The organism is Pseudomonas sp. NFPP28 (assembly GCF_900115535.1).
Classification (GTDB): Bacteria; Pseudomonadota; Gammaproteobacteria; order Pseudomonadales; family Pseudomonadaceae; genus Aquipseudomonas; species Aquipseudomonas extremorientalis.
The window spans coordinates 1-115,343 of the sequence record NZ_FOWT01000004.1; the positions used below are offsets into that span (position 1 = coordinate 1).

Genomic DNA, 115,343 nt, shown 5'->3' on the forward strand with positions numbered 1-115,343 from the left:
GTGGTGCTGCTGGCCGCCATGGTGGGCGCAGGCAAAGGCCTGGCCAAACTGACGGCGGTACCGGCCGAACCGGTGGTCGAGGGGTTGCAACCCGTTACCCTGCCCAATGGAAAAACCCGCTTGTGGAAAGCCGACCTGAAACCCTATGAAACGCCGGTCAAGCTGCCACCCGATGCCAGCCCCGATTCCCAGGGACGCTATGCGGTCAACGGCAAAACCTATATCCGCCAGGACGGTAAACACTACGAAATCAGCCAAGGTACAACACCTGGCGAATGGCGCCTCCAGCACCCCAGCGATCCCGATGCGTATCAGCCTCTGCTACGGCACAACGGGCAAGGGGCCTGGCGCCATACCCTGGAACGTCCACTGGCCTGGGACCGGCTGACCCTGCTGCGCCGGCTGGGCCACGCGACCGAGCAATACTCCGACGAGCAACTGTTGAAGATCGCCGAAGTCAGCGGCGTCAACGATAACACCCTGCGCAAGGCCCACCTGGACAACCAGCCGCCGCCGCCCGAGTTGACGGATGCCATGCGCCTGTTTGAAGCCGACAGGGGCGTCGAAGACGTGATCAGCCAAGTGCAGACCGGCACGGCAGTGGATGAACGTTATCTGTATATCCTGCCGCTGATCACTGAGTTGCCCCGCTGGCCGACGGGTCGTGTGCTGGAGGTTTTTGACGGTCAGGGTCTGACGGGAAAGTCCGTGCAGTACGGTGCCGAGCGCTTGTACACCGGTGTCCGTGCCAGGACGCCCATCCGCATGAGCCGCGCCGAGGTGCTGAGCAGCGAGTTGCCGGCACGTATCCTGGCGGCCCTGGACGAGGACGAGATCACCAGCCTGCTCGGCGGTGAGGCGGCACGGGTGCGGGAGGCCAGGCCGGTGGAGCTCAGAAAACAGATCGCCGACTTTGCGCAGACCCGTCGATCAGCGATTTTCGACAGTCTCTATGAAGGCCCCAAACCCGTTGACCTGCGCATCACGCAATTGCGAAAAGCCTGTCCGGGGTTGAGCAAGCCTGCAGCGCAAGACATTCTTGCCCACGCCAGTGCCGAAGCCCTCGAGCGCCTGGAGAGCACCGGCAAAGTGCCGCTGGCCTTGCTCGAAGAAGGCCGCTGGTATGCACGACAAGGGCGCCAGGCCCGCGCCTATGCCGGACTGTACACGGATCACATAGCGACCACCGACAGCAAGCGCCTGGCCCTGCACGCATTGCAGAAACTGACTGGCTGGTCGGACGCGGTGCGCCTGGAAATCCGCGATGAACACGTGGGTGGCCGACTGATCGACGCCATCGGCAACCAGGACGCGATGCAACGCAAATTCCTGGTCAAGAAAGGTCCGGTCTACCAGGCGTTCGACGAGCATGGCGAAGCCCTCAACAGCCTGCCCAGGTATGGCGACAACTTCTACGCGTCGGTGCTGCATGCCCTGCCCGACGAAGCGCGCCAGGCGTTGGGCGTTCCCCATGTGGGCCAGCAGGCCGAGTTGCAGCACAGCATCATTCGCAGTGCGGTCGAGCACAGCCACCTGGCACCACAGTGGCTGGGCCAGGCCCGTGGCGAGGCGACGCGGTTCAAGCCACCGGTACGTATTCGCGTCAATCAGGCCGGCTACTACGCCAGCGGTCGTGGTGCCGGCATGGACCCGTCCCTGGTGACGCGTGTGCAGGATCTGTACCCCGACTTGAGCGACGAGCAGGCCAACGGCTTTATCCTCCAGCAACGCCGCGCCGGGCAAACCGACGCACAGATCTACGGGCTGCTGCAGGCGCGTGGGCGTGAATGGGAAATCCTGGAGGCAACATTGGCGCAGTGGGTGGCAACGCCGCCGCCCACTTCACCGGAAGCCATGCTGCGCAGTACCACCGCCGAAAACCTCAGGACCAGTTGGCGAAGTGCGCCACTGGCCAATGACGTGCAGACAGCCGCGCGACTTGAACTCACCAGCGACGCCCCATTGCCGCCGTTGACGGCGGATTTTTCCCATGTGCGCGTGTTGGTCACCCACGGCCAACCGCTGGAGCAATTGCCTGGCTTGTTCCCCAGCGTGGAACGCCTGCATATCTTCGTCGCCGGCCCGCGGAGCATCAATCAACTCGAGACATTGACACACTGGTCAAGACTGACGAGGTTGCGGCTCTTTTCACCGCTCTCGGCCGAAAACACCAACACCCTGGGCGAGCTCAGCCAGTTGGAGGAGCTGAGCATTGCCAGCAACAGCGTGTTTCCCCGGCTGGATGTCAGCCGCCTGACGCGGCTACGCCAGTTGGAAATATCCGGCTTCCTGGTGACCGACTGGCCGATTGGCGTGCAGGACCTGCCCCAGCTTGAGCGCCTGAACCTGCGCGGCACGAGCATCGACAGTTTTCCGGCCGAACTGCTGGAAGGCCACGACCGCTTGCTGGCTGGCCTCTCGCTGAACTGGTCGGGACTGTCGCGCGACGGTTTCAGGGCGCTCTATACCCGGCTGAGCAACCGAGCGGATCACCTGATCGACCTTGAGGAAATGGTGCGCAGTTATTGTGTCGGAGAACTGACGCGCCTGACGGCACCGGCAGGGGACTCGCAGGTGTTGATCAACGGTTTTACCGAGCGCTGGGCAGGTCATCGCGCCCGATTCGAAGCAATTGAGGCGTTGAGCGAACAGTACAGTCAAATCGACCGCCGACTGAACGAGTGGTTGCGTTCTCCGCACGAGGTTGAACACGTGAACCAACGGCGGATGGACGGTTACCTGAGGGTGCAATGGAGTCGCGGGGTGCTCAACCTCTACGCGGCGGCTGACCCGCTGCGCGTGCGGCCGAACTCATTTCTGGAGGTAGACCTACGCGGTTTAAGACCCTCGAGCTTGCCCGATCTGCCGGCCAACAGCTTCCCCCAGACCACCGCTTTGCGCCTGATGAACCTGCGTGCACCCATGGAGCAGATCAGTCATTTCATACAGGCGTTCACTCAGGTACGCACTCTCGAACTGAATTATTGCGACCTGGCCGCCGCTCCCTCCGAGCTCCAGGACTTCCCCGCGCTGGAACACCTCTCGCTGCAAGGCAACCCCCTGACAAGGCTAGAAGTCGATCACTTGCCCCGGCTCCGCACCCTGAACCTGCGAGAAACGAACCTGCAGCAGGTGCCGACCGGTATCGAGGACTTGGCGCAACTGACCTCGCTGAACCTGCGCAACACCCGCATTACGGTGTTGCCAGAGGCTATCCTGGCCAGGGACGAGTTGCTGCTCAATACCAACGTGGCCGGAACACCGTTGAGTCAGGCCTCCGAACGCGCGCTGGCCACGGCCCGACAGCGGGTCGAAACCGCCCGGGGCCTGCCCGCCGGAGCCCTGGAACGTTTTGCCTATGAAGAACCGTCCGCCAACGTTTTCCCCGAGGCCGAAAGCGGCGGCTCATTGGCCCGCCACCTGCTCGACCTGCCCGCAGTCGGACCCGACCTGCCGCTGCCGCAACGCCTGCAGCGCTTGCAACCCGCGATGAACGAACAGGCATTGCAGCAATGGCTGGCACGCCTGCGCGCAGGCGGCGCCAGTGACGCGCACTTGCACGCTCTGATCGACGTTTGGAATGAGGCCCTGCACACCCTGACACGCCAGCTCAATGGCTGGCTGTACACGCGGGGCTCCCCTGCCAGCGACGGGACCTTGGCTAGCCGCCGCAACCAGGCCGCGCAACGTATCGTCACGTGCTGGCGCCAGGGCCTGGCGGCAGACGCGGCAGGCCAGACCCTGAGTTTCAACGGCTTGCAACTGGACAACCTGCCGACGGTAATGGCGGACTTTACCCATGTGCAACATTTGGACCTGAGCGGCCTCCTGTTCGCCCAACAAGGCTCCAACGGTTTCCTCGCAGGCTTTTCCAACCTGCGCACATTGCGCCTGACCGGCAATGAGTTGCAGGGCTTGCCCAGGGCACTCGCAGAAATGCCTGAGTTGCGGGAGTTGGATCTGTCATACAACCGAATCGACGATGAGTTGGCGGTCGACCTGGATGACTGGCCACATCTGCAACGGCTGGACTTGAGCGACAACCTGATGGAGTTTTTCAGTCTCGAGCCTGGCTCGCCCCTCGAGGTGTTGAACCTGAACGGTAACCGCCTCACGGATTGGCCGGCCGGTACATTGGAAGCCGGTAATCTGCGCGCACTCGACCTGAGTTCCAATGACATCCGTTCAATCCCGACCGAAGCACTGGATGGCAGCCACGACACCTTGATGCAGGGCACCGATATCTCAGACAACCCCCTGTCCCACGACAGCCTGACGGCGCTTATCGAGTATATGGACCGCACAGGGCACAACTCGGCGCTGGGCCTGTCACGGCGGGACATCCAGACAATGTTGGACGATGGGCTCCCGTCATCACCAGAGCCCGATGAAATCTTCCCTGAACAACCCGACGAAGAGCTCCCAGCGCAACCCGCCCTACCTGAACAACCGGTGCCCTGGATAGACGACCTGCCCCTTCCTGAACAAGGCAGGCTGCGGGAGATCTGGACACAACTACAGGCTGAACCGGATCACCAGGCGTTTTTTCACTTGCTCGAACGGTTGCAGGACACCACGGAATTCGGCGCGGCTCGCGCCGACCTGTCGCAGCGGGTGCGCAACGTGCTGGAAGCAGCCGCCGATAACACCGAACTGCGCCAGGCGTTGTTCGCCATGTCCCATACCCACGGCACCTGCGTCGATGGCCGCATCCTGACTTTCAGCGGGCTGGAAGTCAGGGTCTACGAGCACAACGCGTTGCTCAACGTCGATGCGGCGCGGCTGGATCTAAGAGGTGCAGCGCTGTTGAACCTGTCCCGGCAGTTGTTCCGGCTGGGCAGAGCCGAAGTCGAGGCCGACAGGGCGCTGGTTCGACACTCGGACGTGGCGGAAGTGCGCTTGTCGTACCGCATCGGCCTGGCCAGGGGGTGGCCGGACCAGTTGGAGCTGCCTGGGCAACCCCGCTACATGCGGTTCAGCCGGCCAATCACTGGCACTGAACTGGCCAACGCGCGCCACAATATTCTCGACGCGGAACGCAGTGAGGTGTTTTACGAGGACTTGATCAGCCGGGACTACTGGGTGGACTACCTCAAGCAGCGGTATGCCGATGAGTTCGCCACCCTCAAACGCAATGCCGACGCACGGCAGAACGCCCTGGAAGATGCACACGAAGACTTTGATGACGCCTACCTCGAGGCCTTGAACCGGCTGGAAATCGAGCAGGCCACCGAACGTAACCTCAAGCTGCTGGAGCTGTCACGCCGGGAGGTGGCCGAGCTGACGCCGCACGGCGGCGATCACCAGCAACCCGGCCCCTCACGGGGTGTGACGGGGCGCCGCCCGCAATAACGGCCGCCCTGGCGTTCAGCCCCTCAGAAGTGCTCGCGGGGGTTGAACGCCGCTTTTTGCGCCAGCTCCTGCCACAAGGCCTTGACCGCCTCATCGTCCGACTTGGGCATCACGGCCTTGAGCTGCACGAACAGGTAGCCACGTTGCCCGGCCTTGTTCAGCAGGCCGTGGCCCTTGGCACGCATGCGCTGGCCGTTCTGGCTGTTGGCGGGGACCTTGAGGTTGATCTTGCCGGTCAGCGTCGGCACCGCCACTTCCGTACCCAGCGCCAATTCCCACGGCGCCAGCGGCAGGTTGATGATCAGGTTTTCGCCATCCACTTCAAACCTGGGGTGTGGCGCGAACTTGATGATCAGGTACAGGTCGCCATTGGCCCCGCCGCCAATGCCCGGCGCGCCCTGGCCCTTGAGCCGGATGCGCTCGCCGTCGGTCACGCCGGCGGGAATCTTCACGTTCAGGCTCTTGGTGGTGTTGCTGACATGCCGGCCCGAGGCGTCGTACTGCGGCACCTGGAAGCTGATCTGCTTGGATTCGGTGGACAGCGTCTCCTCGAGGAACACCGACAGCTGCATCTCCACGTCCTGGCCTTTACGCCCGGCAGGACGGCGTTGGCCGCCACCAAAGGCGTCGCCACGGGAGCCGAAGATCGAGCTGAAGAAGTCCGAGAAATCCTCGCCGCCACCACCGCCGCGGCTCTGCCAACCCGGTGGTCCCTGGAACGGTTGGCCATGCTGGCCGTATTTGCGCAGCTCGTCGTATTCGGCGCGCTTGTCGGCACTCTTGAGCGCCTCATAGGCTTCGGACGCGTCCTTGAACTTGGCTTCGGCGTCTTTTTCCTTGCTCACGTCGGGGTGATATTTGCGTGCGAGCTTGCGATAGGCCGCCTTGATTTCCTTATCGTCGGCCGTCGGCTCTACGCCCAATATCTTGTAATAGTCTTTGAAATCCATCGGCGGTTCACCATCCTTAATCGAGATCGCACAGCCCGGGGCACAACGTGCGCTGCATTGCACTTGTTGAGTGATGTGGCCTGGGGATGCGTCAAAGTGTTATCGGCACTTGCCGTATGCAGCAGATGTGGGGGCGAATACCCAACTTTCAAGCACGATTTAGCGGATAGTCGGCCTACGCATCCGCCTTCGACTGGCATACACTGCGCGGCCGTTTTTCAACCGGAACCCGATAGACATGAAAAACCCATCCCCAGCCCGTGCCTGCGGCATCGACTTTGGCACGTCCAACTCCACCGTCGGCTGGATCCGCCCCGGCGAGGAGACGCTCATCGCGCTGGAGGACGACAAGATCACGTTGCCGTCGGTGGTGTTCTTCAACTTCGAGGAGCGCCGCCCGGTGTACGGTCGCCTGGCCCTGCACGAATACCTGGAAAACTACGAAGGCCGGCTGATGCGCTCGCTCAAGAGCCTGCTGGGTTCCAAGCTGATCAAGCACGATACCAGCGTGCTCGGCACCGCAATGCCGTTCACCGACCTGCTGGCGCTGTTTATCGGCCAACTCAAGAGCCGCGCCGAAGCCAACGCCGGGCGCGAGTTCGAAGAAGTGGTGCTGGGTCGCCCGGTGTTTTTCGTCGATGACGACCCGATGGCCGACCAGGAAGCCGAGAACACCCTGGTCGACGTGGCACGCAAGATCGGCTTCAAGGACATCTCGTTCCAGTACGAGCCGATTGCGGCGGCGTTTGACTACGAGTCCACCATCGAGAAAGAAGAATTGGTGCTGATCGTCGACATCGGCGGCGGTACGTCCGACTTCTCCCTGGTGCGCCTGTCGCCGGACCGTCGCCACAACGACAACCGCCAGAGCGACATCCTCGCCACCGGCGGCGTGCACATCGGCGGTACCGACTTCGACAAACAGCTCTCGCTGAACGGCATGATGCCGCTGTTCGGCTACGGCAGCCGCATGAAAAGCGGCGCCTACATGCCCACCAGCCACCACATGAACCTGGCCACCTGGCACACCATCAACTCGGTGTACTCGCAAAAATCCCAGCTGGCCCTGGGCAGCATGCGCTACGACATCGAAGACACCGGTGGCATCGACCGCCTGTTCAAGCTGATCGAACAGCGCGCCGGGCACTGGCTGGCCATGGAAGTGGAAGAAACCAAGATCCAGCTGACCCACGACGACAGCCGCCACGTGCTGCTGGACCGGGTTGAGCCAGGGTTGAGCGTGGAGCTGAGCCGGACGCTATTTGAATCGGCCATCGACGGTTTGCTGGAGCGCGTGCGCAACAGCGTCACGCAGTTGCTCAACGATGCGTCGGTGAGCGTGGCACAGGTGGACACGGTGTTCTTTACCGGCGGTTCCAGCGGCATTCCGGCACTGCGCCACAGCATTTCGGCGATGCTGCCGAATGCGCGGCATGTGGAAGGCAATATCTTCGGCAGTATTGGCAGCGGCTTGGCGATTGAGGCCAGCAAGCGCTACGGCAGCTGAGTTTTATCTGAAACGCTGCGTCGCGCCCATCGGGGGCAAGCCCCCCTCCCACCTTTGAATGTGTTCACAGATCAAAATGTGGGATGGGGCTTGCCCCCGATGGGCCAGACCGGCTAATACAAGGCCTAAACCATCCCACCGAGCTTCAGCTCACTCTTCAAATACGCGTAGTAAATCGGCCCTGCGACCACCCCCGGCAAGCCAAACGCGGCCTCAAACACCAGCATCGCCAACAGCAACTCCCACGACTTGGCACTGATCTGCCCGCCCACGATCCGCGCGTTGAGGAAGTACTCGACCTTGTGGATCACGATCAGGTAACCCAACGCCGCCACCGCCACCCAGATCGACAGCGACAGCGCGACGATGGTGATCAGGGTGTTGGACATCAGGTTGCCGATCACCGGCAGCAGGCCGAGCAGGAAGGTCAGCACGATCAGGGTCTTGGTCAGCGGTAGGTGGATGCCACACAGCGGCAGTACCACGGCGAGGAACACGGCGGTGAAGGCGGTGTTGAGCGCGGCGATCTTGATCTGGGCGAAGACAATGTTGCGAAACGCCTGGACCAGCAAGTGCAGGCGGTCGAACAGCGCAGCGGCCAGGGGTTTGCGTTTGGTCAGGTCGGGCACGCGCTGCAGGGCGATGATCGCGCCGAGCACCATGCCGATCAGCAAGGTGACGAACATGTGGGCGGCGTCTTTGCCCACCAGTTGCAGTTCGCTGAGGTGCTTGCTCAGCCAGTCACCGATGGCCACACGGAACTCGGCAGCGCTGGCGGGCAGGTAGGCGTCGAGGAACGGCGGCAACTGGCCGCGCGCGCGGTCGACCACACCCATGAATTTATCGAGGGACGCCCCGGGGTTTTCCGCTTCGTGGAGCAGGAAGCTGATGGCGCCGGCAAAGATCAGCGCCAGCACGCTGACGATCAGGGTGCCCAGCAACGCTACCGCCAGCCAGCGCGCACGCCGACCTTCGATCAGCCGTTGCAGTTGAGGGGTGAGCATGTTGACCAGTTCATAGACCAACAGGCCGGCCAGCAGGCTGGGCAGCAATTTGAGCGGCAGCACCAGCAGCAACCCGCCAAAAATGATGATGTAGCTGGCCAGCAATAGCACGTGACGCTGAGAAAACGTTGGCATACAGCCTCAAAACGAACGGCGTTAAAGGATGGGCAGTCTGCCAGCCTTGAGGGAATCAAGCGAGTGGGTCGATTATGAATGCGATCAAGTGTGGGAGCCGGGCTTGCCCGCGATGGCCTCGCCGCGGTGTAGCAGACAGAGCAAGGCGCCTGTATCGCGGGCAAGCCCGGCTCCCACCGTTGATCTGCGGCGTTCGCGAAAGAGCGATCAGCCTTTGAGACAGGTGCTCATAAAGGTTTTACGCGCATCGCCGGTCAGCGCCTTGGTTTTCGCCGACGCATTGCAATCCTTCATCTTCTGCTGCTGCGGTGTCAGGGTCTTGGCATCATTGGCCGCCGGAGCGGACAGGCAGGTCTTCATGAACGCCTTGCGCTCGTCGCCCTTGAGCGTCTTGGTGGTGGCTTCGGCGTTGCAGGTGGTCATTTTGTTTTGCTGGGCGGTGGCGGCAAAGCCTTGGGAACACAACAGCAAGCCCATCATCAACAGCGGAATACGCAGCATCTTCATGGAGTTTTCTCCCTGTTACCGCGCCGACGGGCACGGCCTACCGAGCAGTGTAGTCAAAGCCTGTTACATCTTCACCGACTACGAATATGGGCACGCCGGTACTGCTCGGGGGTACATCCCGCCTGGCGCTGGAACATGGCTATAAACGCCGAGGCGGTGCTGTAGCCCAGGTCAAACGCCACATGTTGCACGCTGCGCTCGCTGTCGAGGGCCTCGATGGCGGCCAGGTAACGCAGGCGCTGGCGCCATTCGCCGAAGCTCATGCCCAGCTCCCGTATGAACTGACGTGCCAGGGTGCGCTCGCTCACGTGCACCTGTTCGGCCCAGTGCGCCAGCGGCCGGTTGTCGCCGGGATCGGCCTGCATGCCTTCCAGTACGCCGAGCAGCCCTGGGTGACGGGCGTAGGGCAGGAAGCACTCGTGGATCGGCGCCTGCTTGAGTTGGTCCACCAGCACCTGGGCCAGGCGGACGTCGGACTCGGTCTGCGGCATGTTCACGTCGCGCTGGGCGAAGTCACTGAGAATGGCCTTGAGGATATCGCTGATGGCCAGGGTGCACGGCTGCCGGGGCAATTGCTCGCAGAGTTCCGGGGCCAGCCCCACCGAGTGGTAGACGATTGCCTCGGCGTTATAGGAACTGTGCTCGGTATGCGGCGGCACCCACACGGCGTACTGCGGCGGTGACATGAAGCGGCTGCCGGCCACTTCCATGCGCATCACGCCACTGGCGGAGTAATCCAGCGAACCCCAGAAATGCTGGTGCGGCGTGCACTCGGTGTCGGGGGCGAAATCCGAGTAGCGGAAATACACCGGGCTCGGCAGTTGGGGGAAATCCTGGAGGCGTACGTTGTGCTTAGCCATGTTGTCTGGATACAGCGGTGGGTTGTCTGGATCGCAGTATAGGCTTCGATCCGGACAATGGATAATCCTGCCTCATCTATACACCGGGCTCCTTTCGATGCAATACGCTTATCCCTTGCTGGCCATTTTTATCTGGGCCGGCAACACCGTCGTCAACAAACTGGCCGTGGGTTCGATCTTCCCGGCGGAGATTGGCTTCTATCGCTGGCTGCTGGCGGCACTGCTGTTTACGCCACTCATGCTCAAGCCGGTGATTGCCCACTGGGCGCAGATCCGCCCGAACCTGGGCAAAGTGTTCATCCTTGGTGTGCTGGGCATGGCGGTGTACCAGAGCCTGGCGTACTACGCCGCATCGCTCACCACGGCGACCAACATGGGCATCATCCTGTCCCTGATGCCGTTGATGGCGCTGGCGGCGGCGATCATCAGCCTCGGCCAACGCCTGACCTACGGTGCGCTGACCGGTGCGGTGCTGTCATTCGCCGGCGTGGTCGTGGTGGTGTCCGCCGGCAGCCTCGGCGCACTGCTGCAACATGGGGTCAACCTGGGTGACGGCATGATGCTGGTCGCCACCCTGGCCTATGCGGTCTACAGCACCCTGCTGAAAAAATGGCAACTGCGCCTGCCCCCGCTGGTGCTGCTGTATCTGCAGGTGCTGGTGGCGGTGGTGGTGCTGTTTCCGCTGTTCCTGTTCTCGGCCAAGGCCGGCCTGGGCTGGGCCAACATTCCGCTGGTGTTGTATGCATGCCTGTTGGCTTCGATGCTGGCACCGCTGGCGTGGATGCACTCGGTGAAGACCCTGGGCCCGAGCCGCACCACGTTGTTTTTCAACCTGCTGCCGTTGATCACCGCGCTGATCGCCGCCGTGGTGTTGAAAGAAGAACTGGCGCCGTACCACCTGGTGGGCGGCCTGCTGACCTTGGGCGGGGTGATCTTGTCGGAGCGCTGGACCACCCCAGTGCGTTAAACCCCGGCCGCCTTCAAGCGCCGGGCATGCTCGACAAACAGCCGGATCGGCTCCGCGCCCTTGCCCACCAGGCCCAGGGACTGGTTGACGATATCGAAGTGATCCAGTGCGTAGTCATCACCGATCACCAACCCCAGGTGTGAGCTATAGCGCCCGACCATGCCGTCGCACTGGCCCTTTTCCCGCACGAAGCTGCGGGCGAACAAACGGCAGCTGCGATTCGTGCCGTCAAACAGGTTGCGACCACGGTCGGTGATACCCGGCTGCAAGGTGCCGGACCACGAGTAATAGCGCACGCCGTTGACCTCTTCAGCACCCTGCCCGCCCCAGGTCCGCGGCAACCCCTGCGGGTATTGCTGGTTGAACAACGCCACGCCGGCACTGGTCAGGGAGTGATGGGACGCCTGCAGGTCCGCTTTGAAGCGTGGCCCGCGATAGCCGGTTTCCAGCACGCCCATCACCCAGGCGGCCAGGTGAAACAGCGCGCTCATGATTCGGCCCTTCACGCCGTCAGCGGGGTAATGCAGGTGGATATGGTCCGCCAGCTCCGAGCCATGATTGGGGCCTGCCACGGAGGTCACCGAGGCGACCCACTCAGGGCGCTTGGCCGCCGCATACCGCGCAGTGAGCGAGCCCTGGCTGTGGCCGATCAGGTTGACCTTGTCGGCACCGGTTTCGCGGCGAATGCGTTCGATCTGCAGCAACAGTTGCTCGCCACGCACCTCGCTGGAATCCAGCGGCGCCACCTGCACGGGAAACACCTGCGCCCCGCCCGCCCGCAATGCCGGGACGATGCCGTACCAGTACGGGAACCAGCCCAGGCGCACGAAACCGAGCATGCCGGGTACCAACACCAGGGGGTAACGCGTGGCCAACGACTGCGGCATGAACCGGGCATCCTCTCAATCCGATCCATCCAGCCTAGCCCAGCCTCAAGTCGGGCTTGTGACGTTGCCGGTAAATCCAATAAAACTTTTTGCTCCTCCCAGGACTCACAACTTGGAGCGATCACGCCGGCAGAGCGTGGCGCAAAACCGGATTAGCCCCAGGAGATAGAGATGACCGAAGCAAACTTGACTGACGTTGCGACCCTGCGCAGCCGCGCCCGCCAGAACGTCGAAAACGGTGCCGTGACCGAGGGCTATGACGCCGACCGCGAAGAAATCATCCGCCTGCTCAACGCGTCGCTGGCCACCGAGCTGGTTTGCGTGTTGCGCTACAAGCGTCATTACTTCATGGCCAGCGGCATCAAGGCCGCCGTCGCTGCACAAGAGTTCCTCGAACACGCCACCCAGGAAGCCGAACACGCCGACAAACTCGCCGAACGCATCGTGCAGTTGGGCGGCGAGCCGGAGTTCAACCCGGACCTGCTGTCGAAGAACTCCCATGCGCAATATGTAGCGGGCAATAACCTCAAGGAAATGGTCTACGAAGACCTGGTCGCCGAACGGATTGCCGTGGACAGCTACCGCGAAATCATCCAGTACATCGGTGATAAGGACCCAACCACCCGCCGCCTGTTCGAAGAGATCCTCGCGCAGGAAGAAGAGCATGCCGACGACATGGCGGATATTCTCGAAAGCCTGTAACCCAGCAGAACGCAATACCCATGTGGGAGGGGGCTTGCCCCCGATAGCGGTGGATCAGTCAATTGAGATATCGACTGATATGCCGCCATCGGGGGCAAGCCCCCTCCCACATTTGCAGTTAGCCTTTCACGGTTTTTGGCGCCTTGCCTTCTTTCATCTGTTGCAGCAGCGGCGCGCACTCGTTCGGTTCCCCGCCACTGGGGGCAACCAGCGCCAGCAACCCGGCAGCCGGTCCGGCGATGACCCCAAGCGCCACCATGCCTGCGCCACGCAGTGCCAACGGAATGGCCTTCACACCCGCATTCGGCTTGATGAACGGCCCGTTCACATACAGCGGTGAACGCAGGGAGAACAGGCGGAAGCCTTTCGATTCCGGCGTAATGGTGAGATCCAATTGCTCCGTGGCCATGTTCGCCGTGCCATCGATGTAGACGATAGCGTTCTCGGTATCGAACACGAACAGACGTGTGGTCGCCAGGCCGGTCTTGATGCCGAAGTCCGCCGCTGCGCAGTTGATCTTCACTTCTTTATCGCCGAACAGGCGGCCGACCACGTAGTTACCCACGTTGAGCCCGGCGATTTCCATCAGGCCACGGCTGATCGCGCCGTCGTTGATGAGCATCTTCAGGTCACCGTTGGAGGTGCCCAGCAGTGCCGCCACCGAGTTGCCGCGCCCGGAAATATCGGCATCGCCATTGAGTTCACCGAAGCTGGTCTTCATCGGTTCGAAGGTCGGGAACAGTTGTTTGAGCTTGAAGTTGCGCGCAGTGAGTTTGGCGCGGCCTTCCATCGGCGTGGTGCGGCCATTCAGGCGAATCTGCGCATCCAGCTTGCCGCCGGCCACGCCAAAACGCAGGGGTTCCAGGCTCAGTTCGCCGTCAGTGAGTACCAGGTGGGTATAGAGGTCGGTGAACGGCAGATCGGCACTGTGCACGATGCGCTTGCCGGTGAATTCCACATCGGCATCCATCACGCGCCAGCGCTCGGTGCGGAATTCTTCCACCGGCAACACTTTGGTCGCCGGTTGCTTGCTGTCGCCACCACGGGCTTTTTGCTTGGCGTTGGAGTCGGCGCCGATCAGGGGCGCGAGGTCGGTCATCAGCAGTTGGTTGGACACCAGCGTGCCACTGAGCTTGGGCCGTGGCTGGCTGGCGATGTAGGCGAGGCTGCCGTGGATGTCGCTGTTGCCGATCTTGCCGTTGAAGTTTTCATAGCTGAACGAGGCACCGGTGGGCTCGTGCAGCTTGGCGATCAGGTGGCCATCGGTGGAATAGGCCGGTGAATCCGGCAGGGTCACGCCGGTCAGCGGATACAGGTTGCCCAGGCTGGAACCGGCGAGTTTCAGGCGCAGGTCGAGGGCGCCCAGATTCAGTGGGTCGGTAAGGGTGCCGGCCAGTGCGATGCTGGTGTCGGCAATCTTGACCTGGGCTTGTAGCGGGAACGGCTTGGCCGCGTCCTGCAAGGCCAGCAGGCCGCCGATCTTGCCGCTGCCGTCGAGTTTCTGGCCGTGGTACTGGCCTTTGACCTTGAGGCCGAATGCATAGTCCTGAGGGGCCGAGCCTTTTTCCAGGGCTTTCTTGGCATCCGCGTCGCCGACGATTTCGCCGAATGGAATGGGTTTGCCCAACGGATCGATGATCACATCCAGTTGAGTCTTGAGGGTCTGGTCGTCAAGGGTCACGTGGCCTTTGTCGAAGCCGATGGCGCCGATATCCACCACCCAGTTGGAGGGCTCGGCGTTGGGGTCCTTGGGGTCGAACGTGAAGGTCCAGTTGGCGCGACCGTCGGCCAGGCGCTGCAATTGCGCGCTGGGCTCAGTGAGGTCGATGCGCGGGATCACTACACGCTGCACCAGCAACGCCAGGGGCGAAATGCGCAGTTCCACCTTCTTGAGGGTGACCATCTGCGGGTTTTTCGACCAGTCGGGGTTGCCCAGGGTCAGGTCTTCGGCAATCACATGGGGCCACGGCACCCAGGCGCGCCAGCCGCCTTCATCGGGTTCGCGCGCCCACACCACCGCCAGGTTGCCATTGATAGCAAACGGTCGATGCAATTCTTCGGAGACCTTGGCATTGAGGGGGGGCTTGATGCGGTTCCAATCAAAGAACACCAGGACCAATACCACTATGGCGATTAACAGAACGAAGCTGGCGCAGCTCCAAGCGGCGATTTTACGCGTGCGCGTCATTGCACAGGACTCCTGAATACGACTGGCCGGATGACAGCCTTTAAGGACAGCTTATAGGACTACGACTGGCAAACCGCAGCGGGGTTTAACCCAATCGCCGATTTGCCAGGAAAAAGCTCATTTCCTGACCGACTCGACAGATTCCACCTGCGCCACCGCACCATTGTTACCCATGCGCGTGTCGAAAATACCCACACCGGTGCAAAACCGCGTGCTTGAGAGGCCCGTCCTAGAGCCTCTGACCAGAACAATCAATTCTGTTGATTATTACCATTGTGTTTATGAACTTTTATATCGACTTATCGAGAGTAGCATTAGCCCTGTACCCACTTTATCGCCCTCCCAAGGAGCAACCCATCATGAAACGCCAAGTACTCGCTACCGTCCTGTTATCCATCCTGGCTTCCAGTGCCTTTGCCCTGCCAGCCGCCGAACAGGCCACCCCACAAGTCAAAGCCGACGCCGCTCATTTCAGCCAGACCGTCGCTCGCAGCGGTTCGCAAGAAGAAGAGAACCGTGACTACGCCAAAGGCGCCGTTGCTGAGAATGGCTCTGAACAAGCCAACAAACGCGCCTACACCGAAGGCCTGACCGAAAACGGTCGCAACCGCCTGGAACAGAAAGGTCTGGTTGAAGGTGGCGCCGATCGCCTGCTGGAACGCAATGCTGTTGCCGAAGGTGGCCGTGATCGCCTTGAACAGAAAGGCCTGGTTGAAGGTGGTGCTGAACAAGCCAATGAACGTGCCTACACCCAGGGTATTGCCGAAGGCGGTGCTGACCGTCTGCAAGAACTGCATCAAGCACAGAGCTAACCCCGTGGTGGCCGAAAAAAAAGCCCGATCTGTCGATCGGGCTTTTGCTTTCCTGTAGATCGCGTCACGCCCTTCCCCTGCCAAGTTCGACGCCAACAGAACTGTTTTGCTAGAGTGCGTCGCTGTACTTGCCGACAAAGCCCGCTCGCCAATGCTGCCCCGCGCCGAACAGAAGCAACAGACACGCCTCGCCCTGATGGACGCAGCCCGCCATCTGATGGAGTGTGGCCGTGGGTTTGGCAGCCTGAGCCTGCGCGAAGTGGCGAAGACGGCCGGCATCGTGCCCACCGGTTTCTACCGCCATTTTGCCGATATGGACCAGCTTGGGCTCGTCCTGGTCAGCGAAGTGGGCCAGACCTTCCGCGCCACGATCCGCCTGGTGCGCCACAACGAGTTCGTGATGGGCGGCATTATCGATGCCTCCGTGCGGATCTTCCTGGATGTGGTCTCGGCCAACCGTTCGCAATTCCTGTTCCTGGCCCGTGAACAATACGGTGGCTGCCTGGCGGTGCGTCAAGCGATCGGCGCCTTGCGCGAAGACATCACCCGCGACCTGGCAGCCGATCTGACGCTGATGCCCAAGCTGCAGCATCTGGATGCCGAAGGTTTGCACGTGATGGCCGACCTGATCGTTAAAAGTGTATTCGCTACGCTGCCCGATATCATCGACCCGCCGGCCCAGGCCCTGCCTGACCACCTCACGCCCCAGGCAAAAATCACCCAGCAATTGCGCTTTATCTTTATCGGTTTGAAACACTGGCAAGGCCTGGGCAGCACCGAGTAACGCCATCATCCCGCTGAGTGGAAGCGCTTGGCCGTGGTGTAGTTCCTGTTCCAGTAGTTGTTGCTCAACGAATCGATGCGGATGCTCTTGCCGGTACGCGGCGAATGAATAAATTTGCCCTCGCCGATGTAAAGGCCCACATGGCTGACCTGGCCGCGCCCGTTACCCTTGAAAAACACCGCATCGCCGGGCTTGAGCGCATTGCGCTTGATGGTCGGGGCCGTGGAGCGGTGCATCGCGACCGTCGTACGGGGTAGCTGGATATTGGCTTGGGTCTTGAACAGATAGACCAGGAAACTGCTGCAATCGAAGCCCTGGTCCGCCGAGGTGCCGCCCCATTTGTACGGCGTGCCCAGCAGTTCGTGGGCGCGGTCGATCACGTCATCGATGGATGCTTCTTTCAGTGAAGTGGAGAAAGAGGCATGAGGCTGCAGATTGGCGGAGGCCGAAGACAGGATGAAAGTCAGGCTGACTATAAACAGGTAACAAAGTGATTTGAACATGATGAACGTCGCAGTGGATTAAACACGGCGCACAGACTAAAGATCTCGCAGGTAACCTGATGAACGCCAATTCCTTTGACCCTGTAGGGAAAATCTGAAAACACCCATCGCAGTGCAACAGGCAACACTTCGCACCATTTTGGCGCAATCCAGCCGAGTCTTTTCGCCCTATTTAGTGGCGCCACCCACACACCTACAGGCATTTCCTACACCCCAGTGAGGTTGGCAAGCCCCTTGCTCTAACTGTTGCATCGCTCATAGCTGGAAGCTTCCTGATGCTGGTGATCCACCGCCGAATCGCCCCCCAAGCCCTCTGGGCCGCCGAGTTGCTGCTGAACTTCGAAGCTCGCAGCAAAAGCCGCCTGCGCTGTTTCAGTGCCGACGGTGAAGACGTAGGCCTTTTTCTGGAGCGCGGCCAGCCTCCGTTGCACGATGGCGAATTCCTGCAGGCTGAAGACGGACGCGTCGTACGTGTGCGCGCCCGGCCTGAACACCTCTTACACGTGACCTGCAGCAGTGCATTCGAACTGACCCGTGCGGCCTATCACCTGGGCAATCGCCACGTCGCGTTACAAGTAGGTGACGGCTGGTTGCGCCTGCTCGACGACTACGTGCTCAAGGCCATGCTCGAACAGTTGGGTGCGCAAACGCAAACCATCGAAGCGCCGTTTCAACCGGAGCATGGTGCCTATGGCGGCGGCCATCATCATTCGCGCCATGGCGATGAAGACTTCAATTACCCGCCCAAGCTGCATCAGTTCGGCGTGCGTCTATGAACCCAGCCTGGGCGCTGCTGCGTCTGGCCAGTCCGCAATTGCCGATTGGCGGATACAGCTATTCACAAGGCCTGGAAATGGCCGTCGAGAACGGTTGCGTCAACGATGCGGCCAGTGCGCGCCGCTGGATCAGCGACCAGTTGCTGCTCAATCTCGCGCGTTTCGAGGCGCCGTTGCTGCTCGCCCATTGCCAGGCCGCCCAGGCGGCGGATTGGTCGCGCCTGGCACAGTTGTGTGAGGAACACCGCGCCAGCCGTGAGACACGCGAGCTGTATCAGGAAAGCCGGCAGATGGGCTACTCCCTGCAACAACTGCTCAATGGCCTGCCCGAGTTGGACGACGCGGCCCGCACCTTTCTTCAACAGTGCACCGAACCTCACCTCGCCCTGGGCTGGGCCCTGGCTGCCCGCGCCTGGCACATCAGCCCCGCCGATGCCCTCGCCGCGTGGCTGTGGAGCTGGCTGGAAAACCAATTGGCGGTGCTGATGAAAACCCTGCCACTGGGCCAGCAAGCCGCCCAACGCCTGACCAGCGAACTGCTGCCGCTGTTGCAACAAGCCCAGCAGGACGCCAACCACATCGACCCTGATCATCTCGGCAGCGCCGCGTTTGGCCTGTCCCTGGCGTGCATGGCCCACGAGCGCCAATACAGCCGCCTGTTCCGTTCCTAGGAGACAACACACATGAACGCACAACCTCTACGCGTCGGCATCGGCGGCCCGGTGGGCTCCGGCAAGACCGCCCTGACCCTGGCCCTGTGCCTGGCGCTGCGCGATCGCTACAACCTGGCGGTGGTCACCAACGACATCTACACCCGCGAAGACGCCGACTTCCTGGTGCGCAACCAGGCCCTGGCGCCGGAACGCATCATCGGCGTGGAAACCGGCGGCTGCCCGCATACGGCGATCCGCGAAGACGCCTCGATCAACCTGGAGGCCGTGGACCAGCTCAATCGCCGCTTCCCCGGCCTGGACCTGATCCTGGTGGAATCCGGCGGCGACAACCTGTCGGCTACGTTCAGCCCGGAACTGTCGGACCTGACCATCTACGTGATCGACGTGTCCGCCGGCGACAAGCTGCCACGCAAGGGTGGGCCGGGCATCTGCAAGTCCGACCTGCTGGTGATCAACAAGATCGACCTGGCCCCGCTGGTCGGTGCCTCGCTGGAGCTGATGAACAGCGACACCACCCGCATGCGCAACGGTAAACCCTTTGTGTTCAGCAACCAGAAAACCGGCGTCGGCCTGGATGACATCGTCGCCTTCATCGAACGCCAAGGCCTGCTGACCGCCGCCTGATCAACCCATAAGGAACCTGTCCATGAACCTCAAGAAACTGCTGACCGCCGCCGCCCTGCTGCTGGCCCCTGCCCTGGCCTTCGCCCACCCGGGCCACGGCGACAACGGCCTGGTGGCCGGCATCAGCCATCCCCTGAGCGGAATCGATCACTTATTGGCCATGGTCGCCGTCGGCTTGTGGGCCGCCCAACAAAAAGGCGCCGCGCGCTGGGCACTGCCGTGCACTTTCGTGGGCACCATGCTGATTGGCGGCGTGCTGGGTTTTGAAGGCCTGGAGTTGCCGGCGCTGGAAAGCGGGATTGCCGCGTCGGTGCTGGCCCTGGGTCTGGCGGTCGCGCTGGCGGTGCGTCCGCCGCTGTTCGTGGCGGTCGGGGCGACAGCCTTGTTCGCGCTGTTCCATGGCGTGGCCCATGGCTTGGAGCTGCCGGACATGTCCAGCCCCTGGGCGTATGCGGCTGGTTTTGTCGGTGCAACGGCGGTGCTGCATGCTGCCGGTTACGCTGTGGTGCGCTTGCTGCCGGCTGCGGCGGCGCCGCTGGTACGGGTTGCCGGGGCGGCTTCGGCGGCGACCGGGGTCTGGTTGTTGGCAGGCTGATTTGCGGCGTATTTGACGGCCTCATCGGGGGTAAGCCCCCTCCCACCTTTGGGGAGGGGGCCTGCCCCGATAGCGCTAGACCAGACACCACGGAACCCAAGCCTGCTACCATGCGCGCCTACACCCCTGCCGTGACGACGCCAGCCAATGCCCAGCGCTTCCCAACCCTCCTTGAACACCGTACTCACGCACTTCCACAGCCTGATCGTGCCGCTCTGGCAAGGCCCGGGCTGGAATGCCGAACTGGCATTGCCGTATGAGGCACTGGACGCCGACCACCGGCCATTACCCCCGCAACGCTACCGCGCCATGGCCTGCGCCCGGCAGTTGTACCTGTTCGCCAGCCTGATCGGCGAGCCCGGCGCGGCCTTTGCCGAAGAACGTGCGGCGGCGTTGTTCCGCTCGCTGCAACGGCACTTCCACGACGCCGAACACGGCGGCTGGTTCTACAGCATCGACCCCGCCGGCCGACCGCTGGACAAGCGCAAAGACCTGTACACCCACGCCTTCATCATCTTCGCCTGCGCCCATTACTGGGCCAAGGTGCGCGAGCCGCTGGTGGAATCGGTGCTCAATGCCGCCCTGGCCGTGGTCGCCGAACGGTTTTCCACAGGCGACGGCCTGTACGAAGCGGTGCTGGAGCGCAATTGGGCGTCCCTCAAGTCCGGCCCCCTGCAAAACCCGCTGATGCACCTCGCCGAAGGCTTCCTCGCCACGCTGGCCGTGCGCGAAGATGCCATCACCCAAGACGCGCTGCTGGACCTGGCCAACGCCCTGCAGCAACGCTTCATCGACCGCCACCACGGCGTGATGATGGAAAAACCGCTGGGTGCTGTGGATAACTGGTTTGAGCCGGGGCACCAGTTCGAATGGTTTTTCTTGCTGGAGTCGTCTGAGTTACTGCGCGGTACGCCGTTGCACGCCTCCCTGACACGGGCGTTTGCCTACGCCGAAGAAAAGGGTGTGGATAACGCGAGCGGCGCCGTCAGCGGCATGTTGGCGTTGGATGGCACGGTGCGCGACGGCACCCAACGCATCTGGGCGCAGGCCGAGTACCTGCGGGCACTGACCTTGCGACCGGACAGCGAAGCGCGGTTGCAGCGCCAGTTGCTGGCGCTGCAACAACACTTCCTGCATGCAAAAGGCTGGCATGAATGCCTGGATGCCCAGGGCGCGGTGAGCCGACGGGATATGCCGTCGACCACGCCGTACCACCTGGCGACCTGTTACCAGGGCCTTATGCAATCCACTTGCGATCTCCGGTAAAGCTGATTGTCAGCCAGCGCGCCGCATCCGGCGTGCCAAGCCCTGTGGATATCTCTTCGCGCAGCTCATCCAGGGTCGCGACGTTATCCACCGGGTAATCCGCCGGCAACACCACATGAATCTCGATAAACCGTGCGCGCCCATGCTTTTGCACGTAGGACACGTAGTCATCGAAACCATGTTTGGCCCGGGCCGCGTCCATGACCTCGCGCACCTTGTCGTCCAGGTGGTCCGGCGCAATCCCCAGCACCTCGCGCAGAGCCGGGCGCAAAATCTTGAATGCCGGCGCCAGCATGCTCAGGGCCAGCAGGATCAGGATCAACGGGTCGACATACACCGCCCACTCGCCATAGCCCTGGGACTTGAGCAACAGGGCCGCCAGAAAGCTGATCAGCAGGCCCACCGAGAGCATCGCGTCCACCAGCCAACTGATGTTGTCGAACTGGATCAGCGATGATTTCAGCGTTCGATTGCGGTAGCGCACGTAGAAAAAATAGGCGAACTCGACGACGGTAAACACCGCCGCATAGATGATCACCAGCCCCAGCTCGATCTCACGCCCGCCATTGATAATGCCGAACACACCGTTGAGGAACGCGTAGATGGCGATCAGCAACAGGAAGCTGCCTTCGATCAGCAGCACCATGGGCTCCAGGTGCCAGTAGCCGAACTGGAAACGCTCGTTGCTTTTCTTGGCGATCAGCTTGGCCGTGATCAGCATCAACACCTTGATGGCGGTGGCGATCAGCGAGAAAAAGCCGTCGAACAGAATGGACTGGGCGCCGGATACCACACCCGTGACAATCCCGGCGATCGCTACGGCGAACATCAGGATGGTCGATTGTTTGAGCAGTGCCTGCTCACCTCGGTTACTCACATTTCCTCCCGTCAAAACCTTGAATCCGCAGAGTGCGGAGGGGTTTTCAGGAGGTGAGTGTACCTTATGGCCTGTTTTGGCCGATCTGACGCTATCGGGGGCAAGTCGAATCGTCGCACCGCCCCTCCCACCTTCGACCGCATTCACATGCTGAAACTCGGTCAAGTGTGGGAGGGGGCTTGCCCCCGATGGCAGCGACTCGTTTTTAAGCCTTACTTGGCCCCACGCTCAATCGCAAACCCCGCCCAGGTCTGGCTCACCGGCATCAGCTCCAGGCGGTTGATGTTCACATGCGCCGGTGTGTTCATCACCCAGAAAATCGTGTCAGCAATGTCCTGCGGCTGGATCGGCTCGGCGCCCGCGTAGGTCGCGTCATACCGCGCCTGGTCGCCGCCAAAGCGCACCAGCGAGAACTCGCTCTCACACAGGCCCGGCTCGATGTTGGTCACGCGCACGCCGGTACCTTGCAGGTCGCAACGCAGGTTCAGCGAGAACTGCTTCACGAACGCCTTGGAGCCGCCGTACACATGGCTGCCCGGGTACGGGTAGCTGCCGGCGATGGAGCCGAGGTTGATGATGCCCGCACCACGGCCATGGGCGATCAGGCGCGGCAGCAGCAGGCTGGTGGTGGTGAGCAGGCCCTTGATGTTGGTGTCGACCATGGTTTCCCAATCGTCGAGATTGCACTTGGGCGCAGGGTCGGTGCCCACGGCCAGGCCAGCGTTGTTGATCAGCCCGCGCAGCGTGGCAAACGACGGCGGCAGGTTGGCGATGGCGTCTTCCATGCCCTGGCGGTCACGCACGTCCACGACCAGGCCATGCACTTCGGTCTGCTTGGAAAGCTCTTCGACCAAAGCATTCAGGCGGTCGGCGCGACGGCCGGTGAGCACCAGTTTCCAGCCGGCTTCGGCAAAACGACGAGCACAGGCTTCGCCGAAACCTGAGGTTGCGCCAGTAATAAACAGCGTGTCGGACATGGTGTTCTCCTTGCGGGCATCGGGAAAAAAACAGCCAGCAGAATGCCCGTACGCCGCGATGGCGGCAACTACTGGGCACACAAGTTGACACATGCCTGATCACTTTTTAACCACTGAACGCAAAGCCTTACAGGCCGTGGCTTACAGCCATATGCGCGCAGGTTATCCACAACTGCGCCCACAGTCTTTGGGGGCAAGTGCAAAATGCCTCAGGCCTCTATACACAAGGGTTCCAGGCGGTTTTAGAAAGTTTTTTGCTTGACCTTGGCCGGTGCGTATGTAGGCTCTTTCACGAACGGCAAACCAGAACGATGGCTCCAGGCCAGTCATTCCGGCCTCTGCGGCGGTCTTTCCAGAGTTTAGTCACAGACTTATCCACAGGCCGCCAGGACATATTCCAGTCATATACCTGTGTCTTTAAACAGGTTGACAACGGGCTCGGGCGGTCCCCAAAAACCCGCTGATCAAAAAACAATCACCGCGCTACAGACCGCGTGTTTGTTGGCTTTCAGCCAGCTACTCCCACGTTACCCACAGCCGGTTCCACAGCGGATGGGGACAAGTCAAAACTGTGACAAAACAGGGATTTGCGGCGGCTATATGTCGCGCTTTGGAGGGGGGCTGGATTTGTTTTCCACAATTTGGTGGCAACCCTCTTCACACCACAAAAAAACATGTGGATCTGCTTAATGTGGGAGGGGGCTTGCCCCCGATGGCGGTATGTCAGTCGACAGATGTACTGCTGATCCACCGCTATCGGGGGCAAGCCCCCTCCCACAGGGGGACCGCGTCGTTATTTAGATCAATGACCGCCGAGGTAGGCGTTGCGCACTTCCTCGTTCACCAGCAATTCCTTGCCAGTGCCGGTCAGACGGATCTCGCCATTGACCATCACATACGCCCGGTCCGACAAGCGCAGTGCATGGTTGGCGTTCTGCTCCACCAGGAAGATGGTCATCCCGGTGGCCGCCAGCTCGCGCAGGGTCGAGAAGATCTGCTTCACCACGATCGGCGCCAGGCCCAGGCTCGGCTCGTCCAGCAGCAACAACTTCGGACGGCTCATCAGTGCCCGGGCAATGGCGAGCATCTGCTGCTCGCCACCGGACATGGTCATGGCACGCTGGGTACGCCGTTCCTTGAGCCGTGGGAACAGCTCGAACATGCGCTGCATGTCATCAAAGGCATACTTGTCGCCAATCGGGATGGTGCCCATCAGCAGGTTTTCCTCGACGGTCATGTCGGGGAACACCCGCCGCCCTTCCGGCGACTGCGCAATGCCGTTGGAGGCGATGTAGTGGGACGACTTGTGGGTAATGTCGACGCCGTTGTAGAGGATCTGTCCCGACTCGGCCCGTGGCTGGCCGAAGATCGACATCAGCAGCGTGGACTTGCCCGCGCCGTTGGAGCCGATCAGGCTGACGGTTTCGCCTTCGTTGATGTGCAGCGAGACTTTCTTCAGGGCCTGGATCGGGCCGTAATACACGTCCAGGTCCTTCATTTCGAGGATAGGTGCACTCATACCAGCTCCTCTTCGTCAGCGCCCAGGTAGGCGGCAATCACTTTCGGGTCGTTGCGGATCGCGTCCGGCCCGCCCTCGGCGATCACGTTGCCGTGGTCCAGCACCACGATGTGGTCGGAAATACTCATCACCATGCCCATGTCGTGTTCGATCAGCACCACCGTGAGGTCGTGTTCGTCGCGCAACAGGCGAATCATCGCGCTGAGGGCTTCGGTTTCCTGGGGGTTGAGGCCCGCAGCGGGTTCGTCCAGGCAGATGATCTGCGGCCGCGTGCACATGGCGCGGGCGATTTCCAGGCGGCGCTGCTGGCCGTAGGAGAGTTCACCGGCCAGGCGGTTGGCGCAGTCCACCAGGTCCACCACTTCCAGCCAGTAGAAGGCGTGGTCGAGGGCGTCGCTTTCAGCCTTGCGGTAGCCCTTGGTGTTGAGGATACCTGCCAGCATATTGCGGTTGACCCACATGTGCTGGGCCACCAGCAGGTTTTCCAGTACCGACATTTCCTTGAACAGGCGGATGTTCTGGAACGTCCGCGCCAGACCCGCACGGTTCACCAGATGCGTTCCGCCGAACATCTTGTAGTACAGGCGACTGAGGAAGCTTTTCGGTGACACGAAGTCGGTCGGCTGGAACCGTTCGCCGAGCAACTGGATCACATTGGTCTGCTTGCCACGTATGTTCAGTTCGATCTTGCCGCCGCTGGCCTTGTAGAAACCGGTGAGGCAGTTGAACACCGTGGTCTTGCCGGCGCCGTTGGGCCCGATCAGGGCGAAGATCGAATTGCGTTCGACCTTGAGGCTCACATCGCTCAAGGCCTTGATGCCACCGAAGTGCATCATTAAATGCTCCACGCAGAGCACGACTTCCTTGCTCATGGCGCTACCCCCTTGCGTGGTGTCACACCGGTACGGCTGATGCGGATCAGGCCTCGCGGTCGCCAGATCATCATCACCACCATCAACACGCCAAACAGCAGCACGCGGTATTCGGAGAAGCTGCGCAGCAACTCAGGTGCAACGGTCAATACAAAGGCCGCGATCACCACGCCCACCGTCGACCCCATGCCTCCCAACACCACGATGGCCAGGATCAGCGCCGACTCGAAGAAGGTGAACGACGACGGGTTGACGAAGCCTTGGTAGCTGGCAAAGAACACCCCGGCCAAACCGGCCGTCGATGCACCGATAGTGAACGCCGAGAGCTTGACCAGCACATGGTTCAGGCCCATGGAACGGCAGGCGATTTCATCTTCGCGCAGGGCTTCCCAGGCGCGGCCGACCGGCATGCGGGTCAGGCGGTGCTTGATGTACAGCACGGCCAGCACCACCAGGAACAGCACGATGTAGATGAACAGGAATTTGATGTTGGGGTTGTAGTCGATGCCGAAGAACTCATGGAAGGGAACCCCGCCATCCTTCGCGCGCTTGCCGAACTCGAGGCCGAGGAAGGTCGGCGACGGCACCGGCATGCCATTCGGGCCGCCGGTAAACGACAGCCAGTTATTGAGCACCAACCGGATGATTTCACCGAAGCCCAGGGTCACGATGGCCAAATAGTCACCGTGCATTCGCAACACCGGGAACCCGAGTATGCACCCCGCCAGCGCCGCGGCGATGGCCGCCAGTGGCAGCACGGTCCAGAAGCCCAGGCCGAGGTATTGATAACCCAATGCCAGGCCATAGGCGCCGATGGCGTAGAACGCCACGTAACCCAGGTCGAGCAGGCCGGCCAGGCCCACCACGATATTGAGGCCGAGGCCCAGCAACACGTAGATCAGCCCGAGGATCACCACGGTCAACAGGTACTTGTTGGCGAAGATCGGGAACACGATGGCGATCACGATCAGCGCCGGGATGATCCAGCGCAGCCGCGATTTGTAGTCCGGTGGCAGCACGTGCACCCCGGAACCACTGCTCTCGAAGCCCTGCAGGATCTTCAGGCCCTTGGGGGTTTGCAGGAACAGGCTCATGGCAAAGCGGCCGACCATCACGATGGCCACCAGCAGGCCCACGCGGGCCGGTTCCAGGTTGAAGCTGTAGCCGTCGAGTACCACGCCGACGATCGGACCGAACACGATCAGCGAAATCAGCCCGGCAAGGATCGTATCGACCACACTTTTCTTGATATCGATTGATTTGGCAGCAGACATGTTTACACCTTCGCCACGAGTGGGCGACCAAGCAGGCCCTGGGGACGGAAAATCAGAATCACCACCAGCAGGGAGAAACTGAACACGTCTTTGTAGTCAGAGTTGATCAACCCCGAGAACAGCGACTCGGAGATACCGAGGATGATCCCGCCCAGCATCGCCCCAGGCAGGGAGCCGATGCCGCCGAGTACCGCCGCGGTGAACGCCTTGATGCCGATGATGAAGCCGGCATAGAAGTCGAAGGTGCCGTAGTTGAGGGTGATGAGCACGCCGGCCAATGCCGCCATGGCGGCGCCGATGACGAACACGTAGGAGATCACCCGGTCGGTGTTGATGCCGAGGATCGACGCCATCTTGCGGTCTTGCTGGGTGGCGCGGCACATGCGGCCGAGCTTGGTGTACTTGATCACGTAGGTGAGCAACGCCATGCCGGCGAACGCCGCCACGAGGATGAAGACCTTGGTGTAGGTGAGCTGGACGAACCCTGTGCCGAAATCGACGCGCCAGGCGCCTGCCAGCAGGGTGGGAATGCCTTGTTGCTTGGCGCCCTGAGCGATCTGCGCATAGTTCTGCAGGATCAGGGAGATGCCGATGGCGCTGATCAGCGGTGCCAGTCGGGTGGAGTTGCGCAACGGTTTGTAGGCGACACGCTCGATGACCCAACCGTACACGCCAGTGACGACCACGGTGAAGATCAAGGTGCCGAGAATGAGCAGCGGGAAGGATTCGATGCCGAAGTAAGCCAGCAGTGCCAGACTGATCGCCGCGAGGTAAGCGGAAATCATATAAACCTCGCCGTGGGCGAAGTTGATCATGCCAATGATGCCATAGACCATTGTGTAGCCGATGGCGATCAGGCCATAGACCGACCCGAGGGTCAGGCCGTTGACCAGTTGCTGCAGGAAAATACCATCCATAACGCAATCTCACGCGGTGAGCACCTGCACACCGGGAGGTGCGCGGCGCTTCTGGAGGAAAAGACAGATATTGATAACAACACGATCTCCTGTGGGAGGGGGCAAGCCCGCTCCCACATTGGAGCTGTGGTGTTCTGGATTACTTCTGTTTTTCCAGCTGGTGGTATTTGCCGTCTTTATCCCACTGGTAAACCACGTAGTCGGAGATTTTCAGGTCGCCCTTGGAGTCCCAGGCTTTTTCGCCCATGACGGTTTTCACCGGGTGAGCCTTGAGCCACTTGGCGGCGTCTTCGCCCTTGTTGGACTTGGCGCCGTTGAAGCCGGCGGCCAGGGCCTGGACCGACGCGTAGGCGTACAGGGTGTAGCCTTCGGGCTCGGTGCCGTTTTTGCGGAACTCTTCCACTACGGCCTTGCTGTCCGGCAGCAGGCGCGGGTCGGCGCCGAAGGTCATGTACACGCCGTCGACATATTGCTTACCGCCCGCGGTAGCAACCAGTTCGTCGGTGACCACGCCGTCATCGGACATGAACTTCACGTCTTTCAGACCCGCTTCACGGATCTGGCGAACCAATGGGCCGGCTTCCGGGTGCAGGCCGCCGAAGTACACGACGTCGGCACCGGTGGAGCGGATCTTGGTGACCAGGGCGCTGAAGTCTTTCTCGCCACGGGTCAGGCCTTCTTCCAGCACCGGCTTGACGCCGCGCTTGGTCAACTGGGCAGCGGTGGCGTCGGCCAGGCCTTTGCCGTAGGTGTCCTTGTCGTTGATGACCGCGACCTTCTTGCCCTTGAGCACATCGACGATGTAGTCGCCGGCCACGATGCCTTGCTGGTCGTCACGCCCGCACATACGGAACATGGCGCCCAGGCCGCGTTCAGTCACCTGTGGGTTGGTGGAGCCAGGGGTGATTGCGATGATGCCCGCTTCGTCGTACACCTCGGACGCCGGGATGGTGTTGGAGGAACAGAAGTGGCCGACCACGCCGATCACCTTGTCCTGGTCCGCCAGGCGGTTGGCCACGGCCACGGCTTGCTTGGGTTCGCAAGCGTCGTCGCCAGCCACCAGCACGATTTTCTCGCCGTTGATGCCACCGGCCTTGTTGATCACATCGGCTGCCGCCTGGGCACCCTTCATGTACTGCTCACCAAAAGCCGCGTTGGCACCCGTCATCGGGCCCGCCACGCCAATCTTCACATCAGCTTGAACAAACGTAGAAACACCCAGCGCCGCTGCAACGGCGAGGGCCAGAAAACCTTTCTTGTAAAACGTCTGGGACATGAGTGGTGCTCCGATATTTTTGATTTTTGGCACGACAACTTGCGTTCAAACTTTTCACTGAAAGCCCAGAGCAAAGCGCGTGCCATTAGGTTTTTATTCTTCAAAAAGACACGGTGTCATTGTTATTGCAGGCGTTTCGGCTCCGTTCGCCAGGACGTGCAACCCTCTAGCGCCCAGAGGTGCAACCGATGGACCGAAAAAGTACAACCTCGACGGGTCGCACCTGCAACCAGAGCTATAAACGACAGTTCCTACAGCTGTAACAACCTGCGTAACGGAACTGCACATTTACAGTGCGTGATTGCTACGACTTGCACCAATACAGATTAGTAGCCTGCTAAGAAAATGCAGGCTTTTGAGCGGTATTTCGCTGATCAGATCACGATCCTGAGGCATTGGCCGGCGTGATACAGCGAAAATCCTGCTTCATACAGACAGCTACGCAGCCCTACCCCGGAAAGCGGTTGCATGGGCGCGAAGGGAATCGGTAAAGCCTGGGGATTCTGGTGACACAAGTAGTCGGCAAACGCCTTGCCGACCACGCTGCCAGTGGTCACGCCACGACCGTTATAGCCCGTTACTGCCACAAGGCCCGGAGCGGGCTCGAACAGGCGCATCAAATGGTCCGGGGTGAAGGCGATGCAGCCGGTCCAGGTGTACTCCCACTGCACCGATTTGAGGTACGGGAAGTAATGCTGCTGCACCCGATCAGCCCACGCCTTGAGGAACCAGGTAGGTTTCTGGTTGCCGTTGCCCAGGCTGCCGAGTAGCAAGCGACCGTCAGCGTCGCGGCGGATGCTGCTCAGCACCTGGCGCGTATCCCAGGAGCCTTGGCCGCCGGGCAAAATCTGTTGGGCGGCTTCGTCTGTCAGCGGGGCTGATGCGACCTGGTAGTAGTAACCGGGGAAAAAGTTGCGCCGCAGCTCGGTCCATTCGCCTTCTGTGTAGGCGTTGGAGGCGATGACCACCTGTGCAGCCTGCACTGAGCCCTGGGCGGTCTGCACCGACCAGTGCGCACCTTGGCGCTCAAGTTGAGTAACCGGTGAATGATCGAACAACTGCCCGCCCAGCCCGACGGCAGCATTGGCAAGGCCGCTGGTGTAAGCCATCGGGTTCAGGGTGCCGGCACGCCGGTCCAGCAAGGCGGCGGCAATCTTTTTGGTACCGGTAGCCTGCTCGCAGGCCTGGCCGGTGAGCAGTTCCACTGGTGCGCCACGACGCTTCCATTGTTCTTCACGACTGCGCAGGTCCGCCTCGCCACGGGCGTTGTGCGCCATGTGCAAGGTGCCTTCACGGCGCAATTGGCAATCGATGTTGTATTTGTCGATCAGGCTGAACACCAGCGAGGGTGCCGCGCCCAGCATGCGGTTGAGCTGGCTGCCCACCGCCTCGCCGAAACCGGCTTCGATCTCGTCCGGCGGGATCCACAACCCGGCGTTGACCAGCCCCACGTTGCGCCCCGAACCGCCATGGCCAGTGCGATGCGCCTCCAGCACGGCCACGCTTTTACCCTGTTCCAGCAAATGAATGGCCGCCGACAGACCGGTAATACCGGCGCCGATCACGCACACATCCACCTTGACCTCGCCGTTGAGCCCAGCGCGATCCGGCCGGCTGGGGGTGAGGTGTTCCCACAAACATGTTTCGCGTAATGGCATTGCCAGACTCCGTGATGAAACCTAACAAACAGCTCGGTCAATGTAGGAGTGGGCTTGCCCCCTCCCACATGTTGATCTCATTCCGGCCAGCAGGATCAGTCAAACGTGATGCCCTGTGCCAGCGGCAACTCCAGCGAGTAGTTCACGGTATTGGTCTGGCGACGCATGTACCCGCGCCACGCGTCCGACCCGGATTCGCGCCCGCCGCCGGTCTCTTTCTCGCCACCGAACGCGCCGCCGATTTCCGCGCCGCTCGGGCCGATGTTGACGTTGGCGATGCCGCAGTCGCTGCCCACCGCCGACATGAACTGCTCGGCTTCACGCACGTCAGTGGTGAAGATGCACGACGACAAGCCTTGTGGCACGGCGTTGTTCAGGCGCAGGGCCTCGGCGAAGTCGGTGTAGCCGACCACGTAGAGAATCGGCGCGAAGGTCTCGGTGCACACCACATCGCTTTGCTCGGGCATTTCCACAATCGCCGGTGACACGTAGTAGGCATTCGGGAACTTGTCTTCCAACTGGCGCTTGCCGCCAAACACCTTGCCGCCTTCGCTCAGGGCCTGCTCCAGCGCGTCCTGCATAGCGTCGAAGCCGTGCTTGTCGATCAGCGGGCCGATCAGGTTGCCTTCCAGCGGGTGGCCGATGCGCACCTTGGAATAAGCCGCCTTGAGGCGAGTGACGATTTCTTCCTTGACCGATTCATGGGCGATCAGGCGGCGCAGTGTGGTGCAACGCTGACCGGCGGTACCAACGGCGCTGAACAGGATGGCGCGCACGGCCATGTCCAGGTCGGCGCTCGGGCCGAGGATCATCGCGTTGTTGCCGCCAAGTTCCAGGATGCTGCGGGCGAAGCGTGCGGCAACCTTTGGTGCCACTTCGCGGCCCATGCGCGTGCTGCCGGTGGCGCTGATCAGGGCGACACGCGGGTCGTCCACCAGCGCGGCACCGGCGTCACGGCCACCGATGATTACTTGGCTCAGGTACTGCGGGGCACCATCGAATTTTTTCAGCACGCGCTCGAACAGTGCCTGGCAGGCCAGGGCGGTGAGCGGGGTCTTTTCCGAGGGTTTCCAGATCACCGCGTTGCCGCACACCAGCGCCAGGGCGGTGTTCCACGCCCACACCGCCACCGGGAAGTTGAAGGCACTGATCACGCCGACCACACCCAGCGGGTGCCAGGTTTCACGCATGTGGTGGCCCGGACGCTCGGAGGCGATGGTCAAGCCGTACAACTGGCGCGACAGGCCGACGGCGAAGTCGCAAATGTCGATCATTTCCTGCACTTCGCCCAGGCCTTCCTGGGTGATCTTGCCAGCTTCCCAGGACACCAGCTCGCCCAGGTCGGCCTTGTATTCGCGCAACACATCGCCAAATTGGCGCACCAGTTCGCCACGGCGCGGCGCCGGTACTTTGCGCCAGGCCTCGAATGCATGCTCGGCGCGACTGACCTGCTGCTCCACCTCGGCGGCGCCCTCCCAGTGCACACTGCCGATACGGCTGCCATCGATCGGCGAATGCACAGGTTGTTTACCCGACTGGTACAACGCCGGGTTTACCCCGAGACGATCAAGCAATGCGGCTACCATGGGTCACTCCTTAAATTTCAAACAGAAAATTCGCACCGTCACACACACGGCGATCCAGGCCTTATTTGTAGCTGGCCCAAGACTTGCCAACAAACGACGATTAGGCGAGATATCATTCCGTTTATTCATGCAAAGAATAAAAAGAGGCGTGCCGTGCTGAATAAAAGACATTTGCCCTCGATCACTGCCCTGCAGTGCTTCGAAGCCGCCACCCGCCACCTGAGCTTTACCCGCGCCGCCGAGGAGCTGAACCTCACCCAGAGCGCCGTGAGCAAACAGGTGGCGCAGTTGGAAGAACTGTTGCAACACCTGCTGTTTCGCCGGGTGCGCCGCCGTTTGCAGATGACTCCGGCAGGCGACCTGTACCTGGTGGAAGTGCGCAAGATCCTCACCCAGGTGGAGATGTCCACCCACTACCTGCGCTCCTACGGCGGCGAGACCGAAGTATTGCGCGTGTCCACGCCCTACACCTTCGGCGCGCGCTGGCTGGTGCCGCGCCTCAAGGGTTGGCGCCTGCGTCACCCGCAGATCCACCTGGACCTGTGCAACGAGCAGGAGCCGGACGAACTGCTGCAAGGCAAGGCCGACATGGCCTTCTACTTCGGCCAGGGCTCACGCCCCGGTACCGAGAGCCTGAAATTGTTCAGCGAAGAGCTGGTACCGGTGTGTGCGCCGGAAAGCCTGCCGGCGCAGCCTTTGAGCGACCCCACGCAACTGAGCGGCCTGGTCCTGCTGCAAAACGCCTCGCGGCCCCAGGGCTGGCATGACTGGTTCGCCAGCCAGGGTTACCAGACCGAACACAGCTACCATGGGCCGCGCTTTGACACCTTCTATATGTGCATCCGGGCGGCGCAGGTGGGCTGCGGCGTGGCCTTGCTGCCGCGCTTCCTGGTGGAAGAGGAACTGGCCGACGGCAAGCTGGTGATCCCCTGGCAGCATGCGATGCCGAGCCAGGACGCGTATTACCTGGCCTACCCGGAGCATTCAGCAGAGGTGCCCAAGGTGCGTGATTTTGTGAAGTGGATGATGGAGCAGGTCATTTAGTGCCTGGAATACCGCCATCGAGGGCAAGTCGAATCGTCGCGCCGCCCCTCCCACATCTGAAACGCATTCCAAGTGTGGGAGGGGGCTTGCCCCCGATGAGGCCAGTGGTCCCACTGAAAAAAACACTGGCAAAACCCCACAGGTCTATGCGCCACTAGCCCCCTTCCTTAATTGTGCGTAAAGGTCGGCGCCCATCGCCGTCCCGTCTGGAGATTCCCGTTATGAGCGAGAGTGTGTTTGCCGATCGCATCGTGCAGAACTTGCTCGACACCGACTTCTACAAGCTGACCATGATGCAGGCGGTGCTGCACAACTACCCCAACGTGGAAGTTGAATGGGAGTTCCGTTGCCGTAACAGCGAAGACCTGCGCCCGTACCTGGCCGAGATCCGCTACCAGATCGAACGTCTTGCCGAGCTGAGCCTGAGCCCCGACCAACTGGGTTTCCTGGAGCGCATCAGCTTCATGAAGCCGGATTTTTTGCGCTTTCTCGGGCTGTTCCGCTTCAACCTGCGCTACGTGCAGACCGGCATCGAGAACGGTGAGCTGTTCATCCGCCTGCGCGGGCCGTGGCTGCATGTGATTCTGTTTGAAGTGCCGATGCTGGCCATCGTCAGCGAAGTGCGTAACCGCTACCGCTACCAGACGGTGATCCTCGAACAGGCCCGCGAGCAGTTGTACCGCAAGTTCGACTGGCTGACCGCCAACGCCAGCAGCGACGAGCTGTCCGAGCTGCAAGTGGCCGACTTCGGCACGCGCCGGCGCTTCTCGTACCGTGTGCAGGAAGAAGTGGTCAGTGTGCTCAAGCATGACTTCCCCGGGCGCTTTGTCGGCACCAGCAACGTGCATCTGGCCCGCGAATTCGATATGAAGCCGCTGGGCACCATGGCCCACGAATGGATCATGGCCCACCAGCAACTCGGCCCACGCCTGATCGACAGCCAGATCGCCGCGCTGGACTGCTGGGTCCGCGAATACCGTGGCCTGCTGGGCATCGCCCTGACCGACTGCATCACCACCGACGCGTTCCTCGGCGACTTCGACTTGTACTTCGCCAAGCTGTTCGACGGCCTGCGCCACGACTCCGGCGACCCGGTGCAGTGGGCGGAAAAAGCCATCGCCCACTACCACAAGCTCGGCATCGAGCCGATGAGCAAGACCCTGGTGTTCTCCGACAGTCTGTCACTGCCCAAGGCCCTGGAAATATTCCGCGCACTGCGTGGTCGGATCAATGTGAGCTTTGGCATCGGCACCAACCTGACCTGCGACATCCCGGGTGTCGAGCCGATGAGCATCGTGCTTAAAATGACCGCCTGCAATGGCCAGCCCGTCGCGAAGATCTCCGATGAAGCGGGCAAGACCCACTGCACCGACCCGAATTTCGTCGCCTATTTGCGTCACGTTTTCAAAGTACCTGCCCTATCCAGCAAGGAGTGAATCATGCAAGCCGTACAGCGTGAGATTGCGCAGCAGCTCAAGGTCCAAGCGCCGTTCAACGACCAGGCCGCACTTGAAGCCGAGGTTGCCCGTCGCGTGGGGTTTATCCAGGATTGCCTGTGCAATGCCGGGCTCAAGGCGCTGGTGCTGGGCATCAGCGGTGGTGTCGACTCCCTGACCGCCGGCCTGTTGGCCCAACGCGCGGTGAAAGAGCTGCGTGAAAATACCGGTGATGAGGCCTACCGCTTTATCGCGGTGCGCCTGCCCTACGAAACCCAGTTCGATGAAATCGACGCCACGGCCTCGGTGGACTTTATCGAGCCTGACGAGCGCCACACTGTGAACATCGGCCCGGCGGTCAAAGCCCTGGCCAATGAAGTGGCGGCGTTCGAAGGCAAGGCGGCGGTGTCCCGCGATTTCGTGCTGGGCAACACCAAGGCGCGCATGCGCATGGTGGCGCAGTACACCATCGCGGGCGCGACCGGTGGCCTGGTGATCGGCACCGACCATGCGGCGGAAGCGGTGATGGGCTTTTTCACCAAGTTCGGTGATGGGGCCTGCGATTTGGCACCGCTGAGCGGGCTGGTGAAGAACCAGGTGCGTGCGATTGCGCGGTACTTCGGGGCGCCGGAGTCGTTGGTGGAAAAAGTACCGACTGCGGACCTGGAAGACCTGTCGCCGGGCAAGCCGGACGAAGCGTCACATGGCGTGACCTACGCGGAGATCGATGCTTTCCTGCACGGCGAGCCGGTGCGTGAGGAAGCGTTCAGGATTATCTGCGAGACGTATCGCAAGACCGAGCACAAGCGGGTCATGCCGTTTGCGCCGTGAGGTAGGACGCCATCGGGGGCAAGCCCCCTCCCACACTTTGATTTGTGAACACATCCAAATGTGGGAGGGGGCTGCCCCCGATGAACGATGATGCGGTGTTACTTGACGGTCACAGTGCCTTTCATCATCGAGATGTGGCCTGGGAACGAGCAGAAGAACGCGTAGTCAGTCCCGGCGGCCAGCTTCGACACATCGAAGGTCACCGAGTCTTTCTCGCCAGCACCGATGATCTTGGTGTGGGCGATGATGCGGTCATCACCTGGTTTCAGGTAGTCCTTGTCGATACCGGCGGCCATGCCGTCAGTGGCAACCGGCTGCATGTTGGCGGCGCTGGTCAGCACCCAGTTGTGGCCCATGACGTTTTTCGGCAGGTTACCCGAATGAGTCAGCTCGACGGTGAATGTCTTGCAGCTCTTGTCGATTTCGATGGCTTTGGTGTTGAAGGACATTTGGTCGGTGGAGTCGACAGTGACCTTGCACTCTGCAGCAAGCAACTGGCCACTTGCCAGAGTCAGCAGGGAAACAGCAACGAGTTTGGCAAACATGTGAATCTCCAAGGCAGGGTTTAAAAAACGCGTAATGCGACAAGGGTGCCTGAAGCAGGCAGAAATTCTTATGACCTGAATCAACAGATTGTATACAACTTCAGGCTATCAGACTTATCGACACAATCAACCAGCCAAAGTGCCGCACGCTGATTATGATCGGCCCATCACCCACTGGAGTCCGAGCCATGCACCTCAATCAACTGTTCAACGGCCTGCTGGCCGCCTACGCCTGCGGTAAGTGAAGGCCAAGCGCACCTTGAAGCTGCTACCATGTCGTCCCAAGGCAGCTGCGCGCCGCCACCCTCACCTTCGACCTTAGAGGATCGCCCATGGCCAAACCTAATTACTCCTTCGCCAAACGTCAGAGAGACTTGGCCAAGGAACAGAAGAAAGAGGAAAAACTGCAACGCAAGAAAGCCGCTGCAGACGAAGAAGCTGGCGCACTGAACCCGGACGCTGATGCTGAAGTAACGAGCGACGAGACCGAAACATCAAAAGATCCGGCTGAATAATTTCCTTTGTGCTGAGCCGGCTGCTCCGGCTCGGCACAATCAACCATCATTCCAGCGGCATCACCGTCACCCGCACCTCCGGGTCATGGCTCCCTCCCCCCAGAATCACCCCCCGCAACGGCGACACATCGGAAAAGTCCCGGCCCCAGGCCAGGGTGATGTGCTCCAGTGCCGGCTGCACATTGTTCGTCGGATCAAAGTCCACCCAGCCTGAAACCGGGCAATACACCGAGACCCACGCATGGGACGCATCGGCGCCGATCAGCCGTGGCTGGCCGGGCGGTGGCTGGGTGAGCAGATAGCCACTGATGTAACGCGCCGCCAGGCCTCGGGAGCGCAGGCAGGCGAGCATCAGGTGGGCGAAGTCCTGGCACACGCCGCGACGGCGCTCCAGCACTTCCACCAGCGGCGTGGCCACCTGGGTGGCTTCGGCATCGAAGGTGAATTCGCTGAAGATCTTCTCCATCAATGCCCGCACGCCCAGCAGCAACGGCTTGCCAGGCGGGAAACAGCTTTCGGAGAACTCGACGAAGGTTTTCTTCAAGTGCACGTAGGGCGATTCGAAACGATAGCGGCAGGCTTCGATCAGCTCGCCGGACATCGGCTGGCTGCTGTAGGTCAGGCGGTCGCGGGTCTGGTCCCAGGCCGGCGATTGCTGGAAATCCAGCACCGGCCGCGCCAGCACTTCCACGGTCAGCCCGGCATTCACCAGCAGTTCGTCATGGGGCCGCTCGAACGCCAGGCGGGTGATGGGGTTGCCGAACACGTCCAGCTCATCGCGGCGCGACGACGGCTGCGGGCTGATATCCAGTTGCTGCGAGCTGCAACGCTGCCAGGCACACGGCCGTGGCCACAGGTGCGCCAGCTGCTGGGCCAGCGACACCGGGCTGTCGTAGTGGTAATGGGTATCGTGGAAAATCTGGTAGCGCGCACTCATCACACCGACACCGTTTGCTGGCTGACATCATCCACATGGGCAAAATGGCGCAAGGCCAGGCGATCCGACACTTGCCCACTCTCATCGGCCACTGCTTGCAGCAGGTCGGCCAGGCCGTCCAGTGCGGCACGCACGCTGGACTCGCCGAACAATGGGTTCTCCAGGCAGCCCAGGTCGAAGCGCGCCAGGCGCTCCACCAACGGGCCGAGGCCGGTTTCACGCGGCACGCCAAAGTCGTCGTTGAGACGGCGCAGGGTGCGGCTCACCAGTTTGAGCTGGAACAGCACCGCATGGGGGTTCTGTTCATCCAGCAGCAACAGATCGAGCACCGGGATCAACTGCGGCACCGCCAGGTAGCGCGAGCGATAGGTGATGCTGCTGTTGCCCAACTCCAACAACCACTCCAAGCCAGCCTGGTCAAACACTGCCACACCGCGCAGGAATGCCGCCAGGCTGCTGCTCAGGAATTGCAGGCGCTCGATGCGCCGGCCCATCATCAAAAAGCGCCAGCCTTCGTCGCGGGTCATGTCGTCCAGGGCGAACCCGGACAGCGCCGCCAGGGACATCACCAGGCGGTTGAGAAAGTCCAGCAATTCGCCAAAATCCGGGGTCTCGCTTTCCAGCTCCAGGGCTTCGCGTTGCAGCTCCACCAGGGCCTGCCAGTTCTCCCGGGACAGCTTGCCGCGCACCTGGGACGCCGCCCATTGCAAGCGTTGCAGGTTGGCGCGCAGGCTCGATGGCCAGTCATCGCCCAAGAGTGCGGCCTGCAAGCGCTCCGGTAACTCGCCCTCTTCCGGCAACAGGCGCAGGTTTTCGCCCAGCTCGACGGCGGCCTGCAAGGCCAGTGGATCGTCGCCGTCCACATAACGTGCCAGCACGATGCGCAGCCAACGCGCACTGTCGTCACAGCGTTCGCAGTAACGGCCGAACCAGAACAGGTTTTCCACTACGCGGGACGGCAGATAAGGGTCGCGTCGTACCAGATCATGGGCGCCGATTGCGCGTTGTGCGCGCCAATGTTCACCACCGGATGCGCGTTCACCGAGCACCCAGGTGTCCTTGCTGGCGCCGCCGCGTTGCATCGACACCACTTCGGCATCGGCTTCAGCGGCGACCCGTGTCAGGCCGCCGGGCAACACGCGATAACCGTCATCGCTGGCCACGGCGTACACGCGCATGCCGATGGCGCGGTGTTGCAAATGATCATCCTCGGTGTGCCACACCGGCGCCTGGGACAGCTGCGCCAACTCCTGGGCGACGTACGCGTAGGGCCGCGCGCGCATGCGCTCGGCCAGGGCTTGGCGCTGTTCTTCATTCAGGTCACGGCCAAATACCGGGGTGAAACTCTGCGACGGAAACGCAGGCTTGATCAGCAGCTCCGGCAGTTTTTCCAGGGCCTCGGCCAGTACCGGCGCTTCACCGCACCACCAGGTGGCGATGGACGGCAGGATCAGTTCTTCGCCAAACAGGAATTCGTTGATTTTCGGCAGGAAACCCAGCAAACCGGGGGACTCCAGCACACCGCTGCCCAAGGCATTGGCCACCAGCACGTTGCCTTGGCGCACCGCATCAAGCAGGCCGGGTACCCCGAGGGCGGAGTCGGTGCGCAGTTCCAGCGGGTCGCAGAAGTCATCATCCAGGCGACGCATGATTGCGTGCACCCGGCGCAGGCCGCTGAGGGTTTTCAGGAACACCGTGCTGTCACGCACGGTGAGGTCGCCGCCTTCCACCAGCGGGTAGCCGAGCTGGCGGGCGAGGTAGAGGTGCTCGAAGTAGCTTTCGTTGAACCGGCCAGGGGTGAGCAGCACGATCAACGGCGGCTGGTCATCGCCGGGCGCCTGGCGGGCCAGGGTTTCCTGCAAGGTGCGGAAGAAACCGGTGAGGTGCTGCACCTGCAAGTCGCGGTAAAGATCCGGAAAGGCGCGGGACACGATAGTGCGGTTTTCCAATGCATAACCGGCGCCCGACGGCGCCTGGGTACGGTCGGCGGTGACCCACCAGCGGCCATCCGGCGTGCGCGCAAGGTCCACGGCGTACAGGTGCAAAAAGGCACCGTCCGGCGGTTGGATACCCTGGCACGGCCACAGGAAGTTGTTATGCCCGAACACCAGCTCGGCCGGCAGCAAGCCTTCCTTGATCAGGCGTTGCGGGCCATACAGGTCGGCAAGCACGGCATTGAGCAGGCGTGCACGCTGGGCGATACCGGCGCACAGGTGCTGCCATTCATCGGCGGCCAGCACATGGGGCAGCAGGTCCAATTCCCAGGGGCGGTCGGCGCCCTTGGGGTCGGCGTAGACATTGTAGGTCACGCCGTTTTCCTGGATCTGCCGGGTCAGCAGCGCCTGGCGCTGGGCCAATTGTGCAGGCGTGCTGCGTTGCAGGTGGTCGAGCAGGCGCTGCCAATGGGCACGCACTGCGCCACTGTCGTCCAGCAGTTCGTGATAAGTGCCCGCGGTCAGCGGGTAACGGTCGAGCAAGTCGGACATGGAACGCTCGGCAGGGACAAGGGGGCTCAGATTAACTCAAATTCACTGCAATCCACTGTGGGAGGGGGCTTGCCCTCTCCCACACTTAAACAGTGTTCAGTCATTTTTATTGGGGAAACGCCGCATATCCAGGGTCATCGGTAATTCATCGTTGATGGTTACCGTCGGTACGGGGAGCTTGCCGGGGCTATGCCCAAGCCGGAAAAACCGCGCCATCCGCCGGCTCTCCGCCTCATTGGCATTTACCGGCAAGCTGTCGTAATTGCGTCCACCCGGATGGGCGACGTGGTACTGGCAGCCGCCCAACGAGCGCTGCATCCAGGTATCCAGCAGATCGAACACCAAGGGCGCATGCACCGGGATGGTCGGTTGCAGGCAGTTGGCCGGTTGCCAGGCGCGATAACGCACGCCGGCGACAAACTCACCGACGCGCCCGGTGGCCTGCAGCGGCACCGGGATGCCGTTGCAGGTCAGCAGGTAGCGTTGCGGTGGCAGCCCGGTCAACTTGACTTGCAGGCGCTCCAGCGACGAATCCACATAGCGAACCGTACCGCCCACCGCGCCCTCCTCGCCCAGTACATGCCAGGGCTCCAGGGCCTGGCGCAGTTCCAGTTCGATACCGCTGACGGCGTAGTCGCCAACCTTGGGAAAACGGAACTCCAGGTGCGCGGCAAACCACTCGGCGCGCAGCGGGTAGCCGGCTGCGTTGAGCTCGACGATCACATCGGCAAAATCCTGCTCGATAAAGTGCGGCAACAGGAAGCGGTCGTGCAACTCGGTGCCCCAGCGCGCCAGCTTCGGCGGTGCATAGGGCTCGCGCCAGAAGCGCGCGACCAAGGCACGCAGCAGCAGTTGTTGGGTCAGGCTCATGCGTGCATGGGGCGGCATCTCGAATGCACGCAGTTCCAGCAGGCCCAGGCGGCCGGTAGCGCCATCCGGTGAGTAGAGTTTGTCGATGCAGAATTCGGCGCGGTGAGTGTTGCCGGTCACGTCGATCAGCAGGTTGCGCAGCAGGCGGTCGACCAGCCAGGGCGGGCATTCTTCGCCGGGAGCAGGCATTTGCGCGAAGGCGATTTCCAGCTCATACAGCGCATCGTTGCGCGCCTCGTCCACCCGAGGCGCCTGGGAGGTCGGGCCGATGAACAGGCCGGAAAACAGGTAGGACAACGAAGGATGGTTGTGCCAGTAGCTGATCAAGCTGCGCAGCAGATCGGGGCGACGCAGGAACGGCGAATCCTTGGGCGTGGCGCCACCGAGCACGAAATGGTTACCGCCACCGGTGCCGGTATGGCGCCCGTCGATCATGAATTTCTCGGTGGTCAGGCGGGTTTGCCGCGCCTCTTCGTAGAGGAACTCGGTGCGCTCCACCAACTCGTCCCAGGAGGCGGACGGCTGCACGTTGACCTCGATCACACCCGGGTCCGGCGTGACGCGAAAGTTGCTCAGGCGCGAATCGGCCGGTGGCTCGTAGCCTTCGAGCAAGACCGGGCAGTGCAGTTCTTCAGCGGTGGCTTCGATGGCCGCCACCAGTTCCAGATAGTCCTCGACGCGCTCCAGCGGCGGCATGAACAGATAGAGCCGCCCTTCCCGCGCTTCGGCGCACAGTGCGGTGCGGGTCAGCCAGTCGGCGGACTCGTCCACCTTGGGTACACGTTCATCACTCGGCGCAGGTTCGCCATGGCTTTGCAGTTGGGCGGTGGACGGCAGCTCGGGCTGATCCTGGTTAGGGTCCGTCGGGTGCACAAACGGATACTCCGCCGCCGTCACCCACGGCTGCGAAGCCAACGGCAGGCGATAGCCCAGGGGAGAATCTCCCGGCACCAAACGGCAGTGGTTATCGCGCAGGTACCAGCGACCACTCTGCCAACGATCATTGGCAGGCGTACGCGCCAGCGGCAGTACTTGCCCGATGATTTTATCCAGGCCCTGGGCGAACACCTTGCGCAGGCGTTCGCGCTCCAGTTCATCGCCCAGGCGCGGGTCCTGGGCGGTGACGTTCTGCGGCAGCGCGCCTTCGCGCCACAGGTAATAGAAATTGTCTTCGAAGGCCGGGAACACAAAGCGTGCCGGCAGCTTAAGGCGTTCGGCGACGCTGGCCAGGAAACGCCCGGCCATCACGCCGTCCGCACCGTAATCCTCTTGCTCATCGGCGATCAACGCGCTGTTGTGCCAGATCGGCACGCCGTCACGGCGCCAGTAGCAGTTGAGCGACCAGCGCGGCAGTTGCTCGCCGGGGTACCACTTGCCCTGGCCGAAGTGCACCAGCCCTTTGGGCGCGTAGTGCTTGCGCATGCGCTGGAACAGCTCGGCGGACAGGCGGCGTTTGTCCGGGCCGAGGGCGGCGGTGTTCCATTCGGCGCCGTCGGGATCGTCGATGGAGACAAAGGTCGGCTCGCCGCCCATGGTCAGGCGGACATCGTCCTTGAGCAGGTCGCCATCGATCTGCCGTCCCAGTGCCTGAATCGCCAGCCACTGTTCCTCGGTGTAGGGCTTGGTGACCCGTGGGGCCTCCCAAATCCTCTCTACAGACATTTCGTGGGTGAATTCACACTCGCAGGGTTCCACCAGCCCACTGATCGGCGCGGCAGATGAGGGATCGGGACTGCAGGCCAACGGGATATGCCCTTCACCGGCGAACAGCCCGGAGGTGGCATCCAGGCCGATCCAACCGGCGCCGGGCAAATACACTTCGCACCAGGCGTGCAGGTCGGTGAAGTCCACTTCGGTGCCGGACGGGCCGTCGAGGGCTTTGACGTCGGCGGTCAACTGGATCAGATAGCCAGACACAAACCGCGCCGCCAAGCCCAGGTTGCGCAGCAATTGCACCAGCAGCCAGGCCGAATCACGGCAGGAGCCGGAGGCGTTTTCCAGGGTGAATTCCGGCGTCTGCACGCCCGGTTCCATGCGGATCAGGTAGCCGATGTCGGCCGCCAGGCGCTGATTGAGGCCCACCAGGAAATCCACGGCCGGCAACGGCGTACGGTCGATGCCCGCAAGGTACGCGGCGAACTTCGGCGTCAGCGGCAGGGTTTCCAGGTACGGCGCCAGCTCGCGTTGTTCATCGGCGGCATAGCTAAAGGGGATTTTTTCGGCGTAGGGTTCAAGGAAAAAGTCGAACGGGTTGAACACCGCCATCTCGGCAACCAGGTCGACCTCGATGCGCAGCTCATCGGTCTTTTCCGGGAACACCAACCGCGCCAGGTAATTGCCCTGGGGGTCTTGCTGCCAATTGATAAAATGCTGCTCGGGCAGCACTTTCAGCGCGTAGGACAGAATCCGCGTGCGGCTATGGGCGGCCGGACGCAACCGTACAATCTGCGGGCCGAGTTCGACAGCACGGTCGTAGCGGTAATGCGTAACGTGGTGCAACGCGACATGAATCGACACGGCGGCCTCCTGCGAGCCAGGGCATGGACACAAAGCGCGCAAGACTTATGCCAGAGCGGCGGTCATTGCGCTTTATCGTGGGACCCAGTGCAGTACAGCACCAAAACGGCGCCAACGGCGATGCTCTGGTGCAAGTGACGCACATATTTGTGGCGCGGGTGTGAAGGTGGGTGGGGAATCTACCCAATCAGCCGGTTTTGCGCTTGGCGATCACGGCTTGGCGCAGGTGGCGTATTTCAAGCAGCTTCTGGCGCATCTCTCGTTGAACCTTGCTGTTAAGTGTCAATAATCCGAGCAATGGGAATAACAGCGCCAACCCATAAAGAATTTTGTGAGGCTGGAATTGAATCATCGGAACTACAAACAGCAGACAGGCGACGTAGATGCCGACCATCACCCACACCCAGGAGGGGCGGCCCCGCAAAATCATAAAGTTGCTATGGACCGTCAACAGAATGAGCAGCGCCCCGGCAGACATGATCTTGAGCCCCACTTGAGCAATGGGCGCATCACGAAAATAGGTGATGAACGCCAGCGCCACAGCCAACGCCAAAGAAAAACACGCAGCAAATACGCCGCCCATAAACGTCAGAAAATATTGCCTGAAAAAGTCGCGTAGCGTCATTAACTCGTTCATTCGTTTATTTCCTCGTACAACCCAATCGCGATGGTATTGACGTTTCCGGAGTACGCACTCCCGCCAAATCCTACGGTTGCGCCGAGGACGTCTTTGATCTGGGTCGTGGTGCTGTGCTTGAGCTGCGTAGGGGTGAAACGCTTGGTGAGTTCGCCCGACGCCTGCCGCAATTTGAGCATCTTGGCGGTCAAGCTGGGATGGTTGATGCTCAGCAGCTCTTTCGTCAGCTTGGCTCTTTCCTGGCGATTCAAACCGCGAAGCACATCACGCAGGCTCTTGCCCGTCGATGCTTTGGCAGCCCTGACCAGCTTGACCGTCGTCAGGGCCGAACCGCCTACGCCAGCCAGTGAAACGGCGTCCAGCACAACGGATGCATTCTGGTACCAGCCCTCACTGTCGAGCCAATCGTTTACCTCCGGTTTGGCGACCTCAAGCGCTGTTCGAGCAATGCCGTTAAAGCACTGAAGCGTACTCGCGCCGGCGGCCGCATACCCCACTACAACGATGACGGAACTGGCGCCAGCGCTGAAAGGCACCAGAATGGTTCCACTGGCGATCGCAGCCCAACTGATGACCGCCCCCAAGCAGGAGATTCCGGTATTCACGGCTTCGCCAATCAGTCGCGACTCTCGAGGATTGCTCACGACATGTTGAGCAAACTGTGTTGGCGCAATGTACTTCTGCGCTTCACGCAAAATGATGCGCTTGGGCTTGATGCTGCAGATGGGCTTGAATTCGCGCAGGGTAATGACGTTGAAGTCGGCGTCGATGTATACGACGCCTGCGCCAACGATACCTGGATCGGCGTCGATGGCCGCAAACAGGCGCGGAAGGTTGATCTGGCTTTCGATGCGCTGGCGCGCCATGAACTGAGAGCGGTTGGAGTCCATGCCGATGGAGGCCAGGGGGTTAGCCATAAGTGTTCTTCCTTGAGAATGATGGTGACCAGGCGGGCCCCATCGCGGGCAAGCCCACTCCCACATTTGGAATGCATTCTCCTGTGGGAGCCGGGCTTGCCCGCGATGGCTTTCTAATGGGCGCCACCTTAGCAAACAGGTTACCCAACAGCTAGAAAGCAAAACGCCAGCACGAGGCTGGCGTCTGGCATGTTCAGGCTGCGATCAACGCGGCACGACCGGCTTGCGCGCAGGCTTGCCGCCCTTGCCCTTGGCCGCATCGGCACGCTCCTTGGCGGCCTGCTTGTTGCGCGCCTGGGCCGCGGCCTTGGCTTGTTCACGCTTGTCCCATGGGTTGCTGCCGTCACTGCCGCGCGGCGGCAGGCCGGTGTGCTGGGTGAGGATCCTGGTGGTGGTTTCCTTGGCGACCTTGTGGCTGCCGGCCGGCGTCGAGTTCTTGCGACGGGCGCTCTGGTAGCTGTCGGTGCTCGGCTGGTGCAACGGGATCAGTTGGTCCTTGCCCGGCCCGATCAGGTCGGCGCGGCCCATGCGGGTCAGTGCCTCACGCAGCATCGGCCAGCCTTTCGGGTCGTGGTAGCGCAGGAACGCCTTGTGCAGGCGGCGCTGCTCTTCGCTCTTGACGATCGTTACCGCGTCGCTCTTGTAGGTGACCTTGCGCAGCGGGTTCTTGCCCGAGTGATACATGGCCGTGGCGGTGGCCATCGGCGACGGGTAGAACGCCTGTACCTGGTCGGCGCGGAAGCCGTTGCCCTTGAGCCACAGGGCCAGGTTCATCATGTCTTCATCGGTGGTACCCGGGTGGGCGGCGATGAAGTACGGAATCAGGTACTGCTCCTTGCCCGCTTCCTTGGTGTACTTCTCGAACATGCGCTTGAACTTGTCATAGCTGCCAATGCCCGGCTTCATCATCTGGTTGAGCGGACCTTCCTCGGTGTGTTCCGGGGCGATCTTGAGGTAGCCGCCGACGTGGTGGGTGACCAGCTCTTTCACGTATTCCGGCGACTCGACGGCCAGGTCGTAGCGCAGGCCGGAGGCGATCAGGATCTTCTTCACACCCGGCAACGCACGGGCGCTGCGGTACAGTTGGATCAACGACGAGTGGTCAGTGTTCAGGTTCGGGCAGATACCGGGGAACACGCACGACGGCTTGCGGCACGCGGATTCGATTTCCGGGCTCTTGCAGGCGATGCGGTACATGTTCGCGGTCGGACCGCCGAGGTCGGAGATCACGCCGGTAAAGCCGGGGACCTTGTCGCGGATCTCTTCGATCTCGCGAATGATCGACTCTTCGGAACGGTTCTGGATGATGCGGCCTTCGTGCTCGGTGATGGAGCAGAAAGTGCAGCCGCCGAAGCAGCCACGCATGATGTTCACCGAGAAGCGGATCATGTCGTAGGCCGGGATTTTTTCCTTGCCGTACGCGGGGTGCGGGACGCGGGCGTACGGCATGCCGAACACGTAGTCCATTTCTTCGGTGGTCATCGGAATGGGTGGCGGGTTGAACCACACGTCCACTTCGCCGTGCTTCTGCACCAGGGCGCGGGCGTTGCCTGGGTTGGTTTCCAGGTGCAGCACGCGGTTGGCGTGGGCGTAGAGCACCGCATCGCCACGGACTTTCTCCACCGATGGCAGGCGGATCACGGTCTTGTCGCGGGTCATCTTCGGGCTGGCCAGGATCTGCACGACCTTGGCTTCTTCCGGATCATCCTGCGGCCCTTTTTCCTGCTCGATGGCGCAGGCCTGGGTGTCCTGGGTGTTGACGTACGGGTTGATGATCTTGTCGATCTTGCCCGGACGGTCGATACGCGTGGAGTCCACTTCATACCAGCCGGCCGGCGTGTCGCGACGGATGAACGCGGTACCGCGCACATCGGTGATGTCTTCGATCTTGTGGCCCCACGACAGGCGCTGGGCGACTTCGACGATGGCGCGCTCGGCGTTGCCGTACAGCAGGATATCGGCGGTGGCGTCGATCAGGATCGAATTGCGCACCCGGTCCTGCCAGTAGTCGTAGTGGGCGATGCGACGCAGGGAGGCTTCGATGCCGCCGAGTACGATCGGCACGTTCTTGTAGGCTTCCTTGCACCGCTGGCTGTACACCAGGCTGGCGCGATCCGGGCGTTTGCCGGCCATGCCGCCTGGGGTGTAGGCGTCGTCGGAGCGGATTTTCTTGTCGGCGGTGTAGCGGTTGATCATGGAGTCCATGTTGCCGGCCGCGACGCCGAAGAACAGGTTCGGCTCGCCGAGCTTCATGAAGTCGTCTTTGGACTGCCAGTTCGGCTGGGCAATGATCCCGACGCGGAAGCCCTGGGACTCCAGCAGCCGGCCGATGATCGCCATGCCGAACGACGGATGGTCAACGTAGGCATCACCGGTGACGATGATGATGTCGCAGGAATCCCAGCCAAGCTGATCCATCTCCTCCCTGCTCATCGGCAGGAATGGCGCTGGACCGAAACATTCGGCCCAGTACTTGGGATAGTCAAATAACGGCTTGGCTGTTTGCATGACGGTGACCGGTGTTGAGATGGAAAATCGCGGGCGCGGAATATAGCACAAATTTTGACCAATTCCGACGGTAATGGTCGGCTTTTACCCTGGCATCACTTTTCCCCGGTACTCATAGCCGGATTTGCAGGGGGCAAGGGCCTAATCCGCTAGCCCCATCCCCGGAAACACCCTGGATAGGCTGTCAGGATTCAACTAGCCTTTTCATGGAAACCCAGATGAGCAGTAATCCCGCGCCTCCACTGGTAACACCCGACGCCCACGCCGCCTTCATCCAGACCCAACTCCCCACTTGGCTCACCGACTCCCCCGCAGACACCCGCGCAGCCCTGCGCGCCAACCTGCTCAAGAGCAATCAATCCAGGCACAAGATCCAAGAACTCCTCAGGCAACTGCAAAGCCCCGAGGCGTTCGCTTTTCCGCTGTTTGAGCAGGCGCTGCGCCGCGAATACCTGACGCTGCTGAATGCGAAGACTTCGGTCCTGGTGCGCGAATGGAAAAACCATCACCTGTTCGGGCTGCTACGCACCCACGCACGCACCACTGAACAATCCCTTTTGGAGGCGGCCCTGCAGAACTTCGAGGCTTCGGAAGCAGAGGACGGCGGCATGGAGACCGGGACCGAGCTTTTCAACATCACCCAGGACTCACGATTTCCTTCGTTGATTTCCGCGACGCTCTTCGCCGGTTTTTGCCGCAAACTGGACCTGGGCGGGCAATACCTCAAGCATATTCGCACGGTCATCAGCACCAATCTGTCGGTACGCCGGTTCTTTCGCGAGCACGAACAGCAGCGTTTCAACGTTGCCTTGCTCCTGGCCTACCTCAAGAAGAAGATGCCGAAAACCCTTTACGAAGAATTGGTCGAGCTCTCCGAGCGCGGACACCACGTGTCCTTCGACTGCTTTCACCTGACGCTTGGTGGAGTGGTGTTGCCTGACGTCCTGGTCATCGTTGACGTCCGGGCAGAAACCGGACCGCTTCTCTACACACCTGAAGACCCGATCGAGGCACTTCGCCAGCACCCCTCGATGGACGACCTGGAAACTCAACTCGTTAAACGCCTGATGCGACCGGACTACCTGGCCTTCTTCAAGCGGCTGGCCCCAGTGCATCAGCGAGAATCGCTGCTGCATGTAAAGCCCATGTGGATTGATTGGCTGCCCATCGGCTCACCCGGGAAAATCAAGCCAGCGCAGCTGGACAAACCGCTGACCCTGACCAAAATCACCGGCAATCTGTTCCACGCCATCATCCTGCGACGGTTTTCCCAGATAGAAAGCGACGCTTGCGAAGTCGCGGTCCCGACGGCACAGGTTGATGCCATCAGCCGACAAAAACGCCTGCAGTTCTATGCCGACCTGGGTAAATCCCTGCTGTTCTTTGCCGCATCCTTCGTGCCAATCGTCGGGGAGGTTCTGCTGGTCGTTACCGCCGCCCAATTGATCGGCACGGTCTATAACGGCTTTGCCGCCTGGAGCCGGGGCGATAGCCAACAGGCGCTCGACGACCTGCTGGACGTGGTGGATAACGTTGCCATGGCCGTAGCGACCGCCGGCGTGATCAAGGCAGGACGCTTTACGGCGGGCCTCGTGAAAGTTCAGGTACGCAATCAGGGCTGGCGCCTCTGGCACTCTGACTTGGAACCCTACCAACACCCCGCGACATTGCCTGAACACGTGGTTGCCGATAAACAAGGTATCTATCAATACCAACAGCAGTCGTATCTAAAACTGGATGATCACCCCCATGCCATTCAGCGCTCACCCGATGGCACACGATGGGAGTTGTCACACCCCAGCGATCCGCACGCTTATTCACCTCCCCTGTTGAACAACGAAGCCGGCGGCTGGCGCCATGTGCACGAAACGCCAGAGGATTGGGACACGCTCAAACTGATCAAGCGCCTGGGCCCAGATGCGGCCAACATAACCCAACCGTCCGTAGAGCCCATCCTGCTGATCAGCGGGCTGGACAGCACCACATTGCGCCAAGCCCATCAAGAGATGGTGCGCCCTGCGCCCTTGCTGTGCGATACGGTTACACACTTCAACCTGGACCAGGAAATCAATGATTTCAACCTGAGCCGTGCCGAGGGCACCTCCGTGACGGCTCACTCGCCGCTGATTCAAGCCCACCTGCTCACCTCGCTGCCCGAATGGCCCGCCACTTACGGGCTGAAGGTGGTCGACCAGCAGCAACAGACCGTGATGCAGTTCGGTCAGGGCAACGTCGAAATCAAGGTCAGCGAAGACCGTTTCAGAAAGGGCGAGTTATTGCATGCCATAGAGGCGCAAATGCCTCAGACCGCGTTCAATAATCTGCTGCCCTCCTCGCCTATCGACTACTTCAGTAAAACCGAAAACCTTGCCCTGAGATTGAGCAAGCAGGCCGCACAGAAAAAACAATGGCTGTTTTCTCAACTCAACGCGGCCAATGAAGCCGCGGTCACACCCACCGAAAAAAGTCTGCGCACACTGATGCCGCAACTGTCCAAACGACATCTTGAAGAGATAGAGCGCACACTCCCAGCAAGCAAACGCCAACGCTTGCAAGCGGGAGACAGCCTGGACCCCGTATCGCTCGAAGAAGCAGACCACTACACAAAGATGGCAAAGGTCGCCCAGCTGCAAGAGAGCATTTTCCTCAATACCTTGCGCAACCGGGAAAGCGTGCAATTGATGCTTTACACACTGGAGCAGATACCCGGTTGGCCTGGGTCGCGCCGGATTGATGTGTATGACGACAGTACCGAGGGGCCGCTTCTGGGGAGTATCGGTAACGCGGATGCCACTTCGAGCCATACGCTGATCCGCAAAGGCGAGCTATACGCGCTTCACGCCTCACCAGATACCCTCCCCCCCCCACTGACCGATCTGCCTCACGCAATCGAGCAAACACTTTCCCCCTTGGAGCACCGTGCACTGCTGCGCCAATCGGGTGCGGATTCGTTTGAGCAGGCCCTGCACAAATCCGGCAAGTCACTGATGGCCAGCAGCCTTCCGCGTCTGCGCGGCAAGCCCCTTACCCTCGAAACCCGGCCCTCGGCAGGGTTGCCACTTGACCCCTTGTTCGCCGAACCAACCCCTCCGGCCGGACTGACAAGGCTGGCTGACCAGACCTTTCAAGCGCCGCCACTGCCTGACGGAAGTTTTCGCTATTACGTCCAGGACGAGCAGAACTACTACCAGATCAAAAAAGACCCGCAGGGATGGCGACTGGTCGATGCGCGTAGCCGTTTCCGGGCCTATTCGCCCTATCTGCGCAAAAACGCCAACGGGGGTTGGGAAATCGACCCCGCCAAAGGTGGGTTGCCGGGCGGAGGGGGCTCGCCTGCGCCATCACTCGAAAGCGTCGACTCCATTGACGGGTATGGGTCGGCACACTCGTCCAATTCTTACGGATCAGCCGAGGAAGGCACTGTAGACGCACTCTACACTCCTCAGGAATTGGCCTACATGCGCACCGAGCGCAGCTACCAGCACAGCCAGAACTATCGGCGTATTTATGACCGCGCCAACTGTGGCCGCTACCCACTGCGCGATGAAAATGGTCAGCCCATGCGGATCCGACTCATGCAAGCCCAAGGGAAGTCGTTAACGTCCGGCACGGTATTCAGCAAAGACCAGCTGCTGCCCTACATCCGCTGGGAAGGTTATGAAAACGTCGCGCGCCTGTATGAAGACAAGCTTGAGGTTTTACCCTTCACCGCCGCTCATCAAAAATTCCCCCAGGAGGCCGCAATGATCGGCGAAGCCACGGTCATCACGCGGCGCCCGCTGAGCAAGGGCGAAGCGCTGGGCGTGTATGGAGGGGACATCCTGCCGTTTTTCGTGGCGAAGGCGCGCCGAGATCCTTATCTGATGGCCGTCAAGGATGTGAGGCCTGTGTCGCCCCACGCGCTCAACACTCAGCCGGTACTGTCCGGCGACAACGCGTTGTCGAGGATCAATACCATTTTTGAATATGAGGCCGATGTTCCGGTGCGACAGGCCGCCTCGGGCTACAACGTTGAGGCGGCAAAATTCAGGGTCCAGGCCCAGGTCGGCAACCGACAGGATCAAATGATACTCACCGGATTATTTGCCAGCGAATCTATTCCCGCCGGCACTGAGTTGCGCTGGAACTACCAATACGACGAAGCCACCATCCGTGCGCTGTTTGCCCGGCCGTAAGGCGCGTTATTCGTCGTCGTCGAAGTTATAACTGCCCGGCGCGAGGTTTTCGAAGCGTGTGTACTTGCCGATGAACGCCAGGCGGATAAACCCGATCGGGCCGTTCCGCTGCTTGCCGATGATGATCTCGGCAATGCCCTTGTGCTCGGTCTCGGGGTGGTACACCTCGTCGCGGTACACGAACATGATTACGTCGGCGTCCTGCTCGATCGCGCCGGATTCGCGCAAGTCGGAGTTCACCGGGCGCTTGTTGGGGCGTTGCTCCAGGGAACGGTTGAGCTGGGACAGCGCCACCACCGGGCAGTTGAATTCCTTGGCCAGGGCCTTGAGGGACCGGGAGATTTCGGAAATCTCGTTGGTCCGGCTGTCGCCGCTGGAACCGGGGATCTGCATCAACTGCAGGTAGTCGATCATGATCAGGGCGATATCGCCGTGCTCGCGCGCCAGGCGGCGGGTACGCGCACGCATTTCCGAGGGGCTGATACCGGCGGTGTCATCGATGAACAGCTTGCGGTCGTTAAGCAGGTTGACCGCCGAGGTCAGGCGCGGCCAATCGTCGTCTTCCAGTTGGCCGGAACGCACCTTGGTCTGGTCGATACGCCCGAGCGACGAGAGCATCCGCATGATCAGCGATTCGCCTGGCATCTCCAGGGAGTACACCAGCACGGTCTTGTCGCTGCGCAACACCGCGTTTTCCACCAGGTTCATCGCGAAGGTGGTCTTACCCATGGAAGGACGGCCGGCGACGATGATCAAGTCGGAGGGCTGCAGGCCGCTGGTTTTCTCGTCGAGGTCGGTGTAGCCGGTGGAAATACCAGTGATGGCGGCGTCGGTGTTGAACAGGGTGTCGATGCGGTCGATGGCCTTGGTCAACAGCTCGTTGACGCCCACCGGGCCGCCGGTTTTCGGGCGGGCCTCGGCGATCTGGAAGATCTGGCGCTCGGCTTCGTCGAGGATCTCTTCGGCGGTGCGCCCTTCGGGGTTGAAGGCGCTGTCGGCGATCTCGGTGCTGATGCCGATCAGTTGGCGCAACGTGGCGCGCTGGCGAACGATCTGGGCATAGGCCTTGATGTTGGCGACGGACGGCGTGTTTTTCGCCAGTTCGCCCAGGTAGCCCAGGCCGCCGACCTGGGAGGTCTGGCCTTCCTTGTCCAGTTGTTCGGCCAGGGTCACCACGTCGATCGGCGAGTTCTGGTCGGCCAGCTTGGCGATGGCGCGGAAGATCAGGCGGTGGTCATGGCGATAGAAATCACCGTCCGAGACTTGATCCAGCACGCGTTCCCAGGCGTTGTTGTCCAGCATCAGACCACCGAGCACAGCCTGTTCGGCCTCGATGGAATGCGGCGGCACCTTCAGGGCAGCGGTTTGCAGATCGTATTGCTCAGGAGCTGAAATATCGTTCATGGCCACTTGGAATTTGGGGTGTGTAGAAAAACAAAAGGCACGACCTGTAAACAGGATCGTGCCCGATGTTAACCGCCTGGCACGCGAGGTGCCAGCCAGTTAGGTGCGGCTTAAGCTGCTACCACGACAACGCGTACGGTGGCTTCAACTTCGGCGTGCAGGTGCACGGCTACGTCGAATTCGCCTACGTTGCGGATGGTGCCGTTCGGCAGACGAACTTCGCTCTTCTGCACTTCAACGCCGGAGGCGGTCAGTGCATCAGCGATGTCGTGGGTGCCGATCGAACCGAACAGCTTGCCTTCGTCACCGGCGGTGGCAGTGATAGTCACTTCCAGCTCAGCCAGTTGGGCAGCGCGAGTTTCGGCCGAAGCTTTTTTGTCTGCTGCGGCTTTTTCCAGCTCGGCACGACGCTCTTCAAACGCAGCCAGGTTGGCAGCGGTTGCAGCGGTGGCTTTGCCGTATGGCAGCAGGTAGTTACGACCGTAGCCGGCCTTAACGTTCACTTTGTCGCCCAGGTTGCCCAGGTTGGCGACTTTTTCCAGAAGGATCAGTTGCATGTGAAAATCCTCTAACTTTTAACCTTCACCGTTCGCGTTATCGGCGTCTTTCGGCGCCAGACGACCGCGAAAATCAATCAGGCCGTCGACAATGGCCAGAACCACGAGTAACGGATAGATCAGCTGCATGAACAGCACCATTGTTACGTACATCCCCACCAGCCAGAACTTGGCCAGGCGCTTCTGCGCGACCAGCCCGTGAATCAGGGCCAGTCCGGCGAACACCAGCGGTACGCTGCAAAACAGCACCAGCAAGGTGGCTTGTGAACCGAAGTACGGTCCGACCACCATGAGTGCCAGCAGCAACATCGCCGGGCCCACGGGGATTCTGATACTGCGAAATTCGCGACCAAAACCACCCGGGTTGTACAACAACGCCTGCCAATATCGCCCAAGCATCAGGCTCAGCACGCTGACAATCTGCATCATTACCGCCATCAGGCCGATCAGGGCCGGTGCAATCAGTGTCGCAAGACGCGCTCGCTCATCTACCGAAAGCTGCTGGTAGAGTTCCCCGAGGGCCATCGGCAGGACCTTGACGATCTCTTGCGACAGCACCTCGATCTGCGGGCGGAAAGCCGCGTCGATCAACACCGAAAACACCAACCCCACTGCCACGCTGACCAGCAGCGTGCGGGCCCAGGACTCACTTGCGCGCAAAACCAACGCAAGGCTCGACGATCCCAGCAGTACCAGAAGTACCTTGGGTTCGCCCAGTTGCAGCCACCAGATCAAGGCAGCCAGCACTCCCAGGGCCAGGACGCCAAGGGCATCCTGCAAACCGCGCCGCAGCAGCACAAGGCAACCTGCGGCAGCACCCAACCAATACAACAACGGCAATGCTGCACATCCAGCCACTACGAGAGTGGCCTGCACGCGACCGCGCATGATGAACTCAGCTAAGGCGCGCATGCATTCAATCCCTTACTACTTGTCGACTGCCCGGTCTCAGCGGCCGTGGCTGTCGGTGTAGGCCAGCAGGGCCAGGAAGCGGGCGCGCTTGATAGCGGTGGCCAGCTGACGCTGATAACGTGCTTTGGTACCGGTGATACGGCTTGGAACGATTTTGCCGGTCTCGGATACGTAGGCTTTCAGAGTGTTGAGATCTTTGTAATCGATCTCTTTCACGTCTTCAGCGGTGAAGCGGCAGAATTTACGACGACGGAAGAAACGTGCCATTTGATAGGCTCCTTAAAAGGTCCGTGGATTACTCGTCAGCGTTATCGCTGTTGTCGCTGTCATCACTATCAGCGCTATCAGCGCCTTCGTGCTCAGGACGGTCGCGACGCTCACGGCGCTCACTGCGGTTTTCTTCAGCCTTGAGCATCTCGGATTGGCCGGTAACGGCTTCTTCGCGACGGATGACCAGGTTACGGATCACAGCATCGTTGTAGCGGAAGTTGTCTTCCAGCTCGGCCAGGGCCTTGCCAGTGCACTCAACGTTCAGCATCACGTAGTGAGCCTTGTGAACATTGTTGATTGCGTAGGCCAGTTGACGACGGCCCCAATCTTCCAGACGGTGGATTTTGCCGCCGTCTTCTTCGATCAGCTTGGTGTAACGCTCAACCATGCCGCCGACTTGCTCGCTTTGATCCGGGTGGACCAAAAAGATGATTTCGTAATGACGCATGAATGCTCCTTACGGGTTGTAGCCTGCCGCTCAAAAACGGTCAGACAAGGAGTGAATGACACTTATGGATCTTGCCGCAGGGAGGCACCTCGGTGCCCGCCAGGAAGGCAAGGGGCGCAATTGTAGAGAAGGGGGAGGATGCGTGCAAGGTGATTGGTGATTATTTGAACAATCTTCCAGACACCCCAAAAACACTGTGGGAGGGGGCTTGCCCCCGATTACGAAGGATCAGCCACATCATCTGCAACTGACACACCACTATCGAGGGCAAGCCCCCTCCCACATTTTGATCACTTCTTCGTTTTGGCCTTGGCCTTTGCGCCACGCTGGCGCTGGGCTTCGAACAGGCAGACGCCGGTGGCGACCGACACGTTGAGGCTGCTGACACTACCGGCCATCGGCAGGTGCACCAGGTAATCACAATGCTCGCGGGTCAGGCGGCGCATACCTTTGCCTTCGGCGCCCATGATCAGGATGGTCGGGCCGGTGAGGTCCTGGTCATAAATGCTGACCTCGGCCTCTCCCGCCGTACCCACCACCCACAGGCCGCGCTGCTGGAGCTTCTCCAGGGTGCGCGCCAGGTTGGTCACGGCCACCAGCGGAATCACTTCGGCTGCGCCACACGCGACTTTACGCACCACCGGCGTCAGCGTCGCCGATTTGTCTTTAGGCACGATTACCGCCAGCGCACCGGCAGCGTCCGCCGAGCGCAGGCAGGCGCCGAGGTTGTGCGGGTCGGTCACGCCGTCCAGCACCAGCAGCAACGGTGCACCTTCGGTGCGGTCGAGCAGCTCGTCGAGCATCGCCTCGCCCCAGACCTGGCTCGGGCTGACATCCGCCACCACGCCCTGGTGAACACCCTCTACCCACACGTCCATTTCACGACGCTCGGCCTGGCCGATGGCAACCTTGTTTTGCGTGGCCAATTCAACCAGCGCTTGTACGCGCGGCTCGCTGCGCCCTTCCGCCAGCCAGACTTGCTTGACGCGCTTGGGATGGTGACGCAGCAGTGCTTCTACGGCGTGGACGCCGTAGATTTTTTCCAGACTCATGACTTGGCCTTAGGTTTGCGCGACCCGCCGCTCTTTGCGGGAGCCGAACCCGCTTTTGGCGGGCCTTTACGGTGTTTACTGGGCTTGCTCGACGGCTTTTCCGCCCCGTGGGACTTTCCCCCAGACGCCGCTTTACCACCGCTTTTGGCTTCATTGAGCAACTGCTGCTTCAACTCACGGCTCTTGCGCAGTTCGGCGTTTTTCGCCGCTGCATCGCTTGGGCGGTAGGCTTCGGGGGCCTTTTCCTTGGTCGACGAACGACGACCGGCCTTGGCTGGCGCAGGCTCGACGGTCGCTGCTTTGGCAGGCGCGGCCTTGCCTTTGCTGGTCGGTTCGCTACCACGCTTTTTACGGCTGCCCGGCGATTCGGCTGGTTTATCGGACATGCCGAAGTCGATCTTGCGCTCGTCGAGATCGACGCGCATGACCTGCACTTCAACGGTATCGCCAAGGCGGAAGCTGCGACCGGTGCGCTCGCCCGCCAGGCGGTGATGCACAGGGTCGAAGTGGTAGTAGTCGCCCGGCAAGGCGGTGACGTGCACCAGGCCTTCGACGTAGATATCGGTCAGTTCCACAAACAGACCGAAGCCGGTCACGGCGGTGATCACACCCGGGAACGATTCGCCTACGCGATCCTTCATGAACTCGCACTTGAGCCAGTTCACCACGTCGCGGGTGGCTTCGTCGGCGCGGCGTTCGCTCATGGAACACTGCTCGCCCAGCTGTTCCAGGGCCGCTTCGTCGTACGGATAGATCCGCGCCTTCGGAATGGTCATGGCACCGGCGCGCTTGACGTGCGGGGTGTTCATCTTGGAATGGATCACGCTGCGGATCGCACGGTGCGTGAGCAGGTCCGGGTAACGGCGGATCGGCGAAGTGAAGTGGGTGTACGCCTCGTAGTTCAGGCCGAAGTGGCCCTGGTTATCCGCGCTGTACACCGCCTGGCTCAGGGAGCGCAGCATGACGGTCTGGATCACGTGGTAATCCGGGCGGTCCTTGATGCTGGCCAGCAGAGCCTGGTAATCCTTCGGCGTCGGGCCGTCCTTGCCTTTGTGCAGGGACAGGCCGAGTTCGCCGAGGAACGCGCGCAGCTTTTCCAGACGCTCCGGCGGCGGGCCGTCGTGCACCCGGTACAACGCAGGGATCTCGTGCTTTTTCAGGAACTCAGCGGTGGCCACGTTGGCCGCCAGCATGCATTCCTCGATCAGCTTGTGCGCATCGTTACGGGTGGTCGGGGTGATCGCAGCGATCTTGCGCTCGGAACCGAAGACAATCCGGGTTTCCTGGGTTTCAAAATCGATCGCGCCTCGGGTGTGACGTGCGCCCAGCAACACCTTGTACAGCGCATAGAGCTGCTTGAGATGCGGCACGACATGGCCGTACTCACCGCGCAATGCTTTGGCTTCGCTGGTTTTCGGCTGTTCCAGGATGGTGCTGACCTTGTTGTAGGTCAGGCGCGCCTGGGAATGAATCACCGCTTCATAGAACTGGTAATCGGTCATTTCGCCGGTTTTCGAGATAGTCATCTCGCACACCATGGCCAAACGGTCGACTTTCGGGTTCAGCGAGCACAGCCCGTTGGACAACTCTTCCGGCAGCATCGGAATCACGCGCTCGGGGAAGTACACCGAGTTGCCACGCACCTGGGCTTCGTTGTCCAGGGCCGAACCGATCTTCACGTAGCTGGAGACGTCGGCAATCGCCACATACAACTTCCAGCCGCCGGAGAACAGACGCAGCTTGCCCGGCTTGGCTTCGCAGTAGACCGCATCGTCGAAGTCGCGGGCGTCTTCACCGTCGATGGTGACGAACGGCAGATGGCGCAGATCGATGCGCTTCTCTTTGTCCTTCTCTTCGACTTCCGGCTTGAGCTTGCGCGCCTCCTTCACGACGGCTTCAGGCCAGACGTGAGGAATATCGTAGGTACGCAGCGCGACATCGATTTCCATGCCCGGCGCCATGTAGTTGCCGACCACTTCAATCACATCACCCTGCGGCTGGAAGCGAGGGGTCGGCCAGTGGGTGATCTTCACCTCGACAAACTGACCAACCTTGGCATTCGCATTGCGGCCCGGGGTGATCAGCACTTCCTGCTGCACCTTGGGGTTATCGGGCACCACAAAACCAATGCCGCCTTCTTCGAAGTAGCGACCGACGATGGTCTCGTGACCACGGGACACCACTTCGACGATCACGCCTTCACGGCGACCGCGACGGTCCAGGCCGGAAACACGCGCCAGGGCACGGTCGCCATCGAACACCAGGCGCATTTGCGCCGGGCTCATGAACAGGTCATCGCTGCCGTCGTCCGGGATCAGGAAGCCGAAGCCGTCACGATGGCCGGCGATGCGGCCGAGGATCAGGTCGAGCTTGTCCACTGGCGCGTAAGTGCCACGGCGGGTGTAGATCAATTGTGCGTCGCGCTCCATGGCGCGCAGGCGGCGGCGCAGGGCTTCGAGCTGGTCTTCGGTGGTCAGACCGAATTCTTCAACCAACTGCTCGCGGCTAGCAGGCGAGCCCCGATCGGCGAGGTGCGCCAGGATCAGTTCGCGGCTAGGAATAGGGTTTTCATATTTTTCCGCTTCACGAGCGGCCTCGGGATCGAGGGACTGCCAATCGGCCATTAGAGAGTTTTCACCTTGTCTATATGCGGGTTAGTTTGGCATACGCGTATTGAAACGGGAAATTTCAGACGTCAACAAGCCTTTTAAAGCCCTTTGCAGCCCGCAACAGGCACCTTGCACGACCACTGGCGAAATTTTCCAGGCTTTTTTCGTGGCGGGGGTTTACAGCTTAAAATCCCCTCCGTATAGTGCGCGCCATCGACGACGGCAACGTTGTTTGATAATGCCCAGGTGGTGAAATTGGTAGACACGCCAGCTTCAGGTGCTGGTGACCTTACGGTCGTGGAAGTTCGAGTCTTCTCCTGGGCACCAAATTCAGATCAAACCCGCGAAAGCGGGTTTTTTCGTTTCAAGGCTCTGATTTTTAACGGAAAACTTGATTTATTTTTTTGAATCAGGGGTTTACAGATCAAAAAGCCCTCCGTATAGTTCGCTCCATCAACAGCGCAAGCGTTGTTGATAATGCCCAGGTGGTGAAATTGGTAGACACGCCAGCTTCAGGTGCTGGTGATCGCAAGGTCGTGGAAGTTCGAGTCTTCTCCTGGGCACCAAATTCAGATCAAACCCGCGAAAGCGGGTTTTTTCGTTTCCGGGGTTTGAAAACTTCCCAGCCGATTTCCGCCTGCGTCCGCACCTGAGAAACTTTATCGTTTATCCTTGCAATGATTTGTTGCACACAAGCGAGGAAAACTTCGGATGACCATCCGCGATACCCGTCTCAAGACATCCCTTCTGCGTGGCCTGACCCTCACCCTGCTCGGCCTGACCTTGCTCTCGCCCACCGCCTATTCCGCCGACAAGGTCTCCCTGACCCTGTACAACGGCCAGCACAAAGAAGTCGGCGATGAACTCGCCAAGGCCTTCGAAGCCAAGACCGGCATCCACGTCAACGTGCGCAAAGGAAGCAGCAACCAGTTGGCCAGCCAAGTCGTCGAAGAAGGCGACCGCTCGCCCGCCGATGTGATCTACACCGAAGAATCGCCTCCGCTGAACAAACTCGGCGAGCAAGGCCTGCTGGCCAGGATCGACGCCAGCACCCTCGACGTATTGCCCAAGGATTATGTTGGCGCCAATGGCGACTGGATGGGCGTGACCGCGCGCACCCGCGTTGTGGCTTTCAACCCGAAGCTGATTGCTGAAAAAGACCTTCCCGAATCGGTACTCGACTTTGCCGGCCCCGAGTGGCAAGGCAAAGTCGGCTTCGTGCCAACCAGCGGCGCGTTCCAGGAACAAGCCGTGGCGATCATCAAGCTGCACGGTCGCGAAGCGGCTGAAGAATGGCTGACCGGCCTGCGCGCCTTCGGCAAGGTGTACAGCAACAACATGGTTGCGCTGAAAGCCGTCGAAAACGGCGAAGTGGCCACTGTTCTGGTGAACAACTACTACTGGTTCGCCCTGAAGAAAGAAAAGACCAATCTGGATTCCCAACTGCACTACTTCACCAATGGCGACGCCGGCGGCTTGATCACCGTGTCTTCCGCCGCCGCGCTGAAATCCAGCAAGCACCCCAAGGAAGCCCAGCAACTGTTGGCGTTCATGGCCAGTGAAGAAGGCCAGCGCGTGATCACCAACACCTCGGCCGAATACCCGCTGCGCAAGGGTATGGAATCCAATCGCGGCCTCAAGCCTTTCAGCGAACTGCAACCGCCGAAAGTCACCCCGGCCGACCTGGGCAACGCCGAAGAAGCCCTGGACCTGGAACGTGACGTTGGCTTGAACTGATGAACCCGTCGCTACCCGCCCTGCGCACAGGGCTCAGCCCAAGGCGCAAACGTCCGTCGATCTGGCTGTTGCTGCCGGTGCTGTTTCTGGTTGGCTTGAGCCTGTTGCCGCTGGCGTACGTCGGCACCAAGGCCTGGCAAGCGGGCTGGGCGGAAGCGGTGCATCTGCTGTGGCGACCTTATGTGTTTGGGTTGCTGCGCAACACCCTGGCGCTGATGGTGGGCGTGACGGCGGGCTGCGCAGTGATCGGCCTGTCCCTCGCCTGGCTGCTGGAGCGCAGCAACCTGCCGGGGCGACGTATCTGGGGCGTGATCCTGTGCCTGCCGTTTGCGGTACCGGCGTTTGTCAGCAGCTTTACCTGGGTTTCGCTGAGCGCCAGTTTCGAAGGGCTCGGTGGCGCCATCCTGGTGATGAGCCTGTCCAAATATCCGCTGGTGTTCTTGCCGGTGGCGGCGACGCTGCGCAATCTTGATCCCGCACTGGAAGAGTCGGCCCGCACCCTGGGACTGAATCGCTGGAGCATCTTTTTTCGCGTCACCTTGCCGCTGCTGTGGCCCTCGCTGCTGGCGGGGGCATTGCTGATCGCGCTGCATATGCTGGTGGAGTTCGGTGCGCTGTCGATCATTGGGTTGCAGACCTTCACCACCGCGATCTACCAGCAGTTCGAGCTGGAATTCAGCAATGCGAATGCTGCGATGCTGTCCGCCGTGCTGCTGGTGATGTGCCTGACGCTGCTGTGGCTGGAGCTGCGCGTGCGTGGCAAGGGCCGGCACGTGCGCATTGGCCAGGGCGCAGCGCGACATGCGGAGCTGGTGCGATTGGGTAAGTGGGCGCCATTGGGCCAGGTGTATTGCCTGGCGTTGGCGATCATCGGTAGCGGCATTCCCCTGGGAATGCTCGGTTATTGGCTGGCGGTGGGTTCATCGGCTGCATTTCCGCTGGCCGAGATCAGTGAGGCGTTGCTGTCCTCCCTGGCGCTGTCTCTCGGCGGCGCCGCGCTTTGCCTGGTACTGGCGGTGCCGGTGGGACTTCTGGTAGTGCGCTACAAAGGTCAGCTGGCGATCTGGGCCGAGCGCCTGCCCTACCTGCTGCACGCCTTGCCCGGCCTGGTGATCGCACTGAGCCTGGTGTATTTCGCCCTGCATTACGTGCCGGCGCTGTACCAGACCTCGGCACTGTTGCTGATTGCCTATGCGCTACTGTTTCTGCCACTGGCCCAGGCACCGATTCGCACGGCACTGAACAAGGCGGCGCCACAGCTTGAAGAAGCTGCACGCACGCTGGGCGCTTCGTCGTTCAGTGCATTTTGTCGGGTGACGCTGCCGATTATCTTCCCGGCCCTTGGCGCAGCATTTGCGCTGGTGTTCCTGGATGCGATGAAGGAATTGACGGCGACGCTGCTGCTCAGCCCGACCGGCTTGAATACTTTGGCGACGGCGGTGTGGGCGCACACTTCGAATGTGGAATTTGCGGCGGCGGCGCCTTATGCGGCGTTGTTGATAGTGGTGTCGGGGTTGCCGGTTTATCTGCTCACGACGCGGATGTATCTGAGCCGTTGAGACCGCCATCGGGGGCAAGCCCCCTCTCACAGTTGACCGAGTTCCAGCTATGGAATGCTGACAAATGTGGGAGGGGGCTTGCCCCCGATGAGGCAGGTACAGGCAACACTACGCCCTGAACTGCCCCAGGCTCGCCTTCAACTGCGCCGCCAACCCATCCAGCACCTTGCCACTGGCGGTGGTCTCCACCACCGCCTGCGCGGCACGCTCGGCCTGGGCATGGATTACCTCCACCCGACCACGCACCGCATGGGCGCCCTGGGCCTGATGCTCGGCTGCACGTGTTGCCAAACCAATCGCGGCATGTACCTGCTCCACCGAGGCCTGCACCGCCTGCTGCAAACGCACGCTGTCACGCAGCACCAACAAGCCTTCGTTGGCCTGGCGCCCAGCCTTGCCGATGGTTTCCACCGCCTCCCGCGCGCCCTGCTGCAACGCCACGATATGCGCCTGGATATCGCCGGTGGAGCTTTGGGTCTTGCTCGCCAGTGCGCGCACCTCATCCGCCACCACCGCGAAGCCGCGCCCGGTTTCACCGGCACGTGCCGCCTCAATCGCCGCGTTGAGTGCCAGCAGGTTGGTTTGCTCGGCAATACCGTGAATCACGGTCAGCACCACCTCGATCTGCTCGCTTTGCTGGGCCAGGCGCTCGATAACCGTGGAACCTGCCTGCACCTGCCCCGCCAGTGCCTCGATCAAACTGCCGACTTCAGCCGAGGTGCGCGAGTTCTCGTCCGTGGCCTGACGAATATCCACCACCTGTTGCAACGCCGCCTGCATGGCGTGGCTTTCAGCCTGAGCTTCATCTGCCATCTGCGACAGCGCACGCAGACTTTCAGCCACTTCATCACGCTGCAAGCCCGCGGCCGCATCGGCACCGGCGTTGCGCAAGGTCATGGCGCCGATTTCCACACCCGTTCGCTGGGCTACATCCCCCGCCTCACGCACGATGGGCTGCAACTTATCCACAAAGCGATTGACCGCCGAGGCCATGTCGCCGATTTCGTCCTTGCTGCTGATTTGTACGCGCTTGGTGAGGTCGCCCTCGCCCGCCGCCAGATCATCCATGGCCGCGATCAACAGCTTCAAGCGGTTGACCACGCGACGACCCAGCACAACAGCGATCAACAGCAATACGCCAAGACCGACCAGCGCGAGCCCCATGCCAATGCGCCAGCGCAGGGTGCCGGCAGCGTCCTGGACGGCGCTGGTGGTGTTGGCCGTCATTTGGGTGGCTGTGGCTTGCGCAGATTGCAGACGGGCGCCCATGGCCGCAGCACTGTCGGCCGCTGCGCCCTTGAGGCTGTCGCCGACCAGTTGATCACCACTGGCGATCAGCGCCGCGAAACGCTTGTCGAGCGCTTGCAAGTCAGCTTCAACCGCAGCTGTCGAAACCCCCATGCGCACCTTGCCGATCTCTACACCATTCGGGCTGATGGACGCTTCCACGTAGAACACAGAAGGATCATCCTTGGCCGCATCCAGCACTTTATCCAGGGCACGATCACCCTTGCCCTTTTCCAACAACGCCTGGTTGATCGGGTTTTCACGGTTCAGGTAGCGAGTCAGGTGCTCACCTGCCGCGTCGTCATACACCACAAACAGCACGTTGGGATTGCGCTGGGCGCGTCGGGCGAACTCCGACAACGTCGGCACGTCACTGTCCCACATGGCGCGGGGCGCCACTGAGGCGAGCAGCTGTGCCATGTCATTGGCGGAGTCTTTCAGGTCTTTTTCCAGGGTTGCACGCAGTTGCTTCTGCTCTTCCTGCAGGCGAGCCGAGAGCCCAGCGGTCAGACGTTGGCGAGTGCTTGTCGACAAGCTATCGAGACTGGACGTGACTTCCTTGCCAGCCTGGGCCAATTCGCCGGACAGCTTCTGGCTGTCGACACCCAGGCGATTGCCCAGATCAGCCTCCAGTGCAGTGACCGTGCTTCGCGTCAGGGCGACCGCCACCAGTACTTGCACCAAAAGAGCGATACCTAGGGTAACGAACACCGGCCGCAACAGACGGCTTTGTAACAATGAGAGAACGGCAGACATCGGGAATCCCTCCATCACGGGTGCCATTAATTTGATAGCACCGCGAAAGAAAGAACCAAAGCAAGGGTCGTGCCGCTCGGGCGACAGAAACGACAAAGGGCTCCCGAAGGAACCCTTTGCTTTTTACATCAACAGCTTATTAAGCGAACGGATGACGCAGAACGATGGTTTCGTTGCGGTCCGGCCCCGTCGAAATAATGTCGATCGGCGCGCCAATCAGCGCTTCAACACGCTTGATGTACGCACGGGCATTCGCCGGCAGCTCTTCCAGGGTCTTGGCGCCCACGGTCGATTCGGTCCAGCCCGGCACTTCTTCGTACACAGGCTGCAGGCCTACGTAGCTGTCAGCGTCAGTCGGGGCGACATCTTTACCTTCCGCATCTTTATAACCAGTGCAGATATTGATGGTTTCCAGACCGTCGAGCACATCCAGCTTGGTCAGGCAGATGCCCGAAATGCTGTTCACGTCGATAGCGCGACGCAGGATAACGGCGTCAAACCAGCCGCAACGACGGGCACGGCCGGTGGTCGCACCAAACTCGTGACCTTGCTTGGCCAAGTGAGCGCCGACTTCGTCGAACAGCTCAGTCGGGAACGGACCCGAACCGACACGGGTGGTGTAGGCCTTGGTGATGCCCAGGATGTAGTCCAGGAACATCGGGCCCACGCCCGAACCGGTCGCCACGCCACCTGCGGTGGTATTGGAGCTGGTCACGTACGGGTAGGTGCCGTGGTCGATGTCCAGCAGGGAGCCTTGGGCGCCTTCGAACATGATGTCCTTGCCGGCGCGACGCAGGTCGTGCAGCTCGGCGGTCACGTCGAGCATCAGCGGCTTGAGCAGCTCAGCGTATTCCTTGCACTCGGCCAGGGTCTTTTCGAACTCGATGGCCGGCTCTTTGTAGTAACCGACCAGCATGAAGTTGTGGTAATCCACCAGTTCACGCAACTTGTCTTCGAAGCGTGGCATGTTGAGCAGGTCGCCCACACGCAGGCCACGACGTGCGACCTTGTCTTCGTAGGCCGGGCCGATGCCGCGACCGGTGGTGCCGATCTTCAGCTCGCCACGGGCTTTTTCACGGGCCTGGTCCAGCGCAACGTGGAAGGACAGGATCAGCGGGCAGGACGGGCTGATACGCAGGCGCTCGCGCACCGGTACGCCTTTTTCTTCCAGCTTGGTGATCTCACGCAGCAGGGCATCCGGTGCAACTACTACACCGTTGCCGATCAGGCACTGCACGCCTTCGCGCAATACGCCCGACGGGATCAGGTGCAAGACAGTTTTTTCGCCATCGATGACCAGGGTGTGGCCAGCGTTGTGCCCACCTTGGTAGCGCACTACGGCGGCAGCATGTTCGGTCAGCAGATCAACGATCTTGCCTTTGCCCTCATCACCCCATTGGGTGCCCAGGACTACGACATTCTTACCCATAACACTTGTCCTCATTCGCGCAAACTTGGTGCCGGCGATGGCCGGCAGGAAAACTCAAGAAGCCAGTGGCGATACTTGCCAAAGCCCGTTCTGCAGAATCAATTGCCGGTCGCAGTCCGCTTCACGGGCGGCGGCCAATGGCTGGCCAGGCAAGGCCTGGACAACACGCTGACCCTCACTGCGCAACTGGCAAACCTGCTGCCAGAGTGCTGCGTCCGTACTGTCGGGCATCCAGATGCCACCAGACGGCAGCTCGACCTCAGCACGCCCCAGGGTCACCAGGGTTTTCAAATCGGTGGAAAAACCAGTGGCCGGACGCGCACGACCGAAGTCAGCGCCGATATCGTCATAACGACCGCCTTGGGCGATGGCCTGGCCAACGCCCGGTACAAATACGGCGAACACCACACCGGTGTGGTAGTGGTAACCGCGCAACTCACCCAGATCAAAGTACAGCGGCAGCTCCGGGAAACGCGCCGACAACTGCTCGGCAATTGCCAGCACGTCATCCAGTGCCGCCAGTACCGGCGCCGGCGCATTGGCCAGGCGCTCACGGGCTGCCACCAGCACTTCACGGCCGCCGCACAGGTTCACCAGTGCGCGCAGCATGTCGGCCAGATCGGCAGGCACGCCAGCGGTCAAGGCGATGACTTCATCGATAGCCTTGCGTTGCAGGGCATCGAACAGCTGTTGTTCAACTTCACCAGACAAACCGGCCGCACGGGCCAGGCCACGGTAGATACCTACGTGACCCAGGTCCATGTGGACATCCGGTACGTCGGCCAATTGCAGCATGGCCAGCATCAAGCTGATTACTTCAACGTCGCTGCTTGGGCTGGCATCGCCGTACAACTCGGCGCCCAACTGGATCGGGCTGCGGGACGACGACAACGCACGTGGCTGAGCATGCAGCACGCTACCGGCGTAACACAGGCGGCTCGGGCCTTCTCGGCGCAGGGTGTGCGCATCGATGCGCGCCACTTGCGGCGTGATATCGGCACGGAAGCCCATCTGACGGCCCGACTGCGGGTCGATGACCTTGAAGGTGCGCAGATCCAGGTCCTGGCCCGCGCCGGTCAGCAGGGATTCCAGGTACTCGATATGGGGGGTCACGACAAACTCGTAACCCCAGCTCTGGAACAGATCCAACACCTGGCGGCGCGCTACTTCAATGCGCGCAGCTTCTGGTGGCAGTACTTCTTCGATGCCATCTGGCAGCAGCCAGCGGTCTACCGTTGCCATTACGCCATTCCCCTTTGATCCGGGCGGCCAGCCCTCGGCCGAGCCTTGAGTGAAGCAGAAAACACCCGCCCCCTGCATAAACCACGCGCAAGAGCGACGTGACGAACGGCCTGCAATCGGCCTCGTCGGGCACTTTCCTCGAAAAACCTGTCACGCCTGCCGAATCAAACATGCAGACGCAAAAAAGCCGGGAATTTCCCGGCTGCCGCATCATACACCCGTTTTCTGAAAGGATCACCCCGCCTGGCGTTTTAGCCGCCCGACGGAGTGCTTCCTACACAGTGACGAGCTGATTACTTGGCCTTTTCCAGGTAGCGGAAGAAATCGCTACTTGGGTCCAGCACCATGACGTCGGTTTTGTTCGCGAAGCTTTCACGGTAGGCACGCAGGCTACGGTAGAACGCGTAGAACTCCTGGTCCTGACCGTAGGCCTTGGCGTAGATCGCCGCGGCTTGAGCGTCGCCATCACCACGGGCCTCTTCAGACTCGCGATAGGCTTCAGCCAGCAGTACACGACGCTGACGGTCGGCATCCGCACGGATACCCTCGGCCAACTCGTTACCCTTGGCGCGGTGCTCACGGGCTTCACGTTCACGCTCGGTGCTCATGCGCTCGAACACGCTGCGGTTCACTTCCTTCGGCAGGTCGATAGCCTTGACCCGGACATCGACCACTTCGATGCCCAGCTCTTTTTCCGCCATGGTGTTCAGCGAACGGGTGATGTCAGCCATTAGCGCGTCACGCTCACCGGATACCACCTCGTGCAGGGTGCGCTTACCAAACTGGTCACGCAGGCCCGATTCCAGACGACGCGACAAGCGCTCGTCGGCAATCTGCTTGAGGCCGGAGGTCGCGGTGTAGAAGCGCTCGGCATCCTTGACGCGCCACTTGGCGTAGGCGTCAACCATCACGGCTTTCTTTTCCAGGGTCAGGAAGCGCTGTGTCGGTGCATCCAGGGTCATCAGGCGGGCGTCGAACTTGCGCACCTGGTTGACGTAGGGGACTTTCACATGCAGGCCCGGCTGGACATCCGCCTGGACCACGCGACCGAATTGCAGCAGCACCGCACGCTCGGTCTGAGCCACGATGTAGAAGCAGTTCCAGGCAGCGATGACCACGACGACACCCACAATCAGGGCGGTCAGCGATTTATTGCTCATCAACGACTCTCCCTGGTACGTGTTTGCTGTTGCAGCAAGTCGGCGGCCGCACGGGCGCTCGCTTCGTTGGCAGCGGCATTGGAACCGGTGGACGGTGCGCTGGTGCTGCTACGACCACCTTCGATCATCTTGTCCAGCGGCAGGTACAGCAGGTTGTTCTGCCCACCCTTGCTGCCGGTCACGAGAACCTTGCTGGTGTTGCTGAAGACTTCCTGCATGGTGTCCAGGTACAGACGCTCACGCGTGACTTCCGGCGCCTTGCGGTACTCGGCAACCAGCTTGGTAAAGCGATCCGCCTCACCCTTGGCACGGGAGACCACTTCGTCGCGGTAACCGTTGGCATCCTCGAGGATGCGCTGGGCCTGACCACGGGCTTCCGGCACGACGCCGTTGGCGTAGGTTTCAGCCTGGTTGCGCGAACGCTGCTCGTCTTCACGGGCGCGGATCACGTCGTCGAAGGCTTCCTGTACTTCACGCGGTGCGGCTGCGCTCTGTACGTTCACCTGGGTGACGGTGATACCGGTGCGGTAGGTGTCGAGGAACCGTTGCAGGCGCTCCTTGATCTCGCTGGCCATCAATTCACGCCCTTCGGTCAGCACCTGGTCCATCGCGGTCGAACCGACGACGTGGCGCAGGGCACTTTCGGTGGCGTGTTGCAGGCTGATTTCCGGCTGGTCAACGTTCAGCACGAAGTCCTGCAGGTTGCTGATCTTGTACTGCACGGTCAGCGGCACTTCGACGATGTTCTCGTCTTCGGTCAGCATCTGGCCCTGCTTGGTGTAGGCACGCTCACGCGTGACGTTCTCCATGTACTTCTTGTCGATCGGCGGGAAATAGATGTTCAGGCCCGGTCCGACGGTTTCGTAGTACTTGCCGAAGCGCAGCACCACGGCCTGCTCCTGCTCGTCCACCACGTAAACGGCGCTGTACAGCCAAACGGCCGCCAGCACGACAAGACCCAGGCCCAGCAGGCCATAGCCACCGCCCTTGCTTGTGCGACCGCCGTCGTCACCACCACGTTTTTTCCCACCACCGAACAACCCATTCAGGCTTTCCTGCAGCTTTCGGAAGGCCTCGTCGAGATCTGGTGGCCCCTTGCGGTCGCCATTATTGCGGCGTTTACCACCCCAGGGATCCTGATTATTCGAGTTGCCACCCGGCTCATTCCAAGCCATAGCGCTCTCCATCTGATAAAGCAAAGACGCACCCACGGCGCGCCGACCAATGCTACAGAATGCCTGCCACTGCGGCACAACCGCTTTAGGAGGCTTTTATTGCAAAGTGTGTTGTTCGATGAACTCTGTCGGTACCACGCCTTCACGGCTGACCAGCCGATTCAGCTCCGAGCGCGGCAATCGAACGGCCAGCAAGCTGACACCCTCTTCGTCGTGTTCTTCTTTCTGTACCGCGCCCAACTCGAAAAACTGTGCACGCAGTCGAGCAAAACGCTGGGGCAAGCGCAAGGTGCCAACGAACAAATCGCTGCCGAGCAACTCGGCAATGGCTTGTTCAAGCAACTCGAGACCGCTGCCATCACGCGCCGACAGCCAGACCCGCTGGGGCTTGCCGTTCTCATCGCGCTGGATTTGTGGCTCAACGCCCTCAAGCAAATCGAGTTTGTTATAGACCTCGAGGATCGGCAAGTCCTGGGCGCCAATCTCGCCCAGCACCAGCATCACCTGTTCAATCTGCAACATGCGATCCGGTTCCGCCGCATCGATCACGTGCAACAGTAAGTCGGAATTGCTCGACTCTTCGAGCGTAGACCGAAATGCCTCGACCAGCTTGTGCGGCAAGTGACGAATGAAACCCACGGTATCGGCCAGGACAATCGGCCCCAGGTCGTCAAGATCCAGACGGCGCAGGGTCGGGTCGAGGGTGGCGAACAGTTGGTCGGCCGCGTACACGTCCGACTTCGTCACGTTGTTGAACAGTGTGGATTTGCCGGCGTTGGTGTAACCCACCAGGGACACGGTCGGGATATCCGCACGGGAACGGCCACGCCGCGATTGCTCGCGCTGGCTGCGCACCTTCTCGAGGCGACCCTTGATCTGGCGCAGGCGAACCCGCAGCAGGCGTCGGTCGGTTTCGAGCTGGGTTTCACCCGGGCCGCGCATACCGATACCGCCACCCTGGCGCTCAAGGTGAGTCCAGCCGCGGACCAGCCGGGTGCTCATGTGGTCAAGCTGGGCCAGTTCGACCTGGAGCTTGCCTTCATGGGTACGGGCGCGCTGGGCGAAAATATCGAGAATCAGACCGGTACGGTCGATCACGCGACACTCGAAGACACGTTCGAGGTTACGTTCCTGACTGGGCGTGAGGATGTGGTTGAAGATCACCAGATCGGCTTCTTCGGCGTGGACCAGGTCGCGCAGTTCCTCGACCTTGCCGCTGCCAATCAGGAATTTGGCGGTTGGCCGATGACGCGGCACGTTAAAAAACGCAACGGTCTCGGCGCCGGCCGAATTTGCCAACTCCTGAAACTCCTGCGGATCTTCGCGCGCCTCAGGGTCCTGTCCATCCAAGTGAACGAGGATCACTCGCTCACCACCACCGTGGCGCTCAAAGAACAAAGGAGACTCCTATCAGGCGTTACCTGCCTCAACGTCACCCTGTTCATCACCCGCTGCGCTAGGCAGACGGATTGGACGAACTGGAACGACTGTCGAGATAGCGTGCTTGTAGACCATCTGGCTGACGGTGTTTTTCAGCAGGATCACGAACTGGTCGAACGACTCGATCGTACCTTGCAGCTTGATACCGTTGACCAGATAGATGGAAACCCCCACTTTCTCTTTACGTAAAGTATTCAAGTAAGGGTCTTGTAGCGAATGCCCTTTTGACATGTGCCGCACTCCTTTAAGGATCAATAATAAAAAATCGGAAAATAGATAGCTTATGGCCGTCACACCCCCAAGGATAGACGGCAATTGCAAGGACTCAGCTCAATATGGAGACCGTTCCCAAGTATTTCAAGGCGCGTGACAGATTGTCGCTGTCCAGGCTGTCCAGCCAGTGCAAATCGCTCCAGCTGCGCAACCAGGTGAACTGGCGTTTCGCCAATTGGCGCGTGGCAATGATGCCGCGTTCCTGCATTTCGGCTGACGTCAGCTTGCCATCCAGATGATCCCAGACTTGGCGGTAGCCTACGGCACGTATCGAAGGCAACCCTGGATGCAGGTCACCTCTGGAACGCAGAGCTACGACCTCGTCCACAAACCCCTGTTCCAACATAATTGTGAATCTTTGTGCAATTCGTTCATGCAGCACCTGGCGATTTGCCGGAGCGATGGCCAGATTCGCCACAGTATAGGGCAATTGTGACTGTCCCGAAGCGCCTGCGTCAGCACTTTGCGCACTTTGTTTGCGCCGGTGTTCAGTCATGGTCTGCCCGCTCACACGCCAGACTTCCAGGGCGCGGGTGAGGCGCTGGGGGTCATTGGGGTGAATGCGTGCGGCGGAGACCGGGTCGACTGCCGCCAACTGGTCGTGCAGGGCTTGCCAGCCAAGGCTTGCCGCTTCTTCTTCGAGCTCGGCGCGCACCTGGGCGTCGGCCGGGGGCATATCCGCCAGGCCTTCCTGCAAAGCCTTGTAGTAGAGCATCGTCCCCCCCACCAGCAGCGGGATATTGCCCCGTGCGGTGATGTCGGCCATGGCGGCGAGTGCATCGGTACGAAAATCTGCAGCCGAATAGCTCTCGGACGGGTCGATGATGTCGATCAACCGGTGCGGATACTGGGCCAGAAGCTCTTTCGAAGGCTTGGCGGTGCCGATGTCCATGTCCCGGTAAACCAGGGCAGAGTCGACACTGATCAGCTCGCACGGCAACACCTTGGTCAGCTCGATGGCCAGGTCGGTCTTGCCGGCGGCCGTGGGGCCCATCAGGAAGATCGCGGGGGGCAAGGCACTCATCAACGGCCGCGCAGGAATAGTTTGTCCAGATCGTCCAGGCCCATCTGGGTCCAGGTCGGTCGGCCATGGTTGCATTGCCCGCTGCGCTCGGTGTTTTCCATGTCGCGCAGCAAACCGTTCATTTCCGGCAGGGCCAGGCGGCGGTTGGCGCGGATGGCGCCGTGGCAGGCCATGGTGCCGAGCAGCTCGTTGATGTGCGCCTGGATGCGGTCACTGGTGCCGTACTCCATCAGGTCAGCCAGCACGTCAGCCACCAGCCGGTTAGCCTCGGCCTGCTTGAGCAGCGCGGGAATCTGGCGGATGGCCAGGGTTTCCGGGCCAAGGCGTTGCAATTCAAAGCCCAGTTTCTGGAACACGCTGTGGTGCTCTTCGGCGCAGTCGGCCTCACGCTGGCTGACTGCCAGGGATTCCGGCACCAGCAGCGGCTGCCCACTGAGGCCTTCGCTGGCCATGGCAATCTTGAGGCGTTCGTACATGATCCGCTCGTGGGCGGCGTGCATGTCCACCAGCACCAGGCCGTGGGCGTTCTCCGCCAGGATGTAGATGCCCTTGAGCTGCGCCAACGCGTAACCCAGCGGCGGAATATCACCACCGCCCTCCGGCAAGGCGACCGGCGCCCCCGGCTCAGCCCCCGGCAGCGGTGCAAAAAACTCGCGATACGCAGCCTGGGCTTCGGCCACCGGCACCGCCGATTGCGGGCGCGGGGTGTATTGGTACTGATAACCCGAGCCGGAGCCGGCATTCGGCGCGGTATACGAAGGTTGCTGCTGTGGCGATTGCAGCAGGTTTGCCGCCAGGCTCATTTCGCCTTGAGGGCCGAACTCACCAGCTTGCGGGCCACTCGGCCGGACCACTGCCGTCACAATCGGTGCGGACAACTGATCATCCGGACGCACATCCCCCAGGGTGCGGTGCAAGGTGCCATAGAGGAAGTCATGCACCATGCGTCCATCACGGAAGCGCACTTCGTGCTTGGTGGGGTGCACGTTGACGTCCACCACCGACGGGTCGACCTCAAAGAACAGCACAAACGTCGGGTGACGCCCGTTGAACAGCACGTCGCGATACGCCTGGCGCACCGCATGGGCCACCAGCTTGTCGCGCACCGCTCGGCCGTTCACGAAGAAATACTGCAAGTCCGCCTGGCTGCGGGAGAACGTCGGCAACCCGACCCAGCCCCACAACCGCAAGCCATTGCGCTCGATTTCAATCGGCAGCGCCTGCTCCAGGAAACCCGCGCCGCAAATCGCCGACACCCGGCGCGCACGCGCAGCGTCATCGTTGGCTTCATGCAGGCTGAGGATGGTCTTGCCGTTATGGCGCAGGTGGAAAGCCACGTCGAAGCGGGCCAGGGCCAAGCGCTTGATGACTTCCTGCAGGTGATCGAATTCGGTTTTCTCGGCCTTGAGGAATTTGCGTCGCGCCGGGGTGTTGAAGAACAGGTCGCGCACTTCCACCGAGGTGCCGACCGGATGCGCCGCCGGCTGCACCCGAGGTGCCATGTCGCGGCCTTCGGTTTCCACTTGCCAGGCTTGTTCGGCGCCGCGGGTGCGGGAGGTCAGGGTCAGGCGCGCCACGGAACTGATGGACGCCAGGGCCTCGCCGCGAAAGCCCAGGCTCATCACCCGCTCAAGGTCTTCCAGGTCGCGAATCTTGCTGGTGGCGTGACGCGCCAGAGCCAGCGGCAGGTCATCGGAGGAAATACCGCTGCCATCGTCGCGCACGCGCAACAGCTTGACGCCGCCCTGCTCCACATCGACGTCGATGCGCTTGGCGCCGGAGTCGATGCTGTTTTCCAGCAGCTCCTTGATCACCGATGCGGGGCGCTCGACCACCTCGCCTGCCGCAATCTGGTTGGCAAGGCGCGGGCTCAGCAGCTCAATGCGCGATCCGCTGTTCAGGAGTGATTCGCTCATTACTGTGCCGCCAATTCAGTGCCGGGGATAGTCAACACCTGGCCGACTTTCAATTCATCGGTTTTCAGGTTGTTGGCGCTGCGCAAGGTCGCGGCCGATACCTGGAAACGCACCGCCAGCATGGCCAGGGTGTCACCCGGCTGCACGCGATGGTCACGCGGGCCCTGGGCGATTTTCCCCGAGTCACGCAGCCAGGCGATGTAGGTGCCCGGCGGCGGGTTCTGCTGGAAGAACTGGCGGATACCGGCACTGATCGAACGCGCCAGCGCCTGCTGGTGACTGGCGCTTGCCAGCTTCGAGGCTTCGTTGGAGTTGGAGATAAACCCGGTTTCCACCAGGATCGAGGGGATATCCGGCGATTTCAGCACCATGAACCCGGCCTGTTCCACACGCTGCTTGTGCAGCGAAGTGACCCGGCCGATGTTGCTCAGGACCTTCTGGCCCACGTTCAAGCTGGACGTCAGCGAAGCGGTCATCGACAGGTCCAGCAGTACGCCGGCGAGCATTTTGTCTTTGTCATCGAGGGACACGTTACCGGCGCCGCCGATCAGGTCGGAACGGTTTTCACTGTCGGCCAGCCAACGGGCGGTCTCGGACGTAGCACCTCGATCCGACAGGGCAAACACCGAGGCGCCAAACGCGGCGGCCGAAGGCGCGGCGTCGGCGTGGATCGACACAAACAGGTCGGCGCCTTTCTTGCGGGCGATTTCGGTACGGCCGCGCAGCGGAATGAAGTAGTCGCCGGTACGCGTCAGCTCGGCGCGGTAGCCCTTCATGCCATTGACCTGGCGCTGCAGTTCGCGGGCGATGGCGAGTACCACGTCTTTCTCATGCTGGCCGCGTGAGCCGGAAGCACCCGGGTCTTCCCCCCCGTGACCGGCGTCAATCACCACGATAATGTCACGCTTGCCGGCCGGGGCCGGTGGCGGCGGTGGCAGCTTGACCTGCGGTTGCGACGGGTTCACCGGCACCGCCGGCACCGTTGCCACGCTCGGGGTCGGCGCAGGCGGCGGCGCGGCATCGGCGGCGTTGTCGAACAGATCGACCACCAGCCGGTTGCCGTACTGGGCGTTGGGCGCCAGAGAGAAGCTTTTGGGGGTCACGACCTTTTTCAGGTCGATGACCACGCGCAAATCGGTCGGCGTACGCTGGGCCGAACGCATGGCGGTAATCGGGGTGTTGGCGGTGGAGACTTTCAACGGCGCGGCCAGGGTCGCGCCGTTGATGTCGATCACCAGACGATCAGGCGCCGTCAGGGTAAAGACGCTGTGCTGGACCGGGCCAGACAGGTCGAACACCAGTCGCGTGTTATCCGGCGCTCGCCACAGGCGAACACTCTTCACCTGTGAAGCAGCCAGAGCATTGACAGTCATTGCCGCAAGCAACACCCCCACGACAGCAACCAACGCGCGAAAGCGCATACCTAACCCCACCAATTATTTGAATTCCAATGCCAAAGCCGCGCACCACGACTGGCCGCGCACGCTCTGGGGCAACAACTTCAACTGACGTCCATGCTCATGCGGCGTAATGGTAATGGTCAGGTCGGGCTTTGGCAAAAAGCCTGTGCCTTTATCTGGCCACTCGATCAGGCACAGCGCATCTTCGTCGAAGTAATCCCGGATACCCATGTATTCCAGTTCTTCGGGATCGACCAGGCGATAGAGGTCGAAATGGAACGCTCGCACGTCGCCGATTTCGTAGGGCTCTACCAGGGTGAACGTCGGGCTTTTTACCGCCCCCGTGTGGCCCAACCCGCGAATGATCCCCCGGGACAGCGTGGTCTTGCCCGCCCCCAGGTCGCCTTCCAGAAAGATCAGCCCCGCTCCCGCCGTGACCTGGGCGATGCGCTGGCCGAAGGCAACCATGGCCTCTTCATCGACCAGGAAAAGAATTACTTCAGACACGGTGACTGCTCCTCCAGCAATTGACGAATGGCAGGGATCAGGTCACTGGCGGCCAACCCGCGACCGAACGTGCCCTGGCGATCTCCCGCCGTTGCGTGCAACCACACGGCCAGGCAGCTTGCCTCATAGGCTGGCATGCCCTGGGCCAGCAGTGCACCCACCAGACCGGCCAACACGTCGCCCAGCCCTGCCGTGGCCATCGCCGGGTGGCCTTGGTCACAGCGTGAAACACGCCCGTCCGGGCTGGCAATCAAACTGCCTGCGCCCTTGAGAATAGCCACTGCGTTGAATTTCTGGCTCAACGCGCGCGCCACCTTAAGGCGATCGGCCTGAACCTCGGCTGTCGACAGACCCAACAACCGCGCCGCCTCCCCGGGATGCGGTGTGATCACGCAGTTGGCCGGCAAGCTGACGCTGCCGGTGGCGAGTTGATTCAAGGCGTCGGCGTCCCAAACCTGCGGCTGGCTGGCGTTGGCGGCGACCGAAAGCAGGCTTCTGCCCCAAGACGCGTCACCGAGCCCAGGCCCGATCACAATGACCGAGATCTTTTCCAGCAGGCCCATCAGTTGGTTGGCCGAGGCGACGCCGACGGTCATGACTTCCGGCAGTCGCGCCAGGGCCGCGGGCACATGCTCCAGGCGAGTAGCCAGGGACACCATGCCCGCGCCGCTGCGCAAGGCGCTTTCGGCACTCAGCAGCGCTGCGCCGCCAAAGCCGTGGTCACCACCGATGACCAGCAGGTGGCCGAACCGGCCTTTATGGGCGTCCGGGGAACGCGCAGCGAGTTGCGGCAAATGGCCGTGCAGCAGCGGTTGTACGTCGGTTATTGCGTGTTTTGTCTGCGGCATGCGTCTTCAAGCTCCGATGTCTGGCAGAATTATACCTATCTAACCTGCGGTTTCCCTTGTCTCATGCCTGCCATCACCACCGATCTGCCTGCCCTCGCCCAATCGATCAAAGACTGGGGCCGCGAGCTGGGCTTTCAGCAAGTCGGCATCAGCGGCCTGGACCTGGCCGAGCATGAACAGCACCTGCAACGCTGGCTCGACGCGGGTTACCACGGCGAGATGGACTACATGGGCGCCCATGGCAGCAAACGCTCCCATCCGGATGAGCTGGTGCCCGGCACCTTGCGCGTGGTGTCGCTGCGCATGGATTACCTGCCCGGCGACACACAGATGGCGCAACTGCTGGCCAAGCCGGAAAAAGCCTATATCTCGCGCTACGCCCTGGGCCGCGACTACCACAAGCTGATCCGCAAGCGCGTGCAGCAACTGGCCGACCGTATCCAGGCGCAAATCGGCCCCTTCGGCTTCCGTGCCTTCGTCGACAGCGCACCCGTGCTTGAGAAAGCCATCGCCGAAAAAGCCGGGCTGGGCTGGATCGGCAAGAACACCCTGGTGCTCAATCGCAAGGCCGGCAGCTACTTCTTCCTCAGCGAGCTGTTTGTCGACCTGCCACTGCCGATCGACGCACCTCATAGCACTGAACATTGCGGGCGCTGCACCGCCTGCCTGGACATCTGCCCCACCAATGCCTTTGTCGGCCCCTACGTGCTGGACGCCCGGCGCTGCATTTCCTACCTGACCATCGAGCTCAAGAACGCAATCCCCGAAGACCTGCGCCCGTTGATCGGCAACCGCGTGTTCGGTTGTGATGACTGTCAGATCGTTTGCCCGTGGAATCGTTTCGCCCGCGCCACGGCCGAAGGCGACTTCAAGCCACGCCACAACCTGGATAACGCCGAACTGGCCGAGTTGTTTATGTGGGATGAGGATAAATTCCTCAGCAGCACCGAAGGTTCACCCCTGCGCCGCGCCGGCTATGAGCGTTGGTTGCGCAACCTGGCGGTAGGCCTGGGCAACGCACCGTCGAGCATTCCGGTGCTGGAAGCCTTGAAGGCGCGGCGCGAATATCCCTCCGAACTGGTGCGCGAACATGTGGAATGGGCGCTGAACCAGCACGCCAACCGCTAGTGCACGTCGTCGTTGTAGACGAACTTGGGCATTTCCCAGTGGAAACGGATCGCCAGCAAGCGCAGTAGAAAGCCGCTGAACAGCGTCAGCAGGATCGATTGCTCACTGGGCAATTCCAGATACAGGCACAGCATGTAGAACCAGGCGGCCAGGAACGACACGCTGGCGTACAGCTCACGGCGGAAGATCAGCGGGATATCGTTGCAGAAGATATCCCGCAGGATGCCACCGAAAACCCCGGTGATCACGCCGCTGACCGAGGCCACCAGCATGCCATGGCCCATTTCCAGGGCGGTCATGCAACCGATCAGGGTGAAGGCCACCAGGCCCAGGGCGTCCAATGCCAGGAACAACGAACGCAGGCGGCGCATCAGCGGGGCGATAAAGATCGTCACCAGCGCGGCGACGGAGGTCAGCACCAGGTATTCCGGGTGCTTGACCCAAGTCAGCGGGTAATGCCCCAGCAACACATCGCGCACCGAACCACCACCCAGTGCCGTCACGCAGGCGATCAGTACGACGCCAAACCAGTCCATGCCCCGCCGCCCAGCCGACAGCGCACCGGTCATGGCTTCGGCAGTGATGGCGATGAGGTAGAGCATCAGCAGCATGAGGGCGATCCTTGCAAAACTGTGGCGAGCGGGCTAGCCCCGCGTTGGGCTGCGCAGCAGCCCCAAAGCCGGCAATGATATCTGTTTGGAGAGGTGTGTTGGCAGTATTAGGGCTGCTTCGCAGCCCAACGCGGGACAAGCCCGCTCGCCACAAAAAACCGGCTCACCCTTGAAGGAATTCAAGCCTTGATGAAATGCTTGCGGTAGTGCTGCAACTCGGCAATCGACTCGCGAATATCATCCAGCGCCAGGTGCGTGCTGCCTTTATGGAAGCTGTCCTTCACTTCCGGCGCCCAGCGCGCCGCCAGCTCTTTAAGCGTGGACACATCCAGGTTGCGGTAGTGGAAGTAGCTTTCCAGCGCTTTCATATGCGTATAAAGGAAGCGGCGATCCTGGCAGATGCTGTTGCCGCAGATCGGCGACTTGCCCTTGGGCACCCATTTTTCCAGGAAGGCGATGGTTTCGGCTTCGGCTTCGGCCATGCTGATGCGGCTGTCACGCACGCGCTGGGTCAGGCCGGAGTTACCGTGGGTGCGGGTGTTCCACTCGTCCATGGTGGCGAGTACGGCATCGCTGTGGTGGATGGCGATCACCGGACCTTCGGCCAAGGTGTTGAGGTTGCTGTCGGTGACAATGGTCGCCATCTCGATGATGACGTCGGTGTCGGGGTTCAGACCGGTCATTTCCAGATCGATCCAAATCAGGTTCTGTGGGTTTTGCATGGGTTGATTCTCTTGGCACCTTGGCGTAGCTGCGCAGTTTAGCAGGCGGGGCCGTGCTAGACTCGCGACCGTTTTACCCAACCTTTGCATTATCGACACGGAACACCAATGGCCAAACGCCAGCTCAACCGTCGCCAAAACTGGCGCATCGAAAAGATTCAGGGCGAACGCGCCGCGCGCGCCGCCAAACGTGAATCCTCCGCCGTGGAAGCGCTCGAGGGCGGCGACCTCGGCCCTGAACAAACAGGCCTGGTGATCGCGCACTTCGGCGTGCAGGTCGAAGTCGAGGCGCTCGAAGGCGAACTCGCCGGCCAGGTGTTCCGCTGCCACTTGCGCGCCAACCTGCCGGCGCTGGTCACTGGTGACCGGGTTGTGTGGCGTGCTGGCAACCAGGGTATCGGCGTAATCGTAGCCCAACTGCCGCGCACCACCGAACTGCGCCGCCCCGATAGCCGCGGCCAGCTCAAGCCGGTCGCGGCCAACGTCGACATGATCGTGATCGTGTTCGCGCCGCTGCCCGAGCCCCATGCCAACCTGATCGACCGCTACCTGGTGGCGGCCGAACACGCCGGCATCCGCCCGCTGTTGCTGCTGAACAAATTCGACCTGATCGACGAGCAGAATGCCCCGGCACTTAACGCCCTGCTGGCGGTCTATCGCACCCTGGGTTACCCGGTGCTGGAGGTTTCGGCGCATCACGGTAATGGCATGGAACAGCTGCAACAGCAGCTGGACGGGCGCATCAGCGTGTTTGTGGGTCAGTCCGGCGTGGGTAAGTCCTCGCTGGTCAACAGCCTGCTGCCGGAAGTCGACACCCGCGTAGGTCCGCTGTCGGAACTGTCCGGCCAGGGCACCCACACCACCACCACCGCGCGGTTATTCCACTTCCCCGGCGGTGGCGAACTGATCGACTCCCCCGGCATCCGCGAATTCGGCCTCGGCCACGTCAGCCGCAGTGATGTGGAAGCGGGCTTCATCGAGTTCAACGACCTGATCGGCACCTGCCGCTTCCGCGACTGCAAACACGACCGCGAACCGGGCTGTGCGTTGCTCAAGGCGCTGGAGGATGGGCGCGTGCAGCAGCAGCGGATGAACAGCTATCGGTCGATTATTGCGAGCTTGCCGGAGAGCAGTTACTAAAACCGCCCTGCCTTGATACACATAAAGCACGGCACAGCATGGCCTGGTCCATTGATTTAACGGGGTCTGGCATCAAGAATTCAGGACAACTGGGCGGCCCACCGACACGAGCCAGCCTGAATTCGGAATTCCTGATGCGCATAATTGCTCCGTCACCAGCGCAAGCTGGCAGGAGTCTGGATCCTCTTCGGGGCTGATCCAGCGGCGCAGAAGGGGCGAAGCAAGCTCCATAGAAAGACGCGAGCCACAGGGCGGGAGTACTTCGTACCGCGCCTGTGCACCGATGACATGCGAGGCGTGATCAAAGGCGTCAAAGCCTACCTCCCGCTATGACTGCAAAAGAAAACGCCCCGATCAGTATCGGGGCGTTTTCATGAGTGAAGCAGCTTCGGCAGCTTAAGAACCCGTCTTGGGCACCGTAGGATCCTTCACCCCACCGTCATCAAACAGGTTCAGCTTCTGGCGCAACTCATGCGCCGGCAACGGCTCCTGCCCTGGCGGAATGGCGTTCGGGTCGGCCGGTACTTCACCCGGTGCGCCGGCCCCCGGAGTAGGTTGCGGCGCTGGCGGCTGGTCACCTTCAATCGCACGCTGGGCCTTTTTGGTCAGCACCACGATGTCGATCCGGCGGTTGACCGGGTTGAACGGGTCTTGATGATCAAACAGCTGCGACGAAGCAAAACCCACCACCCGCGCCACCTGCGCATCCGGATAGCTGCCGGCCACCAGCGCACGGCGTGCGGCGTTGGCGCGGTTGGCCGAGAGTTCCCAGTTGCCGAAATCCCCCTGGCCCGCGTAAGGCTTGGCGTCGGTGTGGCCGCTGATGCTGATCTTGTTGGGTACCGCTTTGATGGTATCGGCCATGGCCAGCAGGATGTCTTCGAAGTACGGCTTCAAGCGTGCGCTGCCGGAGTCGAACATCGGCCGGTTGGCGGCGTCGGTGATCTGGATGCGCAGGCCTTCAGGCGTGATTTCGAAGGAGATCTGGTCCTTGAACTTCAGCAGTTGCGGGTTTTCCTCGACCTTGTTCTGCAGCTCCTGCAGCAACAGCTCAAGGCGCTCCTGCTCGACCTGTTCGGCCATCGACTCGACAGTATCGCGCTCGATCGGGATTTTTTCCTGAGGCGCTTCAGTCTTGACTTCGGGGTTGATGGTGCGCTCAGGCGCCAACTGCGGCGAACCGCCCAGGTCGATCACAAAGGGCGTGCCGCTTTCCGAAAAGCCAATCGGGTCCTTGAAGTAACCGGCAATGGCGATCTTCTGTTCAGGCGTGGCGGTGGACATCAGCCACAGCACCAGGAAGAACGCCATCATCGCCGTCGCAAAGTCGGCGAAGGCGATTTTCCAGGCGCCACCATGGTGCCCCGCAGCGAAGCGCTTGACGCGCTTGATGATTATCGGCTGGTTGTTTTCCATGGCTTAGCGACCGCGAACCGCTTGTTCCAGCTCGGCGAAGCTTGGGCGATGCTTGGGGTAAAGCACTTTGCGACCGAACTCCACCGCCAGCGACGGTGGCATGCCGGAAGCGGAAGCAACCAGGCTGGCCTTGATCGATTCGTACAGGTTCACTTCTTCCTTGGCGTCATGGGCCAGGGAAGTCGCCAGCGGGCCGAAGAAACCATAGGCCGCCAGAATACCGAAGAAGGTACCGACCAGCGCTGCACCCACGTGCATGCCAATAGCGGCCTGGTCGCCCTCACCCAGGGACGCCATGGTCACCACGATACCGAGTACCGCCGCGACGATACCGAAACCCGGCATACCATCGGCGATGCCGGTCACAGCGTGGGAGGGGTGCTCCAGCTCTTCTTTAAGGCTGAACAACTCCATGTCGAACAGGCCTTCCAGCTCATGGGGGGCCATGTTGCCGGAGGACATGATGCGCAGGTAGTCACAGATGTAGGCGGTCATGCGCTCGTCCTTGAGCACGGCCGGGTACTTGGCGAAAATCGGGCTGGCGGCAGCGTCTTCGATATCGGCCTCGATGGCCATCATGCCTTCGCGACGGCTCTTGTTGAGGATCTCGTAGACCAGGCCCAACACCTCCAGGTAGAAGGTATGGGTAAAGCGTGAACCGAACATGCCCAGCGACTTCTTGATCACGTGCATGGTCATGTAGCCGGGGTTGGCCTGCAGGAATGCACCCAGCGCCGCACCGCCGATGATCATCACCTCGAAAGGCTGGATCAGCGCAGCGATTTTACCGTGGGACAGGACGTACCCGCCGAGCACGCTTGCGAAGACGACGATGATGCCGATAATTTTAGCCATAGGAGATGAGTACTTGCGCCGTCGGGTTCATGGACATATTGGGTGTAGCAGAAAACTCTTGTTCTACTTATCGGCAAAACTGCGCCAGACTATAGCCCGTTAAGGCGAAAAGCCAGTTCGGCCCGCTCCGGGCGTGTAGACCGCAAGTGATGATCGCGCCCCAATCATGGCTAATGAAACGACAGTCCCAACTGCAAAACCCAACTCTCTCGCCGCTTGGATCAAGCGCCTGGACGAAGTGCTGCTGCCCGTTCCCCAGGCCAGTCACGACCGTGTGTGCAAAGGCATCCGCGATAACCGCAGTTCATTGCGGGATATTGCCGAACTGATGCAAAGCAGCCCGGCCCTGGTGCTCAGCGTGATGCGCGAGGCCAACAGCCACACCCATGGCAGCCTGGCGGAACCGGCGGAAAACCTGGAAGTGGCGCTCAACCGCCTGGGCCTCAAGCGCGCCGAAGAACTGCTGGCACGCCTGCCCTCGGTGCCGGCCAACGAGATCCCCGTGGCGTTGCGCCAACTGTTGCTGGTCAGCCAGCACGCGTCGCAGCAGGCCAACGGTTTGTTCGGCAGTCGCCTGGCGCGGCTGTGGCAAGACATCCACTGGGGCAGCCTGTTGTTCCTGTCGCCACTGTGGCCGATGGCGGTGGCCTACCCCAAGCTTCTGGAGGAGTGGGAGCTGCGGGTTATCCACAAGGGCCAATCAGCCCGCACGGTCGAGCAGGAATTGTTCGGCGTACGCCTGCTGGACCTTTGCGTCGGCATGACCGAAGCCTGGCACCTGCCGATCTGGGTGTCCCAGGGCTATAAGTTGCTGATGAGCGAGCAGCGCCTGCTGGTCAAGGCCCTGCATATCGCTCGTGAAGACGACCCGCTGCGCCACCAGCAATTGCTCGACGCTGAACCCAATCTGCGGCGCTGGCTGAACCAGCCGGCCAATACCGTGTTGCTGGCCAACGGCCTGGCGATGTCGGCCCAGGAATCCTGGACCTGCCCGCACACCGAACGCTGGCAGTTGCTCACAGCGCTGTACCTGCAACAACCGTTGGGTGAGGTGCAGCAACTGGTCCACCAACAAGCCGTCACCAGTGCCCGTACCACCCTGATGCCCGACCTCTGGCACCCGGCGCTATCGCTGATCTGGCCGTGGCACGTGGCGAAGATCCATCGCGGCCTGCTGCCGGCGCCGCCGCCCACCGCCGAGGCCCTGGCCGTGTGGCGCAAGCGCTGCACTGAACTCTTGGTGGAACCGAGCCCCTTTGCCAACGCGATGCACCTGACCACCTGCGCCAAGGAGGCCTTGGTCGCCAGCGGCATGCAACGGGTCATGCTGTTGATGGCCGATCGCGCCATGAGCACCTTGCGCGTGCACCAGGTCGATGGCCTGCCCAAGGACGCCGCCAACCTGAGCCTGGACGTGGTCAACAGCACCTTGCTGCAACGCCTGCTGGAAAAGTCCGCCCAGGTGCGCCTCAACCCCGAAAACCATGCCCAGTTCTCAGCCTTGCTGCCGCCGATCCTGCGCCGTCTGTTCACCGGCGAACACCTGCTGCTGCGCTCCCTGAGCTGCAATGGCAAGGTGGTGATGCTGATGGTGGCCGACCAGGGTGGGGGGCCGTTCTCGGAAACCACCGTGCAGGCCTTCGGCAAAACCGCCCAATGCATCGAAAAAGCCCTGCACTGCTTTACCAACCGCAGCGCCTGATGCTTGCGCTACAATCGCCCTCTTTTATCGCCAACATTTGTGCCCAGGAGACCTCACATGCCTGACTTCTCTGGCTTGCCGCTGGTGATCGAATCCAGCGACCTGATTGGTCGCCTCGGTGCCGAACACCTGATTCTGGTGGACCTCACCAGCGCTGCCCGCTACGCCGAAGGGCATATCCCCGGCGCGCATTTCGTTGACCCCAAGCGCACCCAACTGGGCCAGCCGCCGGCGCCCGGCCTGCTGCCCAGCAAGGCGGACCTGGAAAAACTGTTCGGCGAACTGGGCCACACCCCGGATGCAACCTACGTGGTCTATGACGACGAAGGCGGCGGCTGGGCCGGGCGCTTTATCTGGATGCTCGACGTGATCGGCCACCAGAAATACCACTACCTGGATGGCGGCCTGCTGGCCTGGCTGGAAGAACACCACCCGGTCTCCACCGACGTGCCCGCGCCTGTCGGTGGCCCGGTCAGCCTCACGCTGCACGAAGGCCCCACCGCCACGCGTGAATACCTGCAAAGCCGCCTGGGTGCTGCCGACCTGGGCATCTGGGATGCTCGCGGGCCGCTGGAATACTCCGGCGAGAAGGTCCTCGCTGCCAAAGGCGGGCATATCCCCGGCGCGGTCAACTTCGAATGGACCGCGGGCATGGACAAGGCACGCAACCTGCGTATCCGTCGTGACATGCCGCAGATTCTCGAAGACCTCGGATTGACCAAAGATAAAGAAATCATCACTCACTGCCAGACTCACCACCGCTCTGGCTTCACCTATCTGGTGGCCAAGGCGCTCGGTTATCCGCGAGTCAAAGGTTATGCCGGTTCCTGGGGCGAATGGGGCAACCACCCCGACACCCCCGTCGAGATTTAAGGTTTAAGGACAGTTATGAAAAAGCAGTTGTTTATCCTCAGCCAGTACTTGCTGCCGCACCACTTGCTGTCGCGCCTGGCAGGTTGTATCGCCGAGTGCCGCGTGCGCTGGTTCAAGAATGCCTTCACCGCCTGGTTTGCCAAGCGCTATCAAGTGGACATGTCCCAGGCCCTGGTTGAAGACCTGAGCGCCTACGAGCACTTCAACGCCTTCTTCACCCGCGCCCTGAAAGACGGCGCCCGCCCGCTGGATCAAACCCCAGGCGCGGTGCTGAGCCCTGCCGATGGCGCGGTCAGCCAACTGGGCTCGATCGAACATGGCCGCGTATTCCAGGCCAAGGGCCACAGCTTCAGCGTGCTGGAACTGCTGGGTGGCGATGCGGCCGTAGCTGCACCGTTCATGGGCGGCGACTTCGCTACCATCTACCTCTCGCCGAAGGACTACCACCGCGTGCACATGCCGTTGGCCGGCACGCTGCGCGAGATGGTCTACATTCCTGGACGCATCTTTTCGGTCAACCAGACCACCGCTGAAAACGTACCCGAGTTGTTCGCACGTAACGAGCGCGTTGCCTGCATCTTCGACACCGAACGCGGCCCGATGGCCGTGGTATTGGTGGGCGCGATGATTGTGGCGTCGATTGAAACCGTATGGGCCGGCTTGGTGACACCGCCAAAGCGCGAGCTGAAAACCTTCCGCTACGACGAAGCTGCACGTGCGCCGATCCACCTGGAAAAAGGTGCCGAGCTGGGGCGCTTCAAGCTGGGATCGACGGCGATTGTGCTGTTCGGGCCGGATCAGGTGAAGTGGGCTGAAGAATTGGCGGCGGGTACGCCAGTGCAGATGGGCCAGGGTATTGCACTGCCAAAAGCCTGATTTGAATTCAGTACAGAGCAAATGTGGGAGGGGGCTTGCCCCCTCCCACATTTGCTCTGTATTCCTACTGTGAGATCGAGTTACAGCTGACCGTCGCGATCGCGAAAGCCCAGCAGGTACAACACACCGTCCAGCCCCAGCGTCGAAATCGCCTGCTTGGCCGATTGCTTTACCAACGGCTTGGCCCGGAACGCCACACCCAACCCGGCAATCGCCAGCATCGGCAAGTCATTCGCCCCGTCGCCGACTGCAATGGTCTGCTCCAGACGCAACCCTTCCTTGTGAGCCAATTCCTTGAGCAGATCCGCTTTGCGCTGTGCGTCGACAATCGGCTCCACCGCCACGCCGGTCACCTTGCCATCCACCACTTCCAGCTCGTTGGCGAACACATAGTCGATACCCAGCCTGGCCTGCAATTGCTTGGCGAAGTAGGTGAAGCCGCCGGACAGAATGGCGGTCTTGTAGCCCAGGCGCTTGAGTTCGGCGAACAGGGTTTCGGCGCCCTCGGTCAGGCGCAGGGAAGCGCCGATGGAGTCCAGCACGCTCACGTCCAGGCCCTTGAGCAGCGCCAGGCGCTCCTTGAAGCTGGCGCGGAAGTCGAGTTCACCGGCCATGGCGCGCTCGGTGATTTGCGACACCTGCTCGCCAACACCCGCGGCCTTGGCCAGCTCGTCGATGACCTCAGCCTCTATCAGCGTCGAGTCCATGTCGAACACTGCCAAGCGGCGGTTGCGGCGGAACAGCGAGTCTTCCTGGAAGGCGATATCGACGTTCAGCTCCTGGGCCACGCTGAGGAACTCGGCACGCAGGGCCTGCGGGTCGGCCGGTTCACCGCGCACGGAGAACTCGATGCAGCCCTTGCCCTTGTCGGCCGGCGTGTCCAATGGCATACGACCCGACAAACGGTCGATATGGTCGATATTCAGGCCATATTGCGCGGTGATGGAGCTGACGCGCTGTAGTTGCTCGGCGGTGACCTTGCGGGTCAGCAGCGTCACGATGTGGCGTTTCTTGCCCTGGCCGGCAACCCATTGCCGGTAATCCTCTTCGGACACCGGGGTGAAACGCACCTGTTGGTCCAGCTTGTAGGCCGTAAACAGGATGTCCTTGAGCACCGAAGACGCCTGCTCGGTGCTCGGAATCTCGACCAGGATGCCGAACGACAGGGTGTCGTGGATCACCGCCTGGCCGATGTCGAGAATGTTCACACCACCCTGGGCCAGAACGCCGGTAATGGCTGCGGTCAGACCCGGGCGGTCTTCCCCAGTGATGTTAATCAGGACAATTTCGCGCAAGGCGCACCCCCAGGCTGGAAAAAAACCGCATTCTACCCACTTTCAGTGACCATCGGGCACAGCCAGCGCTTTGCCGGTCATGGGGCTGTCGCTATACTGCGCGTCAACTTCACGGACCAAGAGCCGAGCGCAAGTGAACCGGCCCACGCCAGTAAAAACCGATAACTTCTTCCTGCTGATCTTCCGGGCACTGCGCCACCGCCGTGTACCGATCGCATTACGCATCGCCAGCCATAACGTGATCCTGGTCGCCCTGGCCCTGGTGATCTACGCCTGCGTGATGGGATTGCAGTTCAAGCAGGCCATGCACGAACAAGCCGACGCCCTGGGCGAGAGCCTGACTACCCAGACCGCCACCTCGGCGACTGAGTTGCTGGTGTCCAACGACATCCTCAGCCTCAACGTACTGCTCAACAACCTGACCAAGAACCCGCTGGTGGCCCACGCCGCCATCTACAGCGTGGACAACCGGATCATGGCCGAAGCCGGGCAACGCCCGAAAAACGGCCTGCTGGGTGAAGCCGAAGGCCTGTATTCGAGCAATATTACGTTTCAGGATGTGAAGGCCGGCCAACTGCGCATCAGCCTCGACATGCAGCAATTCCAGCAGCCGATGACCATCAGCCTGCAAAGCATGGGCATTCTCAGCGCGATCCTGCTGGCCCTGGCCCTGGCCCTGAGCCTGCGCCTGGGACGGCATATCTCTACGCCCTTGATGCAACTGCGCATCTGGCTGCGGGACATCGACGAACATACTCCGGCCACTGATCGCCAGGACGAAATAGGCGACCTCGCTCGCCAGCTGCACGCCAGTTTCGCCCCGGAACCGGTGGTGCGCGAGATTGAGCCCGAGCCTGAGTTCGACGATGAGCCTGAGTTTGAAGTGGAAGACGCCCCGGTCGCAGGCCTCAAACCTGCCACTCGCCAGGCGTTCAAAGCCGAAGAGGACGAGCTGGACGACGAAGACCCGTTCGCCGATCTGCGCGACACCTCAGCCAGCGCCCCGGCCGTCGCCGCCAAACCGGCTCCGGTAAAGAGTGCGGAACCCCAGTACAGCGCCGTTCTGGCGGTGCAACTGGGAGCACAGGATCAACTCCGTCGCCTGCCACGCGCACGCCTGACCGAGTTGCTGGAACGCTACCGTGACTGCCTCGACCAGGCCGCTTCGCTGTACCAGAGCGAATTGCACACCTTGAACGATGGCAGCACGCTGATGCTGTTCCACAGTGAAGACAGCGGTGAAGACTACCTGACCAACGCCATCTGCTGCGGCGAGTTGCTGCGTGCCCTGGGTCATGAATTGCAGATCGAAGTGGCGGACAGCGGCATTACCCTGCAACTGCAGCTTGGCCTGACAGTGGGCGACGATCTGTTCGGCATAAGCCAGATCGACCTGCTGCTCACCGAAATCGCCCAGGACGCCCTGGCCCTGTCCCAACACAGCCGCAACCTGCTGCTGGTGGAGCGCAAGATCAGTGAAGACACGCTGATCCGCCAACGCGCGCGTATCCGCCCGATTGCCAGCCCCGAGGGGGCCAGTTGTGTGGAGCGATTGATGGAGCCGTATCCGTCGATGCTGGAGCGGCAGTTGGCGCGGATGCATGAGACCCGCGCCAAATAAAACGGTAGGACTCATGTGGGAGGGGGCTTGCCCCCGATAGCCGAGTATCAGTTAACACATCATTAACTGAACTACCGCTATCGGGGGCAAGCCCCCTCCCACATTGGGTCCGCAGCCTGGCTCAAATTGCGCACAAACAAAAAGGCCCGCTTAATCAGCGGGCCTTTTGTTTGTGCGCGATTCAGGTCAGAACCTGAACACTTCCATATCCGTACGGATCGGCGTAGCCATCGGCATCTTCGGCTTTTGCGGCTCTGCCGGCCTGGCCTGCGCCGGCGCGCTTTGCTTGCGCGGCGCTTCGGCAATCGGCGGTTGGTTGGCCAATGGCTTGAGCGCCACCGACAACTGCTGCGCCAAATGCTGCAACAACACGCCCTGGGCCTGGACCTGGGACGCAGTGGAACCGGTGTGCTGTTCCTGCAAGTGCACAATACGGTTATCACGCACCTGCCCACGACGGTCGATCAAGCGCCATTGCGCATCGAGGATGGCCGGTTGCGACGTGCCGGAGTCAAGCCGGGTAATTGTCAGCAACACCTGTACATCAGGCGTGAACCCGGAGGGCCCTGGTGCCAGGACCACCCGCTGGCTGTCCAACTGACCCGCCACCTGGCGCAACATCAACTGATTGATATCAGAGGACAAACTCCCCGCCCAACGGCCATCGGTGGAACCTTGCAGGCTTCCATCGTTCTGACGTTGCAGGAGGGTTTCGCGTTGCAGGTAGTCGGCTACGACCACCGGGCCGAGCAGGACGGCCATGCCGGCGGACTGTGCAGGTTGAGCCGGACTTCCGCTGTCCAGCTGGTACAGCGACACCGGTTGGTGTGTGCTGCAACCCGCCAGCCCCAAAAGGCCAGCGAGCATGAAAATAAAAGGAAGGCGTGGAGCAGTCATCATCCCATCCAGGTGGCTGCCACAAGGCGAACCACAATGTAATACTAAAAATAACCTAAATACGCTCGGCCACGCCGGCGCTGGAAAGGCCATATCATCCGTGAATATGCGCCATGACTCCAGCGCCAAAGCATCGATCTACGCGTTAAATCGTAGATCGAGAGCTCTAAAACGCGTTAAACCGGCGCTTCTACCAGCAAGGCATCCACTCGCTGGAAGCCTCGAGGCAGTTTGTTACCACGCCGACCACGTTCGCCCTTGTAATGTTCAAGGTCGTCAGGGCGTAGCGACAGCGTACGCTTGCCGGCCTGGAGCACCAGGGTCGCGCCTTCCGGGATCACCGCGATGTCGGTCACGTACTCTTCGCGACTGGCCACCCGCTCGCCGGGAATACCGATGATCTTGTTGCCTTTACCTTTGCCCAACTGCGGCAGGTCGCTGATCTTGAACACCAGCAAACGCCCTTCGGTGGTCACCGACGCCAGCCAGTTGCTCTCACGATCATCCACCGGCCGCGGCAGGATCACCTTGGCGTTGTTCGGCAAGCTCAGCAACGCCTTGCCCGCCTTGTTCTTGGCCTGCAGGTCTTCACCCTTGACCACGAAACCGTAACCCGCGTCGGACGCGATCACATACAGCGCATCGTCGTCCGGCAGCAGCACACATTCGAAATTCGCCCCTGGCGGCGGCGTCAGACGCCCGGTCAACGGCTCGCCCTGTCCCCGTGCGGATGGCAAGGTGTGGGCCGGTACCGAATAACTGCGCCCGGTGGAATCGATAAACACCGCAAACTGGTTGGAACGCCCGGCCGCAGCGGTCTTGAACCCGTCACCGGCCTTGTACGACAGACCAGTGGCGTCAATATCATGCCCCTTGGCGGATCGAACCCAACCCTTTTCCGACAGAACGACAGTAATTTTCTCGTTTGGCAGCAGCTCGGTTTCTGTCAGGGCTTTCGCCTCGGCACGCTGCACAATTGGCGAACGACGCTCGTCACCGTAGGTTTCGGCGTCTTTGATCAGCTCGCTGCGCACCAGTTTCTTCAGCTTGGCCTCACTGCCCAGCAGGGCTTGCAGCTTGGCTTGCTCCTTGAGCAGCGCGTCCTGTTCGTCGCGCAGCTTCATCTCTTCCAGTCGCGCCAATTGACGCAAGCGGGTATCGAGGATGTAGTCAGCCTGGATCTCGCTCAGCTCAAACCGCGCGATCAGCTCGGCTTTCGGGTGCTCGGCGGTACGGATGATATGGATCACTTCATCCAGGTTGAGGTAGGCAATCAGCAAGCCGTCCAACAGGTGCAGGCGGCGCTCGACCTTGTCGAGGCGGAATTGCAGGCGGCGACGCACGGTCTGCACCCGGAACTCCAGCCACTCCACCAGCAGGTTGCGCAGGTTCTTCAACTGCGGCTTGCCGTCCAGGCCGATGATGTTGACGTTGACCCGGTAGCTGGACTCCAGGTCCGTGCTGGCAAACAGATGCTGCATCAACACTTCGTGGTCGACCCGGCTGTTGGTCGGGATGATCACGATGCGGCATGGGTTCTCGTGGTCGGACTCGTCACGCAGGTCGGCCACCTGCGGCAGTTTCGACGGTTTGGCCTGCATCAGCGCGGCGATCTGCTCCAGCACCTTGGCGCCCGACACCTGGTGCGGCAGTGCGGTGACGATAATGTCGCCATCCTCGATGTGGTACACGGCGCGCATGCGCACCGAGCCCTTGCCGGTTTCGTACATTTTCAGCAGGTCGGCGCGCGGTGTGATGATTTCCGCTTCGGTCGGATAGTCCGGGCCCTGGATGTGCTCGCAGAGCTGTTCAACCGTGGCTTTGGGCTCATCCAGCAAACGCACGCAGGCCGTGGCGACCTCACGCAGGTTGTGCGGCGGTACGTCAGTGGCCATACCCACCGCAATACCGGTGGTGCCATTGAGCAGGATATTCGGCAAACGTGCCGGTAACACCAGTGGCTCGTCGAGCGTGCCGTCGAAGTTGGGCCCCCAGTCGGCGGTGCCCTGCCCCAGTTCGCTCAGCAAGACTTCCGAGTAACGCGACAGGCGCGCTTCGGTGTATCGCATGGCAGCGAAGGACTTGGGATCATCCGGCGCACCCCAGTTACCCTGGCCGTCCACCAGCGTGTAGCGATAGCTGAACGGTTGGGCCATCAGCACCATGGCTTCGTAGCACGCCGAGTCGCCGTGGGGATGGAACTTACCGAGTACGTCACCGACGGTACGTGCCGATTTCTTGTGCTTGGAATCAGCGTCCAGGCCCAACTCACTCATGGCGTAGATGATGCGCCGTTGTACGGGCTTCAGGCCGTCGCCGATATGCGGCAAGGCACGGTCCATGATCACGTACATGGAGTAGTTGAGGTAGGCATTTTCGGTGAAGTCAGCCAGCGACCGGCGTTCTACGCCGTCTAAGCTGTCTGCGAGGATGTCACTCATGCGGGCCTCATCATGCTTGGGTATGGCGCAGCGGAAATGCCACGGCACCGGGTCAATTCAAAAAAGTGTTGGCTCATGGCTTGGCGCTCCAGCCACCGACAGGGGCGGCAAAACGATAGACCATGGGGCGTTTTTCACCATCGGCACGTGGGCCGAAATTGTTGTCCAGACCGATCCAGGCGCCATCGGCGTCCACCACCAACGCTTCGGCCAGGCCGTAGGGCTGATCGTATCGGCGTTGCGGCGTAAGCATCTCGGAAGCAAATGACCAGCATTGCTCGACAGCCCCTGTGACGGCATCGCGGCGGCACAGCTGGTATTGGCTGCTTTCGAGCGTGAACAATTTGCCCTGAAACAGCGCCACATCCGAAAAATTCCTGGCGACCGCCTTGGCCTTGGGCACCTGGGCAGGCTGCATCTCGGTGCCCGCCTCACTCAATAACACGCACGGGCCATCGCAGTCCCACAGGCTTTGCGGACGCTTGATGGAAATCAGGCCACGCCGTTCACGCTCAGCCGCCAGCCAGATCTGATTGCCTTCAGGGTTGATCGCCAAGCCTTCAAACAATGCATTGAAGTGCAGCAACAGGCCGCTGGCCCGGGCCTCACGCACCATGCCCGGCGCGATCCTCAACCAGTCCGGCGCCCCCGTAACCGGCACTTGCAGCACCGCCGCATGGGCTTCGCTGACAATGTAGCGGTTACCGGCGGCATCGCAGGTGATACCTTCAAAATCCAGGTCGCCACCGCGAATGAGCGAGGCTGCCTTGGTGCGCGAACGCAACCCCCAGGGCAAGCCGGACTCGGGCACCGGCGGCACGTCGATCTTCACGGTTTCGGCCTTCCAAGTCGTCTCGCTTGTATCCAGGCGGTAGATCTGGTCGTCGTCACGATCGGAAACCGTCCACAACTCGTTACCGCACAACGCCAGGCCCGACAGGTTGCCGCCGCGCATGCCGTCCACCGGGTGTTCGGACACCAACTTGAGCTCGGCCGCAGGCGCGGCAGCCACCTGGGCGGCCGCCAAACTGCTCAACATCAGGATCGCCAGGGCGAAACCTGTGCGCATCAGCCCAGAACCTCGGCCAGGTTGCCTTTGGATTCCAGCCAGGACTTGCGGTCCGGCGCGCGTTTCTTCGCCAGCAGCATGTCCATCATTTCCGAGGTGGCGGCGAAGTCGTCGCCCAGCGTCAACTGCACCAGGCGCCGGGTGTTCGGGTCCATGGTGGTTTCGCGCAGTTGCGGCGGGTTCATTTCACCCAGGCCTTTGAATCGCGTGACCTGTGGCTTGCCGCGCTTCTTCTCGGCCACCAGGCGGTCGAGGATGCCATCGCGCTCGGCTTCATCCAGGGCGTAGTAAATCTCTTTGCCCAGGTCGATCCGGTACAGCGGCGGCATGGCGACGTAGACGTGGCCGGCATCCACCAGCGGGCGGAAATGCTGGACGAACAGCGCGCACAACAGCGTGGCGATGTGCAGGCCGTCGGAGTCGGCGTCGGCGAGGATGCAGATCTTGCCGTAGCGCAACTGGCTCATGTCCGCCGCGCCCGGGTCTACCCCAATGGCCACGGCGATGTTGTGCACTTCCTGGCTGGCCAGGACTTCGCTGCCATCGACTTCCCAGGTGTTGAGGATCTTGCCGCGCAACGGCAGGATCGCCTGGAACTCCTTGTCCCGCGCTTGCTTGGCGGAACCGCCGGCGGAGTCACCTTCCACCAGGAACAGCTCGGAGCGCATCGGGTCCTGCCCGGCGCAATCGGCCAGTTTGCCGGGCAATGCCGGGCCCTGGGTGATGCGTTTGCGCTCGACCTTCTTGCTGGCCTTCAAGCGACGGCCGGCGTTGTTGATTGCCAGCTCAGCCAGGGCCAGGCCCAGTTCAGGGTGCTCATTGAGCCACAGGCTGAACGCATCCTTGACCACCCCAGAGACAAACGCCGCCGCTTCACGGGACGACAGGCGCTCTTTGGTCTGGCCGGAGAATTGCGGCTCCTGCATCTTCATCGACAGCACGAACGCAATGCGCTCCCACACGTCTTCCGGCGCCAGCTTCACCCCGCGTGGCAGCAGGCTGCGGTATTCGCAGAATTCGCGCATGGCATCGAGCAGGCCCTGGCGTAAGCCGTTGACGTGGGTGCCGCCCTGGGCCGTAGGGATCAGGTTGACGTAGCTTTCCTGCACGCTATCGCCGCCCTCGGGCAACCACAGCAGCGCCCAGTCCACGGCCTCTTTATTACCGGCCAGGCTGCCGCAGAACGGCTCGTTGGGCAGGCGCTCGAAGTCGCTGACGGAGTCTTCCAGGTACGAACGCAGGCCGTCTTCGTAATGCCACTCGACCTTCTCGCCGGTGCCTTTGTCTTCAAAGGTCACCAGCAGGCCCGGGCATAGCACGGCCTTGGCCTTGAGCACATGCTTGAGGCGGCTGATGGAGAATTTCGGCGAATCGAAGTATTTCGGGTCCGGCGCGAAGTACACGCTGGTGCCGGTGTTGCGCTTGCCAACGGTGCCGATCACTTCCAGGTCGGTGGCTTTGTAGCCATCGGCAAAGGTCATCTGGTACTCGTTGCCGTCGCGCTTGACCTTGACCCGCACCAGCGTGGACAGGGCGTTGACCACGGAAATACCCACACCGTGCAGGCCACCGGAAAACTGGTAGTTCTTGTTGGAGAACTTGCCACCCGCGTGGAGCTTGGTGAGGATCAGCTCGACGCCCGGCACCCCCTCTTCCGGGTGGATGTCCACCGGCATGCCGCGACCATCGTCGGACACTTCCAGGGAGTGGTCAGCGTGGAGAATGACATGCACCGACTTGGCGTGCCCGGCCAAGGCTTCGTCGACGCTGTTGTCGATGACTTCCTGGGCAAGGTGGTTCGGCCGACTGGTGTCGGTGTACATGCCGGGGCGTTTGCGCACCGGGTCGAGGCCCGAGAGGACTTCGATGGCGTCGGCGTTATAAGAGCTAGCGCTGGGAGTGGCCATGGGGTCTCGTCGTGAGTCGTTCGATTAAAAAATGACCTGCGACTTTACAGTGCAGCAAAGTCGAAGGATTGATACTGATCTGCGCCAATACCGGCAAAGCTCAAGATCGCCGGTAATTGCCGGGCGAAACCCTGGTAACCATGGTCGCCGCCGGCCTGGATGCGCAAGGCACAGGCCCGGTAATACTGCTGGGCGAGGCGATAATCCAGGGTTTCATCCCCGGTCTGCAACCACACCTGATACCGCGCGGCGTCCTGGGGCGCCGGGACTTCCAGTTCGGCCAGGGCCGTCACGTGGTCGTGGGTCAGCTCCCAGGTTTCATCGGTGTAGAGGTTCTTCTGGGTGCCCAGGTAACCGTCGAACATCCGATGGGGGCTGACCGCCGGGTTCACCAGCAATGCCTTGAGGCCATGGCGTTCGGCAAGATGGGTTGCATAGTAGCCGCCGAGTGAGCTGCCGACCAGCAGTGGCCGACCCAGTTCGGCAATCGCGGCTTCCAGTTGAGGAATCGCCTGACGGGGATGGTGATGCAGGGCCGGTACACGCAGTTGCCCGGCCAGGCCAAGGTTGTCCATCACGGTGATCAGCTGGCTGGCCTTGTTGGACGCCGGCGCGCTGTTAAAACCGTGGATATACAGGATCGAAGCGGACATGCCGGGCTCTCCATGACTCAGCCAAAGAGGCGCAGTTTACAGGGATCGAAGCCGTGTGTGATGACCTCAGCCCTCAATACACCGAAGATCCAATGTGGGAGTGGGCTTGCCCCCGATAGCGGAGTGTCAGGCACTGTTAGATGTGACTGATCCACCGCCATCGGGGGCAAGCCCCATCCCACAGTCAATAGCCGTTGCTGCCGTAGTCCACGGTAAATTCGAAGCCCTGGACACGCTCCACCCCGGTCTCCAACCGTCCGTCGGCGTGCAGGCGCAGCCAGCGGTAGCCCGGTGCCTGTTCACTGACCTTGAAATCCTCGCTGCCCGGCGCGAACTGGATGCAGGTGGACGGCGACGCCAGCAGGCGCACGCCGTTGCGCTCGTGGTCGATTTCCTGGTGCACATGCCCCCACAGTACCGCCCTCACCTGCGGGAAACGGTCGAGCACCGCAAACAGGGCCTCCGGGTTACGCAGGCCAATGGGTTCCATCCAGGCGCAACCGATGGACACCGGATGATGGTGGAAGCACACCAGATGGTGACGGTTCGGCGCTTCGCTCAGGGCCTGGGCGAGCAGTTGCAATTGGCTGTCCTGCAAGTAACCGGGCACAGAGCCGGGTACAGCGGAGTCCAGCAGGGTGACACGCCAATGGCCGATATCGACCACCGGTTCCAGCAAGTCGCTGTGCACGGCGGCGTGGGCCATGATCTGCGGCTCGTCGTGATTGCCAGGAATCCAGCGCGTCGGGGCGCCAATGGGCGCAGTCATATCGCGAAACTGCTGATACGACTCCAATGTGCCGTCCTGGGAAATATCCCCCGTAGCCAATAGCAGGTCGATCCGGGGCTGCTGCGCACGCACCAGCTCGATCACCCTTTGCAGGCTGTCACGGGTGTTCATGCCCAACAGCGTGCCATCGGCCTCGGCAAACAGGTGGCTGTCGGACAGTTGCACCAGCAAGGCCGGTGCATCGGGGCTCACGGTGGATACGCTCGGCAAGGCGCTCTCCCAAGGCAATCGCAGGAATGGACGTTTGGCGTGATTATGCTGGGGCAGGACACAAAGAGGAAACCCAGGAAGCGGACGCAGTTCACATCTACCGCACGGCTTCGAACTCATGGCCCAGGGCCAGGCAGTGGCTCAACCATTCACCGAGGAACACATTCAGTTGTGCTTTCTCGTCGGGCTGGTGCATGAACACGTTGGGGTAAGGATAGATGCTGCGAAAGCGCCGCGCATGTTCGGCGCTGATCACTTCGGCCATGCGTGCGTCGTGGTACACCTGCACTTCCAACTGCGGCACCGGCAGCCAAGGCAGGCTGTGCTCCTGGCGCACGCGCAGGGTGGTGGTGTACGGGCAGTTGACGATCACTTCCAAGGCCAGCACGCCGAGCATCTGGTCGCCATGGGTCACGCCGATACGCCGCGCCTCGGGGGCGTGACGCATGTCGGGGAGCAGGCGCATCAGCCGCGCATAGTTGGCCTCGCAGGCGGCTTGCAGCCCGATCAGGTCGACTCGATAACGTTCCCGTGCCTTTACTGCCATAACCCCCTCACTTCCGCGCGATTAAGCGCAAGCCACTGCAGGGCGATAATGCTGGCTGCGTTGGAAATTTTGCCGTCGCGCACCGCTTGCAGGGCATCTTCGAAGGCCCACACGGTGACGCGGATATCTTCAGCTTCTTCTTCCAATCCATGGACGCCCCCCGCACCCGAGCTGTCGCAACGGCCCAGGTACAAGTGGACAAATTCGGTACTGCCACCGGGCGACGGGAAATATTTGGTGATCGGCCACAGCGCGGAGAATGTCAGCCCAGCTTCCTCCTCGGCTTCGCGGTGTGCAACCTCCTCCGGCTCTTCATCCTTGTCGATCAGGCCGGCGACCATCTCTACCAGCCACGGGTTGTCGGTACGCCCCATGGCGCCGACGCGGAACTGCTCGATCAGCACCACTTCATCACGCTGCGGGTCGTAGGGCAGCACGCACACGGCATCATGACGAACAAAGACTTCGCGGTTGATCACCCGGCTCATGCCGCCATCGAACTTCTCGTGGCGCAGTTGCACGCGATCAAGCTTGTAGAAGCCCTGGTAGGCATTGTCGCGCTGAACAATCTCGATTGTGCTCGGCGTCGATTTTGCAAAATCCGTCATATCCCTTCCTCGTTGAGCCTGCGCAATTGGCGCCATCCTAACGCGCTCATGCCTCTGGATGCAGCCCCTTTCCAGTTGCCGGGATAGACGGCGGGCGTCAAACACACTCTAATCAGCTTAGTGGCGAACTGACTGCCGTGCTGGCAGTCGAAGCTCCACAAATTTCGCTCTTATCGATAGACGAAGGACTTACATGTCGCTTTTAAAAATCGCCTCCGTGGCCTGCATCGCATTGACCCTCGGCGCGTGCCAGAGCCTGTTCCAGCCGAGTTACAAAACCCCGGTGGAAGCCACCCGCGACGCCACCGAGCAAAGCAAGCCGGGCTGCGCCAGCGCCGATTGCCCGCTGGTGAATATCGACACCGTGCACTTTGCCAAGGAACCCAAGCTGGACGCATTGATTGAACAGCGCCTGCTGGAAATGACCCAAAGCGATCCCCTGCCGACGAGCCTGGAGACCTATCGCGAGCAATTCCTGAAAACCGCCGCTCCACGCAACAGCATGTACTTGCAGGCCAAGGTACGTGAACAGCATGACGGCTTGGTGATCATCGAATTGTCCAGCTACCTGGACCAGGGCGCCACCCACGGCGAGCCCGGCCGTGCGTTCATCAACTATTCGCGCCAGCGGCAAAAGGCCCTGACCCTGACCGACATGCTGCTGCCCGGCAAGGAAGATGCGTTCTGGAAAGCCGCCCAGGTGGCCCACAACAGCTGGCTGATCAGCACCCGCCTGAGCCTGGAGCCGGAGTATGTGAAGACCTACCCCTTCCAGAAAACCCCGAACGTGGCGCTGACCTATGGGGGCGTGATCCTCAAGTACCCTACCAACACCATCGCGCCGTACGCCCTGGGCCACGTCGAATTGCAGATACCCTATTCACGCCTGGACGGCATCATCCAGCCTGAGCTGGTGCCTGCACGCCGCTGAAGGCTTTAGCCAGAATTAACTGCAACAGCCCTGCCAGCACCAGCGCCGGCAGGGTCGCGCCGATGTCCGGATACAGATTGGCCAACAGGTGATACGTCGCGACGCCGCCCAGCCAAGCCAGCAGCGCCGGCCAACGCAGGTTGGCGACAGCACCCTGGCCACGACGACGCAGGATAAAGTGATCCACCAGCACCACGCCGAACAGCGGCGCGAACACCGAGCCGATCAGCAACAGGAAGTTCTGGTATTGGGCCAGTGGTGCAAAGCAGGCGATGAGCGTGCAGATCACGCCGATGGCCAACGCCAGGTGCTCCACCTTCAAGCGCAACAGCACGCCGCTGGAAACCGCCGCCGAGTGAATATCGGCAAAGGCATTTTCCGACTCATCCAGCAGGATCAGCAGCAGCGGAATCCCCAGGCCAGCCCCGGCCAGCGCCAGCAACAGCGCATTCACCTCACCGCTCGGCGCAAACGCCAGGGTGTAGGCCACGCCCAGGCTCATCAGCCAGAAATTACCGATAAAGAAACCCAGCGCCGTGCCGCCGAACACGTTTTTGGCGCGCTTGCCGAAGCGTGAGTAATCGGCAATCAGCGGCAGCCATGACAGCGGCATGGCAATCGCGATATCAACGCCCACCGCGAACGGCATCGAACTGTCACCGGCGTTGGCCCAGAGTGCGGCGAGGTCGGCTTTGGCGAACAGGTTCCAGGTCAGCCACAGGCAGGCGGCGAGCAGCAGCCAGATACCCCATTTGCGCAGGACCTGACGCACAAACGTCAGTGGACCGCTGACCGCCAGCAAGGTCGCCAGACCGCCGAAGAACAGGGTCCACAGCAATGGGCTGGCCAACAGGCTGCCGTCGCTGAATGCTCGCGCGCCCAACAGGCTCGCGGCGTCACGCATCACGATGATTTCGAACGAGCCCCAGCCGATCAGTTGCAGCAGGTTGAGCAACGCCGGCAGGCTGGCGCCCTTGGCACCCAGGCTGAGCTTGAGCGCGGCCATGGCGGACAGGCCGGTATCGCTGCCGATGACGCCGACGGCGGCCAGCAGCAGGACGCCGACCAGGGTGCCGAGGAAAATCGCCAGCAACGAACCGGACAAGCCCAGGCCCGGCGCCAGCAAGGCGCCGGTCTGCAGGACCATCAGGCCGATGCCGAGGGAGAACCACAGGGAGAACAGGTCGCGGGCGCCGAAGACTCTTTTGTCGCTCGGCACTGCGATATCGGGGGAGTAAGTACTCGGTTGAATGCTCAAGGGGGTTATCTCTGAGGAACATTTGTTGTTTGTCGGATCGCTATCGGGGGCAAGCCCCCTCCCACAATTTGTGTAATGTGGGAGGGGGGCTTGCCCCCGATAAGGCCGGTACAGGCGCCTACGATCTCGAATCAGACCTTTTTGTAGAGCTGACTGCCTTCCTGCTTGAACCGCTCCGCCTGCTCGGCCAGGCCCTTGGCCACATCCACGTCCACCGCTTCAATGCGCTGGTTGGCCGCGTACTCACGCACTTCCTGGGTGATCTTCATCGAGCAGAACTTCGGCCCGCACATCGAGCAGAAGTGCGCGACCTTGGCCGAGTCCTTCGGCAGGGTTTCGTCGTGATAGGAACGCGCGGTGTCGGGGTCAAGGCCAAGGTTGAACTGGTCTTCCCAGCGGAACTCGAAACGCGCCTTGCTCAAGGCGTTATCGCGGATCTGCGCGCCCGGATGACCTTTGGCGAGGTCCGCCGCGTGGGCGGCGATCTTGTAGGTGATGATCCCGGTCTTCACGTCATCCTTGTTCGGCAGGCCCAGGTGTTCCTTGGGCGTGACGTAGCAGAGCATGGCGCAACCGAACCAGCCGATCATCGCCGCGCCGATGCCGGAGGTGATGTGATCGTAGCCTGGCGCGATGTCGGTGGTCAGCGGGCCGAGGGTGTAGAACGGCGCTTCGTCGCAGCACTCGAGCTGCTTGTCCATGTTCTCCTTGATCAGCTGCATCGGTACGTGGCCAGGGCCTTCGATCATGGTTTGCACGTCGTGCTTCCAGGCGGTCTTGGTCAGTTCGCCCAAGGTTTCCAGCTCACCGAATTGCGCGGCGTCGTTGGCGTCGGCAATCGAACCCGGGCGCAGGCCATCGCCGAGGGAGAAGCTGACGTCGTAGGCCTTCATGATTTCGCAGATTTCGTCGAAGTGCGTGTAGGTGAAGTTCTCTTTGTGGTGCGCCAGGCACCACTTGGCCATGATCGAGCCGCCACGAGACACGATGCCGGTGACGCGCTTGGCGGTCAGCGGCACGTAGCGCAGCAACACGCCGGCGTGGATGGTGAAGTAGTCGACGCCCTGCTCGGCCTGTTCGATCAGGGTGTCGCGGAACAGCTCCCAGGTCAGGTCCTCGGCGGCGCCGCCGACTTTTTCCAGGGCCTGGTAGATCGGCACGGTGCCGATCGGCACCGGCGAATTGCGGATGATCCATTCGCGGGTTTCATGAATATGTTTGCCGGTGGACAGGTCCATCACCGTGTCCGAGCCCCAGCGAATGCCCCACGTCAGTTTGGCCACTTCTTCTTCGATGGACGAACCCAGGGCGCTGTTGCCGATGTTGCCGTTGATCTTCACCAGGAAGTTACGGCCGATGATCATCGGTTCCAGTTCGGTGTGGTTGATGTTGGCCGGGATGATCGCGCGGCCGCGGGCGATTTCTTCGCGCACGAATTCGGGGGTGATGATCTTCGGCACGCTGGCGCCAAAGCTGTGGCCGGCGTGCTGCTGGTCGAGCAGGCCACTGGCGCGGGCTTCTTCGAGCTTCATGTTTTCGCGGATGGCGACGTATTCCATCTCGGCGGTGATGATGCCTTTGCGCGCGTAGTGCATCTGGGTGACATTGGCGCCGGCCTTGGCACGACGCGGGTTCTTCACATGGGCGAAGCGCAACGCGGTCAACTCGGCGTCGCTGAGGCGCTGTTGGCCGAAGTGCGAGCTGAGGCCCGGCAGGCGCTCGGTGTCGCCACGCGCTTCGATCCACGGCGAGCGCACATCGCCCAGGCCTTTGCGCACATCGATGATCACGTTGGGGTCGGTGTAGGGGCCGGAGGTGTCATACACGGTAACCGGCGCGTTGATCTCACCGCCGAAATCGGTGGGGGTGACGTCCAGGCTGATTTGTCGCATCGGTACACGGATGTCCGGGCGAGTGCCTTCTACGTAGATCTTCTGCGAGCGGGTAAAGGGCTGCACGGAGCCGGAGTCGACTTTGGCCGACTCACTCAAATGCACGGTATTTTTTAATTTTGTAGTCATCACGGGCTCCAATATCCAGGCGGTGGATTATTGTCGGAGCGAACCTGTGACGGACGGACGCACTGGAACCAGTGCTGTGCTTGGCGCACGAGGCTGTTCGATTGTCGAACAACATCCCGGACGAAGCACAAGAGGACTCGCCGGGTGACGAGAAATCTTGTTCCCTACGCAGGCGCTAACCTGATCAGGTTCAACGGGATCCGGTATTTACCGATCTCAGCCTTCCAACAAGGCACCCCGACAAGAACGCGGCCAGTCTAGACCATGCCGTGGGCAAATTGCCAATGGCGGTGCATTCAGCGTGATGAATGGCGTGATTGCGGGATTGTTGCGCCGAGTCAGCACCACTACACTCGGTTGCCGCCACAATGCTTGACGCCAGGAATGGCCGGCCTTAGCCTTGGGCGCTAAATTATCATCGTAATATTCAAACTAGGGATCGCCTCATGCTGCGCAAACTTTCACTGGCTTTTGCCGTGTCTTGTGCGACCAACGGAATGGTCTGGGCAGCTGAAGCGCCCTTGTCCGCCAAAACCGACCTGGTCAGCGTCTACCAGGAAGCGGTGGACAACAACGCCGACCTGGCCGCCGCCCGTGCCCAGTACGGCGCGCAAAAGGAAGTGGTGCCCCAGGCCCGCGCCGGCCTGCTGCCGAACCTGACCGGCGGTGCCGATATCAACAACGTGCGCACCCAGATCGACACCCCGGCCGCCACCGCCAACCGCGATGCGCACTCCTGGCGCGCCACCCTGAGCCAGCCGCTGTTCCGTGCCGACCGCTGGTTCCAGCTGCAAGCCGCCGAGGCCACCAATGAGCAGGCGGCATTGCAACTGTCGGCCACCGAACAGAACCTGATCCTGCAAAGCGCCGAAAGCTATTTTGCCGTGCTGCGCGCCCAGGACAACCTGGCCTCGACCAAGGCCGAAGAAAACGCGTTCAAACGCCAGCTGGACCAGTCCAACGAGCGCTTTGACGTGGGCCTGTCGGACAAGACCGACGTGCTGCAATCCCAGGCCAGCTACGACACCGCCCGCGCCAACCGCATCCTGGCCCAGCGCCAGGTCGAGGATGCGTTCGAAGCGCTGATCACCCTGACCAACCGCCAGTACAACTCGATCCAGGGCATCGTCCACACGCTGCCGGTGCTGCCGCCGCTGCCGAACGACGCCAAGGCCTGGGTCGAAACCGCCGGCCGCCAGAACCTGAACCTGCTGGCCAGCAACTACGCGGTCACTGCCGCCGAAGAAACCCTCAAGCAGCGCAAGGCCGGTCACGCGCCAACCCTGGACGCCGTGGCGCAATATGAGAAAGGCGACAATGACGCCCTCGGTTTCAGCAACCCGAACGCCTTCGGCACCCCGTACCGGGGTGATGTGGAACAGCGCACCATTGGCCTGCGCCTGAGCATCCCGATCTACAGCGGCGGGCTGACCAGCTCGCAGGTGCGTGAGTCCTACTCGCGCCTGGGCCAGACCGAGCAGCAGCGCGAAGGCCTGCGCCGCCAGGTGGTGGAAAACACCCGCAACCTGCACCGCGCGGTGAACACCGACGTGGAGCAGGTACAGGCGCGCCGCCAGTCGATCATCTCCAACCAGAGCGCGGTGGAAGCCACGGAAATCGGCTATCAGGTGGGGACGCGCAATATCGTCGACGTGCTCGACTCACAGCGCCAGCTCTACGCGTCGGTGCGCAACTACAACAACAGCCGCTACGACTACATCCTCGACAACCTGCGCCTGAAGCAGGCGGCCGGCACCTTGAACCCGGGAGACCTGCAGGACCTGGCGCGCTACCTCAAGGCTGACTACAACCCGGACCGCGACTTCCTGCCGCCGGACCTGGCCAAGGCTGCCGCCGAGCAGCTCAAGGCCCGCCCCGGCAACTGAATCCACTGCCCCCCTCCCACATTGAGTCAGGTGCTGATTCAGTCAGCCAGCAGTCGACCCAGGCCATCCAGCAACCGCTTCAACGCGCCCTGGTTGGCCTGCATCACCTTGAGCCCCGCCTGCGCCATCTTGCGCGCATCCTGCGGCAGTTCGAACAACTGGCGCACGGCTTCGGCCAACCCTTCTGCGTCGTCCACCGCGCGCAACGCCCCGGCTTCACGCATCATCGCGGTGATTTCGAGGAAGTTGAACACATGTGGCCCCATGATCACCGGCAAGGCCAGCGCCGCCGGTTCCAGTGGGTTGTGCCCACCGGTCGCCACCAGGCTGCCGCCTACGAACGCGCTATCGGCCAAGGCGTAGAGAAACAGCAACTCGCCCATGGTGTCGCCGAGCAGTACCGACGTGTTCGCGGTGACGGGTTCGCCACTGGAGCGACGCACCGTGGCAAAACCCTGCTGCTCGCACAATGCGAACATCGGGCCGAAGCGCTCCTGATGGCGCGGCACCAGAATCAGCAGAGCGTTGGGGTAGCTGTCGAGCAGTCGGCGATGGGCGGCCAGCACCACCTCATCTTCACCTTCATGGGTACTCGCTGCGATCCACACCGGACGCTCGCTGGCACCCCATTGCGCGCGCAACGCGGCGGCGCGCACCGGCAACTGGGGGTCGATGGTCAGGTCGAACTTGATCGAGCCGGTGACTTCGACGGTTTCCGGCCGAGCCCCCAAATCCAGGAAGCGCTGCGCTTCGGCTTGCGTCTGCACAGCGAACAGGCTCATTTCGGCCAACATCGGCGCCGTCAGCCTGGCAAAGCGCCCATAGCCCTTGGCCGAACGCGCCGACAACCGCGCATTGGCCAATGCCACCGGAATCCCGCGCCGGACGCAGGCGTGGATATGATTGGGCCACAGCTCGGTTTCCATGATCACCGCGAGCTTGGGCTGTACACGATCAAGAAAACGCTTGGCCGCGCACGGCAAGTCATACGGCAAGTAGCAGTGCTGGATTCGCGGTTCATTGGCGAACAACGCCTGGATACGCTCGGAACCGGTCGGCGTCATGCAGGTGACGGTGATCGGCAGCGTCGGATAACGCTCCAGCAACCCGCGCACCATAGGCGCAGCGGCAATGCTTTCGCCCACCGACACGGCGTGCACCCAGATCCCACCCGGCCGCATCACCGGCAAGCCATAGGAGAAGCGCTCGCCGACGCGCTTGGCATAGGCCGGCGCCTTGCGCGCGCGCAGCCACAGACGTAAAGCCACCAAGGGCAGCGCCAGGTAAAACAGACAGCTGTAGAGAGTTCTATTCATGGCGGCGGAGTTTATCGGCTTTTTCAGTCGATCGCCTGCAAGCACTCGGCAAATCGTTTGGCCAGGAAGCGCGCTGCCGGCCCCAGATGTTCGTCGCGCCGCCAGACCAGCTCGACCACCAGGGCCGGCGGCGTCCATTCGCTGTCCAGTTCGACCATCTGTTGCTGGTAGGTCGGGTATTGCACGATATGCCGCGGCAACCAGGCCCAGCCCAGGCCACTCATCAGCCATTCGGCCAGCACGTAGAAACTGTCGGCGCGCCACACCAGCGGGCTGGCGGCTTCGCTGCCGGGGTAGACACTGGTCTGGGTCGACATCAGCAACTGGCGGAACTGCGCCAGGTGCTGGCACGTTACATAGGTTTCCTTGGCCAGCGGGTGATTCACACCGCACACCGTGACCATCTCCACGCTGCCGACCACGCGCCGCTCCAGGGCTTCTGGGATCTGGTCGTGATAGAACAGCAGGCCCAGGTCAGCCTTGCGCTCCACCAGCTTGCGCGCCACATCACCCTGGGCCGCGCTGGACAACTGTACCTCCAACAACGGGTACTGCCCGGCCAGTGCCTCAAGACTATCGAGCACTGGCTGGAACAGCATGGCTTCATCCTGGGCCAGGCGCAGGCAGGCCTCTTCACCACGGGTCAATGACAGTGCCCGGCCATTGAGTCGCTCGCACTGGCGCAGCACTTCGCGCGCTTCTTCCAGCAACACACTGCCGGCTTCGGTCAGCCGGGGCTGGCGGCCGCTGCTACGCTCGAACAGGCTGACGCCCAGGTCCGCCTCCAGCATGGCAATCCCATTGCTGACCGCCGATTGAGCCTTGCGCTGCTGGCGCGCCACCGCCGAAAACGAACGCTGCTCGGCGACGCTGACAAACAAACGCATCCGTTCCAGATCCCACTGTACGCTCATGGCTCAACCCATCTTTGATTCGGATAGGTAATGACTTTACCCCATCTGACATAACTCTAAAATGCCAGCCTTAACTGACCGCTTTATCCGAGGACTGCCCCATGAACGCCGCCTACTGCTATCTGGCTATCGCCATCTGCTCGGAAGTGATCGCCACCGTTTCCATGAAAGCCATCAAGGGCTGGAGCACGCCTATCCCACTGCTGCTGGTGATCGTCGGCTACGGCGTGGCGTTCTGGATGCTGACGCTGGTGGTGCGCACCGTGCCGGTGGGCGTGGCCTACGCGGTGTGGGCTGGAATGGGCATTGTGATGGTCAGCATCGCGGCGTTGTTCATCTACGGGCAGAAGCTGGATATCCCGGCGATGCTGGGGATGGGCCTGATTGTGCTGGGCGTGGTGGTGATCCAGCTGTTCTCGAAAACCGCCGGGCACTGACCACTCCTCAACAGCCTGTATACTGCACCTCTTGTCTTGAACACTGAGGTCGCCCATGCCATCCGTTATTTCCACCGACGTTCTGATTGTCGGCGCCGGGGTTGCCGGCCTCTGGCTGAATGCGCGCCTGCGCCGCCAGGGGTTTTCCACGGTGGTGGTGGAAAACGCCACCTTGGGTGGCGGGCAGAGCGTGAAGTCCCAGGGGATCATTCACGGTGGTGCTAAGTACGCCCTGCACGGCGCGATCACCGGCGCGTCCGAAGCCATTGCCGACATGCCGCGTCGCTGGCGCGAAGCACTGGCGGGTAGCGGTGAGCTGGACCTGCGCGGCGTACGCTTGTTGTCCGAGGCGCATTACCTGTGGTCCCCCGGCACGCTCGCCGGCAACCTCACCAGTTTTTTCGCCAGCAAGGCCGTGCGTGGCCGTGTTGATCAGGTCAAGGGCGACGATTTACCCGCAGCGCTGCAAGACCGCCGCTTCAAGGGCAAGGTCTACCGCCTTGCCGAGTTGGTCATCGATGTACCGAGCCTGATCGAACGCCTGGCCCAACTGGCCGGCGATGGTTTGCTCGCCGGCCAGCACATCGAACCGTTGTTGGAAGGCGACACGTTGGTGGGCTTGAAGGTGGACAGTCGCGAGATCCGCGCCCAGCGCATCGTGTTGAGTGCCGGCGCAGGTACGGCGGATCTGCTGACCGCGCTGGGCATCAGCCAGCCGGCCATGCAAAAACGCCCATTGCATATGATCATCGCCAAAGGGCCCGGCCTGAAGCCACTGTATGCCCACTGCCTGGGCGGCGGCACCAAACCGCGCATTACCGTTACCACTCACCCGGCGGCCGATGGCAACTGGGTGTGGTACATGGGCGGCGATATTGCCGAAGCCGATGGTGTGGCGCGCACCCCGCAGGAACAGATTGCTATGGCGCAAAAAGAGCTGGCGCAGTTGCTGCCCTGGATCGACATGAGCCAGACCCAATGGGCGACCCTGCGCGTCGACCGCGCGGAGCCCCTGCAATCGGGCCTGACCCGGCCCGACAACGCCTTCATCGCCGAGCAAGGCCGTCTGCTGGTGGGCTGGCCGACCAAATTGGCCCTGGCACCAGACTTCGCCGATCGGGTGATCAACAGCCTGGAGCGTGACGGCATCCGCCCAAGTGTCGGCGAGCCGCTGCCCGACCTGCCAAGACCCGCCATCGGCGTGCCTGCCTGGGAGCAACTGTTGCCATGAGCCTGCCCACCCTGCACGACCTGCACCGCCCCCTGGGCAGCACTGGCCTGCTGGTATCACCCCTGGGCCTGGGCACCGTCAAGCTGGGCCGCGACCAAGGGGTGAAATACCCCAGCGGCTTCCAGATCCCCGGCGACGACGAGGCCCGCATGCTGTTGCGCCAGGCCCGTGAACTGGGCATCAACCTGATCGACACCGCGCCGGCCTATGGCATGAGCGAAGAACGTCTGGGGCCGCTGCTGCGGGGCCAGCGCAAAGACTGGGTGATCGTCAGCAAAGTCGGCGAAGAATTCGAGAATGGCGCGTCCAGCCACGACTTCAGCGCGGCCCACACCCGGATGTCGATCGAGCGCAGCTTGAAACGACTTGAAACCGATTTTATCGACCTGGTGCTGGTGCACTCCGACGGTAACGACCTGCATATCCTCAATGACTGCGAGGTCTACCAGACCCTGTCGGCGCTGAAACAGGAAGGCAAGATCCGTGGTTTCGGCTTTTCCGGCAAGACCGTCGAGGGCGGCGTAAAGGCTCTGGAACAGGGCGATTGCGCGATGGTCACCTACAATCTGAACGAACAAGCCGAGAAAGCCGTCATTGAATATGCGGCGGCCCATGGCAAGGGCATCCTGGTGAAAAAGGCCTTGGCCAGCGGCCACGTGTGCCTGGAGCCGGGAATGGATCCAATTCGCGCCAGTTTCATGTTGTTGTTTGCGCAAACAGGCGTTGCCAGTGCTATTGTCGGGACCATTAATCCGCTGCACCTGGCCCATAACGTGGCGACCGCTGCCCAGGTCATTCGTCAACTCTGATGCCGCCGACGCGGCCGACCCCGTCGCAAGAAGGAGCCGACATGCCGCGAACGCTCATAAGAAAAAACCCCAGCAACTTCAAGACACTGCCGCTGCACGTCGAAGCCACCCCCGAAGGCCTGAGCTACCAGAGCGTCGGCATGCCGCTCAACTTTGCCCAGACCCTGCAACGGCGCAAGCCGGTGGAGGTGGCAGACCCCGAGCGTTTCGCCCTGGAACTGGCCAACCTCGGCGTGTCGGTGCGCCTGACCCTGCATTGGCAAAACAAGGATTACTGGGTGCTGGTGCGCCAGCGCCGCCAGGACCGTGGCGACGTGGTACTCAAGCTGATCTCAGGCTACGTGCCCGCCCATGAGCTGAACCTGCCGCTGCACACCGCCATCCAGGAAATTGCCGAAGAATGCCTGCTGGAGACGCCGGAAGGCTGGCTCGGCGGGCGCTTCAACGACACCTGGCTGCCGGCCCCCTACTCCGCCGCCCTGCATTACCGCGAAGCCCTGCCCTTTCGCCTCAGCCCGCTGTCCGGCGCGGCTCGCCCGGTGCGCTGCGCCACCACCCAGTTGATCGAACGCCCGCGCGCCTATGTGCACCTGCCCACGGCATCGCTGCAATTGATCTACGACCTGCGCCTGGAAGTGCCCAAGGAAGCCAAATCCCTGAGCCTGTTCCATGTGGACGAACGCCTCGAAGGCGACCAACTGGTCGCCCGCCTCGACCGTCAACGCCCGGACCTGTACCTGATGCCATTGAAAGACGGCCAGCCCCAGGCTGAGTTGTACACCGTCAAGAAAGACCAGTTGTACCCGGCGAGCACGCGAGGCTTGTACCTGGCGGAGAGCTTCGCCCAGCAGGAAGGCTGGCTGGTTCGTGAGGAGCGGATTCGCTGGAAGGATTGGCTGCGCCAGCAAGGTCTGGCAGAGCCTGAGAAAGAGTCGAAATTGAAACGCCTGGCCCAGCGGGTGCTGCGCAAGATCGTGCCGAAGAAAAAAACCAAGGCCTGACGCAAGCCAGCTCCCACAGCGATGGCGTTCAGCCTTTGAGCAAGCGCTCCAGGCCCACCTTCAACGGCGTGGGCTCCGGCAGTGTGAAGCTCGCCAGCAACCGCTGGTTGTTCGCCCGCGAATGCCGGATATCGCCGGAGCGTGCCGGCCCGTAAGTCACCGCCGGCAGCTTGCCGACGATGTCTTCCAAGGCCCGCAGCACATCCTTGAGCGTGGTGGTGCGGTTCCAGCCGACATTGATTGCGCCCAGCGGAGCTTCAGGCGCTTCAATAGCCTGCACCAGCAAATCCACTAGGTCCCCCACGTACATGAAGTCGCGGGTTTGCTCGCCATCGCCAAACACGGCAATCGGCACGCCCTGTTGCACGCGCTCGCTGAAGATACTGATCACGCCGGAATACGGCGATGACGGGTCCTGCCGTGGCCCGAAGATATTGAAGAAACGGAAGATCACCGGCTCCAGGCCATGCTGGCGACGGTAGAAATCGAAGTAGTGCTCGCCGGCCAACTTGTCGGACGCATAGGGCGTGAGCGGCGCCTTGGTGGTCTCTTCGTCGATCGAAGCCCCTTCGCCATTGTTGCCATATACCGCAGCGCTGGAGGCATACACCACACGCTTGACGCCGGCCTTGCGCATGGCTTCGCACACATTCAGGGTGCCGACGAAATTGCTCTGGTGCGTGCTGACCGGGTCATCCACCGAGGCCTGCACCGAGGCCACCGCTGCCAGATGCACCACCGCCGCTGCGCCGACAGCGGCACGGGCGACCCACTCGGCATCGGCCACATCACCTTCCAGCAGTTCGACGCGCGAATTGTCCAACGGCAAGTTACTGCGCTTGCCGGTGGAGAGGTTATCCAGTACCCGCACGCCGTAGCCTTTGGCGAGCAGCGCATCGACCAGGTGCGAGCCGATAAACCCCGCGCCGCCGGTGACAAGAACCTGCTTACTCATTGTTGCGGATCTTCTCGACAATGGCGGTGGTCGAGCTGTTCTCGACCAGGCCCAGCACCTTGACCTTGCCACCGTAGGCGCTGACGATGTCCGCCCCCACGACCTGGTCGACAGAGTAGTCGCCGCCCTTGACCAGCACGTCCGGCTTGACCTGGGCCAGCAGGTTTTCCGGGGTCGCTTCAGGGAAGCTGATCACCCAGTCCACCGCGCCCAGCCCCGCCAGCACCGCCATGCGCCGGTCGACACTGTTGATCGGACGGCCAGGGCCTTTCAGGCGGCTGACCGACGCATCGTCATTGACCGCGACAATCAGTCGATCCCCCTGGGCACGCGCCTGTTCCAGGTAGGTCACATGGCCGGCGTGCAGGATGTCGAAACAACCGTTGGTGAACACAATGCTTTCGTTGTGGGCGCGGGCATCGTCAATCGCCAGCAGCAATTGTTCGATAGTCAGCACGCCCCGCTCCGAGCCTTCGGAGCGCTGGATCGCACGGCGCAATTCAGGTGCGCTGATGGCAGCAGTACCCAACTTGCCCACCACGATGCCCGCCGCCAGGTTGGCCAGGGCCACGGCGTGGGGCAGTTCTTCACCGGCGGCAATCGAGGCCGCCAGGGTAGAAATCACGGTGTCGCCGGCGCCGGTGACGTCGAATACTTCACGGGCACGTGCCGGCAAGTGCATTGCCGGGTGGCCGGGGCGCAACAGGGTCATGCCGTGCTCGCCGCGGGTCACCAGCAAGGCGCCGAGGTCGAGGTCGGCCATCAGCGTCGCGCCCTTGGTCACCAGATCGTGCTCATCGGCGCAACCGCCGACGATGGCTTCGAATTCGCTGAGATTCGGCGTAATCAGGCTGGCTCCGCGATAAATCGAAAAGTCCTTGCCCTTGGGATCGGCCAATACCGGAATGCCCCGGGCCTTGGCGGCCTGGATCAGTTCCTGGTGGTTTTTCAAGGCGCCTTTACCGTAGTCGGACAACACCAGCACCTTGATGCCTTCCAGCAACTGATCGACCTGACCACTCAAGGCCAGGGCGTCGGTGGCGAAGGGTTCTTCAAAATCGATACGCAGCAATTGCTGGTGACGGCTCATCACCCGCAGCTTGACGATGGTCGGCTGATGGGCAATGCGCTGGAACTGCGCACGCACGCCAGCACCGCGCAGGCTGTTGGCCAGGCTGTCGGCGGCTTCGTCGTCGCCGGTCACGCCGACCAGCGAGGCCGGGGCGCCGAGCGCGGCAATATTGAGGGCAACGTTGGCAGCGCCACCTGGACGGTCTTCGATTTGCTCGACCTTGACGACCGGCACCGGCGCCTCAGGGGAAATCCGTGAGGTACCACCATGCCAGTAACGGTCGAGCATGACATCGCCGACCACCAAGACAGGGGCTTGATCGAATCGCGGCATGGACAACTTCATGGAGCAACCCACATACAAAATGAACAGGGGCGCGATATTAGCACAGGGTTGTGGGAGGTTTGCGGGAGGGTTTTGCAAGGAGCCGGCTTGCCGGCTCCTACAGGGAGGTTCAGGTGATGTCGGCGGAAATCGGCGCATCCAGGCCCATGGCATGCAGGCGGGCGTAATAGCCGTTCTGTGCCAGCAGCTCACTGTGCGTGCCACGCTCGACAATTCGACCGTCGTCCATCACCAGGATCAGGTCGGCCTTCTCGATGGTGGACAAACGGTGAGCAATCACCAAGGTGGTGCGACCTTGCATGACCTTGTCCAGCGCTGCCTGTATGTGGCGCTCGGACTCGGTGTCGAGGGCCGAGGTGGCCTCGTCGAGAATCAGCAGCGGTGCATTCTTCAGGAGGGCGCGGGCAATCGCCAGGCGCTGGCGCTGGCCGCCGGACAGCAACACACCGTTTTCGCCAACCTGGGTGTCGAAGCCCTTGGGCAACTGGTCGATGAAGTCCTTGGCATTGGCGTCCGCCGCGGCCGCTTCAACGTCCGCCCGAGGCGCACCCGCCAGGTCGCCGTAGGCGATGTTGTTGGTAACCGTGTCGCTGAACAAGGTCACATGCTGGGTCACCTGGGCAATGTGTTTGCGCAGGTTGAGCAGCTTGTAGTCTTCGATCTCGACACCATCCAGCAGGATTTCGCCACTTGCGTGGTGGTAGAAGCGCGGGATCAGGCTGGCCAGGGTCGACTTCCCGCTGCCCGAGCGCCCAACCAGGGCGATCATCTGCCCAGGCTCGGCGGTGAAGCTGATGTCCTTGAGCACATGGCGCTCGGTGCCCGGGTAGGTAAAGTTCAGGTTGCGTACGTCGAGACGACCGCTGACCTTGTCGCGCTCGATGGTGCCGTTGTCGACTTCGACCTCTTCGTCCAACTGTTCAAAAATGCTTTCGGCACCCGCCACGCCCTTCTGGATCGTGGAGCTGACTTCCGAGAGCTGGCGAATCGGCTTGGGCAGCAGGCCGGCCAGGGTGATGTAGGCCACCATGTCACCGGCCGATGCGTCACCGCGAAGATAAAGGACCAGGAACATCAGCACCGCCATCGCGGTGTAGATCACCAGTTGCAGTGCCGGTGTGTAGATCGCCCCGGTGCGGGTCATGCGCAGTTGCTTGTTGGTGTTGCTCTGGCTGGCCTTGAGGAAGCGTTTTTCTTCGTAGACCTCCCCCCCGAAGCTGCGCACCACGCGGTAGCCCTGGATGGTTTCGGAGGCCACGTGGGTCACGTCGCCCATCGCCACCTGGATCTTCTTGCTCTGCTTGCGGAATTTCTTGCTGGCCGTGCTCACCATCACGGCGATCAACGGCAGGATGGCAATCATCACCAGCGTCAGGCGCCAGTTCATGTACAGCAGCGAGGCGAACAGAAAGATCACTGTCATGCCTTCACGAATCACCACTTTGATCGCATCGGTCGCCGCCCCCGTGACCATGGTCACGTTGAAGGTGATGCGAGAAATCAGGTGCCCGGAGTTGTGGTTGTCGAAGTAGCGATTGGGCAGCGTCAGCAAGTTGTTGAACAACTGCACGCGCAGGTCATGGACCAGGCCCAGGGACACCTTGGCCAGCAGGTAGTTGCCCAGGAACGAACCCAGGCCCTGCCAGGCGGCGATCAGGATGATCAGCAGCGGCACGGCTTGCAGCAGTTGCAGGTCCCGAAGGTACGGCACGGTAGGGAATAGCACGGCTTCAGGGTTGGAAAGGCCGTCGACGAAGTACTTGAGGATGTACCCCAGCATGGGCTGGGTCGACGCGAAAATCAGAAATCCGACGATACTCAGCGCGAACAAGCCGGCGTAAGGCTTAACGTAACTGAGCAGGCGGAAGTATATTTTCAAGCTCGAAGGGCTTGCGCTCGGACTGGAGTCGGTCATATCACGCGGCGTTTTGAAAAAGGAGGCTGACTTTAGCACAGCTTCTCTGTTGTACTTGCACCCTGCATGACCCTCAAACCGGTTGGCTCCAACCGGCGACATTATATAGCCACTACTTTATGATGGTCGGCTTTCTCAAATGGAATGGCTTTACTGTATGCACTCCAAGCGCCTGATCTATGGCTCAAATCGCGTTTTTGACTTCCTGGTCCTGTGGATCTTGCCCATTGGCTTGTTGCTGTTGCTGAGTTCGCTGTTCTTCGTATCCAACCGCAACGTGTTGCATCGAATCGTCTACATCCTGTTCAGCGTACCGACGCTCTTCATGTTGTGCATGCGCCCCCGGGAGCTGAAAGAGTTACTGCGCGAGCCCCTGGCGCTCGCCTTTCTGGTCTTCTCCGCATGGGCCTTGACCAGCCTGCTGTGGAGCCCGGAGCCCACCACCGACACCGACCTGTTCAAGCGCCCGCTCAATACCTTCATGTTGTTTGGTGGCTGCGGGCTGTTGCTGCATTACCGCAACGAACTGTTCAAGCCGATCTTCTTCAGTGCGGCTGTAATCGCACTGGTGGTGAGCCTGTGCAACCTGGTGGCGTTCGTCAAAGGCTTCGAACCGGGCATGCGCATGATCGGCGGGCGTGGCGCTCTCGACAATCCGCTGCTCAGTTCTCATCTTTTCGGTTTCTTCTGCGTCTACTGGTTGTATGTCTGCATGACCACCCAGCGCCTGAAAGTCCTGTGGTTCAGCGCCCCGGCTCTGGCAGTCATGCTCGCGGCGGTTCTGGCTACAGGCTCGCGTACACCGCTGGTAGCCCTGACACTGACCATCCTGTGGATGACCTTCGTCAGCCGCAACCGCCGCTCGGCCCTGCTGATAGCAAGCCTGGTCCTGGGGGCTGCTGCATTGCTGCTGCTATACCCGGAATCCATTACCGAACGAGGCAGCTCATTTCGCTTTGAACTGTGGGGCATGTCACTGCAACGCATTGCCGAACATCCATGGATCGGCCACAGCTACGACTCCGAGCTCTACCTGACCCTGTCCGACGGCTATCAGCTGCGCGAGCCGCACAGCTTTGCCCTGGGCGTGTTGTATTACGTCGGCATCATCGGCTTTATCCCGTGGATCTTCATGATCGGCTGGGGGCTGTACAAGGGCCTGAAAGAACGCGCCCAGCCACTCTTCATCCTGGCTTCGTCGCTGCTGACCTATGGCATCGGCGCCGGGCTGACCGAAGGGGGTGGCATCCTGTCACGCCCGAAAGAGCACTGGTTCGTGCTGTGGATCCCGCTGGCGATCATTGCCGGCCTGAGCATCGCCCAGCGCCGCCACAGCCTGTTGCGCATGCCGGTACAAGCGCTCAAGCCCGCAGCTTTCGACCAGTTGTGCAGCAATGCCCACGTGATCGAAGCCGACGG

Annotated in this window: 93 protein-coding genes, 2 tRNA genes and 1 riboswitch (1 of these 96 running past the window's edge); of the genes, 33 read left to right on the forward strand and 62 right to left on the reverse strand. The window is 61.5% G+C overall.

Annotated features, from left to right (window positions below; genetic code table 11):
* Positions 1-5,352, forward strand: a 5,352-nt coding sequence (locus BM110_RS11515) for an NEL-type E3 ubiquitin ligase domain-containing protein (protein WP_139220328.1), incomplete at its 5' end; no start/stop codon positions are given.
* A gap of 23 nt (positions 5,353-5,375) precedes the next feature.
* Here BM110_RS11515 and BM110_RS11520 read toward each other — a convergent pair.
* Positions 5,376-6,302: a DnaJ C-terminal domain-containing protein gene (locus BM110_RS11520; protein ID WP_092246658.1), complete on the reverse strand. Its 927-nt coding sequence runs from the start codon at positions 6,300-6,302 to the stop codon at positions 5,376-5,378.
* 238 nt (positions 6,303-6,540) lie between these two features.
* Here BM110_RS11520 and BM110_RS11525 point away from each other — a divergent pair, with 238 nt between their 5' ends.
* Positions 6,541-7,809 carry an Hsp70 family protein gene (locus tag BM110_RS11525; RefSeq protein ID WP_093513426.1) on the forward strand — a complete coding sequence of 423 codons (1,269 nt, stop codon included), beginning with the start codon at positions 6,541-6,543 and terminating at the stop codon, positions 7,807-7,809.
* A gap of 125 nt (positions 7,810-7,934) precedes the next feature.
* Here the strand turns inward: BM110_RS11525 and BM110_RS11530 are convergent, their stop codons facing one another.
* From BM110_RS11530 to BM110_RS11540, 3 genes are all read right to left on the reverse strand, one after another.
* Positions 7,935-8,948, reverse strand: a complete 1,014-nt coding sequence (locus tag BM110_RS11530; RefSeq protein ID WP_027607720.1) for an AI-2E family transporter — start codon at positions 8,946-8,948, stop codon at positions 7,935-7,937.
* A 207-nt stretch (positions 8,949-9,155) separates the two neighbouring features.
* Complete coding sequence (locus BM110_RS11535) at positions 9,156-9,455, reverse strand: PsiF family protein (RefSeq protein WP_017849707.1); 300 nt, start codon at positions 9,453-9,455, stop codon at positions 9,156-9,158.
* A 71-nt stretch (positions 9,456-9,526) separates the two neighbouring features.
* Positions 9,527-10,315: an AraC family transcriptional regulator gene (locus BM110_RS11540; protein ID WP_092246685.1), complete on the reverse strand. Its 789-nt coding sequence runs from the start codon at positions 10,313-10,315 to the stop codon at positions 9,527-9,529.
* A gap of 97 nt (positions 10,316-10,412) precedes the next feature.
* On the opposite strand from BM110_RS11540, the gene BM110_RS11545 reads away from it, so the two are divergent.
* Positions 10,413-11,282, forward strand: coding sequence for a DMT family transporter (locus BM110_RS11545; protein WP_093513427.1), 870 nt, complete (start codon positions 10,413-10,415; stop codon positions 11,280-11,282).
* Here BM110_RS11545 and BM110_RS11550 read toward each other — a convergent pair.
* Positions 11,279-12,169, reverse strand: coding sequence for an esterase/lipase family protein (locus BM110_RS11550; protein WP_093513428.1), 891 nt, complete (start codon positions 12,167-12,169; stop codon positions 11,279-11,281). The two genes, BM110_RS11545 and BM110_RS11550, sit on opposite strands and share 4 nt — an antisense overlap.
* Positions 12,170-12,340: 171 nt before the next feature.
* On the opposite strand from BM110_RS11550, the gene BM110_RS11555 reads away from it, so the two are divergent.
* Positions 12,341-12,871 carry a ferritin-like domain-containing protein gene (locus BM110_RS11555; RefSeq protein ID WP_028615542.1) on the forward strand — a complete coding sequence of 177 codons (531 nt, stop codon included), beginning with the start codon at positions 12,341-12,343 and terminating at the stop codon, positions 12,869-12,871.
* A 118-nt stretch (positions 12,872-12,989) separates the two neighbouring features.
* On the opposite strand, the gene BM110_RS11560 is transcribed toward BM110_RS11555, so the two are convergent.
* Positions 12,990-15,059 carry an AsmA family protein gene (locus BM110_RS11560; protein WP_093513429.1) on the reverse strand — a complete coding sequence of 690 codons (2,070 nt, stop codon included), beginning with the start codon at positions 15,057-15,059 and terminating at the stop codon, positions 12,990-12,992.
* Between the two features lie 359 nt (positions 15,060-15,418).
* On the opposite strand from BM110_RS11560, the gene BM110_RS11565 reads away from it, so the two are divergent.
* Both BM110_RS11565 and BM110_RS11570 read left to right on the forward strand, forming a co-directional pair.
* On the forward strand, positions 15,419-15,871 hold the full coding sequence (locus tag BM110_RS11565) for a hypothetical protein (RefSeq protein WP_071491643.1): 453 nt from the start codon (positions 15,419-15,421) through the stop codon (positions 15,869-15,871).
* Between the two features lie 151 nt (positions 15,872-16,022).
* Complete coding sequence (locus BM110_RS11570; RefSeq protein ID WP_058423535.1) at positions 16,023-16,655, forward strand: TetR family transcriptional regulator; 633 nt, start codon at positions 16,023-16,025, stop codon at positions 16,653-16,655.
* A 5-nt stretch (positions 16,656-16,660) separates the two neighbouring features.
* On the opposite strand, the gene BM110_RS11575 is transcribed toward BM110_RS11570, so the two are convergent.
* Positions 16,661-17,158 carry a C40 family peptidase gene (locus tag BM110_RS11575; protein ID WP_093513430.1) on the reverse strand — a complete coding sequence of 166 codons (498 nt, stop codon included), beginning with the start codon at positions 17,156-17,158 and terminating at the stop codon, positions 16,661-16,663.
* A gap of 275 nt (positions 17,159-17,433) precedes the next feature.
* On the opposite strand from BM110_RS11575, the gene ureE reads away from it, so the two are divergent.
* The 5 genes from ureE to BM110_RS11600 all read left to right on the forward strand — a co-directional run bounded on the left by ureE (position 17,434) and on the right by BM110_RS11600 (position 21,093).
* Complete coding sequence (gene ureE, locus BM110_RS11580) at positions 17,434-17,934, forward strand: urease accessory protein UreE (RefSeq protein WP_071491645.1); 501 nt, start codon at positions 17,434-17,436, stop codon at positions 17,932-17,934.
* Entirely contained in the window at positions 17,931-18,605 is a 675-nt protein-coding gene (locus BM110_RS11585; protein WP_093513431.1) for an urease accessory protein UreF, read from the forward strand. Before ureE ends, BM110_RS11585 begins: the two co-directional genes overlap by 4 nt.
* Before the next feature lie 12 nt (positions 18,606-18,617).
* Entirely contained in the window at positions 18,618-19,232 is a 615-nt protein-coding gene (gene ureG, locus BM110_RS11590; protein WP_071491647.1) for an urease accessory protein UreG, read from the forward strand.
* Positions 19,233-19,254: 22 nt separating this feature from the next.
* Positions 19,255-19,827 carry a HupE/UreJ family protein gene (locus tag BM110_RS11595; RefSeq protein ID WP_071491648.1) on the forward strand — a complete coding sequence of 191 codons (573 nt, stop codon included), beginning with the start codon at positions 19,255-19,257 and terminating at the stop codon, positions 19,825-19,827.
* Between the two features lie 147 nt (positions 19,828-19,974).
* Entirely contained in the window at positions 19,975-21,093 is a 1,119-nt protein-coding gene (locus BM110_RS11600; RefSeq protein ID WP_092246645.1) for an AGE family epimerase/isomerase, read from the forward strand.
* On the opposite strand, the gene BM110_RS11605 is transcribed toward BM110_RS11600, so the two are convergent.
* The 9 genes from BM110_RS11605 to BM110_RS11645 all read right to left on the reverse strand — a co-directional run bounded on the left by BM110_RS11605 (position 21,065) and on the right by BM110_RS11645 (position 32,049).
* Positions 21,065-21,970, reverse strand: a complete 906-nt coding sequence (locus BM110_RS11605) for a cation diffusion facilitator family transporter (protein ID WP_092246643.1) — start codon at positions 21,968-21,970, stop codon at positions 21,065-21,067. The two genes, BM110_RS11600 and BM110_RS11605, sit on opposite strands and share 29 nt — an antisense overlap.
* Before the next feature lie 212 nt (positions 21,971-22,182).
* On the reverse strand, positions 22,183-22,947 hold the full coding sequence (locus BM110_RS11610) for an SDR family oxidoreductase (protein ID WP_093513432.1): 765 nt from the start codon (positions 22,945-22,947) through the stop codon (positions 22,183-22,185).
* Between the two features lie 802 nt (positions 22,948-23,749).
* Positions 23,750-24,466: an ABC transporter ATP-binding protein gene (locus BM110_RS11615; RefSeq protein ID WP_071491651.1), complete on the reverse strand. Its 717-nt coding sequence runs from the start codon at positions 24,464-24,466 to the stop codon at positions 23,750-23,752.
* On the reverse strand, positions 24,463-25,338 hold the full coding sequence (locus BM110_RS11620; protein WP_071491652.1) for an ABC transporter ATP-binding protein: 876 nt from the start codon (positions 25,336-25,338) through the stop codon (positions 24,463-24,465). Before BM110_RS11620 ends, BM110_RS11615 begins: the two co-directional genes overlap by 4 nt.
* Positions 25,335-26,612, reverse strand: coding sequence for a high-affinity branched-chain amino acid ABC transporter permease LivM (livM, locus tag BM110_RS11625; protein WP_093121271.1), 1,278 nt, complete (start codon positions 26,610-26,612; stop codon positions 25,335-25,337). The genes BM110_RS11620 and livM overlap by 4 nt, the downstream gene beginning before the upstream one ends.
* Before the next feature lie 2 nt (positions 26,613-26,614).
* Complete coding sequence (locus BM110_RS11630; protein WP_058423439.1) at positions 26,615-27,529, reverse strand: ABC transporter permease subunit; 915 nt, start codon at positions 27,527-27,529, stop codon at positions 26,615-26,617.
* 139 nt (positions 27,530-27,668) lie between these two features.
* Positions 27,669-28,805: a branched-chain amino acid ABC transporter substrate-binding protein gene (locus tag BM110_RS11635; protein ID WP_025999776.1), complete on the reverse strand. Its 1,137-nt coding sequence runs from the start codon at positions 28,803-28,805 to the stop codon at positions 27,669-27,671.
* Positions 28,806-29,179: 374 nt separating this feature from the next.
* The gene (locus tag BM110_RS11640) at positions 29,180-30,463 is read right to left on the reverse strand and encodes an L-pipecolate oxidase (RefSeq protein WP_092246640.1); all 1,284 of its coding nucleotides are present in this window, start codon (positions 30,461-30,463) and stop codon (positions 29,180-29,182) included.
* Between the two features lie 95 nt (positions 30,464-30,558).
* Entirely contained in the window at positions 30,559-32,049 is a 1,491-nt protein-coding gene (locus tag BM110_RS11645) for an L-piperidine-6-carboxylate dehydrogenase (protein WP_058423442.1), read from the reverse strand.
* Positions 32,050-32,202: 153 nt separating this feature from the next.
* Here BM110_RS11645 and BM110_RS11650 point away from each other — a divergent pair, with 153 nt between their 5' ends.
* The 3 genes from BM110_RS11650 to nadE all read left to right on the forward strand — a co-directional run bounded on the left by BM110_RS11650 (position 32,203) and on the right by nadE (position 35,360).
* Complete coding sequence (locus BM110_RS11650) at positions 32,203-33,093, forward strand: LysR family transcriptional regulator (protein ID WP_071491656.1); 891 nt, start codon at positions 32,203-32,205, stop codon at positions 33,091-33,093.
* A 221-nt stretch (positions 33,094-33,314) separates the two neighbouring features.
* The gene (gene pncB, locus BM110_RS11655) at positions 33,315-34,529 is read left to right on the forward strand and encodes a nicotinate phosphoribosyltransferase (protein ID WP_065900159.1); all 1,215 of its coding nucleotides are present in this window, start codon (positions 33,315-33,317) and stop codon (positions 34,527-34,529) included.
* Positions 34,530-34,532: 3 nt separating this feature from the next.
* Positions 34,533-35,360: an ammonia-dependent NAD(+) synthetase gene (gene nadE / locus BM110_RS11660; protein WP_093513433.1), complete on the forward strand. Its 828-nt coding sequence runs from the start codon at positions 34,533-34,535 to the stop codon at positions 35,358-35,360.
* 98 nt (positions 35,361-35,458) lie between these two features.
* Here the strand turns inward: nadE and azu are convergent, their stop codons facing one another.
* Complete coding sequence (gene azu / locus BM110_RS11665) at positions 35,459-35,905, reverse strand: azurin (protein WP_010213586.1); 447 nt, start codon at positions 35,903-35,905, stop codon at positions 35,459-35,461.
* Positions 35,906-36,237: 332 nt separating this feature from the next.
* Here azu and BM110_RS11670 point away from each other — a divergent pair, with 332 nt between their 5' ends.
* Entirely contained in the window at positions 36,238-36,420 is a 183-nt protein-coding gene (locus BM110_RS11670; RefSeq protein WP_093513434.1) for a hypothetical protein, read from the forward strand.
* 46 nt (positions 36,421-36,466) lie between these two features.
* On the opposite strand, the gene BM110_RS11675 is transcribed toward BM110_RS11670, so the two are convergent.
* The 6 genes from BM110_RS11675 to BM110_RS11700 form a co-directional block, all read right to left on the reverse strand.
* Positions 36,467-37,357 (reverse strand): transglutaminase family protein, encoded by an 891-nt coding sequence (locus BM110_RS11675; RefSeq protein ID WP_092246636.1) that lies wholly within the window; start codon positions 37,355-37,357, stop codon positions 36,467-36,469.
* The gene (locus BM110_RS11680; RefSeq protein ID WP_093513435.1) at positions 37,357-39,843 is read right to left on the reverse strand and encodes a circularly permuted type 2 ATP-grasp protein; all 2,487 of its coding nucleotides are present in this window, start codon (positions 39,841-39,843) and stop codon (positions 37,357-37,359) included. Before BM110_RS11680 ends, BM110_RS11675 begins: the two co-directional genes overlap by 1 nt.
* A gap of 96 nt (positions 39,844-39,939) precedes the next feature.
* On the reverse strand, positions 39,940-43,230 hold the full coding sequence (locus tag BM110_RS11685; protein ID WP_093513436.1) for a transglutaminase family protein: 3,291 nt from the start codon (positions 43,228-43,230) through the stop codon (positions 39,940-39,942).
* A gap of 187 nt (positions 43,231-43,417) precedes the next feature.
* The gene (locus BM110_RS11690; RefSeq protein WP_071491663.1) at positions 43,418-43,867 is read right to left on the reverse strand and encodes a hypothetical protein; all 450 of its coding nucleotides are present in this window, start codon (positions 43,865-43,867) and stop codon (positions 43,418-43,420) included.
* Positions 43,864-44,784 (reverse strand): Ssp4 family T6SS effector, encoded by a 921-nt coding sequence (locus BM110_RS11695; RefSeq protein ID WP_071491664.1) that lies wholly within the window; start codon positions 44,782-44,784, stop codon positions 43,864-43,866. The genes BM110_RS11690 and BM110_RS11695 overlap by 4 nt, the downstream gene beginning before the upstream one ends.
* Before the next feature lie 204 nt (positions 44,785-44,988).
* The gene (locus BM110_RS11700) at positions 44,989-47,292 is read right to left on the reverse strand and encodes a YgiQ family radical SAM protein (RefSeq protein WP_071491665.1); all 2,304 of its coding nucleotides are present in this window, start codon (positions 47,290-47,292) and stop codon (positions 44,989-44,991) included.
* Between the two features lie 218 nt (positions 47,293-47,510).
* Here BM110_RS11700 and BM110_RS11705 point away from each other — a divergent pair, with 218 nt between their 5' ends.
* Positions 47,511-51,467 (forward strand): dermonecrotic toxin domain-containing protein, encoded by a 3,957-nt coding sequence (locus BM110_RS11705; RefSeq protein WP_093513437.1) that lies wholly within the window; start codon positions 47,511-47,513, stop codon positions 51,465-51,467.
* Between the two features lie 6 nt (positions 51,468-51,473).
* Here the strand turns inward: BM110_RS11705 and dnaB are convergent, their stop codons facing one another.
* From dnaB to rnr, 7 genes are all read right to left on the reverse strand, one after another.
* Complete coding sequence (dnaB, locus tag BM110_RS11710) at positions 51,474-52,871, reverse strand: replicative DNA helicase (RefSeq protein WP_071491667.1); 1,398 nt, start codon at positions 52,869-52,871, stop codon at positions 51,474-51,476.
* A gap of 110 nt (positions 52,872-52,981) precedes the next feature.
* Positions 52,982-53,428 (reverse strand): 50S ribosomal protein L9, encoded by a 447-nt coding sequence (rplI, locus tag BM110_RS11715; RefSeq protein ID WP_003171376.1) that lies wholly within the window; start codon positions 53,426-53,428, stop codon positions 52,982-52,984.
* Between the two features lie 18 nt (positions 53,429-53,446).
* Entirely contained in the window at positions 53,447-54,340 is an 894-nt protein-coding gene (locus BM110_RS11720) for a YybS family protein (protein ID WP_071491668.1), read from the reverse strand.
* A gap of 36 nt (positions 54,341-54,376) precedes the next feature.
* Entirely contained in the window at positions 54,377-54,607 is a 231-nt protein-coding gene (gene rpsR, locus BM110_RS11725; RefSeq protein WP_002551829.1) for a 30S ribosomal protein S18, read from the reverse strand.
* 28 nt (positions 54,608-54,635) lie between these two features.
* Positions 54,636-55,058, reverse strand: a complete 423-nt coding sequence (gene rpsF / locus BM110_RS11730; RefSeq protein WP_003236224.1) for a 30S ribosomal protein S6 — start codon at positions 55,056-55,058, stop codon at positions 54,636-54,638.
* A 290-nt stretch (positions 55,059-55,348) separates the two neighbouring features.
* Positions 55,349-56,110, reverse strand: coding sequence for a 23S rRNA (guanosine(2251)-2'-O)-methyltransferase RlmB (gene rlmB / locus BM110_RS11735; protein WP_092246628.1), 762 nt, complete (start codon positions 56,108-56,110; stop codon positions 55,349-55,351).
* Entirely contained in the window at positions 56,107-58,734 is a 2,628-nt protein-coding gene (rnr, locus tag BM110_RS11740) for a ribonuclease R (RefSeq protein WP_071491670.1), read from the reverse strand. The genes rlmB and rnr overlap by 4 nt, the downstream gene beginning before the upstream one ends.
* 225 nt (positions 58,735-58,959) lie before the next feature.
* Here rnr and BM110_RS11745 point away from each other — a divergent pair.
* From BM110_RS11745 to BM110_RS11760, 4 genes are all read left to right on the forward strand, one after another.
* Positions 58,960-59,046 (forward strand) — tRNA-Leu (locus BM110_RS11745).
* Between the two features lie 152 nt (positions 59,047-59,198).
* A tRNA-Leu gene (locus BM110_RS11750) sits at positions 59,199-59,285 on the forward strand.
* A 145-nt stretch (positions 59,286-59,430) separates the two neighbouring features.
* A complete protein-coding gene (locus BM110_RS11755) occupies positions 59,431-60,456 on the forward strand; it encodes an extracellular solute-binding protein (protein ID WP_071491673.1) in 1,026 nt (341 codons plus the stop codon).
* Complete coding sequence (locus BM110_RS11760) at positions 60,456-62,015, forward strand: ABC transporter permease (protein ID WP_093121275.1); 1,560 nt, start codon at positions 60,456-60,458, stop codon at positions 62,013-62,015. Before BM110_RS11755 ends, BM110_RS11760 begins: the two co-directional genes overlap by 1 nt.
* Before the next feature lie 108 nt (positions 62,016-62,123).
* Here BM110_RS11760 and BM110_RS11765 read toward each other — a convergent pair whose 3' ends face one another.
* The 12 genes from BM110_RS11765 to BM110_RS11820 form a co-directional block, all read right to left on the reverse strand.
* Positions 62,124-64,058 carry a methyl-accepting chemotaxis protein gene (locus BM110_RS11765; RefSeq protein ID WP_093513438.1) on the reverse strand — a complete coding sequence of 645 codons (1,935 nt, stop codon included), beginning with the start codon at positions 64,056-64,058 and terminating at the stop codon, positions 62,124-62,126.
* 139 nt (positions 64,059-64,197) lie between these two features.
* Positions 64,198-65,487 (reverse strand): adenylosuccinate synthase, encoded by a 1,290-nt coding sequence (locus BM110_RS11770; protein WP_071491676.1) that lies wholly within the window; start codon positions 65,485-65,487, stop codon positions 64,198-64,200.
* 54 nt (positions 65,488-65,541) lie between these two features.
* Positions 65,542-66,729, reverse strand: a complete 1,188-nt coding sequence (locus tag BM110_RS11775) for an ATP phosphoribosyltransferase regulatory subunit (RefSeq protein ID WP_016972601.1) — start codon at positions 66,727-66,729, stop codon at positions 65,542-65,544.
* Between the two features lie 293 nt (positions 66,730-67,022).
* Positions 67,023-67,889, reverse strand: coding sequence for a protease modulator HflC (gene hflC, locus BM110_RS11780; RefSeq protein WP_025857365.1), 867 nt, complete (start codon positions 67,887-67,889; stop codon positions 67,023-67,025).
* Positions 67,889-69,064 (reverse strand): FtsH protease activity modulator HflK, encoded by a 1,176-nt coding sequence (hflK, locus tag BM110_RS11785; protein ID WP_028615515.1) that lies wholly within the window; start codon positions 69,062-69,064, stop codon positions 67,889-67,891. The genes hflC and hflK overlap by 1 nt, the downstream gene beginning before the upstream one ends.
* 96 nt (positions 69,065-69,160) lie before the next feature.
* The gene (hflX, locus tag BM110_RS11790) at positions 69,161-70,462 is read right to left on the reverse strand and encodes a ribosome rescue GTPase HflX (RefSeq protein ID WP_071491677.1); all 1,302 of its coding nucleotides are present in this window, start codon (positions 70,460-70,462) and stop codon (positions 69,161-69,163) included.
* A 12-nt stretch (positions 70,463-70,474) separates the two neighbouring features.
* Positions 70,475-70,735 carry an RNA chaperone Hfq gene (gene hfq, locus BM110_RS11795; protein WP_058423463.1) on the reverse strand — a complete coding sequence of 87 codons (261 nt, stop codon included), beginning with the start codon at positions 70,733-70,735 and terminating at the stop codon, positions 70,475-70,477.
* Positions 70,736-70,829: 94 nt separating this feature from the next.
* Entirely contained in the window at positions 70,830-71,801 is a 972-nt protein-coding gene (gene miaA / locus BM110_RS11800) for a tRNA (adenosine(37)-N6)-dimethylallyltransferase MiaA (RefSeq protein ID WP_093513439.1), read from the reverse strand.
* Positions 71,801-73,717 carry a DNA mismatch repair endonuclease MutL gene (gene mutL / locus BM110_RS11805; RefSeq protein ID WP_093513440.1) on the reverse strand — a complete coding sequence of 639 codons (1,917 nt, stop codon included), beginning with the start codon at positions 73,715-73,717 and terminating at the stop codon, positions 71,801-71,803. The genes miaA and mutL overlap by 1 nt, the downstream gene beginning before the upstream one ends.
* Positions 73,717-75,138 carry an N-acetylmuramoyl-L-alanine amidase gene (locus BM110_RS11810; RefSeq protein ID WP_025857370.1) on the reverse strand — a complete coding sequence of 474 codons (1,422 nt, stop codon included), beginning with the start codon at positions 75,136-75,138 and terminating at the stop codon, positions 73,717-73,719. Before BM110_RS11810 ends, mutL begins: the two co-directional genes overlap by 1 nt.
* A 15-nt stretch (positions 75,139-75,153) precedes the next feature.
* Positions 75,154-75,624: a tRNA (adenosine(37)-N6)-threonylcarbamoyltransferase complex ATPase subunit type 1 TsaE gene (gene tsaE / locus BM110_RS11815; RefSeq protein ID WP_071491680.1), complete on the reverse strand. Its 471-nt coding sequence runs from the start codon at positions 75,622-75,624 to the stop codon at positions 75,154-75,156.
* Entirely contained in the window at positions 75,612-76,472 is an 861-nt protein-coding gene (locus tag BM110_RS11820; RefSeq protein WP_092246616.1) for an NAD(P)H-hydrate dehydratase, read from the reverse strand. Before BM110_RS11820 ends, tsaE begins: the two co-directional genes overlap by 13 nt.
* A gap of 63 nt (positions 76,473-76,535) precedes the next feature.
* On the opposite strand from BM110_RS11820, the gene queG reads away from it, so the two are divergent.
* A complete protein-coding gene (queG, locus tag BM110_RS11825; protein ID WP_092246613.1) occupies positions 76,536-77,600 on the forward strand; it encodes a tRNA epoxyqueuosine(34) reductase QueG in 1,065 nt (354 codons plus the stop codon).
* Here queG and BM110_RS11830 read toward each other — a convergent pair.
* Positions 77,597-78,211, reverse strand: coding sequence for a trimeric intracellular cation channel family protein (locus tag BM110_RS11830; RefSeq protein WP_058423469.1), 615 nt, complete (start codon positions 78,209-78,211; stop codon positions 77,597-77,599). The two genes, queG and BM110_RS11830, sit on opposite strands and share 4 nt — an antisense overlap.
* Before the next feature lie 179 nt (positions 78,212-78,390).
* Positions 78,391-78,933, reverse strand: a complete 543-nt coding sequence (gene orn, locus BM110_RS11835) for an oligoribonuclease (protein ID WP_010213620.1) — start codon at positions 78,931-78,933, stop codon at positions 78,391-78,393.
* Positions 78,934-79,041: 108 nt separating this feature from the next.
* Here orn and rsgA point away from each other — a divergent pair, with 108 nt between their 5' ends.
* Positions 79,042-80,073 carry a small ribosomal subunit biogenesis GTPase RsgA gene (gene rsgA / locus BM110_RS11840; RefSeq protein ID WP_071491684.1) on the forward strand — a complete coding sequence of 344 codons (1,032 nt, stop codon included), beginning with the start codon at positions 79,042-79,044 and terminating at the stop codon, positions 80,071-80,073.
* 396 nt (positions 80,074-80,469) lie between these two features.
* Here the strand turns inward: rsgA and motB are convergent, their stop codons facing one another.
* Together motB and motA are read right to left on the reverse strand one after the other, a co-directional pair.
* On the reverse strand, positions 80,470-81,489 hold the full coding sequence (motB, locus tag BM110_RS11850) for a flagellar motor protein MotB (protein WP_071491685.1): 1,020 nt from the start codon (positions 81,487-81,489) through the stop codon (positions 80,470-80,472).
* Between the two features lie 3 nt (positions 81,490-81,492).
* Positions 81,493-82,344, reverse strand: a complete 852-nt coding sequence (gene motA / locus BM110_RS11855; RefSeq protein ID WP_058423471.1) for a flagellar motor stator protein MotA — start codon at positions 82,342-82,344, stop codon at positions 81,493-81,495.
* 166 nt (positions 82,345-82,510) lie between these two features.
* Between motA and BM110_RS11860 the strand changes: the two genes are divergently transcribed.
* The 3 genes from BM110_RS11860 to asd are packed head-to-tail and all read left to right on the forward strand — an operon-like array spanning position 82,511 to position 85,795.
* Positions 82,511-84,046: an HDOD domain-containing protein gene (locus tag BM110_RS11860; protein WP_093513442.1), complete on the forward strand. Its 1,536-nt coding sequence runs from the start codon at positions 82,511-82,513 to the stop codon at positions 84,044-84,046.
* 57 nt (positions 84,047-84,103) lie between these two features.
* On the forward strand, positions 84,104-84,919 hold the full coding sequence (locus tag BM110_RS11865; protein ID WP_071491687.1) for a rhodanese-like domain-containing protein: 816 nt from the start codon (positions 84,104-84,106) through the stop codon (positions 84,917-84,919).
* 15 nt (positions 84,920-84,934) lie between these two features.
* Positions 84,935-85,795 (forward strand): archaetidylserine decarboxylase, encoded by an 861-nt coding sequence (gene asd / locus BM110_RS11870; protein ID WP_093513443.1) that lies wholly within the window; start codon positions 84,935-84,937, stop codon positions 85,793-85,795.
* A gap of 80 nt (positions 85,796-85,875) precedes the next feature.
* Here the strand turns inward: asd and serB are convergent, their stop codons facing one another.
* Positions 85,876-87,090, reverse strand: coding sequence for a phosphoserine phosphatase SerB (gene serB / locus BM110_RS11875; protein ID WP_071491689.1), 1,215 nt, complete (start codon positions 87,088-87,090; stop codon positions 85,876-85,878).
* A 133-nt stretch (positions 87,091-87,223) separates the two neighbouring features.
* On the opposite strand from serB, the gene BM110_RS11880 reads away from it, so the two are divergent.
* On the forward strand, positions 87,224-88,711 hold the full coding sequence (locus BM110_RS11880; RefSeq protein ID WP_071491690.1) for an AhpA/YtjB family protein: 1,488 nt from the start codon (positions 87,224-87,226) through the stop codon (positions 88,709-88,711).
* Positions 88,712-88,897: 186 nt separating this feature from the next.
* Here the strand turns inward: BM110_RS11880 and BM110_RS11885 are convergent, their stop codons facing one another.
* From BM110_RS11885 to BM110_RS11920, 8 genes are all read right to left on the reverse strand, one after another.
* The gene (locus BM110_RS11885; RefSeq protein ID WP_071491691.1) at positions 88,898-89,608 is read right to left on the reverse strand and encodes a PqiC family protein; all 711 of its coding nucleotides are present in this window, start codon (positions 89,606-89,608) and stop codon (positions 88,898-88,900) included.
* A 176-nt stretch (positions 89,609-89,784) separates the two neighbouring features.
* Positions 89,785-92,049 carry a DNA topoisomerase IV subunit A gene (gene parC, locus BM110_RS11890; protein WP_092246599.1) on the reverse strand — a complete coding sequence of 755 codons (2,265 nt, stop codon included), beginning with the start codon at positions 92,047-92,049 and terminating at the stop codon, positions 89,785-89,787.
* A 73-nt stretch (positions 92,050-92,122) separates the two neighbouring features.
* Positions 92,123-93,118, reverse strand: a complete 996-nt coding sequence (locus tag BM110_RS11895; protein WP_093121283.1) for an esterase-like activity of phytase family protein — start codon at positions 93,116-93,118, stop codon at positions 92,123-92,125.
* Complete coding sequence (parE, locus tag BM110_RS11900) at positions 93,118-95,025, reverse strand: DNA topoisomerase IV subunit B (protein WP_071491693.1); 1,908 nt, start codon at positions 95,023-95,025, stop codon at positions 93,118-93,120. Before parE ends, BM110_RS11895 begins: the two co-directional genes overlap by 1 nt.
* 44 nt (positions 95,026-95,069) lie before the next feature.
* Positions 95,070-95,678 (reverse strand): YqiA/YcfP family alpha/beta fold hydrolase, encoded by a 609-nt coding sequence (locus tag BM110_RS11905; RefSeq protein WP_071491694.1) that lies wholly within the window; start codon positions 95,676-95,678, stop codon positions 95,070-95,072.
* Positions 95,679-95,862: 184 nt separating this feature from the next.
* Complete coding sequence (gene cpdA, locus BM110_RS11910) at positions 95,863-96,678, reverse strand: 3',5'-cyclic-AMP phosphodiesterase (protein WP_093513444.1); 816 nt, start codon at positions 96,676-96,678, stop codon at positions 95,863-95,865.
* Between the two features lie 97 nt (positions 96,679-96,775).
* Entirely contained in the window at positions 96,776-97,225 is a 450-nt protein-coding gene (locus tag BM110_RS11915; protein WP_012721893.1) for a DUF1249 domain-containing protein, read from the reverse strand.
* Positions 97,216-97,833: an NUDIX domain-containing protein gene (locus BM110_RS11920; RefSeq protein WP_058423483.1), complete on the reverse strand. Its 618-nt coding sequence runs from the start codon at positions 97,831-97,833 to the stop codon at positions 97,216-97,218. The genes BM110_RS11915 and BM110_RS11920 overlap by 10 nt, the downstream gene beginning before the upstream one ends.
* A gap of 193 nt (positions 97,834-98,026) precedes the next feature.
* Here BM110_RS11920 and BM110_RS11925 point away from each other — a divergent pair, with 193 nt between their 5' ends.
* Positions 98,027-98,764, forward strand: coding sequence for an RsiV family protein (locus BM110_RS11925; protein WP_092246590.1), 738 nt, complete (start codon positions 98,027-98,029; stop codon positions 98,762-98,764).
* Here the strand turns inward: BM110_RS11925 and cytX are convergent.
* Together cytX and thiC are read right to left on the reverse strand one after the other, a co-directional pair.
* Entirely contained in the window at positions 98,730-100,022 is a 1,293-nt protein-coding gene (cytX, locus tag BM110_RS11930) for a putative hydroxymethylpyrimidine transporter CytX (protein ID WP_092246588.1), read from the reverse strand. The two genes, BM110_RS11925 and cytX, sit on opposite strands and share 35 nt — an antisense overlap.
* Positions 100,023-100,153: 131 nt before the next feature.
* Positions 100,154-102,043 carry a phosphomethylpyrimidine synthase ThiC gene (gene thiC, locus BM110_RS11935; protein WP_071492292.1) on the reverse strand — a complete coding sequence of 630 codons (1,890 nt, stop codon included), beginning with the start codon at positions 102,041-102,043 and terminating at the stop codon, positions 100,154-100,156.
* 144 nt (positions 102,044-102,187) lie between these two features.
* Positions 102,188-102,293: riboswitch (TPP riboswitch) on the reverse strand.
* A gap of 196 nt (positions 102,294-102,489) precedes the next feature.
* On the opposite strand from thiC, the gene BM110_RS11940 reads away from it, so the two are divergent.
* Entirely contained in the window at positions 102,490-103,929 is a 1,440-nt protein-coding gene (locus BM110_RS11940; RefSeq protein WP_071492293.1) for a TolC family outer membrane protein, read from the forward strand.
* A 38-nt stretch (positions 103,930-103,967) separates the two neighbouring features.
* On the opposite strand, the gene waaA is transcribed toward BM110_RS11940, so the two are convergent.
* Together waaA and BM110_RS11950 are read right to left on the reverse strand one after the other, a co-directional pair.
* The gene (waaA, locus tag BM110_RS11945) at positions 103,968-105,245 is read right to left on the reverse strand and encodes a lipid IV(A) 3-deoxy-D-manno-octulosonic acid transferase (protein WP_093513445.1); all 1,278 of its coding nucleotides are present in this window, start codon (positions 105,243-105,245) and stop codon (positions 103,968-103,970) included.
* 23 nt (positions 105,246-105,268) lie between these two features.
* Positions 105,269-106,159: a LysR family transcriptional regulator gene (locus tag BM110_RS11950; protein ID WP_093513446.1), complete on the reverse strand. Its 891-nt coding sequence runs from the start codon at positions 106,157-106,159 to the stop codon at positions 105,269-105,271.
* 101 nt (positions 106,160-106,260) lie between these two features.
* Here BM110_RS11950 and BM110_RS11955 point away from each other — a divergent pair, with 101 nt between their 5' ends.
* From BM110_RS11955 to BM110_RS11970, 4 genes are read left to right on the forward strand one after another with little or no spacing between them, the layout of a single operon-like run.
* On the forward strand, positions 106,261-106,596 hold the full coding sequence (locus BM110_RS11955) for a DMT family transporter (RefSeq protein ID WP_012721885.1): 336 nt from the start codon (positions 106,261-106,263) through the stop codon (positions 106,594-106,596).
* Between the two features lie 55 nt (positions 106,597-106,651).
* On the forward strand, positions 106,652-107,827 hold the full coding sequence (locus BM110_RS11960; RefSeq protein WP_092246580.1) for an NAD(P)/FAD-dependent oxidoreductase: 1,176 nt from the start codon (positions 106,652-106,654) through the stop codon (positions 107,825-107,827).
* The gene (locus BM110_RS11965; protein WP_092246578.1) at positions 107,824-108,636 is read left to right on the forward strand and encodes an aldo/keto reductase; all 813 of its coding nucleotides are present in this window, start codon (positions 107,824-107,826) and stop codon (positions 108,634-108,636) included. Before BM110_RS11960 ends, BM110_RS11965 begins: the two co-directional genes overlap by 4 nt.
* A gap of 41 nt (positions 108,637-108,677) precedes the next feature.
* Positions 108,678-109,637 (forward strand): metal ABC transporter ATPase, encoded by a 960-nt coding sequence (locus BM110_RS11970; protein WP_071492298.1) that lies wholly within the window; start codon positions 108,678-108,680, stop codon positions 109,635-109,637.
* Between the two features lie 28 nt (positions 109,638-109,665).
* Here BM110_RS11970 and BM110_RS11975 read toward each other — a convergent pair whose 3' ends face one another.
* The 3 genes from BM110_RS11975 to msbA all read right to left on the reverse strand — a co-directional run bounded on the left by BM110_RS11975 (position 109,666) and on the right by msbA (position 113,924).
* Positions 109,666-110,592 carry an NAD-dependent epimerase/dehydratase family protein gene (locus BM110_RS11975; RefSeq protein ID WP_093513447.1) on the reverse strand — a complete coding sequence of 309 codons (927 nt, stop codon included), beginning with the start codon at positions 110,590-110,592 and terminating at the stop codon, positions 109,666-109,668.
* Positions 110,585-112,009 carry a bifunctional D-glycero-beta-D-manno-heptose-7-phosphate kinase/D-glycero-beta-D-manno-heptose 1-phosphate adenylyltransferase HldE gene (hldE, locus tag BM110_RS11980; protein ID WP_093513448.1) on the reverse strand — a complete coding sequence of 475 codons (1,425 nt, stop codon included), beginning with the start codon at positions 112,007-112,009 and terminating at the stop codon, positions 110,585-110,587. Before hldE ends, BM110_RS11975 begins: the two co-directional genes overlap by 8 nt.
* A gap of 109 nt (positions 112,010-112,118) precedes the next feature.
* On the reverse strand, positions 112,119-113,924 hold the full coding sequence (msbA, locus tag BM110_RS11985; RefSeq protein ID WP_092246572.1) for a lipid A export permease/ATP-binding protein MsbA: 1,806 nt from the start codon (positions 113,922-113,924) through the stop codon (positions 112,119-112,121).
* A 157-nt stretch (positions 113,925-114,081) separates the two neighbouring features.
* Between msbA and BM110_RS11990 the strand changes: the two genes are divergently transcribed.
* A protein-coding gene (locus BM110_RS11990) for a bifunctional O-antigen ligase/aminoglycoside phosphotransferase family protein (RefSeq protein WP_093513449.1) crosses the window boundary here: on the forward strand, positions 114,082-115,343 show its 5' portion. Its footprint extends 595 nt past the window's final position; the window shows 1,262 of its 1,857 coding nt (coding positions 1-1,262); it begins with the start codon at positions 114,082-114,084; the stop codon falls past the right edge of the window.

Excerpts from the sequence above, each read along its gene's own strand:
- BM110_RS11520 (WP_092246658.1), bottom strand. The coding sequence starts at position 6,302 with ATGGATTTCAAAGACTATTACAAGATATTGGGCGTAGAGCCGACGGCC.
- BM110_RS11525 (WP_093513426.1), top strand. The coding sequence starts at position 6,541 with ATGAAAAACCCATCCCCAGCCCGTGCCTGCGGCATCGACTTTGGCACG.
- BM110_RS11530 (WP_027607720.1), bottom strand. The coding sequence starts at position 8,948 with ATGCCAACGTTTTCTCAGCGTCACGTGCTATTGCTGGCCAGCTACATC.
- BM110_RS11535 (WP_017849707.1), bottom strand. The coding sequence starts at position 9,455 with ATGAAGATGCTGCGTATTCCGCTGTTGATGATGGGCTTGCTGTTGTGT.
- BM110_RS11540 (WP_092246685.1), bottom strand. The coding sequence starts at position 10,315 with ATGGCTAAGCACAACGTACGCCTCCAGGATTTCCCCCAACTGCCGAGC.
- BM110_RS11545 (WP_093513427.1), top strand. The coding sequence starts at position 10,413 with ATGCAATACGCTTATCCCTTGCTGGCCATTTTTATCTGGGCCGGCAAC.
- BM110_RS11550 (WP_093513428.1), bottom strand. The coding sequence starts at position 12,169 with ATGCCGCAGTCGTTGGCCACGCGTTACCCCCTGGTGTTGGTACCCGGC.
- BM110_RS11555 (WP_028615542.1), top strand. The coding sequence starts at position 12,341 with ATGACCGAAGCAAACTTGACTGACGTTGCGACCCTGCGCAGCCGCGCC.
- BM110_RS11560 (WP_093513429.1), bottom strand. The coding sequence starts at position 15,059 with ATGACGCGCACGCGTAAAATCGCCGCTTGGAGCTGCGCCAGCTTCGTT.
- BM110_RS11565 (WP_071491643.1), top strand. The coding sequence starts at position 15,419 with ATGAAACGCCAAGTACTCGCTACCGTCCTGTTATCCATCCTGGCTTCC.
- BM110_RS11570 (WP_058423535.1), top strand. The coding sequence starts at position 16,023 with ATGCTGCCCCGCGCCGAACAGAAGCAACAGACACGCCTCGCCCTGATG.
- BM110_RS11575 (WP_093513430.1), bottom strand. The coding sequence starts at position 17,158 with ATGTTCAAATCACTTTGTTACCTGTTTATAGTCAGCCTGACTTTCATC.
- ureE (WP_071491645.1), top strand. The coding sequence starts at position 17,434 with ATGCTGGTGATCCACCGCCGAATCGCCCCCCAAGCCCTCTGGGCCGCC.
- BM110_RS11585 (WP_093513431.1), top strand. The coding sequence starts at position 17,931 with ATGAACCCAGCCTGGGCGCTGCTGCGTCTGGCCAGTCCGCAATTGCCG.
- ureG (WP_071491647.1), top strand. The coding sequence starts at position 18,618 with ATGAACGCACAACCTCTACGCGTCGGCATCGGCGGCCCGGTGGGCTCC.
- BM110_RS11595 (WP_071491648.1), top strand. The coding sequence starts at position 19,255 with ATGAACCTCAAGAAACTGCTGACCGCCGCCGCCCTGCTGCTGGCCCCT.
- BM110_RS11600 (WP_092246645.1), top strand. The coding sequence starts at position 19,975 with ATGCCCAGCGCTTCCCAACCCTCCTTGAACACCGTACTCACGCACTTC.
- BM110_RS11610 (WP_093513432.1), bottom strand. The coding sequence starts at position 22,947 with ATGTCCGACACGCTGTTTATTACTGGCGCAACCTCAGGTTTCGGCGAA.
- BM110_RS11615 (WP_071491651.1), bottom strand. The coding sequence starts at position 24,466 with ATGAGTGCACCTATCCTCGAAATGAAGGACCTGGACGTGTATTACGGC.
- BM110_RS11620 (WP_071491652.1), bottom strand. The coding sequence starts at position 25,338 with ATGAGCAAGGAAGTCGTGCTCTGCGTGGAGCATTTAATGATGCACTTC.
- livM (WP_093121271.1), bottom strand. The coding sequence starts at position 26,612 with ATGTCTGCTGCCAAATCAATCGATATCAAGAAAAGTGTGGTCGATACG.
- BM110_RS11630 (WP_058423439.1), bottom strand. The coding sequence starts at position 27,529 with ATGGATGGTATTTTCCTGCAGCAACTGGTCAACGGCCTGACCCTCGGG.
- BM110_RS11635 (WP_025999776.1), bottom strand. The coding sequence starts at position 28,805 with ATGTCCCAGACGTTTTACAAGAAAGGTTTTCTGGCCCTCGCCGTTGCA.
- BM110_RS11640 (WP_092246640.1), bottom strand. The coding sequence starts at position 30,463 with ATGCCATTACGCGAAACATGTTTGTGGGAACACCTCACCCCCAGCCGG.
- BM110_RS11645 (WP_058423442.1), bottom strand. The coding sequence starts at position 32,049 with ATGGTAGCCGCATTGCTTGATCGTCTCGGGGTAAACCCGGCGTTGTAC.
- pncB (WP_065900159.1), top strand. The coding sequence starts at position 33,315 with ATGAGCGAGAGTGTGTTTGCCGATCGCATCGTGCAGAACTTGCTCGAC.
- nadE (WP_093513433.1), top strand. The coding sequence starts at position 34,533 with ATGCAAGCCGTACAGCGTGAGATTGCGCAGCAGCTCAAGGTCCAAGCG.
- azu (WP_010213586.1), bottom strand. The coding sequence starts at position 35,905 with ATGTTTGCCAAACTCGTTGCTGTTTCCCTGCTGACTCTGGCAAGTGGC.
- BM110_RS11670 (WP_093513434.1), top strand. The coding sequence starts at position 36,238 with ATGGCCAAACCTAATTACTCCTTCGCCAAACGTCAGAGAGACTTGGCC.
- BM110_RS11675 (WP_092246636.1), bottom strand. The coding sequence starts at position 37,357 with ATGAGTGCGCGCTACCAGATTTTCCACGATACCCATTACCACTACGAC.
- BM110_RS11680 (WP_093513435.1), bottom strand. The coding sequence starts at position 39,843 with ATGTCCGACTTGCTCGACCGTTACCCGCTGACCGCGGGCACTTATCAC.
- BM110_RS11690 (WP_071491663.1), bottom strand. The coding sequence starts at position 43,867 with ATGAACGAGTTAATGACGCTACGCGACTTTTTCAGGCAATATTTTCTG.
- BM110_RS11695 (WP_071491664.1), bottom strand. The coding sequence starts at position 44,784 with ATGGCTAACCCCCTGGCCTCCATCGGCATGGACTCCAACCGCTCTCAG.
- BM110_RS11700 (WP_071491665.1), bottom strand. The coding sequence starts at position 47,292 with ATGCAAACAGCCAAGCCGTTATTTGACTATCCCAAGTACTGGGCCGAA.
- BM110_RS11705 (WP_093513437.1), top strand. The coding sequence starts at position 47,511 with ATGAGCAGTAATCCCGCGCCTCCACTGGTAACACCCGACGCCCACGCC.
- dnaB (WP_071491667.1), bottom strand. The coding sequence starts at position 52,871 with ATGAACGATATTTCAGCTCCTGAGCAATACGATCTGCAAACCGCTGCC.
- rplI (WP_003171376.1), bottom strand. The coding sequence starts at position 53,428 with ATGCAACTGATCCTTCTGGAAAAAGTCGCCAACCTGGGCAACCTGGGC.
- BM110_RS11720 (WP_071491668.1), bottom strand. The coding sequence starts at position 54,340 with ATGCGCGCCTTAGCTGAGTTCATCATGCGCGGTCGCGTGCAGGCCACT.
- rpsR (WP_002551829.1), bottom strand. The coding sequence starts at position 54,607 with ATGGCACGTTTCTTCCGTCGTCGTAAATTCTGCCGCTTCACCGCTGAA.
- rpsF (WP_003236224.1), bottom strand. The coding sequence starts at position 55,058 with ATGCGTCATTACGAAATCATCTTTTTGGTCCACCCGGATCAAAGCGAG.
- rlmB (WP_092246628.1), bottom strand. The coding sequence starts at position 56,110 with ATGAGTCTGGAAAAAATCTACGGCGTCCACGCCGTAGAAGCACTGCTG.
- rnr (WP_071491670.1), bottom strand. The coding sequence starts at position 58,734 with ATGGCCGATTGGCAGTCCCTCGATCCCGAGGCCGCTCGTGAAGCGGAA.
- BM110_RS11755 (WP_071491673.1), top strand. The coding sequence starts at position 59,431 with ATGACCATCCGCGATACCCGTCTCAAGACATCCCTTCTGCGTGGCCTG.
- BM110_RS11760 (WP_093121275.1), top strand. The coding sequence starts at position 60,456 with ATGAACCCGTCGCTACCCGCCCTGCGCACAGGGCTCAGCCCAAGGCGC.
- BM110_RS11765 (WP_093513438.1), bottom strand. The coding sequence starts at position 64,058 with ATGTCTGCCGTTCTCTCATTGTTACAAAGCCGTCTGTTGCGGCCGGTG.
- BM110_RS11770 (WP_071491676.1), bottom strand. The coding sequence starts at position 65,487 with ATGGGTAAGAATGTCGTAGTCCTGGGCACCCAATGGGGTGATGAGGGC.
- BM110_RS11775 (WP_016972601.1), bottom strand. The coding sequence starts at position 66,729 with ATGGCAACGGTAGACCGCTGGCTGCTGCCAGATGGCATCGAAGAAGTA.
- hflC (WP_025857365.1), bottom strand. The coding sequence starts at position 67,889 with ATGAGCAATAAATCGCTGACCGCCCTGATTGTGGGTGTCGTCGTGGTC.
- hflK (WP_028615515.1), bottom strand. The coding sequence starts at position 69,064 with ATGGCTTGGAATGAGCCGGGTGGCAACTCGAATAATCAGGATCCCTGG.
- hfq (WP_058423463.1), bottom strand. The coding sequence starts at position 70,735 with ATGTCAAAAGGGCATTCGCTACAAGACCCTTACTTGAATACTTTACGT.
- miaA (WP_093513439.1), bottom strand. The coding sequence starts at position 71,801 with ATGAGTGCCTTGCCCCCCGCGATCTTCCTGATGGGCCCCACGGCCGCC.
- mutL (WP_093513440.1), bottom strand. The coding sequence starts at position 73,717 with ATGAGCGAATCACTCCTGAACAGCGGATCGCGCATTGAGCTGCTGAGC.
- BM110_RS11810 (WP_025857370.1), bottom strand. The coding sequence starts at position 75,138 with ATGCGCTTTCGCGCGTTGGTTGCTGTCGTGGGGGTGTTGCTTGCGGCA.
- BM110_RS11820 (WP_092246616.1), bottom strand. The coding sequence starts at position 76,472 with ATGCCGCAGACAAAACACGCAATAACCGACGTACAACCGCTGCTGCAC.
- queG (WP_092246613.1), top strand. The coding sequence starts at position 76,536 with ATGCCTGCCATCACCACCGATCTGCCTGCCCTCGCCCAATCGATCAAA.
- BM110_RS11830 (WP_058423469.1), bottom strand. The coding sequence starts at position 78,211 with ATGCTGCTGATGCTCTACCTCATCGCCATCACTGCCGAAGCCATGACC.
- orn (WP_010213620.1), bottom strand. The coding sequence starts at position 78,933 with ATGCAAAACCCACAGAACCTGATTTGGATCGATCTGGAAATGACCGGT.
- rsgA (WP_071491684.1), top strand. The coding sequence starts at position 79,042 with ATGGCCAAACGCCAGCTCAACCGTCGCCAAAACTGGCGCATCGAAAAG.
- motB (WP_071491685.1), bottom strand. The coding sequence starts at position 81,489 with ATGGAAAACAACCAGCCGATAATCATCAAGCGCGTCAAGCGCTTCGCT.
- motA (WP_058423471.1), bottom strand. The coding sequence starts at position 82,344 with ATGGCTAAAATTATCGGCATCATCGTCGTCTTCGCAAGCGTGCTCGGC.
- BM110_RS11860 (WP_093513442.1), top strand. The coding sequence starts at position 82,511 with ATGGCTAATGAAACGACAGTCCCAACTGCAAAACCCAACTCTCTCGCC.
- BM110_RS11865 (WP_071491687.1), top strand. The coding sequence starts at position 84,104 with ATGCCTGACTTCTCTGGCTTGCCGCTGGTGATCGAATCCAGCGACCTG.
- asd (WP_093513443.1), top strand. The coding sequence starts at position 84,935 with ATGAAAAAGCAGTTGTTTATCCTCAGCCAGTACTTGCTGCCGCACCAC.
- BM110_RS11885 (WP_071491691.1), bottom strand. The coding sequence starts at position 89,608 with ATGACTGCTCCACGCCTTCCTTTTATTTTCATGCTCGCTGGCCTTTTG.
- parC (WP_092246599.1), bottom strand. The coding sequence starts at position 92,049 with ATGAGTGACATCCTCGCAGACAGCTTAGACGGCGTAGAACGCCGGTCG.
- BM110_RS11895 (WP_093121283.1), bottom strand. The coding sequence starts at position 93,118 with ATGCGCACAGGTTTCGCCCTGGCGATCCTGATGTTGAGCAGTTTGGCG.
- parE (WP_071491693.1), bottom strand. The coding sequence starts at position 95,025 with ATGGCCACTCCCAGCGCTAGCTCTTATAACGCCGACGCCATCGAAGTC.
- BM110_RS11905 (WP_071491694.1), bottom strand. The coding sequence starts at position 95,678 with ATGTCCGCTTCGATCCTGTATATCCACGGTTTTAACAGCGCGCCGGCG.
- BM110_RS11915 (WP_012721893.1), bottom strand. The coding sequence starts at position 97,225 with ATGGCAGTAAAGGCACGGGAACGTTATCGAGTCGACCTGATCGGGCTG.
- BM110_RS11920 (WP_058423483.1), bottom strand. The coding sequence starts at position 97,833 with ATGACGGATTTTGCAAAATCGACGCCGAGCACAATCGAGATTGTTCAG.
- BM110_RS11925 (WP_092246590.1), top strand. The coding sequence starts at position 98,027 with ATGTCGCTTTTAAAAATCGCCTCCGTGGCCTGCATCGCATTGACCCTC.
- thiC (WP_071492292.1), bottom strand. The coding sequence starts at position 102,043 with ATGACTACAAAATTAAAAAATACCGTGCATTTGAGTGAGTCGGCCAAA.
- BM110_RS11940 (WP_071492293.1), top strand. The coding sequence starts at position 102,490 with ATGCTGCGCAAACTTTCACTGGCTTTTGCCGTGTCTTGTGCGACCAAC.
- waaA (WP_093513445.1), bottom strand. The coding sequence starts at position 105,245 with ATGAATAGAACTCTCTACAGCTGTCTGTTTTACCTGGCGCTGCCCTTG.
- BM110_RS11950 (WP_093513446.1), bottom strand. The coding sequence starts at position 106,159 with ATGAGCGTACAGTGGGATCTGGAACGGATGCGTTTGTTTGTCAGCGTC.
- BM110_RS11955 (WP_012721885.1), top strand. The coding sequence starts at position 106,261 with ATGAACGCCGCCTACTGCTATCTGGCTATCGCCATCTGCTCGGAAGTG.
- BM110_RS11960 (WP_092246580.1), top strand. The coding sequence starts at position 106,652 with ATGCCATCCGTTATTTCCACCGACGTTCTGATTGTCGGCGCCGGGGTT.
- BM110_RS11965 (WP_092246578.1), top strand. The coding sequence starts at position 107,824 with ATGAGCCTGCCCACCCTGCACGACCTGCACCGCCCCCTGGGCAGCACT.
- BM110_RS11970 (WP_071492298.1), top strand. The coding sequence starts at position 108,678 with ATGCCGCGAACGCTCATAAGAAAAAACCCCAGCAACTTCAAGACACTG.
- BM110_RS11975 (WP_093513447.1), bottom strand. The coding sequence starts at position 110,592 with ATGAGTAAGCAGGTTCTTGTCACCGGCGGCGCGGGGTTTATCGGCTCG.
- hldE (WP_093513448.1), bottom strand. The coding sequence starts at position 112,009 with ATGAAGTTGTCCATGCCGCGATTCGATCAAGCCCCTGTCTTGGTGGTC.
- msbA (WP_092246572.1), bottom strand. The coding sequence starts at position 113,924 with ATGACCGACTCCAGTCCGAGCGCAAGCCCTTCGAGCTTGAAAATATAC.